The sequence below is a fragment of the Microbulbifer thermotolerans genome, from assembly GCF_001617625.1.
In the GTDB taxonomy this organism is placed as follows: Bacteria; Pseudomonadota; Gammaproteobacteria; order Pseudomonadales; family Cellvibrionaceae; genus Microbulbifer; species Microbulbifer thermotolerans.
Genome location: NZ_CP014864.1, coordinates 57,672 through 173,014, shown reverse-complemented (window position 1 = coordinate 173,014; position 115,343 = coordinate 57,672). Strand labels below are relative to the sequence as shown.

The window sequence follows — 115,343 nt, the reverse complement described above, 5'->3', positions numbered from 1 at the left end:
CTACCGGGCTGAAAAAGTCTGGCTGGCCGAAGGGCCAAAACGCGGCATTATCCCGGTTTTGAGGTGCTGCGTCTCGCGGTTTTTCAAAACCGCTTTTGCAATGCAACCATCCTCTCAAACGGCTGCAACATGGCCTGGAAATCCCGCGCCGACTCCAGTTGCTGCATGGCCATGGCGATACTTTCCAGGGTGGAGAGGCTGTTAGCCAGCGAGGAGCGGCGGATCTGGTAATTGGACTTCAAGCCCCCTTCGAGGCTGATTCTCGGCAAACGCTGCAGTACCGGATGCAGGTGGAGAATTTTTTTCGACTTTCTCCAGGTTGCGTCGATCACTACCAACTGTTCCAGCTCACTGCGCTCCGCCGGCGCCACAGGCGGAAGCCAGCCCAGGGAGGGATAGAGCAGGCCCGAGCTGGGTGCCAATAGCTGCGCCAGTTCATCCTCGGACAACTTCTCCGCCACCACCAATTCACTGTTTTCCAGACACAGATGTGCCATGCGCCCAGTGTTAAATGGATGCTTCTGCTCCAATGGGTGCTGTATGATCAACACCTTAATGCAATTGGCAATACGGACCAGCGCACTACAGTAACAGACCTTCGGCGGGCGCTGGCAGTTTGGGCAGATTTCACGCGGCATAGATGAGTAACATTCAGAATTTTTCAGCGCACTGGCTCAGCGAGACAGAAATCCCCCTGGCCAACAAATTCTACCGCAGCCACAAATTCCGCGGCAAAGCCCGCCGCCATGATCCCTGTGCAGTGATCAAAAACGCGCAACAGGAAATTATCGCCTGCGGCTGCCTTAGGCTATTAACAGAAGGGAAACTACTGGCGGGCGTAGCCGTGGCACCGGATTACCAGGGCCAGGGCCTTGCCCGTCTGCTGTTAAGTAAAATGGCAAAGGCTTTCGACAATCAAACCTTTACCTTCCCCTACCGGCACTTAGTGCCCTTTTACCAGTCTTTGGGGTTTTTAGAGGAAGATATCGGCGGACAGCCATCGGCGATTCTCGATAGATTTCACACCTATCGGCGGCAGGGTCGGGATATTGTTTTGATGCACTATCCATAACTGCCCCTTTATCCCCAAAACGGGATTAAGTCTTCCCCTCTCCCCAGCTGGTGAGCGTCCCCGGCCGGCCAGCAACAACACCGAGCGCCCCTTGAGCCAGTTGTAACAGCAGTAACAGCAACAGAGGTATCAACCAGCTTTTGTTCAAATCGTATAGCGCCCCGATAACGAAAGGGCCAGTGGCCGCAATCAAATACCCCACCGACTGCGCCATCGCCGACAAGGACATAGCTTGAGTGGTATTTTCACTGCGCAAAGCGAAGAGTGTCAGCACCAGGCTCAGCGCTGCGCCGCCACTAATACCGATCAAGCCAACCCAGAGGAGCGGTGCCAGCGCCGGTGCCAGCAGCAGACCTGTCAGGCTGGTGATCGCCAGTGCGGCGATGGCCAATACCAGGAGACGTTGATCGCGCATGCGGGCCGCAACAATTGGTGTCAGCAGGTTCGCAGGAATGGCAAACAGGTTTATCAAGGAGGTCAGCGTGCCCGCGTAATGGTCATCCAGGCCGGCGTCGAACAACATTAAGGGCAACCAGGTGGCCAAGGAGTAGAAGCAAGTGGACTGCAATCCCATATAACCGGTAATTGCCCAGGCGAGTGGGTTCTTCCACAGCGGCACACCGGTTCTTTTCGGCTGATAGGTATGGACATGCACCCGCAGTAGATATAGCCAGGGCAGCAGACAGATCAGCGGCAGCAGCGCCCACAACAGCATCGGCGCACGCCAATCAGCGAAAGCGTCGCGCATCGGTATCGCAAGATAGGTACCCAGCCCCGCACCGAAGCTTAACGTCACAGAATAGAGCCCCGTCATAATGCCAGTTTGACGCGGGAAATAGCCCTTTACCAATCCCGGAATCAGCACGTTGAGCAGGGCAATACCACAACCCAGGGCCAAGGTGCCACACAGAATTACAAACAATACCGGCACCACCCGCAATCCGGCGCCCAGCGCAATCACCAACAGCGCACCTAAGACCAGAATCGGCGGCGTGACGCGCCGCGTCAGTGCCGGCACTATCGCCGAAATAACACCGAAGCAGATCAACGGCAAAGTGGTCAACATACTGAAAACACTGGCATTGAGCCCCAACCCCTGCTTGATATCCTCAACCAAGGGCCCGACCACAACGATACCCCCACGCAGATTTGCGGCTGCCAGCAGAATAGCGGCTACAGCAAGGGAAAAAATCAGGGGGCGGCCATCGAAAGGACCTTTAATCGGATGGTGCATAACATCTCCTGGGCGAAAGGGGCAGGTAATAGCGACAGCTGACTCAGCTTCGACTGCGGGGCATTGTATAGGGAAAACACTGGTGCGGGACTCATAAAATCTTGTTCGTCGTGCCTATAACCCGGGTAGGCACCTCTGTTTCGCCAGGAAGATAATTAACCAAAGCCCCAGGCACAATACAATGCCAAACCTGGATTATCAGTCAGCGATGCTTTGCCTCTATTGAAAACAGCTATATCATTGGCTTCAAGGGTAGCTGTAATAAAAAATTGAGCCAAATAATAAAAATAAAGTTTATTGATGAGTTCTTTTAATGCCTTATTTCAACGAGACACATCGACAAGCAGACTTATTTTTATGGCAATTTTAACGATATGGCATTGTATACCTGCGCATACCCCCCCTGAACAATATATAACCACTTAATTTTACCAAATTTTTATACGCCAATTATGAATGATTTAGTTCATAAATTATTATTTTCTTCGTCAATCATTTTCTCTGCGATTACAGGCGTATATATCAAGTAAAGCGGAACATTTTCTCGGATCGCCATGGCATATACTAATCCTGTTTGTAAGCGCATTAACTACACACATTTTCATTAACGGATTTTTTCTCAACAAACTTATTTTTAGCCGCAAAATGAAAGAAAACACGCCTGTATTTGAGCTAACCGAAAATGGAGCCACCTTCGGCTTTCCAAAAGCTTCAAAAGAGGAAATCATTTGGAGCAATGTTTCAAAAATAGAAATAGTCACCTCTGACGAGGGCCCCTGGTCGGAAGATCTATGGTGGGTAATCTTTCAAGAAGATTGCGAAGAACCAACCTTAATGCCTGGCGGCACGGAAAATATAAATGCTATTTTTAATGTGCTGGAAACACAATTTAGCGGAGCTTCGATGGAGAATATTATAAAAGCTATGGGCTCTACTTCAAACGCTAAATTTGCGGTATGGGAAAAATAGGGAACCTCTGATTAATTCGCTTCCTGACGGTAAAAATTCTTTGGAGCTAGATGAGAAGCTCAGGTGATAGGACGGATATTTCGAAACCGTCGGATACAGGGAGGTATCCGTCGGAGCTACAGAGAAGTACTCGTGCGTTTTCGAAATATCCGTCTTATTGGCTGAGCGCCCCAAAACCTACCATAGTATTCACGCGGATTAATCAGAGGTTCCCTAGGCTTTTACAACTTCTGTGTTCGATTAATAAACTGCTCTATCTGCTCCTCCAATAACTCCAGTGGCAAAGCACCGTTGGCCAACACCGCATCGTGGAAGGCCCGCAGATCAAATTTATCTCCAAGTGTTTTCTCAGCCTTCTCCCGCAGCTGGCGGATTTTGATTTCCCCCATCTTGTAAGACAACGCCTGTCCCGGCCAGGAGATATAGCGGTCCACCTCGGCGCGGACATTGGCTTTTGACAGGGCGGTGTTGTCGGCGAGGAAGTCGAGGGCCTGCTGGCGGGTCCAGCCCTGGGAGTGAATGCCGGTGTCGATTACCAGGCGGGCGGCGCGCCACATTTCGTAGCTGAGGCGGCCGAAGTGCTCGTAGGGAGTGGTGTAGACATCATCCATCTCTTTACCCAGACGCTCGGCATAGAGTCCCCAGCCTTCGCCAAAGGCGCTCAGGTAAAGATTGCGGCGGAAGGCGGGCACATTTTCCAGTTCCTGACTGAGGGCGCCCTGCAAATGGTGGCCGGGAACAGCTTCATGCAGGGTCAGGGCTGGCAGTTCGTACAGAGGGCGCTGGTCCAGAGCATAGGTATTCACCCAGTAGGCGCCGCCGCGCGTGCCGCCAATGGCGGCGGGATTGTAGGAGGCGGTGGTGTAGTTGGGAGCGATTTCCTCCGGCACCGGCACTACGCCGTAGGGCAGACGCGGGAGTTTTCCGAAAAATTGCGGCAGCTGGTAGTCAATTTTCTTAGCGACGTAAGCTGCTTCCTTCAGCAGTTCTTTCGGTGTCCTGGCGTAGAACTGGGGATCACTGCGCAGAAATTGGGTAAATTCGGCGAAATTACCCTTAAATCCCGATTCTTTGATCAACTGATCCATTTCCGCGCGGATGCGCTTTACTTCCGCAAGCCCTATCTTATGGATTTCCGCCGGGTCCATATCCAGGGTGACATAGGTTTTGATCGTGTGGCGGTAGTAGTCCTTGCCACCAGGCAAGGCCTCCGCGGCAATGCTGTCAGTGGCGGCCTGTAAATAGTCCGTTTCCAGAAAGTCAGCCAGGCGTGCAAACGCGGGTATGGCACTTTCCGCAATGGCTTTTTCACCGGCGCGGCGCAAACGCTGCTGCTCTTTTGGAGAAATAGCACTGGGAAAATTTTCAAAGGGCGTATAAAGGCTACTTTGCTTCGGGTCTTTTTTTACCTGAGCGCGCACCGTGGGTGCCACACCCTCGACAACAATTTTCGGCTGCACAAAGCCGTCTTTTATGCCCTGGCGCATATTGACGATGTTCTCATCGAAATAGCGGCCAAAATCTTTTATGCGCGCTATGTAGTCTTCATAGTCCTTTACCCTATTCATCGCAAGGCCGCTGTTGGCCTCCAGAGCGGCGGCCCAGAAGCTGTAGAAGGTATTGAAGGGGATACGATCCAGATAGAGTTGGCTGGATTCAATGGAATTTTCCAGTACCCAGGTTAGCAGTTCCCGGTTGATTCGATCGGATTGACTCAGCTGTGTTTCATCTATCCGCTTCAGGCGCGCGAGGAATTCCTGCTCGGCCTTCAGGCGCCGGGCGCGATCTTGCGCGGAAACACCGGGCAGGCGGTCATTGTAATCGGGAGTGCCCATACGCCCGGCAGTGATGGGATCTTCCCGAAGACTGTACTGCCAGTGGTCGTGGAGAATGCTCTGCAGTTGTTCCGTGGCAGTGGCGGCCCAGGTGACGGGGGCCAGCAGGCAGGTGGCGATGGTGATCGAGGTAAGTAACTTGATGAGCCGTGACGCCATCTTGTATCTCCGTGGTCGTGCTTCTTGTTTGCAAGCAACAATACCACGGTGCGGCGCGCGGCGGTTATTGTTCGACCTAAGGAACCTCTGATTAATTCGCGTGAACGCTTTGGTTAGTTCCGTGGCGCTCAGGCAATAGGATGGCCATTGCGAAAGCGCACGAGTACTTCCCTGTCACTCCGACGGATACATCTCTGTATCCGACGGTTTCGAAATGGCCATCCTATCACCTGAACTTCTCATCTAGCTCCAAAGAATTTTTACCGTCAGGAAGCGACTTAATCAGAGGCTCCTTAAGTCTGCTGGCTACTTCTCGATAGTCAGTGAGTCCTGACCGGAGTTGTCCGGTGCGGTATTGATCTCCGAGTTTTTAAGGTAGGCCGGTCCTATGGCCAGATTGCCCGGCAGGGGGCGAGGCTGGATGCGCTCGTCAATAAAAGCGGCTACGGCTTCCTTGGGGGCGCGGTGATCTCCTCTGGGATCTTTACCTTTTTCCCGATACCCTTTGGCACTCCACATATAAAGGGTATGCTTGGCCTCCTTCACCAATTGCTCGCTGCAGTGCAGCAAAGGATATTCCCCCTCTGGATTGTGCACCGTCCGCTGCTCCTCCCGCGCCGCCTCCGACAGTTCCACTGTGATGGTCTCCATTATATTTTCCATCAGCTGGCGGTAGTTGGTGAGTGGCGAGCGCATGGCGCGGCGGTAGGGATTGCCTGCATTAAATAGATCCCGGGTGACCATAAAGAGGGCTAGCAAGCAACGTTGATGACCAATAGGGCTCATCCAGTAAAACTTATCTGAACCACCCCATAGCGGCTGTACCTCAAAGTAGAGCCACTCGCTGCCGTTGCGATCCAGCCACTGGCTGTTGATCGGGCCCAGGTTATCTGGCCACTGCTCGCGGTTGAGGCCGAGGAAGTCCGTAAGGTCGTGGGGATCGTAGCTGTCTGAGCGGCCACGGTGATAGCTCCCCAAATAGGATTCATTGACAAAAAAACTCTGTGCCAGATCTTTCAGGTCTCCGCGCCGGAAAAGACTGGCGTTGACCGGCAGGTTGCGCGCCTCCAGCACATCCAGTTTCAGCACCAGATCACCAATACTGTCTCCATCCAATATGGGGCGGCCGGTAAAATTCCAGCCGCTGAGCCAGATCTTGGCGCTGTAGGTTTTTGGGTCCCCTGGGATATCCTTTTCCGGGTTATCCGGGTCCCAGGGTGCATAGGGGATATAGATATCCGGGGAATCCAGATCGAAGCTGTCCGCCTGTTCCTCTAACCCACGGCGACCGTGTACAGGCAGTCGCATAGGCGGTGCCAGAAAGTGTACACGGGTACCGGACAAATCCTTCTCAACTTTACGCAACCGCCGCCAGCCGGGGCCTTTGGGATTTTGTTCGCTGCCAAATAGCATATATTTCCCTGAATCCGCACCTTTCCGTATCGCGGGCAACTACTGCCCTTCGATGGACAGCGGGCCCTGACCGGAGCTGTCCGGTGCGGTATTGATCTCCGAGTTTTTAAGGTAGGCCGGTCCTATGGCCAGATTGCCCGGCAGGGGGCGAGGCTGGATGCGCTCGTCAATAAAAGCGGCTACGGCTTCCTTGGGGGCGCGGTGATCTCCTCTGGGATCTTTACCTTTTTCCCGATACCCTTTGTCACTCCACATATAGAGGGTATGCTTGGCCTCCTTCACCAATTGCTCAGTGCAGTGCAGCAAAGGATATTCCCCCTCTGGATTGTGCACCGTCCTCTGCTCCTCCCGCGCTGCCTCCGATAGTTCCACTGTGATGGTCTCCATTATATTTTCCATCAGCTGGCGGTAATTGGTGAGTGGCGAGCGCATGGCGCGGCGGTAGGGGTTGCCGGCATTGTGTATACGCCGTTTGACCATAAAGAGGGCTAGCAAGCAGCGTTGGTGGCCAATAGGGCTCATCCAGTAAAATTCATCTGAGCCATCCCACAGCGGCTGCACCTCGAAGTAGAGCCACTCGCTGCCGTTACGCTCCAACCACTGGCTGTTGATCGGGCCCAAATAGTCCGGCCACTGCTCGCGATTGAGGCCAAGGAAGTCCGTAAGGTCGTGAGGGTCGTTGCCTTCCGAGTGGCCACGGTGATAGCTCCCCAAGTCCTGCTCATTGATAAAAAAGCTCTGCGCCAGATCTTTCAGGTCTCCGCGCTGGAATAGGCTGGCGTTGATCGGCAAATTACGGGCCTCCAGTACGGTTAACTTGAGTACCAGATCACCGATACTGTCTCTATCCAGTATGGGGCGACCCGTAAAATTCCAGCCGCTGAACCAGATAGTAGCGCTGTAGGTTTTGGGATCTCCGGGAATATCTTTTTCCGGGTTATCCGGGTCCCAGGGGGCATAGGGAATATAGATATCCGAAGCGTCCAGATCGAAACTATCCGGTTGAGTCTCCAGAAGATCATCTGGACGACCTCGTAGAGGCAGCCGCATAGGCGGCGCCAGAAAGTGCACACGGGTACCGGACAAATCCTTCTCTACTTTACGCAACCGCCGCCAGCCGGGGCCTTTGGGGTTTTGTTCACTGCCAAAAAACATGAGAGCTTCTCGATTTAGCGATTTCGGCGGAAGCGCACCAACCAATCAGCAAGCTGGTGACCCGGGTCTGTATAGTACTTTTTCTTGGCGCCGGGCAGAGAGGCGATAACCATACGGGCTCCCAGTACCGCCAAACTCACCGGAATAACGCCACTGGCGATAATTTTTGTTGCCAAGTTATAGCCAACAATCCCTGTAACGCCTGAACCCCATACTAGGCTGCCGATCTTTTGCGGCTTTTCATCCTTTGGTGTGTGGCACCACAATTCATTTAAATAGCACAGCAGCGGCGCCGTTCCATAGTTGAGCCCGCCTGCGACCTGGGCGGGTCCCAGAGTCATATGGTGCCAGCTGCCGTCTTTAGTATCCATATTGAGCTTGTGGCGCAAATGGTTAGCCACCGCATAGCTGGCAGTGGACTCACTGAAAAAAATTTTCTGCCGCTGTTGCAGATCAATTTTCCGCTGCGCCAGCTGGCGCATGGCTTCCGTCAGCACCCAGGTACCGTGGCTGTGGGCGGTCCACTCCACATGCAGCTTCTGGCGGTGGGCTTCGTACATATGCAGGGCCAATAGCCGCGAAGCCAGGCGCTGCTCATCGGTACCCTGCAACCCCATAGATCTGATGGCGACCCAATCCCCCGCCGTGGCGCCGCTGGACGAGGGAACATAAAACAGCTGGTAATCGCCACGTTTGTCCTTATTACCGCGGGCGATATGGTCCCCCAGAGTTTCCGCAGCATCGTTCCGGGACTCACCGTGGCCGTTGATACCGATCTTAAGAGGCTTTTCCTTACTGCCTGGCTGCGCTTTGTTCGGCTGCAGATTATGCTGGGGTAGCCTTTCTGGCTTCCACTCCTCTGTTTTAGGATTGTATTTCACTCGCCACAGCGCCGGACGCTGTTCTTTTTCAGCCTCCTTACCAATAAAACGGATATCCACAATTTCAATATCCGTCTGGCAGTCCCCATAATAGTTATTTAACTCATACTCAATCTCAAAGTGACCCGCCACCAGCAGACGCCGGGTGGGGTGCCTGGGCTTGAGCATGCTGTTTAAGGGCGCGGCGGAGGCGCGCAGGCTGTTGACACCTCGAATGAGCTGCTGAGCGTAAAAACCCTCGCTACTTGGTTTGCGGCTGAGTTGAAGAACCTGATCCAGGAGCTGGCGATGGGCGCCGTTGGCGAAGATAGCGCGGCCATTGCCGGTATTACCCCAGGCTTGTAAGGCATTAGTTGATTGCAGGGGCTGCATTTGTCCCATAACAATATCCTTATCGTAAAATTGTACTTTCGTGTTAAATTCGCCGCCGTCTTGGCTGTGGCGCAAAATACCTTAGGGGAAAATTTTCAGCAATCAGAGGTGCAGTGGGTGCGGATTTTTTTGAGCAGCTTCACATTAAGGCTGATATATGAATATCTAATTGCCAGCCTGCGCCAGTAATTGTTTAGCTGGTACGGATAAAGCAGTGCCGCTAATTTGTACGACTTTGCTTAGTGCATAAAAAAAGCCACCGAAATCGGTGGCTTTTTTTACCGGCAGAGAGCGTCAGGCCTGTTCGACTATCTGCTCTATGCGTCCGAAAATGGATTGGCCGTTTTCGTCCAGCATTTCGATCGCAATCCGGTCACCAAACTGCATAAAAGGCGTTACGGGTTCGCCTTTGTCGATGGTTTCGATCATGCGGATCTCGGCGATGCAGCTATAACCGACGCCGCCTTCAGATACCGGCTTGCCGGGGCCGCCGTCCAGTTTGTTGGACACGGTACCGGAACCGATGATGGTGCCGGCGGCGAGTCTGCGGGTTTTGGCGGCGTGGGCGATGAGCTGGCCAAAGTGGAAAGTCATATCTACGCCGGCGTTGGGCTCACCGAATTTCTCACCATTCAGGAAGGACATCAGCGGCAGGTGCAGTTTGCCCTCGCGCCATTTGTCACCCAGCTGTTCCGGGGTGACGCACACGGGAGAGAAAGCGCTGGAGGGTTTGGACTGGTAAAAGCCAAAACCCTTGGCCAGTTCGCCCGGAATCAAGCCGCGCAGGGAGACGTCGTTGACCAGCATCACCAGCTTGATATGGCCAAGCGCCTGCTCCGGGGTCACCCCCATGGGTACATCGTCGGTGATGACGGCGATCTCCGCCTCGAAGTCGATACCGAAGCCCTCGCTCTGGGGCATTTGGATCGGTTCGCGCGGCGCCAGGAAGGTATCGGAACCACCCTGGTACATCAACGGGTCAGTCCAAAAACTCTGCGGCATTTCCGCGCCCCTGGCCTTGCGTACCAGTTCCACATGGTTGACGTAGGCACTGCCGTCGGCCCAGTGATAGGCGCGCGGCAGCGGCGAGTGGCACTGGGTCTGGTCGAAGGCTTCGCCCTGAATTTCACCGCTTTCGAGCTGTGCGTGCAGCTTCTCCAGCTTGGGGAAAACCTCGCTCCAGTTGTCCAGCGCACTCTGCAGGGTCGGCGCGATTTCCACAGCCGGGGCCATGCGGCGCAGGTCGCTGCTGACAACCACCAGCTGGCCATCGCGGCCGGATTTGAGACTGGCTAGTTTCACGGTGCCTCCGTTTTTTTATTCGCTTTGAACTCCGCATCGCCGTGCATCCAAGCGGCGTGCCGGGGTGCCTTCTTGGTGCGCGACCACTCTTCAAGCATGTCTTCCGCCACCCGTTTCAATTCTTCGTGCATGCCCGGCTCGGCAGTGTTGGCGGCCAGCTCAATGCGGTGACCGTTGGGATCGAAGAAGTAGATCGACTGGAAAATGGTGTGGTTGGTCGGGCCCACTACATCGATACCCGCATTTTCCAGTTTTTCCTTGGCCGCCAGCAGTTCGTCCATGCTCTCCACTTCCAGAGCGATGTGCTGCACCCACTTGGGCGTATTTTCGTCGCGGCCCATTTCCGGGGAATTGGGCAGTTCGAAAAAGGCCAGCACATTGCCCATGCCCGCATCCAGGAATACGTGCATGTAAGGGTCGGGCTCGCCGGTGGAGGGCACCTTGTCCTCGGCGATGGCGAGCATGAATTCCATACCGAGGAGGTCGCGGTAGAATTCCACGGTTTCCTTGGCATCGCGGCAGCGGTAGGCCACGTGGTGTATGCGTTTGATCGCCATATCAGGCCTCTTTCTTTTCTCCGATCACGCCGCGCTGAAGCTGGTCGCGTTCGATGGATTCAAACAGGGCCTTGAAGTTGCCTTCGCCAAAGCCTTCGTCCTGCTTGCGCTGGATAAACTCAAAGAATACCGGGCCGAGCATATTGGCGGAGAAAATCTGCAGCAGCAGACGCGGCTGGCCACCCTCGGTGGTACCGTCGAGCAGAATGCCGCGCTTGCGCAATTCTTCAGTGGGCTCGCCGTGGCCGGGCAGGCGCTCTTCCAGCATTTCGTAGTAAGTGTCCGGCGGCGCGGGCATGAACTCCATGCCTTGCTCCTTCAGGCGGTCCCAGCAGGCCACCAGGTCATCACAGGCAAAAGCGATATGCTGGATGCCCTCGCCGTTATATTGCATCAGGAACTCTTCAATCTGACCGCCGCCTCCGGCCGCTTCTTCATTCAACGGAATGCGGATCTTGCCGTCCGGTGCGGTCATGGCCTTGGACAGCAGGCCGGTGTATTCGCCCTTGATGTCGAAGTAGCGGATCTCGCGGAAGTTGAACAGGTCTTCGTAGTACTTGGCCCAGTATTCCATGCGGCCGCGGTAGACATTGTGGGTCAGGTGGTCCAGGGTGTGGAAGCCGCAGCCTTTGGGGTGCCGGTCTACCCCCTCGATCCAGTGGAAGTCGATGTCGTAGATAGAGGCACCGTCCTCGTAGCGGTCGATCAGGTACAGGGTGGCGCCGCCGATACCTTTGATGGCGGGCAGGCGCAGCTCCATCGGGCCGGTTTCCACTTCCACCGGCTGGGCGCCCTTCTCAATCGCCTTCTCGTAGGCAAATTTGGCATCTTTCACTCGGAAGGCCAAGCCGCAGGCGGAGGGGCCGTGTTCGCGGGCGTAGTAATCGGCATGGCTGCCGGGTTCGTAATTGGTGATAAAGTTGATATCGCCCTGGCGCCAGAGCTCAACATCCTTAGAGCGGTGGCGGGCAACCTTCTCGAAGCCCATGGCCGCGAAGACCTTCTCTAGTATGCCCTTCTCCGGCGCGGTAAATTCCACGAACTCGAAGCCGTCCAGCCCCATGGGGTTTTCAAACAAATCGGCCATTTGGACCTCCGGTTTTCTCTGGTTATTTATTGCTATATTTCGCGCCACCGGCTGTGGCATCACCATTGGTTTCAAGTGCAACGAACTTAGTTGCACTTGAAACCAATGTCAAGCAATGACTCCCGGTAGTACCAGCTGACACTTTTCAGTCACCAGACATGCCTCCACTCACCCCGCACGGTTGATCTGTGCCCGCCGACTGGTGTATTTTTGATCGCCGATGAAACGCGCATAACAATAAATAGCGTCGGCGGCCCGCCCTATCTGCGGCCTCTCCGGCCCGCCTCTTTCCGGCAATGATGCCCATGCTTGCGCCCCTACTCAGGTCCGGATTTCCTCTTCTGCTGACGGCATTTCTGAGCCTCGGCAGCGATACATTGTCAGCCGCGGAGACCTGTCCGAACGGCCCTCTGTGCGCGCTCCACCGCTTTTCCATCCCAGCTCAACCGCTCAGCCAGGCACTGCTGGCCTTTTCCCGCCAGTCGGGGCTTGCGGTACTGGCATCGTCGGAGCTGGATCTGGCGCGCGACGCTCCGCCACTGGATGGGGAGATGGCGGCGCGGGAAGCACTGGAATACCTGCTGCGGGATTCCGGCCTGACTTTCCGCCGGGTCAACGATCAGGGGCTGGTGCTTGTCCCCGCACCGGTAAAGGCATCGCGGCGTGAACCGGTCACGGCGGACGAGGAAAAAAAACCCTATTTGGATGAAGTGGTGGTGGTTGCCAGCAAGCGGCGCACCAATCTGCAGGAAACCCCCATGACAGTGACCGCTATCGGCGCCAAACAACTGCAGGCCTACCGGGCGGATAGCTTGTTCAAACTCGCAGAGCTGGTCCCCAGCCTGGCGGCCACCCGCAACGGCGACCACACGGCGTCAATGCTCTATTTGCGCGGCATCGGTTCGGACAACTATACCGAGGCCGGGGACTCCGGCGTAGCAACACACATCGACGGCATCTACAGCAGCCGCAGCCAGGGCTCTTCCGCCTTGTTATACGATCTGGACCGGGTGGAGGTACTGCGCGGCCCGCAGGGCACCCTGTTCGGGCGCAACGCCACCGCAGGAGTGATCAACTATCACACGGCGCGCCCGGAGGCGGAGGCCTTTTCCCGCTTCAGCGCCACCTTCGGCAACTATCAGCGCCGCAAGCTGAACGGCGTTGTAAATCTGCCGCTCGCCGGAGAATGGGCACTGCGCGCCGCCTTTGCCTCGGACGAAGCCGACGGCTATACCGAGCCCGCCCGCGGCTCCCGCTTCGTCAAATCGTCCGACCGCTACAACAACACCGACCGCCTGGGAGTCCGGCTGAGTTCGAGTTGGCAGGTGAACGATGGCATCAATTGGTGGGCTAGCTATGAGCGCTTCGAAGATCGGGGCGCCGGCAGTCTGCCGGCGGCGGACCACGATACGCCTGTGTTACTGGACACCCCCGGCGCCACCGACCTGGCGCAGGACACTGTCCGCAGCCGCCTGCACTGGACGCTGGAAAACGGAGTCGGTCTCACATACATCGCCGGTTACAGCCGCATGCACCGCAGCCAAATCTGGGACGGCGACCGCAGCGGCGCGCTCGGCAGTGAAACCGATCCGCTGCAATATCACCAGAGCAACCACACCGTCTGGGCTCACCACAGATCCGTGCAGCACGAACTGCAGCTAAAGAGCAGCGACGATGTGCCTCTGCGCTGGTTGATCGCTTATTTCGACTTTGCCGAGCACAATGACATCCGCTTCGACCTGGAGCATCAAAGCGCCGACGGCAGCGGCTGGGGCGGCGCTCCCTCGCACAGCTTCCAGCAGCCCGACCGGGGATCGCGATTGAGCGCGGTTTACGGCCAAGTGGATATAGACCTTCCCCACCGCTGGCAACTTTCCGCCGGCGCTCGCAGCGGCCGCGACCGGCGCTACGACCGCGGCGGGCGCAACATCGGTTGCCCCGACCTAATCCGCTCCGACCGCGGCGGCGTATTGGGCGAGGTGGCGGTAAATCAGGACTCTGCCGCCGAGGGCCAGTGTTTCGTCACCAATTACAACGACGTGTCTCAGTCCTGGAACAGCACTACGGTCATGGCGCGGCTCTCGTACCATCTCAACGAGCAAGCGCTGCTCTATCTGCTCTACGCGGAAGGCTTCAAGCCCGGCATTGTTCAAGACGGCGGCAGCCTGGCCGGTGCATACACGGGTACCGACGATCCCGCCTATCGCGCCGCACTGACCGAACTCATCGCCACCAACAACAGTGACGATCCGGATGCGCGCGCCTATGTGGAACCGGAAACCAGCGCTAATCTGGAACTGGGTTTCAAACTGAGTTTCCTCGGCAACGCCATGACCCTCAACGGCGCCCTTTTCAATACTCGCTACCGCGATCTGCAGGTTTCTGGCGTGACCGTGGACAACTTCGGATTCGAGCGCATACACAGTACCAACGCCGCCTCGGCCACAATCCGCGGCATGGAACTGGAGCTCAACTGGGCCACCAGCCTGAGCGGCCGCCTCAGTGGTTTCCTCTCTCTGCTCGACGCCCGTTACGATCACTTCCTCGCTATCGACAATGATTTTCCCGGCTACGGACAGACCTGGAATCCCAGCACCGGCAACGCCGAAATTCCCGATCAAGTCGATTTCAGTGGCAACCAGCTCAAACAGGCCCCGGAACTCAGTTTCGCCCTGCACTACACCCACAGCGTCACGGTGCCGGACGTGGCGCGGTTTACCTCGCGTCTGGGCGTGCGCTATTCCGACCGCGTTTACTTCGATGAAGCCAACCGCGAGCAGCGCAGCGGTCTGCTGCTGGACAACAGCAGCGGACTCTGGGTGGAAGACCCCAACGGTCCCGCGGCCATTGTCGACTATCAGCCGGCCTACTGGATGTGGGATGCCTCTGTGCGCATAGAACCGCCCGCCGGCCACTGGTGGATGGAGCTCTACGGCGAGAACCTTACCGACGAACTGGTCCGCTACGATGTACAAACCCCAGAAGTGTCGCAACCGGAGTTCTACCTGGCGCCCCCGCGCACCTTTGGCCTGCGCCTGGGTGTGGAGCTCTGACAATCCGGCAAAGGCACGAAAAAAATTTTTATCCCAAGGGGGGGACGATTGCCGGGGGCCGTGCGTTTCATTCAGACAATAACAACAACTGGGTCTCCGGATAGCGGAGACACCGAAACAACAATAAGGCGATACAGGGGATCGGCCACAGTGCCGCAGGGGTCCCCGGAGAGAAGATAAATGGTGACAAGCTTCCATGTTGCACGCGTGGAACCGCCCGTTGGCGACCGATAACAAAGCCCTGGGCGATTATTACCGGGAACACCACCGGGAATTGTGCCGCTATGCGACCCACAAATTCGGCCTCAGTGAAATGGAGGCCGAAGACGTGGTGCAGTCGGCCTTTGCCCGGTTTGCGCCACTGCACGATACAGCGGAGATGGAAAACGCCCGCGCTTTTCTATACCGCGCGGTCAACAATGCCTCCATCGACCTGCTGCGGCGCAATCAAGTGCGCAGCAACTTCGCGCAGTCGGCGCTGGATGACCCGGAACGGGAAATAGACGCTGTGAGCCCCGAGCGGATTGCCACCGGGCGCCAGCTGTTGAAATTGATCAGCCGCGCCCTGTGGGGCATGCCGCAAAAGCGGCGCCGGCTGCTGCTGATGAACCGCGTCGACGGCCTCTCCTACGCGGAAATCGCGCGGCGAGAGGGCCTGTCGGCAACCGTTGTAAAAAAACATGTGGCCAAGGCACTGGCGGCCTGCCAGGCAGAACTCAGGGCCAACGGTGGAGACTGGTAATGGCGCAGGGGCGCAGTCAGAAAAAGGTGGATGACCGGGCACGGGAGTGGTTTATGCTTCGGCAGGAACGCCCGCTCACCCCGCAGGAAGAAGCCGAATTCGCGCAGTGGATGGAAGCGCCGGCGCACCGCCGGAGCTACCGGCAGCTGGAAGCAATCTGCCGGGGATTGATCGCAATTGCCGCCACCGAGGAAGGCGCCCGCCTGCGCGCGCAGGAAGACCGGGGCCCGCGCTGGCAAGCCCGGCTGGGTAACCTTTTACGCACTGCGCTAACGCCAGCGCCGGCATTCGCCCTGGCCCTGGTGCTGGTAACAACCGCGGGACTATTGCTGAGCCACCGCGACACTGCCCCACTGGAAACCTACCACACGGAAATCGCGCAGACCCGCATTTTGTCACTGGCGGATGGCAGTCAAGTCACCCTCGGTGCCGACTCACAGATTGAAGTCACTTTTTCCGAACAGCGCCGCGATGTCGCGCTGTTAAAAGGCCAGGCCTTTTTTTCGGTGGCTGCGGACAAAGCCCGTCCTTTCTATGTCAAGGCGGATACCGCCACTATTCGAGTGGTCGGGACCCGCTTCGATGTGCACCGGGCGGCTGGAGGTGTAAAAGTCTCGGTGGAGGAAGGCACTGTGGATGTCACTCCCGGCGCGCACACATCACAGGCTGTGGATAACAACTCCACAGTACGCCTTCTCGCCGGCCAGCAAATCGCGATCAGCACGCAGGGTGACGGCAGCGTACAGCAGATTCCCGCGGATACTCTGGCGAGCTGGCGCAACGGCAAACTCATATACCGGGATGCGCGCCTCGCTGAAGTGGTGGCCGATGCCAACCGCTATCGGGAAGGAAAAATAATTCTCGGCGCGCCGCACTTGGCAGACCTGCGAGTCACCACGGCTTTTTCCGTGGATCAGGTGGAGACGATGATCGACATGCTGGAAGAATCCCTGCCGGTGAATGTCTACCGCGAGGCCGACAACCGCATCGTAATCTGGCCGCGAGCCATTGGCCATTAGGGCCTCTCTGACTATTTCGCCCGAGTGCCGCGCTTGATTGCGGGGCGCTCAGATAATATAAATTAATAAACGATTGAGAGATTCCCAAAGTATCTTTTCCCTTTTTCTGCGCAGGCGGCACTCCTTCAATCCGGAGCCGCCTTTTTTTTGCATTTTCACACGGCGCTGATTAAGTAGCCCCTGACTCAGCCCATAAAATACTGACGTTTTCCAAGCTGAGCAGATCACGGGATAACACTGCCGAAACCACGCACTTAGTTACCTGCAGTACCGACAAACAATCCTAAGGAACCTCTGATTAATTCGCGTGAACACTATGGTAGCTTCCGGGGCGCTCAGGCAATAGGACGGACACTTCCAAAACGCACGAGTGCTTCCCTGTAGCTCCGACGGATACATCCCTGTATCCGACGGTTTCGAAATATCCGCCCTAACACCTGAGCTTCACATCCGCCCCGAAGCACCTCTGCCACCAAAAAGTGACTTAATCAGAGGTTTCCTAGAGTTTATTCACGCGTCAAATCACAAAAAAAATTGAATTGGGGGAGACGATTTGATCCCTCTGTCCGTTTCACCTTTGTGCACAGCGATGAACTAGCAAGAAATTTTCCAATAAATGTGCGCAATCAAGGAGAAAACGGAGAGGAAGAATGAGCGATTCGTTCAAGAATAAAAAACTGGCCGCGGTGATCGCGTCCACTGTGGCCCTCCAGGCCGCTGGCGCCATGGCATACGAATTGGAAGAAGTCACGGTCACAGCCACCAAGCGCGCCACCAGCCTGCAGGAAACTCCGCTGGCGATTTCCGCATTTGACGAGGACACCCTCGTAGAAAACCACGTTACCAATATTTTTGATCTGCGCGGCATGGCGCCCAGCCTGCAGATCCGCTCTAACGGCGACCACGGCGTACCACTGATCTTTATTCGGGGCCAGGGCACCATCGACCAAACGGAAGCCGGTGACGGCGGCGTCGCCTTCTATACCGATGGTGTTTTCGCCGCGCGCGCCCAAGGCGCCACCGCGCTGATGTACGACATGGAGCGGGTGGAAGTTCTGCGCGGCCCCCAGGGCACCCTCTTCGGCCGCAACTCCACCGCCGGCGCCGTGTCACTGATTACAGCCAAGCCGGAAGATGAATTTGCCGGCTCCATCAGTGCCACTCTCGGCGAGCGGAACCGGCGTGAACTGCGCTTTATGCTCAACACACCCATTAACGATCAATGGGCAGTGCGATTTGCCGGCGTCACTGACCAGCAGGACGGCGAAACCGAATTTGCCGAGGGCAATCCCTTCGCCGGAGAAGACGAGTACGGTACCAAGGATCTCTCATCCTTCCGCGCCAGCTCCATGTTCCGTCCCACGGACAACCTGGAGTGGTTCCTTTCCTATGAATACTTCGCCAACAAAGGCACCGGCGATGTACCCAGCACAGATTTCGAGGACAGGGTCAACGACGCCACCGCACCCGGTTCTATCGACCTGGAGACAGACACCATCCGCACCCGGCTGGACTACACCTTCGCCAATGACATGATGCTGAGCTATATCGGTGGCTTTACCGATATGTCCCAGAGCCAGTTGTATGGCAACCAGTACCAGGGGGATACCCGCAACACTGTCTCCTCCGGGCACAGCGCCACTTCACACGAAATTCAGCTGAAAAACTCCGACGACAGCCGCTTCCGCTGGACCGCGGGCCTCTACGCCTTCGAAGAGGAAAACGATATCCGCTTCGACATGCTGCACGGCAGCTGGGGCTTTACCCCGCAAGACCAGGAGGTGACCCTCTCCTCCTTCCAGCAGGCAGACCGCAGCACAGAATCCCGCAGCGCCTATGTGCAGGGCACGCTGGATCTGACCGACACCTGGCGCGCCACCGCCGGCCTGCGCTATACCGACGACACTCGGCAGGACCAGGGTGGCCGCAGTATCGACTGTACCTACGCCCACGGCCCCGGCCCTATTGAGATTGATTTTGCCAACCGCGACGAAATCGTCGCCGATGGCGGCCAGGGCTGTTACTACCGCCAGATCAACGACATGAAGGACGAGTGGAGCAACACCACCTACCTCGCCCGTCTGGAAAAAGACATCAACGAAGATGTCATGGTGTTCCTGTCCTACGCCACCGGCTGGAAATCCGGTGTTCTGCAGGACGGCCAGGATGCCAGTCCCACTAATACCAACGAAAATCCGGATATCGCAGGAAACAGCGAGCTGGTGCAACAGCCGGAAGAAAACAGCAGTCTGGAACTGGGGATTAAATCCACACTGCTGGACAACCGCATGACGCTGAACGCCAACCTGTTCCTGATGGACTACACCGACATGCAGGTGACATCGGCGATAATCAACCCGGAAACCGGAGAATCGCGCCTGGCCAAGACCAACGCGGGTTCCGCCACCATACAGGGGCTGGAATTCACCATGAATTACGCCGTGACCGAAAACGGCATATTGAGCGTCACCGGCTCGGTGCTAGATGCCACCTATGACGAGTACGATGGTCAGGAAACCAACTTTAACAGCGATGCCGGCTTGAACTGGAACTCCTGCGCCATCGGACCCGGCGCCGGCACTACCTGCGAAAACGACCTCTGGGATTTCTCCGGCAATACCCTACCCAACGCGCCGGAGCTGACCCTGAACATTTCGTACAAACACGATATATCGCTCGACAACGGTGCCATTCTGACACCGCGGATTCGCATGACGTATCAATCGGAAACCTACCTGACCTACGAAAACCGCGGCGACCGTCCCGCAGGCACCTACGGACCCGATGATCCGGGTGAAAAGGATTTCGACGTGCAGGAAGCCTACGCGAAATTCGACGCGAGCCTGACCTACAACAGCGCCGATGACAGCTGGTCCGCAGAGCTATATGGAAACAACCTGACCAACGAGGGCATTAAACAGGAGTTGTTTATCGGCGGAGTGGAAACCGCTTATACCTGGGCGCCGTCTCGGGAGGCCGGTTTGCGTTTTGCCTATCGCTTCTGATCAGTGGCGGATTTATTCGCGCAGGGGTATGACAAGACAGCGGTTACAGGGATGTCATTGCACCTGGTCACCGCGCCCACCCCGCCGTCCGGATGCCTCTGCGGCGGCGGCACACGCGCGAATGTATCTGCATTTTGCTGAGCGCATGTCGCCACTGCGCCCCGCCGGAGGCCAAGGATGGCCCGGCGTACAATGGCCAGTGGCGGCGATACCGAGTCCATCTTCTCTTGCATCGTCGTAGCACTCTGGGTTCGGCCGTTCGCGGCCGGACCCCTTTTTATTTGAATAGTTATGACAGAACAGACACACGACAATAATATCCGCCACATCGTTATTGCCGGTGGCGGCACAGCCGGCTGGTCTGCGGCGGCGGCACTGGCGCGCGTGCTCGCGGGCAGTGGCTCCACCATCACTCTGGTGGAGTCGGAGGCTATTGGCACCGTGGGTGTGGGCGAGGCAACCATTCCCACTATCCATACCTTTCATCGCATGTTGGGCATCGACGAGACCGAATTTGTCCGCGCCACCCAGGCCACCTTCAAACTGGGCATTGAGTTCCGCGGCTGGGGCAGTGCCGACAACCGCTACTTCCACCCCTTTGGCCACTATGGCCGCGAGTTCGATTCCATTCCCTTCCATCAATACTGGCTGTATGGCAGCCGGTTCGAAGATTGCGGCAACCTGTCGGAATATTCCCTGTGTACGCTGGCCGCGGAACGCGGGCGCTTTCTCCCCGCCAACTCGGACCCCCGCTCAATCCTCTCCCAACTCGGCTACGCCTACCATTTCGACGCCGGTCTATATGCGAAATTTTTGCGGAACTATGCCGAGCGGCTGGGGGTACGCCGGCAGGAAGGACAGGTTGTAGATGTAACACTGCGAAAAGAAGACGGTGCCATTCGCGAGCTGGTGATGGCGTCGGGACAACGGGTTGAAGGCGACTTTTTTATCGATTGCACCGGCTTCGCCGGGCTCTTGATCGGCGGTGCCCTAAACGTCGGTTACGAGGACTGGTCCCATTTGCTGCCCGCCAACAGTGCGGTGGCAGTACCCTCGGAAAATGTCGGTCCTACCGCGCCCTACACCCGTTCCACCGCAGCGGCAGGGGGCTGGCAATGGCGCATCCCGCTGCAGCACCGCACCGGCAACGGATTTGTCTACAGCAGCCGCTTTCTCTCCGACGAGCAGGCGGTGGAGACGCTGCTGCAAAACCTCGAGGGACGCGCCTTGGCGGAACCTCGGCAATTGCGCTTCACCACCGGCCGCAGGAAAAAGTTCTGGCACAAAAACTGTGTCGCTCTGGGACTGGCGGCGGGCTTTATGGAACCGCTTGAATCCACCGCAATACACTTGGTGCAAACCAGTATTTCGCGGTTGCTGCTGTTGTTTCCGGGCCGCGAGCTGCATCCCGCGGATATCGAGGAATTCAATAGGCAAACAGCCCGGGAATATGAGTACATCCGCGATTTCATTATCCTCCACTACCACGCCAACCAGCGCAGTGAACCGCTTTGGCAATACTGCCGGGAAATGCCGGTTCCGGAGACGCTCACACATCGCATCGCTTTATTTCGCAACCGTGGCCGCTTCTTCGAGCGTGAAGAAGACTTGTTTAAAACGGCCAGCTGGCTGGCGGTACTAATGGGCCAGGGTATCCAACCGCAAGGCTACCATCCGGTGATGGAAGGCAAGACACCGCAAAAAGTATTGGGCATGTTGCGGGAAATGCGCGAACTGCTGCGCTCGGGCGCAGAGGCAATGCCGACACATGACGAATTTATTGCTCAGAATTGCCGCGCGCCTTCGCCTAGCGAACCTCTGGTTAATTCGCATAGCCGCAGTCGTTGAATGCGGAGCGCTCAGGCAGGGCATTGCAAAAACGCTCGAGTACATCCCTGTAGTGCCGTCGGGTTTTTCCCTGTGTCCGACGGTTTTGCCCCCCTTCCCATTGCCTGAGCGCCTTGGCGCCCAGCGCAGCTCCCGTGTAAATGAATCAAAAACTCCGCAAGTATTCCACGGCTGTCCGCAATTGACTGTCTCCGTATCCGTTCCGGCCGATACAATCCACACTGGAATCAATCGGCAACCGGCGGGAATGGCGGCATAATGAAAAAAACCATCACCATCACCACTGCGGCCCTGACAGCAGTGGCCCTGACCTTCGCGCTGCTGGCCCCCAAGCTACTCGGGTTCTCGGTTACCCAGCTGGGTGCCGCCGTACGGGTGGCCACCAGTATGGGGGCGAAGCTCGCCTGTTCCGGTTACTTTATCTCCGGCCCGGATAAAAACCGCATTCTCGACGACCTGGCATCCTACTCGCCGGCCAACCGGCTGCTGGATCTGCACTACGGTGACAACCGTGTAACCGCCGAGTTGCTCGGCTTGGGACACGCCAGCGCCAGCTACCGGGACGGACTCGGCTGTACCCTGGACATCGGCGATACCAGTGTGCTGGACCGGGTGCGGTTGGCCCCGCTGACCAGTAATGGGGAGGAGTGGCCACAGGGGGAAACCGCGTCCCATATCAATGTAGATTTGCAGAAGCGCGTCGAGACGACCCTCAGCCGCGACAATGCTGCAGGACTGGATACCCGGGCGCTGCTGGTGGTGCAGGACGGCGTCATTGCCGCTGAAGCCTACGCGCCGGGTATCGATGCCCAGACGCCTCTACTGGGCTGGTCCATGGGCAAGAGCGTGACCGCCATCATGCAGGGTCGCCTGGAGACGCTGGGCTTGGCGGACAGTACCGTGAAGCCGGTTTTCGCCGAATGGAAGAGCGACGAGCGCGCGCGCATCGCCCTGGATGACCTGTTGCATATGAGTTCCGGGCTGGACTTTGACGAGACTTACGCGCCCGGCAGCGATGCCACCGAGATGCTGTTCAACGCACACAGTGCCTCAGATATCGCGCTGGTGCGCCCCGCCACCTACACACCCGGCGAACACTTTTCCTACTCGTCCGGCACCACCAATCTCATCGCGCGCTGGATACACGAGCACCTGGGCGGCGACGTTCAGGCGAGCCTGGATTTTCTGCGGCAGGAGCTTCTACAACCGCTGAATATGGCCCACACCGTTTTCGAGATGGACCCGAGCGGTGTTTTTGTCGGCAGCTCCTATCTGTATGCCTCTGCCCGCGACTGGGCGCGCCTGGGCCTGCTGATGTTAAACCGCGGTCAGTGGGAGGGGGCACAGCTATTGAGCGAGGACTGGGTGGCGCGGGCAACGGCTCCCAACACCAGCGCCAACGAACCGCGCTATGGATACCAGTTCTGGCTCAACAGCGGCGGGGAGGAGCTGCGCTACCCGCAGCTGCCCGCGGACGCCTACTTTATGCTCGGCAACCGCAAACAGGTTGTGATGATTTCACCCTCCACCAACACGGTAGTTGTTCGCCTGGGCTGGTCCGCGGGCAGCTATCCCACCGGTGAGAACTTTGCCGGCCTGCTGCCACAGCCTGATGTAGCCTCTGATTAATTCACGCGCGCAAGCTGCAACGGCCACCAGGGTGTGCACACACCAGCGGCCTTTAAATAGCGGCCCAATGGTTATTTTTGGGCAATCGCCCTTTTGGTCTCCCGCGAAGCCGGTACAATCGGCCCCCGTTTGCCGAATTCCTTGAGGGACCCCCTATGCTTCTCGCCGCGCTCGCCATCATCGCTGGATTCGCCCTGCTGGTCTGGAGCGCCGACCGCTTCGTCGAGGGGGCCGCCGCCACCGCCAAGCACGCCGGCATGCCGACACTGCTGATCGGTATGGTGATTGTCGGTTTTGGCACTTCCGCGCCGGAGATGGTGGTGTCCGCCATGGCGGCACTGGACGGCAGTCCGGGGCTGGCGCTGGGCAACGCCTATGGCTCGAATATCGCCAACACGGGATTGATCCTCGGTTTCACCGCCCTGTTTTGCCCCCTGGCAGTGCACTCAAAAATTGTGCGCAAAGAGCTGCCGCTCTTACTGGCGATCACCCTGTTGGGCGGCTTCTTCCTGTGGGATGACGCCCTCGCCCGCTGGGAAGCACTGCTATTGTTGGCGGGCTTCTTCGCTCTTATCGGCTGGTCTATCTACTCGGCGATGACCGGCAAGGGCGATGTGATTGAGGGCGAAGTGGAAAGCGAATTGGAAATTCACGCCATGACACTCGGCCGCGCCATATTCTGGCTGGCCGCTGGCCTGGCACTGCTGATTATCAGCTCGCGCATTCTGGTATGGGGCGCGGTGACCATTGCCGAGGCCCTGGGTGTCAGCGATCTGGTCATCGGCCTCACCATTGTCGCGCTCGGCACGTCGCTGCCAGAACTGGCCGCCACGCTGATCGCCGCGCGCAAGGGCGAGCACGATATCGCCATCGGCAATGTAGTGGGATCAAATATGTTCAACCTGCTGGCGGTGGTGGGCATCGCCGGCGCCATAGCGCCCATGTCCAGCGTGCCGCCGGAAGTGCTGTCGCGCGACTGGCCGATGGTGATCGGCCTGACCGTGGGCCTGTTTGTTTTCTGCTACGGCTTCCGCGGCCCGGGGCGAATCAACCGCTTCGAGGGCGCGGCGCTGTTGCTGGCCTATATCGCGTACAACAGTTACTTGGCAGTGACCATTACCCAGTCCGCGCTGTCCTGAGCGGGTCCGCGGACACCAGCCGCCTGGAAGCGCCCATACACTTGTGAATCAGGGGCGCTCCAGGCGCGCCAACCGAGCCTGCAGGCGTTCTATCTCGTCCAGCAATTCAATCGCCAGCGCAGCTCCGGCCAGGTTCACCCCCAGATCCCGCCTCAAGGAGTACACTTTGCGCACGCGACGGATACAGACACCGCTAAAGCGCCAGCGGGTACCACTTCCTAGGGGTTCGATAATGCCCTCCTCCACCAGTGCCGTCACTTCTTCCGCAGACGTACCGCAGGCACGGCAGAGTTCACCCAGGGTAAGTTCGCTCTCTTCACCCAGAATTGGACCAGTGGTTTCCTCGGGGTTCATAGCCGCCATGGTCAACCTCCCATATCCACGCGTGGATTAAAGTCAAATGCTTCGCTGAACCGGCGGTATGCCTCTCTGTGCGCCTCGGTTTCCGCGGGAGGGGCAACCACATTCAATACCACATACAGATCACCGGGTACCTTGGCCGGAATACCGCGCCCCTTGAGACGCAGCTTGCCGCCATCTTTGCTGTTGGGCGGTATCTTCAGGTTAACCGGGCCATCCGGTGTCGGCACCTGAACACTAGCCCCCAGCGCGGCCTCCCAGGGAGACAGCGGCAGGTTGAGATACACGGTTTTACCTTCGACGGAATAGTGTCTGTGCGGATTGAAGTGAATTTCCAGGTAGAGGTCACCGGGCTGGCCCCCGCCAATACCGGGCTCGCCCTGGCCCGCCAGGCGTATCTGCTGGCCCTCGGTAATTCCCTTGGGAATTTTCACATTTAGCTTGCGCGCTTCGATCCGCGGCCGCCCGTCCGCGCCGAGAACTGTATGCTTCAGGGTGATCTGACGGGTGCCACCCCGGTAGCTGTCTTCCAAGTCGATGTTGATCTTGGCGTAGGTATTCTCGCCTTGGGCGTGGAACGGCTGCCGGCGCGCTCCGCCGAATCCGCGCCCATAGGCATTCCCGAAGCCACCCGCGCGGCCGAACAGACTCTCGAAGAAATCGCTGAAGGCCCCTGGATCCGCTTCCGTATAGCCACCGCCGTGGAACTCGAAACCCGAATCCCAGCCGGGAGGCGGGCGGAACTCCTCGCCGGGCTGGTAACCGGCGCCGAGCTGATCATAGGCAGCGCGCTTCTCTGGGTCTTTGAGCACTTCATAGGCTTCGCTGATTTCCTTGAAGCGCTCCTCAGCCTCTTCTTCTTTGCTGACATCCGGATGGTATTTGCGCGCCAACTTGCGGTAGGCGCGCTTGATCTCCGCCTGGTCCGCACCGCGTTCCAGGCCGAGGATCTGATAGTAGTCTTTGTATTCCATGGCATTCATCAAAGCTGATTATTGGCAGCTCTGCCACAAAACCACACGCAGCCGAGCCGCGAACCATCATTATGCCACTGCAAAAAAAAGCCGCCCACAAGGGCGGCTTTGCAATTAGGCTTCCGACTCCGCCACCTTGGCGAAATCTCCAACTCCGGCTTCTTTCAGCAGTGAGTCCACCAAGGGGGCCATTGCGCGGTGTTTGAGTGCGCTGCCCACCAGGGCCTCAGGCAGACTCTGTCCCCGGCTCTCTCCATCGGCATCCACAATTCCGCCGCCCGCGCGGCCATCGACACCATTCAGCCCCTCGACGGAAATAATCTTCATTCCCTCGATGCTCTCCAACGGCTTGACGCTCTCGCGAATAATATGGGGCAGATTTTCATGCAGACTGAGAACCTGCTTCAGAGCGATCTGTGCATCGCTGAGGCTGTTCAATGCCTCGTTCATCAGGCGCTGCCCCTCGGCGTCCACAGCGTATTTCTCCCGGTCGGCTTCCACCTTAATACGGATGGCTTCAGCTTCCGCGGCGGCTTGCAGGCGCAGTGCCTCAGCCTTGTCCTCTGCCGCAGCTTTCTCCGCCTCGGCGGCCACCTTGATGGCGGTAGCCTGGCGTTCCGCTTCCTTCTGCGCCTCGATGATCTCAATGCGCTTATCCCGCTCGGCCGCTTCCACATCTTTGGCCGTACGCACTTGTTCCTCAGCTTTTACCGCCTCAGCCAAGGCCACATTCGCCTGCTGGTCGGCCATGGATTGCTCTTTGGATTTCTCCGCTACGGCAATGGCGCGCTCCTGCTCGGCAATCTCTACAGCCTTCTGCTTGGAAATGCGCTGCTCCTCAAGAATGCGCTCGCGCTCAATTTCCTGTTCCTGCAGGCGTTTTTCCTTTTCAATTTCCAACAGTTTGGTGGCCTGCTCGGCGGCGATACGCGCCTGATCCACCTCCCGCTCAGCCTCGATCTCCGCCTGCCGTGCGGCACGCTCCTGGGCGGCCTGTTCGCGGGCGATATCCGCTTTTTGAGCGGCTTCGCGGTTTTCCAGTTCGCGCTGCTGTTCGAGGTGCGCGTAACGTTTTTCCTTTTCGATTTCCAGCCGCTGGCGCTCGGCCTCAAGGTTTTTCTTTTCGATCTGTACGCGAGTCTCCTGCTCGACGTCGTTCACTTCTTTGCGCCGCGCCTCGATGGAGCGGGTCATGCTGGCCAGACCCTCGGCGTCGAACACATTGTCCTGGTTGAAAAACTCTTTGTGGGTTTGATCCAGGCCGGTCAAGGAAACGGATTCCAGCTCCAGACCGTTTTTCAGCAGATCTTCGGACACCACCTGCTGTACTTTCTGTACAAACTGACTGCGCTGTTCGTGCAGTTCCGCCATCTGCATTTCCGCCGCCACTGAACGCAGGGCATCGACGAATTTACCCTCGATCATATCTTTCAATGCGTCCGGGTCCAGAGTGCGCAAACCCAGGGTCTGGGCGGCATTGGCAATGGCATCCGTATCAGGCTTTACGCGCAAATAGAATTCCGCCAGCACATCTACACGCATACGGTCTTTGGTAATCAGCGCCTGGTGTTCCTTGCGCGACACAGCCAGGCGCAGGGTATTCATATTCACCGGGATGATTTCGTGCAGCACCGGCAATACCAGTGCGCCACCATTCATAATGACTTTTTGCCCCCCCATACCAGTGCGCACAAAAGAGCGCTCTTTGGAAGCGCGGGTGTAGAGACGCGCAAAAATAGCGCCTATAACGATCAGGCCGACCAGCACTGCGCCGGCCATAAACAAGATGGTGGAAAAGTTTTCGATCACATTCACGCTATTCATCTCCTAATTATTTTCTGTGAGGTGTTTACTGGAGGGCCGTATTACGCGGAAATTGGCTCCCCGCTCCTCCACTAGCAACACCTTCTCCCCCTGAGTGAAAGTTTCATCGCCATCCGGCTCCACCATCACATAATGGGTAGTCCCAAACTCGTCGCTGAAGCGCGCCTCCGCCGGTGAGCCGGCCGCGGCCTCGCCGATAGTGATCACCGCCACGCGGCCGACAAAAGAGCTGCGCCCAACCGATTCGGTTTCATCACCCACCGCAAAGCGACGCAGCAGATTGCCGACAAAGCGCACCTGCGGCAACGCCAGCAGAAATACCGGCACTGCGAGCAGCCAGCCCGGCAGCAGGAAACCAACCACCGACTCAACAAGCAACTGAATCGTCAGGCCCGTGATACCAAAGCCAACCAGAAAGGCCACCAGTAGTATCAGGGCGGGCACCTCTCCGAAACGCAACCAGCCGAGAAATCTGGTCAAGACGCCACCGGCCTCGGCGTCCGGCACATCCACATCGAAGTCCAAGTCCGGCAACAGATTGTCCAACAGCTCCGAAAGTCCGAAGCCGATCAGAGTCATGACGCCCTCGAGGACAGCGATCATCAGCATCAGTACCAGGGCGCCGGTAAACAGCAGATTGCCGTCCTGCAACAGGAACGCCATTACACCTTCGCCTCAGACTTAATCTTCGCCAATCGCTCCTGGATACGGTTGTTGCGTGCCAGCTCTTCCAGCTCCGCCAGCTTGCCGGCATCCGCACTGGACTCGGCGGTGGGCACACCTGCGCGCTCCAGCACGCGGTTGAAGGCATCGGTGGCCTGATCCACCTTGTTCGCGGTTGTGCGGCTTGTACCGCGCTCTCCGCCGCTGGGGCCGTCGGCAACATGCTCGCTGGCTTTGGCAAATTCGCGCAGCTGTTCGCGCATCTCGCGCTTTTTGCCCTGAAGCGCACTGATATAAGCGTTCAACTCATTGATCTCGGCATCGGCGTCGGCAATGGCTTTTTCCAGTACCGGCAGTTGCGCCTCTATGTCCATCTGCTTGGCGATAGCGACCTCGGCCAGGTCATCGCGCCCTTCCCGGACCGCGATATCGATCTGTTCCGCGAGGCTACTGTGACGACTGTTCTCGTCGTTGAGCGCTTTACTACTCAGATACTTGGCCGCCTCGGCCTTGCCCAACTGGTCGCGCACATCTTGGATGGCTTCGTCGATCTCGCGGATCGCCTGTTCCATCACGAGCTGCGGCGTTGCGTTTTCCACTGAATCCACCAGGGCGTTCACCGATGCGGATATGATTCGGGAAATGCGTTTTACCAGTCCTTCTTTCATTTTTATCTCCTTCCGTCCGGTTGATTTAACTATTTTTCCAATAAGCGATGAAGCTGTTTTTTTAAGCGCTGTGCCGTTTCCGCATTCGCTGTCCGCGTCTCTCCCGGCAGGGCCAGCAACCGTATTTTTTCCAGGAATACCTCCACAGCGGCCAGCGCGCGCTGCTCCAACAGCGGGGTCATGGGTTCCTTGTCGGCGCAGGACTGCACTGCCGCCGCACTCTCTGCGAGCAGGTCCAGCAATGCCTCCACCAGCAGGCTTCGCTCGCGCTCTTCAACGCAGCGGGCCTTGATTGGCAATATGGATTCAGAGGAAGCGATGTAGGCGCGGGCAAAGCTCTGCATGCCCACGGATTCGCGCGCCATAGCGATCAGCTCGCGCACCTTTTCGCTTTGCGTGACAGCACCGTTGCGGTCGATAGACATCAGATAGGCGTAGTCGTCAGCCGACAGACGCGCTGATATGGATTGGCTCTTGTTGAGCATGGTCAATTCCTTTAACCGGTGATGTATACAAAAGTACACACGCAGGTCTGGCCAGTCAACGATACTTTGCGAGATTTCTCATTATGTGGGAATTGACGCCAGGACGACAGGCGGAGCCCCCTGTGCTTTGCTTTCTCAATAAACAGCGACAAAGGGCCGGCCCCCGGTTCTGCGCATGACGGCACACAACCTGATCCTCAACGTCGACAGCTACAAAGCCAGTCACTACCTACAGTATCCGCCGGGTAGCGAGTATGTAAGTAGTTACATCGAGTGTCGTGGTGGCGAATTTCCGGAAGCGGTTTTCTTCGGCCTGCAGGCATTTATCAAGCAGTATCTGCTGAAGCCCATATCGGCGGCAGATATCGACGAGGCGGAGCAGCTGCTCCACGCCCACGGCCTGCCCTGCCACCGGGCCGGCTGGGAGCATATTCTTCAAGCTCACGCGGGCCTGCTACCGCTGGAAATATCCGCGGTTCCCGAGGGCACAGTGGTGCCCCTGCACAATGTGATGTTGCAGGTAGTCAACACCTGCCCCGCCTGCTTCTGGCTGACCACGTATATTGAGACAGCGCTGCTGCGCGCCATCTGGTACCCGGCAACCGTTGCCACTCAGAGCCGTGAAATAAAAAAAGTCATCGCCAAATACCTGGAGGAAACCGCAGGCTCTCTCAAAAGCCTTCCATTCAAACTGCACGATTTCGGCGCCCGTGGCGCCAGCAGTCTCGAAACGGCGATGCTCGGCGGCATGGCCCATCTGGTCAATTTTCAGGGTACGGATACTGTCTCAGGAGTGATAGCGGCGCACAAATACTACGGGGCAGACATGGCCGGCTTCTCAATCCCCGCCGCCGAACACAGCACCATCACCGCCTGGGGCAGGCCCGGAGAGGCCGCCGCCTATGCAAATATGCTCGACCACTTTGCCGGTCCGGACAGAGTCGTGGCAGTGGTCAGCGACAGCTACGATATTTGGAGCGCCATTGACACCATCTGGGGTGGGGAGCTCAGAGAGCGGGTGATCCAAAACGGCGGCACTCTGGTGATACGCCCGGACTCCGGCGAACCGGTGAAAATGGTTACCGAAAGCCTGGAACGGTTAATGCGTATATTTGGTGCGCGCACAAACCGCAAGGGTTACCGGGTGCTGCCGGACTTTATCCGCATCATTCAGGGCGATGGTATCTCCCGCCACTCCATCCCCAAAATCCTGCAGGCAATGAAGACGCGAAAACAGAGCGCAGAAAATATCACCTTTGGCATGGGCGGTGAACTGCTGCAGAAACTGCACCGCGACACAATGAACTTCGCCATGAAAGCCAATGCGATCCGCATCAACGGACACTGGCACGGTATCTGTAAAAATCCGCGCACCGGGCCAGAAAAAAAATCCAGGTGCGGGCGCCTGGCACTGGTGCGTAACAACGCAGGCCAGATGGTGACCATTGCTCTGGACGAATTGGGGCAGCGAAAAAACCTGCTAGAGCCCGTTTATCGAGACGGGCAGCTGCTGCGCGAAACACGATTTGAGGAAGTGCGGCACCGCGCGCAGATTCCACTGAGGGGTGGATAGGCAATATCACGGCTTCAGTGGATACCAGCCCCCTTTCAGCTCGCCCCCGCATAGCGTCCTTTCAACGAATTGCACCTTTACAAACCCTTCCTGCCGCGATTACTTGTCGCATTGCTCCCAACCAACGCACTGAGCTTCGGCCTTGTACTGGCCTGCTTTTGCGCGCTGTGGCGCTTTTTTTGCAATCTGTTTTGCAATTGTGTGTAAGCAATAACAACAAACAAGGTTTCCGTCGGCCCCGTGGCCGGGAACCTGGGGAGAGACATGGATACAAGAATAGACAGACGACGTTTTCTCAAAATCGCTGGTGTCGGCGCCAGCGGCATACTTCTACCGGTCTACGGGACTCCGGTCACCGCAGCACAATTGACCAATGAGGGCATGGATGCTCGCAGTAAGAAAGCTCTGGCGGACGTGGTGCTGAACACAGCGCGCAAGGCCGGGGCCAGCTACACCGATGTGCGCATCGGCCGCTATTTAAACCAGTTCGTTATCACCCGCGAGACCCGTGTGGAAAATATTGTTAACACCGAGTCTTTCGGCGCGGGCATCCGCGTGATCGCCGACGGCACCTGGGGCTTTGCCGCCACCAACGACCTGACGCCGGACGGTATTGCCAAAGCCGCACGTCAGGCGGTGGCCGTAGCCCGCGCCAACGCCAAATACCAAAAGGAACCGGTGCAGCTGGCACCAGTGAAAGGCGTGGGGGAAGTCAGCTGGCAAACACCGATTGAGAAAAACGCTTTCGAAGTGCCTATCAGCGAAAAAGTGGATTTTCTGATGGAGGTCAACAATGCGGCTATGGTGGCCGGCGCGGACTTCATCAACTCCACGCTGTATTTGGTCAACGAACAGAAATACTTCGCCTCCAGCGACGGCTCCTATATCGACCAGGATGTGCACCGCCTGTGGGCCCCCATGACAGTGACCGCGGTGGACAAGAAAAGCGGTACCTTCAAAACCCGCAACGGCTTTAGCGATCCCGTGGGGCGCGGCTACGAATATCTCGATGGACGCGAAGCGGACAAGATTCACGGCCAGACAGTGCTCTACCGGAATTCCTACGACATGATCGAGGATGCCCGTCTCGCCGCCCAACAAGCCAGGGCCAAGCACGGCGCGAAGTCTATTAAACCCGGTCAGTACGACCTGGTACTGGACCCCTCGCATCTGATGCTCACTATTCACGAGTCCGTCGGCCACCCACTGGAGCTGGACCGGGTACTGGGCTACGAAGCCAACTATGCCGGCACTTCCTTCGCCACCCTCGACAAGTGGCGCAGCGGAAAATTCCAATACGGCAGCGACAAAGTGAATATTTTTGCCGATAAAACCCAGCCGGGTTCCCTGGGCGCGGTCGGCTACGATGACGAAGGTGTAAAAACCAAGCGTTGGGACCTGATTAAAAACGGCATTCTGGTGAACTACCAGGCTATCCGCGATCAGGTACACATGCTCGACCAGAAAGAATCCCACGGCTGCTGCTACGCGGACAGCTGGTCCAGCGTGCAGTTTCAGCGCATGCCCAATGTTTCCCTGGCGCCGGGAGAGAAAAAGTATTCGCCCAAGGACATGATCCGGGATGTGGAAAAAGGCATCTACATCATTGGCCGAGGCTCATACTCCATCGACCAGCAACGCTACAACTTCCAATTCGGCGGACAACTGTTTTATGAAATCAAAAACGGGGAAATTGTCGGCCAGGTAGAAGACGTCGCCTATCAGTCGAATACCCAGGAGTTCTGGAATGCCTGCTCGGCGATCTGCGACAGCAGCGACTACCGTCTAGGCGGCACATTCTTTGATGGCAAAGGCCAGCCGAGCCAAGTGAGCGCGGTTTCCCACGGTTGCTCAACGGCCCGCTTTGACAAAGTCAATGTCATTAATACCAAGCGCAGGATTTCCTAGCCCGTACACACTGGCGCTCTCACTCGCTCAGATGTGCTCACGCGAAATCACTAAAATCTTTTCCAGTGGGCACGTAAAAAAATAAAGAATTGGAGAACATTCAATGGCCATATTATCCAGAAGTGAAGCAAAGCAGATACTCGATAAAGTGCTGAAATACAGCAAGGCCGAGGCTGCCAGCGCGCAGCTTTCCGGCAGCGAAACCGGCAATATCCGCTACGCCCGCAACAGTGTGTCCACCAGCGGTATCGTTAATGATATCGAGCTGGTTGTGGAGGCGCGCTTCGGCAAAAAGTCCGGTATCGCCACCATCAACGAATTCAGCGATGCCGCATTGGAAAAAGTCATGCGGCGCGCAGAAGAGCTGGCTAAACTGTCTCCGGATAATCCGGAGTCCATGCCCCTACTGGGCGCGCAGAAATATCTACCCGTTAATGCGTTCGCCAAATCCACCGCGGGAATCACGCCGGACCAGCGCGCCAAGGCAGCCGCGGATTCCATTGCGGCAGCAAAGAAACAGAAGGTAGTGGCCGCAGGCTTCCTCGAGGACACACGCACCTTCGCCGCCGTGGCCAACACTGAGGGACTGTTCGGCTACCACGCCTCCACCTCGGCCAACTTTACCGTGACCATGCGCACCGAAAACGGCCAGGGTTCCGGCTGGGCGCAAAGCGATGTCACCGACTTCGCCACCATGGATACTGGCGCCACCTCCCGCATCGCCGCGCAGAAAGCCGTTGAATCCCAACAGGCGCGCGCATTGGAACCGGGAAAATACACGGTCATCCTGGAGCCCAGCGCAGTGTCCGGCCTGCTCGGATTTATGATGTGGTCGGCGGACGCGCGCACAGCGGATGAAGGCCGCAGCTTTATGAGTAAAAAAGGCGGCGGCAACCGCATCGGCGAGAAGATGTTCGACAAGCGCGTACACCTCTATTCCGATCCCACCGACCCGAATGTGCCGGCGCAGCCCTGGTCCGATGAAGACCATATGGCACTGTCACGAATCGATTGGATAAAGAACGGCGTAGTCCGCAACCTGCCGCGCAGCCGCTACTGGGCACAAAAAACCAAAGCGGAGCCCGTGCCGCGGCCGAGTAACCTGATCATGGCCGGTGGTGATAAATCCACCGAACAGCTGATCAAGGAAACCCGCCGCGGTGTGCTGGTTACCCGCACTTGGTATATCCGTATGGTGGACCCGCAATCTCTGCTCCTGACCGGTCTGACCCGCGACGGGACCTTCTATATCGAGAACGGAAAAATTAAATATCCCATCAAGAATTTCCGCTTCAATGAGAGCCCGGTCATTATGCTCAACAATATCGAGGATATGGGTCGCCCCCAACGGGTGGGGATGGGAGGCTTCTCGGCGATGATCCCAGCGCTGAAGGTGCGCGACTTTACCTTCAGCAGTCTTTCCGACGCTGTTTGACCGCGCAACGCAAATGAGGAACAGAAAAATGGACAGAAGAAAATTCCTGCAGTTGAGTGGTGCCGGCCTCGGTTTTTCCATGCTGCCGCTGTCCGGCGTTGCCGTGGCGGAAGCCAAACTGACACAGAGCGGGATCGATATAGCGGTGAAAAAAGAGCTTGCGGACGCGGCACTCAATACCGCCACCAAGCTGGGCGCCAGCTACGCCGACGTGCGTATCGGCCGCTACCTGAACCAGTTTGTCATCACCCGCGAGATGAAAGTGCAAAACGTCGTCAATACCGAGTCCCTCGGTATGGGCGTGCGTGTGATCGCCAATGGCACCTGGGGGTTCGCCGCCACCAATGATATGACCGTGGACGGTATCAGCCGCGCTGCCGCCCAGGCGGTAGCCACGGCCAAGGCCAATTCCCGCTATCAGGAAGAACCGGTACAACTGGCGAAACAGAAAGGTTTTGGGGAAGTCAGCTGGCGCACCCCCATCCAGAAAAATGCCATCGCAATGCCGCTGGCGGAAAAGGTGGACCTGCTGATGGAGGTCAACAAGGCCGCCCTGGATTCCGGTGCCGATTTTGTCAATTCCATGCTGTTCCTGGTCAACGAGCAGAAGTATTTCGCTTCCACCGACGGCTCCTATATCGACCAGGACGTTCACCGCCTGTGGGCCCCCTTTGAAGTGACCGCAGTGGACAAAAAGAGTGGGGCTTTCCGCAGCCGCCGGGGCCTGAGTCAACCGGTGGGCAGGGGCTTCGAGTACCTGGACGGCCGCAAAGAAGACAAGATTCAATCTCAGACCGTTTTGTACCGCGACTCCTACGACATGCTTGAAGACGCGCGCCTGGCCGCCGAACAGGCGCGGGAAAAGCTCAGCGCCAAATCCGTTAAGCCGGGAAAATACGACCTGGTGCTGGACCCCAGCCACCTGTGGCTCACCATCCACGAATCCGTCGGCCACCCGCTGGAGCTGGACCGGGTGCTGGGCTACGAGGCTAATTTCGCCGGAACCTCTTTTGCCACCATCGACAAGTGGCGCAGCGGAAAATTCCAGTACGGCAGCGACAAGGTCAACTTCGTGGCAGACAAAGTGCAGCCCGGCTCCCTGGGCGCGGTCGGCTACGACGATGAGGGCGTGAAAACTGGCAGCTGGGAGTTAGTGAAAGACGGTGTACTGGTCAACTACCAGGCGATCCGCGATCAGGTACACATGCTCGGCCAAAAGGCTTCCCACGGCTGCTGCTACGCGGACAGCTGGTCCAGCGTGCAGTTCCAACGCATGCCCAACGTATCGCTGATGCCGGGCAAAGAAACACTCAGCGTGGAAGACATGATCAAGGATGTGGAAAAAGGCATCTACATCATTGGTGACGGCTCCTTCTCAATCGACCAGCAGCGCTACAACTTCCAGTTCGGCGGCCAGCTGTTCTACGAAATCGAGAATGGCAAAATCACCGGTATGCTGGAAGATGTCGCCTACCAGTCGAACACCCAGGAGTTCTGGAATGCCTGTTCACAGATCTGTGACAAGCGGGACTACCGCTTGGGCGGCTCTTTCTTCGATGGCAAGGGGCAACCGCAACAGGTCAGCGCCGTATCCCATGGCAGTGCAACCGCGCGCTTTAACGGCGTCAATGTGATCAATACCAAACGCAAATTGGGTTAATCACTGGCATGGGCACTGCTTTGCATTTCAGTGCCAGCTGCAGACACGACATCCCGACACGGGGTGCCGTGTCTGCCGAGGCATGACGATTGCCGCTTTTGCCGATACACCACAGATATCTCTGAGTAGTAAACGTGTCTCTCACCCGCAAGGAATTTCTCCGCCGCCTGATATTGGGCAGTTGCGCTGCCGCACTACCGATCGGCCTGCGCGCGGAAGATTCCCGACAACACTACGACTTCTACTTCACCCGGTTGATGTACGAGTCCGGCGACTGGGACGTGGATCAGCGCATGCCGTCCAACCTGCTGAACTCACTGGTGGAGTACACCAATCTCAAGGTCGATCCCACCGAGCACATAGTGCCGCTGGCCGACTCCAAAATGCTGCTCGCGCCTTTTTGCTATCTATCCGGACACAAACTGGTGGAATTTACCCCGGCGGAGGCGCGCAACTTCCGCGACTATGTCAACCGCGGCGGCTTTGTCTTCGTGGACGACTGCAACCACGATATCGACGGCCTTTTCGCAAAATCCTTTGAAGCGCAGATGAATAAACTGTTCGGTAAAAATTGCCTGCAAAAATTGCCGGACGACCACGACCTCTACCACTGCTTCTTCCAGTTCGATGAACTGCCAGTAACCAGCTTTGAACTGAACGGCTGGGGTGACGATTTGGTGCACGACTACCTTAAGGCCATCATCGTCAACGGCCGCATCGCCGTGCTTTACAGCAATAAAGACTTCGGCTGTGAGTGGGATTACGACTACCGCAACAAACGCTGGCTGGCCATCGACAACACAAAATTCGCCGTAAACATTGTTATCTACGCACTGACAAGCTGAATCCATATGCAGACAAGTACACCGGCGTCCATCGAAGGCCGCATAGAACAGTACCTGAAAGGGCTGGAAAAACTAAAAGGGGAAATTGGCAAGACGATCGTCGGCCAAGAGGAGATTATTGAGCAGCTGCTCATCTGCCTGCTGGCCCGCGGCCACGCGCTGCTCGAAGGTGTTCCCGGCCTCGGCAAAACACTGCTGGTGAAAACACTGGCGGACTGCAGCGATCTGGCGTTTAAGCGCGTGCAGTTCACGCCGGACCTGATGCCGGGGGATATTCTCGGCAGCGAGATACTCGAGGAAGACCATTCCACCGGCAAACGGTTTTTCAAATTCCAGCCAGGGCCAATTTTCACCAACATTCTGCTGGCGGACGAAATCAACCGCACACCGCCCAAAACCCAGGCCGCATTGCTGGAATCCATGCAGGAGTATGCGGTCACCGTAGCCGGTGAAACCATGGCGCTGCCGGCCCCCTACTTCGTACTGGCGACGCAAAACCCGATCGAACAGGCGGGCACCTACCCGCTGCCGGAAGCTCAGCTGGACCGCTTCCTGCTCAATATCCATATCGACTACCCCAGCGAAGAAGACGAGATTGCGATACTGCACACAACCACTGGCGGAACGGCGGCAAAACCGGAGCCCTGCCTGAACGCCGACGAACTGCTGGAAATACAAAAGCTGGTACGCGAAATCCCCATAAGCGACGACCTCTACCGCTATGTCGCCCAGCTAGTACGCGCCACCCGCGGCGGCGAGAACGGCAATGCCGACCTGCAGCGGTGGATCAAATGGGGCGCCGGCCCCCGCGCCGGTCAGGCACTGATACTGGCCGCCAAAGCGCGCGCCCTGCTCAAGGGGCGTCTCGCCGTCACCCGGGAAGATATCCGCACTCTGCTGTTGCCGGTATTGCGCCACCGCATACTGCTCAGCTTTCAGGCCCAGGCGGATGGTGTTTCGGTGCAGCGGGTACTGGGGGAGCTCCTCGACTTTGTGCCCGAGCCCGGGCGCAACTGACCCTCGGAAGGCGAACCTTGGAATTCACAGATCCACTGATACTGGCCAGCACCCGCGATCTGCTCTGGCTGTCCCGCCATATCGCCGAGGGCATGCTGCTGGGCGCCCAGCACAGCCACCGCCGCGGTGCCGGTATCGAGTTTCAACAGTACCGCAGCTACGAGCCCGGCGACTCCATCCGCCATATCGACTGGAAGCTGTTCGCGCGCTCGGACCGCTACTATGTGCGCGAGGCGGAACAGGAGAGCCAGATGCACGTCTGCATCGCCCTCGATACCAGCGCCTCCATGGCGCAACCGAGCTTTATCCACCCGCAGCTGACCAAATTGCAGTACGCCAAATGCTGGATCGCCACCCTCTGCTGGCTGCTGCACAACCAGGGGGACCGCTTTTCCCTGCTGGCGCTGAGTGACAGCGGCAACCGCCATATCACCGAGGGGCGCGGCGAAGCCCACCACCGGCGCCTGGTGCTGGAGCTGCAGCAACTGCAGGCCGGCGGCCACTGGCCCGCACAGGCACAGCTGGAAACCGTCTGGCAACATTTCGAGAAGCCCTGCCAAGTGGTGCTGATAAGCGATTTTTTCGAGCCCTCGGATACAACCGAAATCAGCGATTTCGCCACGCGCCTGCACGCCGCCGGCCGCCCCTGCCTGCCGCTGCAGCTGCTGGTGGAAGCCGAGAAAACATTTCCGTTCGACGGCGATTTGAAAATTCGCAACCCCGAATCGCCGGCGATCATCGAGCTCAATGCCAAAGCCCAGCGCGCCGATTACCTGCGCGCATTCGCGGCGGCGCAGAACCGACTGGCCGCGCGCTTTGCCGCTCAGGAATGCCCGCTCACCAGCGTGACGATAGAAGAACCCCTGGAACAGTCACTGCGCGGTTTTATCCGCGCCCACTCCAGGTTTGGCGGAGGTATCGGCTGAGATGCAATGGCTCTCTCCCCAATGGCTCTGGCTGCTCGGCGCCCTGGCAATTCCACTGCTGATCCACCTGTTTCGCCGCAACGCATCGCGGGAGATCACCTTCGCCGCAGTCCAGTGGCTGGAGAAAAAACGCTCCTCCCGCAAGCGGCTGCTGTTGCGAGATAAATGGCTGCTGCTGTTGCGCATGCTGCTGCTTGCGCTACTCGCGCTGCTGTTGTCACAGCCCCTCTGGCGCGACCAAAGCCCTGCGGACGGCAATATTCTGTTGGTGGACCCCCGTATTGAAGAGGCGCAGCTGAAGGAATTTCTCAAACAGGCGCCGCCCTTTGCGGAAAGCTTCTGGCTGCAGGCGGAGCCGATACCGGTTTCCGAGCCGCAACCGCAGCCCGTCGATCTGTGGAAAACCCTGTCCACCTTGGCCACTGCCGGCAAATTCCGCCGCGCCCATATCCTGCTGCGCAGCGCGCAAAACCCCGCCGGTCACAGCGCCCTGCAAGTCAGCCCCCACTGGCAGTGGCACACGCTGGAAACGGCGCAAACGGAAAGTGCCGCAGTAGTGCCCAGACTGGCTCTGCTGGGCCCGGAACCGCCCTGGCTCGCCGCTGCGCTGCAACAACTGCGCGATACCAAAGCGCCGCAACTGGAGCTACAGAAACTGGAAACAATAGAGGCCGCCAACGCGAGCGAACAGGACTGGCTGATCTACAACAACGCCGGGCCCCTGCCGGCGGCACTGGAGGAATTCGTCCGTGCGGGCGGTCTGCTGATCACCGATCAGCGTGTACGTGCGCAACCCGAAATGCACTTTGTCGAAATCGCAGGAGATAAAGGGCCGCAGGCCGCCGCGCTCGGCCGCGGCAGCTGGTTGCGCTACAGACAGGACTGGCACCAGGAGGCGTTTTTCCGGCGCCCCGCACTGCCGGAAAACCTGTGGCAACAATGGTTCGAGCAGGACTGGGCGCTGCAGACACAGCATCGCGGCCTCTGGTCCGCCGCCGCGCCACCGGGCATTGCCGTGCCCGATATGCAAGTGCAAGGCTCGCACTGGGTGTCGCTCTCACAGTGGCTGCTGCTCGCATTGGTACTGCTGCTCGCACTGGAGCGCTGCATCGCCCTGGCGCGCCCGGCAGAAGGAGGTGAAAAACGTGGCTGATCGCGCTTACCAGTTGCTTCGGAAAGCCACCATCCGCTGGCGCGGCACCAGCCTCCAGCCTTATTTTTGGCTACTGGCGGGCGCAATCTCTGTGTCTCTGTTGCAGTGGCCGAACTGGATTCCCCCGGCTCTGCTGAGTGTAATTTTGCTGGCTCTGTTCCTGGACCGAAACTGGCGTATTTCCAGCACAGAAATCTGCCGCCGGCTGGACAGCCACTTTACCGCCCTGCAGGACAGCAGCGCACTGCTCGAGCAAGCGCCGGAGCACCTGAGCCCGCTTGCGCAACTGCAGCGGCAGCGCACCGCCACCGCACTGCAACAGCTGTTGGACAGCGGCGCACTGAAAAACTTCCGCCCGGCCTGGCACCGCAGCGCAGTGATCAATGCCGCTGGCGCCTGTCTCGGGCTGCTGCTGGCCGCCGCATTCACCGGCCTGCCCGAGCGCAAAGCAAGCAGCGCTGCAGGCGCGCGCACTGACGCAGTGCCGCCCTCAGCAATCGCTGTGGTGGAAGCCGTCACAGAAATCCGTCCGCCCGCCTACACAAAGCTGCCGGTACTGACACAATCACTGGAGGTGCACGCGCCGGAACAGTCCAGTGTCACCTGGCGAATTACCCTGAATCGACCCACCGATTCACTGGCAATGCTCGCCGCCAAAACGCGCTTTGACTTTACCGCTACGGAACCCCTGCCCAGCCGTCACTGGCAACTGACACGAACAATGGCGGCATCGGACTTTTATCAGCTTTCCGCGCGCCTCGGCGCGGAAGAAACGCTACTGCCGGAAATTCACAATATCGAAATCCAAAGCGACCGGCCGCCCGAATTCTCTTTCAGCCTGCCAAGGGACAATATTCTGGTGGCCGATAACAGCGCCTTGCCCCGCCTGCAGGTGGATGTCACGGTGCGGGATGATTTCCAGGTGGCAGGAACGAAACTGCTGATCACCCTGGCGAGCGGAGACGGCGAAAATGTCCGTTTCAGAAACGACACAATCGCATTAGAACCGGTTCGCGCCGAGGGCGACGCCACGCGCTATCACTTCACCCTGCCGCTGGACCGCTACACCGTTGAGCCGGGCGATGAGCTCTACTGGTTTCTGCAGGCGCGCGATAACCGGGAACCGGAACCGAATTTGAGCAAGAGCCAGCACTTTATTGTGCGCTGGCCACAGGAAGAGATATTCGGTCTCAGTGACGCGGAAGGTATGGCGATAAAAGTGCTGCCGGAATATTTCCGCAGCCAGCGCCAGCTGATTATCGATACCGAGGCGCTGATCGCTGAGCGGCAACAACTCAGCGAAGCGGAGTTTCGCAAGCGCTCGCAATCCCTCGCCTACGAACAGAACCTGTTGCGCATGCGCTACGGCCGTTTCCTCGGCGAAGAAGATTCAGAGCAGGAACACAGCGATGGCGACGCGGCGCACGGTGACGACCACGAGGCACACGGTGATGCGCACGAGTCACACGAAGAACACGAAGAAGGACATCCACCCTCGCCGCAGCAATTCGGCGACGCCAGCGGCGTAGTCGCCGCCGCAGGCCATCAGCACGACAGTTCCGAGCACGCAACGCTGTTCGACCCGCAGACCAAAGAATTGCTGCGCAGCGCGCTCAATGCCATGTGGAGCTCTCACCGGGAACTATCGGTGATAGATCCCCAGGCTTCCCTGCCCCATCAGCACCGGGCCCTGCGTTATATCAAGGAAGTACAGCAGGCCTCGCGTATCTACTTACAGCGGGTCGGTTTTGAACCACCGCCCCTGGATGAGGAAAGGCGCCTGAGTGGCGAGCGGGAGGACGTTAAGCCGCCGCCATTGAGCGCCCAGCGCAGCGCTCCTGAACGGGAGCAGCTCGAGCAGCTGCTGCATCAGGTGCGCGCAGGAGATACGCTGGACAGCGATGGTGTGGAAGCGCTGCTGTCGCTGACACAAGTGCGCGAGCAACCGCAACTAAAGCTGGAATTGTCGAAAAACCTGCGCCTGTACCAGCAGAGAACAAACTGCAGCGACTGCCGCCGGCAGCTTTCCGCACTCTTATATCAATTACTGCCAGCACCTCAGGCGCTGCCGTCTCTGCCGCGAGAGCGCGCAGCCGCGGGCAGCTTTGACCACTGGCTGCGCCAACAGAATGGAGGCCGCGAATGAATTCCTGGATCGCCGCCGTCTGTATCGCCGCCCTGGGAATATCCCTGCTACAAGTTGTCCGGCAAAAAACAAGCGGCGCTCGCCGCACAGCCAGTGCCCTGCTGCAAATCGCCATCTGGGGACTTGTGTGGTTGCTCGTAACGCCCCCGGCACTGCTGCCGACAAACACCACCGACACACCGCAAATCGAATTGCCGCAAAACCGAGATGCGCTGCGCGATCTGCCGCCGACACGGCTGCCGACGAAAACAGCAATCGACGCGCAAACCTGGCAAATCAGCTGGCCGCAGCGGTTGTCACTGGGAGAACCGCTGCAATTGCGTATAGCCCAGAACAGTAAAACAGCGAGCCGAATCTTTCTCGAAGATCCTTTCGGCAACACTGTGGACACGGCGCCTCTCGACCCGAAAAGCAGTGAGACAACACTCAACCACACCCCAAAACTTCCCGGCCGCTGGCTCTACCAGCTGCGATTCGAAACAGAGAGCGGCGGTGCCACCAGCGTGCGCAGGGAGCCGTTGCCCGTAGAGGTGCTGGCGCCGGAGCCACCCACCGTTTTACTGTGGCTCGCCCGCCCGGGATTTGAGAGCGCCGCCCTGTCCCGATGGCTGCGCCAGTCCGGAACCCCCACCAGAGTCATCACACAATTAGCGCCGGAAGTTCTGCGGCGCGAGTCGTTTAACGGCGTGGAGACACAGAACCGGCAACTCCTGGACCCCGAGGGCCCCTTCGACCTGCTAATACTGGACAGCCGCCTGTGGCCGCGACTGGACCTGTCTCAGCGGCAAAATCTAGCGAAGCTGGCCGAGAACCGATCCTTACTGTGGCTGGTAAACCCAGACAGTCCGCGCGGCTTCCTCGATTACACCCGCGCGCAAGGAATGCCGCTGGTTGCCTTATCAGCCCCCAAAACCGATTTCCCAATGGCGGACAAGGCGCCGCCTCTGGCCCTCAGCGGTTACGGTCCTCAATACGCGCGCCCCACAGACATCCAGCTCGGCACAGCGCCGATCTACTGGGCCCGTATCACCCCGGATCAGTCTCTCGGCTTTGTACTCTTCGGAGACAGCTACCGTTGGACCACCAGTGGATTTGCGGCGGAGTACTCCCGCCTGTGGAAAACCCTGTTCGACCACCAGCTGACATACCGCGGCGACCACACACCGATAGCGCTGAAGACGCAATTGCCTCTGGCACGACAGCGGGTAACCCTCTGCAGCCCAGCATTCGTCGGCACCGTACCCAAATTGATACCCGTAAATAACGAAGGCGTGGAAGCCCCCCTAACCGGCGTGGCTCTACCCGGTGGCAATGACACCTGTTACTCCTGGTGGCCACAAAAATCCGGCTGGCACCGCGTCGGCCCGGACAGTGAGGCGTTCCATTTCTATGTATTCCCCAGCGAGGCCTGGCCACAGTGGCAGCAAGCCATCGCCCACGCGGATACACAGCAAATGGCCAGCGCAAGGCTGGGCCCAACGAAAGATAAGGAGGTACCGCGATCTCAACTACCGCGGAACTGGATTGTACTGGCGTTGATACTGCTACTGACGTTTAGCTGGTGGCGGGAGCGGAGTTCGTTGCGTTGAGAGGATACAGGAATCTTTAGCAATCACCAGAGCGGAATGCTATCAGCACTAGCAATCCGCTTCCCGGAACGCTTGGGGAAATACATCAGTCTGTGAGGCTCTTTGGCTAACACAGAATTCTGAACACTACCTCAGAAAACTCCGTAATGTATCTTCTGACTTTAAATTCAATGTCAATTGACCTGCTCCCCACTTTCCCAACGCTTTGCCATATGCTGATTTACGGGTGTCCAATTTTGTTCATTACTTTATTTTTACCAGCGAATACCATATTTTTCTTTGATTTTGGCATAGAGACTCAAATCGTCGCGAAAGTCATATTGATTTCGTCCTTGACCCACAATGCCAACATAGATAAAGAATATGGAAAGACACAGAATCACTACACTTCCGAGTATTTTTTCAATGATTGTACCTGTGCTGGATAATAGTATATAAATACAAAGAATGCCGAAAAGAGCACCTGTAAAACTTATTACACGGCGAAACACAATCCATGTAATGGCGACTATTTTTTGAATTTTCGTGGGCTCCTTGTTTCGAACCGGGGATATATACCAACAAAACAATAAAGCCATGGATATACTGATGATCAACCAAAACCACACAGGCAAAAATCCCTCTTTTAGATAACTATAATTTAACACCTGACTCAGATGCGCCTTTGGCATCACCTGGACTTACTTTTTACAGGTCAGAATCTGAGGCCCGCATTGACGTTGAATAACAGGACACGCGCTACGGTCTCACCAGGAGTTCCAACAAACTGGAATTTCACTTCAGGACCAACAGTAAATGTATCTTTAAATACGATTCCACCCTTAAAGGAAGCCTCAGCGAAAGATCTTATTTTATTTCGCTCAGTACTAAATTCAGCTGCTCCAACCCCAGTAGTGCAACCTAAATATGCATTTACATCTTCGTTAATAATAAAATCCTGTATAAAACGGGCGCCAGCCGATACGGATTTATAGCTGCGGTGATTCTCACCTTGCCCCCCGCTTTCTGACTCAAGCACAGAAAAATCGATGTAATATAATTTGGAGCGGGGAATCCAGCGTACACCTTTGCCTGCTCCAGAATCCAGGCTCAATCTCGAATACGAACTGCCGTTCTTATCGCTTTCATATATATAATCTTTAACGGTAGCTGATGGCGCGTATGAAATAACCAACTCATTCGCCGAAGCGATTTCAGCAATAAACAAAATTAAAGGTATTAGATAAATTACTTTCACTATTCCTCCGCATGAAGTCGTGTACAGAGATAGATTACATTATGCGTGCCTTGCACGAAAATGGGAGTGCAGAGATCCGTGCAAAAAGTGCATAGTATCGGATACTCCGCTGAGGCTCTAACATGCGAATTATGGACACCCACAACCCAAAAACTGTTCGACGCCAGTAATATTGCAAAACTTCTTATCTCATAGAAAACAACGTTCAACTATACACACAAATGAATAGCTAAAATGGAGCGTCCACGCAAATCCCTGATCTATCTTCAAGCTATGCCCTACTATCACTACGTCTCCCGCTGTGTGCATCGAAGGCAAGAAAGAGCTGCTGGGACTCTACTTGTCCGACCAGGAAGGCGCACACCACTGGCTGAGCGTTCTGACCGACCTATACAACCGCGGGGTCAAAGATATCCTGATCGCCTGTGTGGATGGCCTCCAGGGCTTCCCCGAAGCCATCGAGAGTACTACCCCAAGACAGAGATCCAGCACTGCGTGATCCACCAGATCCGCAATTCGATGAAGTACGTGGCTTCGAAGAACCAGAAGGCCTTTATGGCGGATCTCAAATGTGTCTACAAGGCGGCAACACTCAATGCTGCCGAGAGCGCACTGGACGAGCTGGAAGCCAAATGGGGCGACAAATACCCGATGGTGATCAAGTCCTGGCGCAGCAAGTGGCCCACACTATCGGCCTACTTCAAATATCCGGAATACGTACGCAAGCCGATTTACACCACAAACGCCGTTGAAGCCGTGCACCGGTAGTTTCGAAAACTGACCAAAACCAAGGGTGGCTTCGCCAATGAGAACAGCTTACTCAAGCTGCTGTACGCCGGTATACTGAAGGCGTCCGAGCGCTGGACGCACCCAATCCAGAGCTGGAACCTGACGCTGTCACAGCTGACGATCCACTTCCCAGAGCGCTTGGAGAAATACATCAGTCTGTGACTATTTGGCTGACACAGAATTTTGAACACCCTACTCTAATATCAGTTTCACAAAGCGAAGTGGATACCTCAGCCACCTTGATAGCTAACCAAGGCAACGGAGATTCGTCCTATCAAGATAAATGTACCAAGCCTGCCCACATTCCTTGCAACGATAGTATTCTTCTTCATGGCTCAGTTCGGGCTAGAACTCCTCAGCCTCCAAGCCAGAAAAATACTGCGTAAATAGATTTACTCCTTCCATTTCAATAGATCGGAAGGACCAACTCAATGAAATATCTAAAACCGATTTTGGTAATTCAGCGCAGTTGCACATACGAAAACCTAACGCCTTTGTAACAAGCATTTTTTTGTGTAGTGTAGTTTTTCGGTAAAGTGGCGCAGCAACAAAAAAACGAAACGTAGCAAAAAAGATCCTGTAGACAAACTTGTTACACGTTTTACTCATGCACAAGCCTCGATAACTTTTTGTACAATGAGTCTACCAAAGAAGATTTATTGATTCCGTAGTGAATTTCTCTGTGGCAGTTTGGGCACAAGGCCACGGCATTTGTAATAGTGTCTGAACCCCCGTCAGCTAAGCGACGAAGGTGATGAACTTCTAGATAAGGCTCACCTTCTGCTGTTGTAAAAGGCGCATCAGAGTTACAACACTCACATTTACCTGATGCCTCTTTAAGAACCCATGCTTTAACTTTTGGATCTCTTCTGAAATTAGTTACTTGAGAATATGTTTTCTCCGGCTCTTTAATACCACTTGGCTCTGAAAGACTTTCCTTTGATTTATAGGACACAAATCATGGACACCCACAAAACAATTTTGACGACAGTCATATTGCAACATTTCTTATCTCATAGAAAATGCTGTTCATCTATACAGTTATGTGAATAGCAAAATGGGACGCCCGCGCAAATCTCTGATCTCTCGAAGCGACGCCCTACCTACTATCATTGCGTCTCTCGCTGTGTACGCCACGCATTCCTGTGCGGGCGGGATGAGCGTACTGGGCGCAGCTTCGAAAGCCACTTCAAGCCCTTGGTTGGCGCCGCCCATTCAGTGTGCTCTGCCTGCCAGCAGCTCGGCAAACGTTGGGCTCAGGGTATTCGCGACTGTGAGCACTATCTATCCCCGCCGATCATTTCTTCTTAAAGCTTTGCCCTTCCTTAAAAAACATCTTCGCGGGCTTCTACTAAGGACTGCTGCAGTCCAACACAACCGTTTGGCTCAATTCCACACGGAACATCGAGCCGATTTACCCGTGTAGCAAGCTCTGGTAATAGCGGACTGAATATACGGTAGACTTCCCCCGATTTTTCAATTAGTGGGTGTCCATTTTTGCTTTTTGCTTGCATTTTTGCTTTGCCCCCTGTCTTGCTTTCTTCGTTTCAGTGGAGGCGACAACTATCCTGACACAGGGGGATCCTGCAATTTCAAAAGGCGGATCATTCCTAGATTCTGTATTGCCTTCGAAAGTTGATCCATACATATCTTAACTCCTAAAGCACCGGCATAAAAACCAGAGCGAAGCAGCGGTTTTAATGTCCGGTTCCTTTACTTGTTAAATTCTGGTTCGGCATAGAATACAATTTCCTGTGAGCCCCTTGGCGCCGGGATTGCTGCAACGCCAAACGGTAGACCTATTAGAAAGTTGTTTTGATATCTTGTAATACTCGTAGGGCTCAGTTTATAAGACCAAAAGCCATCCCAGTGCAGAATATCCAGTTGTTCAAACGGATTAAGCTCCATCAAGCTACGATACCCAACGATTATTATTGGTTGAAAATCGGCTCGTGTAGTGTCCAGATAAACTAATCTTGGAGCATCGGGAAGCAATGTAATTCTTCGAGGGATTTCAGGCTTTTCCATGTCTTCGATAACACTGATAGAGCCTCCACTCATACTTAAATGCGCTAATCCTTCAATAATATATAGCTTCTTTCCTATGGGTAGCAGATGAACAATATTACCTTTCATCAATTCCTTAGACACACCATCTTGGATTACCTCTAGCTTTCCTCCCCACTCCCCATTGTTTGTGCCAATATATTGGACATCACCAACAGATAGTTTTGTATTGTTGGTAGATTCGCCATCAGATTCGACTATCAGCTTTCCTGATTCGACTCTCACATATTTGTGATTTGTAAAAAATTGCCTATGGCCAATTTTTTCAATGGGATAAGGCTTTAGATTGTGCTCTTCCATAAGAGCATCAAGATCTGGCTCCTCAGCTAAGACCAAAGAACTAAGAAACAGTAATGTGAACAGACATTTCTTCATAGAATTTAACTGACCTGCCCCCAATTTTTAATCCAACCTCGTGTTAGTAATGTTCGTGTTGATAGATTCTTTTTTGTGCGACCTGAACGCTGCAGCAAATTCCGCCGGTGTCTGATAGCTCAGCGATGAGTGTGGCCGCTGCTCGTTGTAGTCTTGCCGCCACTGGCTGATCAGCCCCCGAGCATGAGCCAAGTCCCGAAACCAGTGCTCATTGAGACATTCATCCCGAAATTTGCCGTTGAAACTCTCGATATATCCGTTTTGTGTCGGCCTCCCTGGCTGGATCAACTTTAGCTCAACCCCGTTGCGATAGGCCCACTGATCAAGCGCTTTGCCGGTAAACTCCGGCCCTTGATCTGTCCTGATGGCTTTGGGATAACCACGGAAGGCCGCTATGGCATCCAAACTCCTCACCACCTGCTCTCCAGATATCCCGCTGGCTACCTGAATATCGAGACACTCCTTGGTGAAATCATCGACAATGGTCAGACACTTGATACGACGGCCATTGGCCAGAGCATCCATCACGAAGTCCATCGACCACGTATGGTTCGGGGTTTCCGGTAGCGATAGAGGCTGTCGCTCAACCATAACGCCCTTGCGACGCCTACGTTTGCGGACGGCTAGTCCCGCCTCGTGATATAACCGATAGACCTTCTTATGGTTCACTTTCAACCCTTCCCGACGCAGCATCTGGTGCACTCGCCGGTAGCCGAATCGCCGTCGCTCGAGTGCTATTTCCTTGATACGTTCAGCCAGTTCAGACTCTGTAGCCTTTTTGGACTGGTATCGCATGGACGCGCGAGATAACCCGACGAGCGAACAGGCCCTACGTTCTGAGATAGTCGTTTCCGACCGCATGATTTGTACGGCCTCGCGCTTGTTGCCGACGGTTAGTACTTTCCCTTAAGGGCAGCCTTCAATGCTTCCTGATCCAATAGAGACTCCGCCAGCAGCTTCTTAAGGCGGGCATTCTCCTGTTCCAAGGTCTTGAGCCGCCGGGCCTCAGATACCTCCAGACCTCCATACTTCTTACGCCAGGTGTAAAAAGTGGCATCCGAAATACTGTACTTGCGGCAAAGCTCTTTCACCGGGATACCGGCCTCAGCTTCCTTCAAGATTGGGATAATCTGTTCTTCAGTAAAACGTTTCTTCATGTTCATCGTCCTCATTGGTGATGAACATTACTAGGATTGAAGTGGACTGGAAAGTGGGGAGCAGGTCAATCGCTCTGTTTGCCCTCGGTAACAGCTACCAGAACATCCGCACACGCAATGGGGTACACGGCTAATGGATATCAGCTGGCTTATGCGGGTGCTCAATGAATCCATTGCCCGGAAAACCGATCAAGAGGATGGCTGCACCGGTCTTGGGAGGGCCGATTCAAGCTTCAGGCATTGCTCGACGAGCAGACCTTGACCGTTCTTTCCTTTTGCTGGTAATCCGCGAAAGCCCATACCTGTAGGACTGCTGTTTCAGTTACAGGACTATCTGGAGCTGGTGGACTGGAGCGGCCGTTGCCTGCGTAAAGACAAGCGAGGCACTATTGACAAAAAACTGCCACCGATTCTCGACCGGCTGCAGATCGGCTGAGACACTGGCTCTACCTTAACCGTAACTTCGAAGGCCACTTCAAGTCTCTGGTTGGAGCAACCCATTTAGTGCGCTTTGCCTGCGAGCAGCTCGGCGAACTTGGGCCCACGGAATCCGAGACTGTGAACGCTAACTATCTCCGCTGATCACTTCCTAAAGTTTTGCCTTTCCTTGAAAAATACCATCGCGCTCTTCTGCGAAGGGCTGTTGCGCCACAACAAAACCATTTGGCGCAATTCTACACAAGACTCTGAGCCTACTTACCCAAATAGCACGCCCTGGCAACAGCGGACTAAGTATGCACTAGCTTTCCCACCAATTTTTCAATTGATGGGTGTCCAATTTTGTTGTCCTTTGCGTTCAAACCACACCTAGATGCTTGGCAATTGGTTCTGGCGAATCACTTTCAACTGCATGAGCGAAAACTCTTGGAATGTAAGATTGATACTCACCCCTAGCCCAGTCTTCGTCTGAAACTCCAATCGGGTCTCATTTATATAAAAGAATCTCGTCAATTCTTTTATAGAGTTCCAATTGTTCTAGCGGCAGCTTCTTTCCCATTACTTACTCATAACGCTGCCAACACAGGCCGAGTGTTAGCGAGGTCCAGCCCATGTGCTTTTTGCATGGGCGATTGTTCCTGGCTTTGTTATGAGCTTCTGTTAATGCCACAACAAATTATCCCTATAGTTCTCTGGAGGTTTTCCATCAGTAGTTAACCCCAAGTAGAAGTAAAAGCTCACCGTTTTGCCGCCAATGTCGGCAGAACCGACAAAGTACCAATGATCGGTATAAGACACTAAACCGAAGTGTGAGCGATGAGAAACCTCTGAAACTTTAATTTCAGCACCCTTAAGAAGATACGCAACATCCGTTCCGAGGGGACAGGATTTGAAGCCATGGTTTTCATATAGCTCGTTTTCGGGCAAGCCTTCCGCAAACATTGCATCATTATCAACAGAGCAAATAAAAGCGTTCTTTTTTAAATGCTTTATGCCCATGTCACCTTCAAATTGAGAACTATCTGAAACATTTTTTATGGTTGTGCAACCAACCAAGAAAATTATCAGTCCACAAATTAGTAAATTATTCATATGAGTCATAACGTCAAAAGCAGCGGATCGAAAAAGCGAAGCTTTTTTGTATCCGCTCGCTTGCCTTGTTAAGCAAAGTACACAACTCCAACAAGGATAATTACTAGAGCAACGAAGATGTACACTGGCTTGATTTCTATTGAGCCATTGCTCTCTGCTTCAGATTCCAGCATTGATAGTTTTTGCCAGTCTCCTACGCTCTTATCAAGCATATCATTAGCAAATTTAGCCAGCTTAGAAGTCCACAAGGAAGGCCCCAAATCTTCCAACGAATCTCTAATTTCTAGCAGCTGCCTAGATTCATTTTCTGGAAGGCTTTCTGCAACTTCAGATATTAGATTGTGTAGTTCTGTGATATTCATTTAGTGCTTAACGCCTCAATAAGCGGCGCAGCTTTGCTGCATCCAGCACCGTAGGTGCGTAGTTGATTGAATTGTTAGGTGAATTACTTTGCCTCTACTTCGGCGGCCGCCATTAATGATGCTATATAGCGGGCTGGTTGCTTTTCGTAAAACTCTACTGCAACCAAACTTAGGGTATTACATTTTGGGCAAGGCAAATTTACAAAATATGCCATGTTGCCATTTTTAAAACGGACATACGGAATTTTGTTTGGGCCTACGATTTCGTATTTGTAACCAAACCCCTTTGCAATAGACCTTTGGTCAGACTCGGTTAAAGAGCGAAACCAATCTTCTCCTTTATCCAAGCTTGAAAGAAGATCTTCATCAAATCCATTGCCACAGTGTCCGCATTCAAAATGGAGACGAACTTCTTCTTCATGCATACCATCATGAAAGGGGGCTGGATTAGTATTATTTTCTCTGACTTTTAACTTCATCTGGAAGAGCACCTAACGCTGAGTTAATGGGCCGCGTTGCTGCGGAGCAGCGTTTTTAGCGGTCCAGCCAGCCTTTCTGGCGAACATTGAACGTATTGTTATGTGCTTACTGCTGACGCTCATTTAGATAACCCTTGTAAGAGGCCCACACCCCTAAAACAATACTACCAATTATTGCTGAATAAAGTGGCGCTGAGTAATAAGTTTGGTTCATTGTTTGAGCGCCTTCATGCTCAATGGCCTGAACTGCTACCAAACCTGATAGTGAATAGAGCGACCAGGGCAGTGCGGCCAGTATAATTTTTTGGATTGAGCCACCTGATAGATACCGATACTGGAAAAACATCGCGATGGCTGGAATGACAAACAAGCCTCCGAACCAAAAGAAAATTCCAAACACGCCACCAAAATGACATGCGGCAATCAAAATCAGAGCGATAAGTGTAACTTTCAAATTTTTCAATATCTCGACCTGTCCTTGCACATAACGCCCGGTTCATGCGTCGGTTTGGAGCCGCGAAGCGGCGAAAGATCGGTCGCTGTGCAGCCGATTGTTGGACATTCTCGAAGGCTTATAAAATGCCCCCTTTGAGTAGCTCTCTGATCAAAGCCTTTATCGATTCTAAGGACACAAACTTGAACGATCCTTTCACCCAAGAAATGTACTTAGGCTCAGGCTGAGCCTTATCCCCTGAAATATAAGCACTAATTACTCCATATAGCTCATGGAATCCATGAATAAGATCGGCACTATCTAGCCTTGCGACCGATATATCTGTAAATCCATCAGATGATGTTCTGCAGAATACGACGCATGGCGTATGAGCTTTTTCATTCACGCCGAGAGCATCCATAAGTGTCTCGTTAAACATCTTGAGGAGCCTATCGCTGCCGGAATGCAAGTAAAATACACTCAAGTCGTTTCCGGAAAGCCGATCGAGCTGAGAGAAAACACCATGATCTTTTAGTATCTGCTTAAATTCTCGATCATGAAAATCATAGAACACGAAGGCCAAGGCTTTGGCTCTACCTGATTTTATGTGGTCTACCGATATTTCATGGAAACGTTCGAGAAAGGAATCTGCGCTGTGCCCAATTCCCTTGCCGGAGCCCTGCTCAAAAATCGATATCACTTTATTCTCCTTATAGCCGCTACCGGCCCAACGCCTTGGGAAAGCTGCCGGTGCGGAGCGCAGCGTAGTACCGGTCAGCTTCACCCACTGGTTATGTGTTTTCGCCACCTGATTCACCGCGATAGATCTCATAAAGCTCATCAATAATAGGTTGAATATCCAATCTAAGACCAAGAGATTCAAAGATACCTGAGTCTGTAAAAAAGGCCCTAAAAAAGTGATATGGAACCTCATCTCTTCGCATCTCCGGTCCCACATATGCCGGATACACATTTCCTACTATAGGCTTTGACCATAGATAGCTATCTAAATTTTCGTCTAAGTGCTCAAGGTGATTTCTTAGATCTTTGTTTCGAATAGGACTATCACTTTTTATCTTGAAAGCCTTACGTAAACTTTGAGCCCGTTTTTTGTGAACTTTATTAATACCCTTGCTGATGGGCCAAAAATACTTAGAAAGGCTAGCAGTATGAATCAATATATTTTGTATCGAATCAAGGATTGGGTCTGTAAGGCTATGAGGATCTTCTGCCGTATTTCTAGCCTCTAGACATTCCACAACGAACTGAACGGAAGCAATTGCCGACTCCAAATTGAACCTGATAGCTTGACCATAAAAAGCGAAATGCGCGGGCTGAATGCCCTCATACCTGTCTATGTATTCTTTCATTTCTTCCATGATGACTCACTACACATAACATTTATATCGTAGCCCCAAGGACCAATTTCCCCACACCCCATATCCCAAGGAATAATTAACGCCAGAATGCTCTGAATCCCCTGATACGTCAAGCCTCGGCCAAAAGTGGCTCGATGGTGCCAATTATAAAAAACGGTCGTCACGATTCATATCCACATTTTCAATGCCCTTTGTAACTCTCTGATTTCGTTAGGCCCTTCTGCCAACTTCACTCGCGTTTCATAAATATCTGTCCCAGCGACCGAAATTTTTTCTGCAGTTTGGTCACGAACAGAGGATGCTGTATGAATAAATGGTTATCTGACATACCCTACAGAAAAAACCTATTGCTTTTGGATGAGGGACTTTATTCGTTTTTATCAGATGCGCAGCCCTGAGGATATGGGCACGGGGGAAGTGGATGCTTGGCTGGGACACCTGGCCACCCGACGTTAAGTAAGTTTTAACACTCAGAAGCCCGCTCTCAACTCTGCGTTTTTTTACAAAATAAGTTCTAGGTTAAGATTTAAGAGCAGGTCAATTTCACGTAAGCCAGGGTGGCCGTTCACCAATACGTTCCAACAAAAAATCGATAAATACTCTGACTTTTGCTGTTAAAACATTTGATTTTGGATACACCAACCAGAGTGCCGGCTCGGATTCCACTCTAAACTCAGGAAGCAGCCGAATCAGGGCGCCGGTCTTCAATTCTTTGTGAACACTCCACATGGCGTGTATTGCTATCCCCGCGCCTTTCATGGTCGCTATCTTGTAACTCAGACCGTCATCAATGATCAGTCGGTTCTGGGAACTGCGCTGCTCCACCTGTGTTTTCTCCCCTTTCGGGCCGACCAGTGCCACGGAAGTCTGGGATTTGAAGGCAATTAGCTGGTGGGAATGCAGATCGTCCGGATGTCTCGGCGTTCCCCATTTCTCCAGGTATTCAGGGGATGCGCAGAATATCCGCTGGTCATCAGCCAGTTTTCGGGCTTTGAGGTTGCTGTCAGGCAGGACCGAATCTCTCAGTGCCAGATCGAAACTCCCCTGGATAAGGTCGAGTTCCATATCGGAGAGGCGCAAATCCAGATTGATACCCGGGTACATCTCCAGAAACTCGGGCACCAAAGGCACTATGTATTGCTGGGCGAAGGTGCTGGGTGCCGTGAATCGCAGGGTGCCCGACACATGCTCCCGCCCAAAACCCAGGGCTGCCAGAGCGGCATTCTCTTGGGCCAGAATTTCCCTGGCAAAAGGCAGAAACTCCTCACCCTCAGACGACAATGCCACTTTACGGGTTGAACGGCGCAGCAGGTCTGCGCCAAGGGCTTTCTCAAGCTTGGCCAGCCTGGCGCTGGCAACGGATGGCGGCATCCCCAGTTCCCGCCCGGCAGCACTGATGTTGAGTTTCTCAGCCGCCAGAACAAACAGCTTTATGCCTTCAGTTTCCACGGATTTATATCCATTTTGCGAATTCTGAAAACGATTATTGGCCATTTTTTCGGCTTTTACGAGCGACTACTCTGTTTTCACAGGCCAGGACAATCCAACTATCCACTGGAGTTACACGATGAAAGCTATGGTTCTCAATCAGTACGGCCCTGAGGCAGCGTTTGAACAGGCCGAGATGGCGGCACCTTCGGCCCAACCGGGTCAGGTTATCGTCCGCGTTGCGGCAACCAGCATCAACACCGTCGATACCATGATTCGCCAGATGGGCAAGGACCTCCCCCTGTCCCCGGAGCTGCCAGCTGTGCTGGGTATGGATTTCGCCGGAACCGTTGAATCTGTGGGTGAAGGGGTGACCGGATTTGCCCCCGGAGACGAAGTTTACGGATGTGCCGGCGGCCTTGCCGATCTTCAGGGGGCGCTTGCCGAGCTGATGCCTGCTGATGCACGGCTGATTGCCCACAAGCCCAGGAGCCTGAGCATGCGTGAAGCCGCCGCCTTGCCGCTGGTGGGTATTACCGCTGTTGAAGGTTTGCAGAGGGCGGGCGTAAAGGCTGGACAGAAGGTGCTGGTTCACGGCGGTACCGGCGGCGTTGGCCATTTGGCGGTCCAGCTGGCCAGACATTTTGGTGCTGAAGTTTTCTCCACGGCAACAGGGGAAAAGGCGTTCAGCATCGTTGAAGGTTACGGCGCCACGCCCATCGATTACAGGACCGAATCCGTTACCGACTATGTTGCGGCCCACACAGCCGGTGCCGGCTTCGATGTGGTGTTCGATACGGTAGGCGGCGCAAACATGATCAACAGTTTTGAAGCGGCTGCCCTCAACGGCCATGTCAGCACAACGGTAGCCCTGGTTGAGCTGGACCTGACCACCGCCCATTTCAAGGGCCTGTCCATCCACGTGGTCTTCATGCTGATTCCCATGCTGCACAACCATCACCGGGAAGCCCACGGAAAGATTCTCGCGGAACTGGCGCATATTGTGGACCAGGGTGGCGTCAAGCCGCTGCTGGATGAGCACAGATTCAGCCTGTCCGAAGTGGGCAAGGCCCATGACCGCCTGACCAGCGGCCAGGCCATCGGCAAGGTCGTCGTGGAGGTGTAAGAAATGACGGCAGTCAACGAGAGCGCAAAGACGTTTCCCCGGATCAACCGGGGTTACAACCGGGTTTTCCAGCCGAACCGGTTGACCATTGGCCTGATCAGCCCCCTGGAAAACCACGCCATGGAACCCGTAGCGTCCATGGCGCGACACCTTGAGCGGGCGCAACTGGCCGAGCAGGCCGGTTTTTCCGCCCTGTGGTTGCGGGATGTGCCGTTCAATGTGCCCTCGTTCGGAGATGCCGGCCAGATCTTTGATCCGTTTGTTTACCTGGGTTTTCTCGCGGGGCAAACACAAAGCATCGCCCTGGGGGTCGCCAGCATGATCCTGCCGCTCCGGCACCCGGCCCATGTGGCCAAAACTGCGGCCAGTGTGGACCAGCTTTCCGGTGGCCGGTTGATTCTGGGAATTGCCTCCGGCGACCGGCCGGATGAATACCCTGCCCTCAACGAAACCTACGAAAACCGGGGCGAGCGTTTCCGGGAGAGTTTCCGGTACATCCGTGAAATGGCCCGCACTGCGCCGGCATTGGACAACCGTTATGGCCGGACCAATGGCGAGATGGACCTGCTGCCCAAGCCAACAGCCGGAAAGATTCCCATGCTGATTACTGGCGGCAGCCAGCAGACACCCCAATGGGGCGCGAGTCACACCGACGGGCTGATCACCTACCCGCGCACCATTGAAGACCAGGCAAGTGTGGTGAGTTCCTGGCGCGCCGGCATTCCCGGTGGACCTGAATCGTCAAAGCCGGTAATGCAATCCCTGTACATCGATTTGCTGGCAGATCCCGAGGCACCGCCACAGCCTATTCACCTGGGCTTCCGGTCCGGCATGGCGTTCCTGAAGACTTACCTGAAATCACTGGAAGACATCGGCGTAAACCACGTAGCACTGAACCTGCGCTTCAACCAGGCGGATATTGAACAGACCCTACTGTACCTGGCTGAAGAGCTGTTACCTGAATTCCCTGCAGAAGGACTCCAACAATGAACAAGATAATCCTGATTACCGGCGCCACCGATGGTATCGGCCTGGAAACCGCAAAGCGCCTCTATGCAGAGGGCCATACACTGCTGTTGCACGGAAGAAATGCCGAGAAGCTGGCGGCGACAGAAGCAACCCTGGCAAAGGGTACAGGCACGGGGCGGATCTACACCTATAATGCGGACCTGTCCCGTCTGGCTGAAGTGGATACCCTGGCGGATGCCATCGTCAAAGGCCATGACCGGCTGGACGTGCTTATCAATAATGCAGGCGTCATGCGGGTTCCCGAGACGATTACCCGGGACGGCCTGGATGTGCGTTTTGCGGTGAATACCATCGCCCCCTACCTGCTGACCAGGCGTCTTATGCCACTTATGGGGCCGGGTTCTCGGGTGGTCAACCTGTCTTCCGCGGCCCAGGCACCGGTGGAGCTTGACGCCCTTACGGGCGAAAAACGCCTGCTGGACGACATGCCCGCCTACGCCCAGAGCAAACTGGCACTGACCATGTGGAACAACGCACTGGCCACCTCCCTTGGCAGCCGGGGGCCCGCGTTTATTGCGGTGAATCCTGGCTCCCTGCTGGCCTCCAAGATGGTTAAAGAAGGTTTTGGCATTGCCGGAAAAAGCCTGTCCATTGGGGCAGATGTGCTCACCCGGGCAGCCCTTTCAGACGAATTCGCCAATGCCTCAGGCCTTTATTTTGACAACGACAAGGGCAGTTTCGCACCGCCGCACCCGGACGCACTGAATAATCAGAAGTGCCGGGCGATTGTCGAGGTAATAGACCGGATACTAGGGAGCCTCTGATTAATTCGCGTGAACACTATGGTAGGTTCCGGGGCGCTCAGGCAATAGGCTGGCCATTTCGAAAACGCACGAGTACTCCCCTGTATCCGACGGTTTCGAAATGGCCAGCCTATCACCTGAGCTTCTCATCTGGCTTCAAAGAATTTTTACCGTCAGGAAGTGAATTAATCAGAGGCTCCCTAAATTAAATATGTTTATTGCCTATAAACGTGTGAAAGCGCCCTTCCCCTGGGCGTCGACTCACTGGCTTCTTTCAGCAGAGTTTTACTGCACGGTATAGCGGCCGTCAGTGCGGATGTAAATGGTTACTTCTCCATCACTGTTATTGACAAACTGATGGGTGTAGTCACCGGTAGATTCAATATAACTTCCGGCTTCAAGCAGTTTTGGCTTGTCCAGGCCACGGGCGCCATAGCTGATCTCCCCTCCAATCACCACCGCGCGAAACTCACTCGCTTCTGTAGTCAGTTCGCCTTTGAAGCCGGCGTTCAGTTTGATCATGGATCCGTTCATATTGGCAGTGCTGCGCCAGAGCTGGGTAGCTTCCGCCTTGTCTGCCTGGATTGAGTAAAGGTCACTGTTATCCTGCCAGACCATGTTGTCGGCATGCAGGTTGAGCGGCCGCTCCCCGTTATCAAATTGCTCGTCAGATGGCATTACAAGATATGGGCCTGAGTCGATCTCCAGATAGATCAGATTGGTCTCGCCATTGGCTGCAGTTGTGTGGTCCTCACCGGCGGGCTGGGTCCAGAAGGAACCGGGTGGCATCCACATTTTTGCCGCGGACGGGTCATCGTTGTGCATCAGCCCTTCAATAACGATACCGCGATAAGTGATGTTATGGATGTGGGGCGGTGACTCGAACCCCTTCTTGAACCGGACCAGCATACCTGTGGCACTGCCGCCGGTACGATCACCCCAGAGATCCGCAGCTCCGGGACTCAGCGCTCCCCGCAAAGGGTTCAGATAACCCCATTCCACTTCTTCCGCGGACATGACTTTTACCAGAGAACCGGTGCTGTGGTCATCTGCATTGGCCAATGCCGCTGCACCGGCAAGGAAAATCGCGGATATCACTCTGCGGGAGAACATTTGCTAGCTCCATGTATAAAAAAGAACGGAGTGCGTAGACTACCCGTCTCGATAACCATTAAAAACCGGGCTTTTCGGATTTGAGTTTTCGTGAAATCCGCATAAAAATCAGGGAACTTTTGGCCAGACCTTCAAGTTCAACCAGCCCACCTTTTCCGCAGCCACTTCTGCAGGGAGAGCCAGGCGGATTGCGCAAATTCTTGCCGGTACTCCTGAGAAGATGTCTTGACCCTGCCAGACAGCCAGGCTTTGCAATAGTTTTCCGACGGACCTGCGATGAGAAAGTCATTTCATGCAAAGAGAAAATAATTTCGCCGCTCCATATTATTCGGAGTTATGTATACTGCCAGCGGCCACTAACGTAACAATCCTTTGCGACTATTCTGCGCCGGCTGAGATGCTTTATTACTTGAAACCAAGTTTCATTGCTTACCTTGCATAACGCGAAGCTCAGCCGAGAAAGGCCGCGTCGCGGCCTGACGTCGGATGGAGCGACGTGTTATGTTTCATGCCAATCACTACTCTCTTTCGGTAGTATATAAATGGGTATTGCATTTTTTACACACCCTAGAAGTTCCTTCCCATGTACTCTTACAGATCACGCAAATATATTTCCCAATGATACGCTCTGGCGACTTATAGCCTTCTATAGAGGAACTGGAGACCATCGATTTCCATGAACCATTTAGACGTTTACTATTGGCAGCAGTTGCCATTGCTTCAGTCTTTTGCTTTAGCAACCACGCCTGGCGCTTTGCTATAGCAGCTTCTCTCAGTCTCAGCTCACGTGGGTGATAAGCCCACGTTTTACCCTCCGTTTCATCTTCTATATACCTACGAAGCACTTCTTTGTACTGCCCTTTCTCTACTTGTTTGAACAACCTCGGCACAGCATTGACATTGAGCTCAACTACGCCACACTTGATAATTGACGGATTTTTTAAATCTGAAGGTAGGTTCCTTTCCCTGTAGGTGACAAACACGACAAAGGGAACGCCTTCAACGAGCCCTAGCACATCTACAGTAACCCCACAAAACTGAACTCCAACCTCTACTTGCTCTAATGTCAATAGAGACTGATCGGCTACGAGATAACAAAAATCAGCTGACTCATAAGAGTGTTCACTAAATGCTGGCAACGAGCGTTCGAGCCGCGGGGTTCTAAACTTCAGGCCATCATTGGATAGTTGCCGAATCATTAGTCGGACAGATACGGCAAATGAGTACTCACATTCCTTCCGTGTCTCATTGTGTACTTTCTGGCTACGGTGAGCGAAATGCCATTCTTTTTCATCGCCATGCCTTGCGACCAGAGGTGTTTTACAAGACGGGCAAATGCACCCACAGGCATTACCCCGTTTTACGCTCCCAACATCTACTAGTTGCTCACTTTCAGTATCGAGGCCAAACGGGATTAACGACTCTATTCCCATCACGTTTTACCTAGAACACATAACGCCGTGCTCACCGGCGGCCAGCGCTATACACCTTTGTGCGACAATGGGAGCGAAGAGACCAGCACAAAGGTGCATAGCGTTGGCCGTACGGTGTAGCACTTTGTTATCTCTTGGGCCTACTACTGGCGCCGGGCATCTTCAATGTACAATTTTTCAAAGCGCTCCCACTCATAAAGTGCTTCAGGATTGAAATCCTGTCCATCTGGCCACTCAAGATTTCCCCCGTCATTAAGTTTGACCTTATTAAAATAATTTTGATCTAAAAGCTGTTTCATCCAGCCTTTTCCAATTACTGGTTCAAAATTTATTGTTTGAACTTTTCCATCTTTGAAAGTTATTTCAATCGTATAGTTTCCAACCAACTTGAAATTGGTGATGGTCATCGCGTCTAGATCAGCCATTAGAAACCTCACTGTAATGGTTCAATTTTGAAGAACGTCGGATTGCCGCTGGGAACATTAAGACTTGACCAGTTAAGCCTCAGCTTGTCTTTTCTCAACTCAATCCATGCCTCAACAAGTTTCCTCTCTTTTCTTGGGAATTTTCCTTCCATGAGCTCAGCGGTTTCAATATTGAAAACCGCCTTGTTATCACCGTATGATGCGTGAATATGGGGATAGTGATGCCTACCGCCTATTTCACGATACATGTAAATAACAATTCCAAGGAAACGGCATAATTCAGGCATAAATTTCTCCTTTTACAGCCACGAATCTTGGTTGAGATAACGCCACGCTTTGCGGCTGGTTTGGAGCGCAGCGGAAAACCAGTCCGGCAACAGCGCTTTGTTGGGCGGCGCTGACTCGAGCCTAAACCTGCTGTCAATAGATGCGAACATCAAACCCCAACGCCCGCAAGCCCTTGCTAGTTCGCCCGTTACGTGGTGGAGCCAGTTCAGGCCGAGCCCAACCCGCGATCTCCGCAACTTGGTTTATGCCGAAATGGGGAAATCTTCGCCCCTCGGAACGGGTAGCCTCGAAAATGCGGCGTGGTAAATCCGATGAGCCACCACCATCCAGCACGAACTGGAGAAGATCTACGACTGATTCGCCCTGTTGATTCCGCTTGCCCCAAAGCCATGTAGCGAATGCAGCCCCTCTTGCCAGCTCGTCTGCTTCTTCTTTGACTCCTAAGGTGTCGAGGCGCATCCTTCTCACATGATCCATTGTGGAGTGGTTAGCCTGGCAGACGCGAACGAATTCCTCTAAAGCTAATTCCTTAATCCTTCCTTTCGCCAGAAACTCCCGAATGATCGGTGCCCGTACATGACAATTTTCGTCTTCATGGGATGGTGGCTCTACCAGTCCCGACCACCAGCGCAATGCCCGATCGGAAGCACCTATTGGATCGGATCGATTCTTCAAATAGAACTCTTCAAATGGATGACGAACTCCATCTACAACCTCGTTGTAGTAGTAGGCGTGCAAAAACTGATCGGCTTGCCAGGCAGCAGGAACATCTTCATTCATCCATCTGGGACGATATTTAGGAGCCTTTTCAGCTAGTGCTCGAAGGAAAGTAAGCCCTTCGGCCCATTCTTTAATAAACTTTTCTCTACCAGCTTCGATTGCCTTCTTGCGTGAAGCGACTTCGGCAGGACCACCCCACGTTTCGATGCTGCGATGCCGTTTAGACTCTGAGTCAATTGCGTGAAGCCTGTCTTGTCTCAGCTTTTGGAGTTGCTCCTGTTCCTCGACAATTTCCAAAGTCAGCGGCAACGCTGCGTCACAATTTTCTAACTGCTCAAAAAAAAGTCTAATTTCCTCGAGCCCGCCCGATTCATCAAGCTCGGGCTCCGAGAGAAAAACTCCGAACTCAATATTGGTAACCCACGCCCTGTCGGTTAGGTTGGCTGAACCCACGTATGCGCCGTATCCCTTCCACCAAATCACCTTGGAATGGAGCACATCGGGTACCAGAGAGCAAAAAATGTTTGATGATGCCCCGGCGAGCAATTTCCTCAGAAGATGAGGTGCGACTGGCACGGTGTGGTCGTAACGCATCCAAATGTCGAGCCTGTGCCGGTTGCTAAGGCAGTTTTCAATCAAGGTCGACGCGTCGCTACCGTATGCGATAGCTGCGCGCACAAAATCCACATCAACAGTTTCGTCAGGCAAAACGTTACGTAGAAATTTTCCATTAAATTTATTAGCAAAGAACTCCACTCATCCTCCACATGGCGCAACACACTCAATTGCCGCCCAACTTACCCGCGTAATAGGTGCAAGTTTGCGAGCATCCTAATTGACGCGCTTGTTATACATTTTACGTCAACCATTCTCTAATGGCATCCAACCACTCAGGGGTATGACTTTGATCTGGAAGTAACTCAATATATTTATTTGCCACTAAGTATTTGTTGTTATCCGAATCCAAGAATGAATCCAAAGCCTTCTGCTGACTTGGCTTAAGATCTAGAGTAAAGTAGCTGTCATTCTCTCCTGAGGCTTCGATATCTGATAAAAATGCCAAAACATGATCTTCGCCATCTATAAAAGACTTCAGTGCATCAAGAAAATAAACTCCGTTTAAACAATGTTCAATTTCGGTTCTAGGGGAGACTGGATTTGAGCCAATATTTACTAATTTTGTTTTTCTTTCAGCCTCGCAATTTACAATACGCTTACAGTAGAGTTTTTCGAAGTTTTTAGTTTCATAGCTCACTAGCTGGGCATCTGTATCTGAAATCAAGATGATGCTCCCAGATATTTCTTCCTTGAAATCTTCATATGAAGTGGACAGATGGCTATATAGGCGCTTTATCTCTCCGGCTCCACCCACTGGAACAATCCGAAGCCTATTATTTTCCATCAGGTCTTTGAAATAATACTCAAGATAAATTCTTTCTGTGGTTCCCTCGCAAATTATCCAACTAAATGGATTATCACCTATTGAGCTTGTAATCACAGATTGAACAAAATCATTGATACTTTTTAGCCTAATGTCATATGGCAGCCGCCTTCGCGACTCTCTGGTCATTTGCTTTATCTGCTCTCGATAGTTAGCCAGATTAACAAGATCAAATACATGCCCATCTTTTTGTCGGGATATTACCGTTACTGAACCAGATTCTATTGTTGGAAGGAATCCGTACCAGTGTGAAGAAAACAAGACTTGCTTACAGGTTTTGCTGATTTCATAGAGCGCATCGAACTGATCAAAACATGCAGACATATGTAGTGAGGATTCAGGCTCGTCGATAGCAATAATCAAATTATTACCACTTTTTCTATGATGAAGTAACAATTTGTGTGCAACATCTATAATTGCCTTTTGTTTCTCTCCAGAGCTAAGTTCACCGATTTCAAGCCAATGTTTTCCTTCTTTTTTATGAAGATTTCTTATATTAAAAAATGCCTCAATAATAAGGTTGTAGACGTCGTTTCTTCGTAAATTTTTCTGCCTATCAGTCGGAGTTCTATAGGAATATCCGTCTAGCTCATTTTCCAGAGATTTTATAAATGCATTTAAGCTTGAATTAATCGCTTTAATTTGGTTACTGGTAACTCGCTCTTCTAGTATTTCATGGAGGGTTTCACCCATTAAAACCTGTATCTCATTTGTCTCAAGTTTAGTAAAAAGCTCTGGGTCTATCTCCTTGGGTATATGTATATATTCAATACTCGCTTTTAGAGCATCCAGCAGAGGCTTGAATTTCTCCAGTCCTCTTTCATCAAGACTTCCACCATCATATTCCTCGCCGTAAAGCTCTATGCCTAGTCTACTGCAATTAAAAATTGATATATTTGGGTGAGATTGATAATCAATACCCAGAGGGATAACAAAATGATGGCCCAAGTCATAATTTTGCCCAACCCTAACTAACAAATCAGAATAACTCTTGAAGTCACCTCGGTTAGCGGAGGGAACTTCTTCTTCAGTTAATGTTGTTGCTATTTTATCCAGAACTTCAGCAAGCTCTAAAGCCTTTCCATCAAGGGAGTCTTTTTCAATTAGAAATACCGGAACAATATAGGGCTTTGTTTTTGTCAGACCGCTCTTCTTCGTAGCGATATTAATATTCCATTGCTTTCCATTAAAAAAACAATCGAGCGCTTCAAGTACCGAGCTTTTCCCTATTCCATTATCACCCAACAGTCCGCAATAATTACCTTGGTCGGTTATTGGTATAAAATTAATGCCCTGGTAGGTTTTAAAATAACGTAAAAAAGTTCCAATTATCATTAATGGCACTCGTCAATTTTTATGTATAACGCCGCTGTATGGGGCATTTTTTGTGTAGTGGAGTTTTGGGGTAAAGTGGCGAAGCCACCCCCAAAACGAAACGAAGCAAAAAATGTCCCTATGACAGCTTTGTTATACCTATATTTGCTTAAGGTCATTGCGCATTTGCTCACGGAGTTCCTTAGCCTTGCTTTTAGCTAGCTCTCCCACTCTCATAAGTTCAGCTTGATTCTTAACCGCTAACTCTTGGTCGTTTTCAATAGTGATTTTAACTAAATCAGACATCATTTTTCCTGAAATAGCAAATAGCTGATCATATAACTCCTTAATCTCATCAAGAAGAACTGCAACTTCGTCACTAGCCGTTAAACGCAAGCTATTTGTCTCGGATTCGATAACACTAAGCTCTTGGAATCCATCGCGAGTTATCTTAGATATCTGCTCAGAAAACCGAATTGTGGCCTGAGTAGCTTCAGCCTCATCATTGTGGTCACATGCTTGTAAATATGAGGACATAAACTCATTCATTATAGGAGTGAGCACATCTTGGTAGTCGGTTTGATGCTTATTATGTATAGCGTCAATGTGCCTAAAATATGACTCGTATTGAGTTGCTTTCATTTCAAAAACTTTTTTACGCCTTTCCAGATCAAGATCGAAAGACTGTTTAACCGCAATAAGTTCGCGTTCATGCCTCTTCTTGTTAAAGTATAAGAAAGCTAACCATAACGCATTTATGAGACCAAATACCCATGCTGCGTACTCTGGCTTTTCTGAAATTACTTTGAATATTTCTTCCATATTCGATATTCGACTTTAGGTATAACGCCGCCAGCAGGGGCCGAAAACCAGAGCGAAGCGGCGGTTTTTGGTCCCTCTGGCTGGCCTTGTTAGCCCATTACCATTTTGCCTAGCTCAATTAGCATCTGTCCTGCCGCAGAACCACTGGCACTTTCAAGTACAGTGCGGATGGTTTTTAGACTCTCCTTCACTATAACCGTTTTAGGTTTTGGCGATTGTAACTGTGCCTCAACAGTAGCTATTTCTGAACTCAGCTCAGCCTTAGAATCTAGAGGCAAGCCCAATTGCTCAATATTATTCTTAAGCTCATTTATAAATTCGGTAATGGCTTGTGAATCTGCATTTATAGTTGAGGACACCTGAATTGCTGTTTGGTTGCCCTGCTGAATTTGCGGCGCATGAACTGATCCGTAAAAATTATTGATACTCTGCGGGATTGAAGTAGCGCTACTTTTCTCTTTCTCTGAAAAAGACAGCCCCTCTCCAAGTATTCCATCCTCTTCCAATTTTAGAGCCCAATTCAAAACAACATTCCTGACAGAATCAATTACACGAATTAATGCTGATTGACCAACAAACAGGCTGACTTCCGTTTCAAACCCGAAACCTTGACTAAGCTGTCTCTGTATTTTCTGAGGGTAAGGCATATGCAAAGTGGATTTAGAACTACCATTCTCTATTAGGTGCTCAAGCTCGGCTATGGATTGGCCACACGCCCTCTCTGACAAGGCCTCGCCCTCCGCTGGATCTTCGAACATTAATGGAATCCAGCCGTTATACGGATTCCAGCCACGAATCTGGCCTTTTGCCATACGGTACTCGGGGACCTCGCCTTTATAGCCGTTGAGTTCATTTTCAATCCACTCAAGAAACTCTGATAGTTTTAACTTGCGAGCTACAACGTAGGCCTTTCGCAATAAATCTGAAGTTCTTACAGATTTATCCATTGCATCTTGTTGTAATTCGATAACAACAGATCTCATAATTTTCCTTGTCCTTGTTTCGTGGGGCTAACGTTGCCAGCAAGGGCAGCCGAAGCGGAGCGTAGGCTGTCCAGCCCAGCCCCGAAGGGGGTGGGCGAGCTTGACTGGCCTGGTTAATTTTCGGGGCTGGCCGAGGAGTTCTTGCCCGCCTCAATGTATGTTTCTATGTAATATTCCGTTGTACTGTATGGATATGAGTTGACCATTAGATCAAGCACATCATAGAGCCTTGTACCTTTTATTGCCGCAGACTCTGTAGCGAGCACACTTTGAAGACTGTTGTATGTATCCATGTTCTGAACAATGAACTTTTCACCCCATTCATACATTTTTTCTTCTTCCCCCCGCCTCGCATATCCGAGAAGAAGAGCAATCATGTTTGCTTCATCTGCTGACCTTCCCGATGAAGCAAAAACTGCAGAAATTTCTATACCCCGCTTGAACCCCCGCTGCTCGCCAACATAGTAAGCAGCAACGACTAAAAAAATCACTACACCAGATCTAATAATACTCTTGTAAGGCATGGCTACTCTTAGAAAATTAACATTTATATCGTAGCCCCAAGGACCAATTTCCCCGCGCCCCATATCCCAAGGCGTAATTAACGCCAGAATGCTCTGAATCCCCTGATACGTCAAGCCTCGGCCAAAAGTGGCTCGATGGTGCCAATTGTGGAATACAGTCTTCACGACTCATATCCACATTTTCAATGCCCGTTGTAACTCTATGATTTCGTTGGGCCCTTCTGCCATTTTCGCTCGTGTTTCACAAATATCGGCCTCGACGACCGAAATCTTTTCTGCAGGTTGGTTACGAATATAGAATACTGTATAAATAAACAGTTATCAGGCAAGGAACAGCCTATGAATGATATTCCCCCTCCAATTCCAAATCGTCCTACCCGCTTCATGGACCGCTTCCGGGCTTTTATACGGTCCCGTTATCTGTCATACCGCACAGAGAAAACCTATTGCTTTTGGGTGAGGGACTTTATTCGTTTTCATCAAATGCGTCGCCCTGAGGATATGGGCGCGGCGGAAGTGGATGCTTGGCTGGGGCACCTGGCCACCCGGCGTTCGGTAAGTCTTAACACGCAGAAGACCGCTCTCAATGCCGTGGTCTTTCTTTACAAACAGTTTCTGGGCATGGAGCTCGGTAATTTGCATTTTGAAAAGACCACTCGGGGGCGGCGCCTACCGGTGGTGTTTACGCATGAAGAGGCCATGGCTGTGATCGCACAACTACAAGGTCATCATAGATTGGCAGCGTCGTTGATGTACGGTTCCGGGGGGGTCACATGTGGAGGAGCGCGGCGCTGTGCCGCGCTTTGGGAAAGGGGTTATTTCTCTACAAATGCCCGCTCGATCACGTATTCGTGGGGCACGCCGGCGCGGGTCTCGCGGAAACCCCAGTTGTCCAGTATGCCGGTCAGATCCTTAAGCATGGCCGGGCTGCCGCAGAGCATAAAGCGGTCTTCTTCAACATTTGGCTGAGGGAGACCCAGGTCCTGGAAGATCTTGCCGGACAACATCAGGTCGGTCAGGCGGCCGTTGTTCCGGTAGGGCTCGCGAGTCACCGTGGGGTAGTAGAGCAACTGCTCGCGGATCATCTCTCCGAAGTATTCGTGGTTCGGCAGCTGGTTCTGAATATGATCCTGATAGGCCAGTTCTGACACAAAGCGCACACCGTGGGTCAGAATCACCTGATCGAAACGCTCGTAGACATCCGGGTCCTTAATGATGCTGAGGAAGGGCGCCAGGCCTGTGCCGGTGGACAGCAGCCACAGGCGCTTGCCGGGCAGCAGGTGGTCCGCCACCAGGGTGCCGGTGGGCTTGCGGCCGACGAAGATTTCGTCACCGGGTTTGATCTTCTGCAGCTGTGAGGTAAGCGGACCATCCGGCACCTTGATGCTGAAGAACTCCAGTTGATCCTCATAGTTGGCACTGGCAATTGAATAAGCGCGCAATAACGGACGGCCGTTTTCCTGTGGCAGGCCGATCATCGTAAAATGGCCGTTCTCGAAGCGGAAACCGGGGTCGCGGCTGGTCTTGAAACTAAACAGGGTGTCGTTCCAGTGGTGTACTTCGAGCACCTTTTCTATATTCAAATTAGACATATATATAGAACCATTTATTCCAAAATTCTCTTAGTGGTTGAATTTTAGCCCTGGAATATCTATTGACGAAATGGGATATTTCGATACTGCTTATCGATTATTCCGATGAATTAGGAAGCCCCCTTTGCGCTACTCCCTCCGCCAGCTGGAAGTCTTTCTCGCCTGCGCCCACTACCAAAATGTCAGCCGCGCGGCGGAGAGCCTCAACATGTCCCAGTCCGCCGCCTCCACAGCGCTCAAAGAGTTCGAGCAGCAGTTCGAGCTGCGCCTGTTCGAACGCACGGGCAAGCGCCTGCGACTCAATGAGCTGGGCCGGCAGCTGTGGCCGCGAGCCGAGGAACTGCTGGAGCGGGCGCGGGAGCTGGAACAGACCCTGGCCGGCCACCGGGACCTGGGACGGCTGAAGATTGGCGCCACTTTAACCATAGGCAACTACTTGGCCGCAGGGGTCATGGCGCGCTATATGGAGGAACAGCCGGGTGCGCGGGTGGAACTGGAAGTAGCCAACACCGCCGCCATTGCGGAGGGTGTCCTTAACTTCGAGCTGGATCTCGGCCTGATTGAAGGGGAGCTGAATCATCCGGACTTGGAAATGATTCCCTGGCGCGGCGATGAATTGGTGGTGTTCTGCGCACCGACGCATCCACTGGCCGGGCGCAAACGCCTGTCCGACCGGGATCTGGTCGCCGCCACCTGGATCGCGCGGGAATCCGGTTCCGGCACCCGCCAGACCTTCGAGCGCGCCATGGCGGGCCTGCTGCCACACCTGTGCATCCGGCTGGAACTACAGCATACCGAGGCCATCAAACGCGCGGTGGAAGCCGGGCTGGGTATCAGCTGCCTTTCCAGGGTATCACTGACCGATGCGTTGAAGCGCGGCGCCCTGGTGGAATTGCCGGTACCACAGCGGGATTTTTCCCGCGAGTTCTATTTCGCCCTGCACCGGCAGAAGTACCGCAGTACAGGTATCGAGCGCTGGCTGGAGCTATGCCGGCAGGTACCCTGACCGCCTATGCCGTCAGGCACGGCAACCTGCCACCTCTCGCCATCAGACCAATAGAAATTGTCTGTAAGACCAATCGTGGTAATATATTTTCCCGTCACGCCGCTGCCTCGCTCTCCTATCCGCGAGTTTAGATCGTCAGCCTCCAACACTTTGGCGCAGTGGTACTTAACCGTCTACCCATGCACTTGGCCGGATTGAACTTATGAAAACCGCACCGATTGGCAATGGCCGCCGTATTTACCAGCAAGTAGTTGAAAAAATGCTGGCACTGCTGGACAGCGGTGAATACCCCCCCGGTGTGCGCCTCCCCTCCGAACGGGAACTGTCGGAAATGTTTGACGTGAGCCGCCCCAGTATCCGGGAGGCGATCATTGCACTGGAAGTCATGGGGCGGGTTGTCGTCCGCACCGGTGCCGGGGTTTACGTGACTAAACCGGTCAGCACCTTCCATGATGCCGAGGAGTTCAGCCCTTTCGAACTAACTGAGGCGCGGGTGCTTGTCGAAGGGGAAACCGCGGCGCTGGCGGCCTCCATTATCACCGAGGAACAACTGGAAGAAGTGCGTGATGCCTATCGGGATATGGTCCGGGAGAACGAGGCGGGCAATCTCACTTCAGAGCGCGCGGACAGAAAGTTCCACGAAGCGATATCCAAAGCCACCAATAACCGCGTCTTGATGAGCACTATTTACAAACTGTGGAATATTCAAGAGCACTCCCCTGATATCCTGGCGGTACACAAATCCGTGTGTAAAAAAGACGGCCAGAAACGCCTCGCCGAACACAAGGCGATCTTGCAGGCACTGGAGAACCGCGATCCCCAAGCTGCTCGCCAAGCGATGCGGCGCCACTTTTCCCGCACCATTAATGCGCTGCACGAGGCGACCGAGGCCAAGGCCGTTGAGGTGGTCCGGCGCGAAGTGTACGAACGGCGCAAGCGCTTTTCCATCGAGCGCCTCGGCGATTAAGAATCCCCTAATTTATTCACGCGGGAGTAGCAGCGGGCTTTGCACCACTCAGGCCAGGCGTACAGATGATGCCGGGACACTGCGCAACCGTCGCATAAATGGCCGTAGCCGTTCGCTCTTGGAAAGTTTAACCCATTGTCCAGGGCCATAGCCCGCCACTCCCAATAATCGGAAATTCCTCGACAGATCTAAGCCGGGCACGGAGCGTATCAACAAAAAAGCCCGCGCAAAGCGGGCAAGCTACTTTCCGGCGGGCAAAATACGCCGGTGGAGAAGCGTCAATGGAAATCTTGAAGGTTTACCCTCCGTAAAAAACAGTTTGGCCGCTATTTGATAACGCCATTCTGTTAAGCAATTGACAACAAGCGTCTTTTTCAAGAGAGGTGGGGCCTGGCAGCGCCGGCGGAAGCCCGGAACCGGCGCGCACATGACATCACCGGAACCGGGTACCGGCAATCTCTGCCGGCCCCATGTGCCATACGTACAGCGTCTGTTAGAAGCGCGCCTGCAGTCCCATAAAGATCCGCGGGCCGTAACTGTTCAATTCACCCAGATAATCATCTACATAGAAGTACTGCTCTTTGGGTTCATCAAACAGGTTGATGGCTTCCAGGCTCAACTTCAGGTTGTCGTTGATGCGATAGGAAGCGCGCGCCTCCCAAACACCCACGTCACCGATGTAACGCAAGCGGGTACCATTGCTGGTGTACGGCTGGAAGTATTCGCTCCGGTACTTATAAATCAGGCTGGTGTCCAGTTTGCCGATTTGGTAGTAGAGCTGACCGGAGAATACATGCTCGGAAAAGCCCGGTACATTGCCCGGCTCGATGATGCCTTGAGTCTGGGAATATACGGAACCGTCCTGAGCCAGAATGGTGATGCTGCCGTAATTGCTATCCTCAAACTCGAAGTCGGAATCGGCGTAGTTGTAGCTCATTTTGACACCGAGGCCGCTCAGGTAGCCGGGCAAGTATGAGAAGCGGTGCGTACCGGTAACCTCGAAACCAGTGAGGTCTGTTGTATCCTCATTGGTCCGGGTAATGGTGAAGTCCGCCTCTACGTTCTGACCGTCCACCACAAAGCTTTCCGTGACCCTGGCCTGCTCGAAGCCGCCTTGGAATTTCTTGTGGTAAACGCCAAACGCCAGCATGGTGTCTTCGTTGGGATACCACTCGATCGCAGCATCAAAGTTCCAGCTGGTCAGCGGCTGCATATCGGGGTTGCCGTCCCCCTCTACTGCATCAATCAGTTCATTGACGTCAGTAATGTCTTCGGAGGTATTGATACTGAAAGTGCGCTTGTAACCGAGATCACTGGGGTCCGGGCGCGACAAGCCGCGGTAAATTGCACCGCGCACCAATACGTTTTCTTGAATATCCGCGACAATATTGAAGCTGGGCAGCACCTCAGTATAGTCACCGCCGGCGGAGACTCTCTCGAGATCGGCCCCTTCCACCGCCTGGATAGACAGGGCACCAGTATCACTGGTGATCACTTCATAAGGAGTACGGTAGCCTACTGAATCGACTTCCGTCTGCACCACGCGGACACCGAAGTTACCGTACACGGGTTTATTGGCCAGCATGCTGTCGAAGGTGGCCATCACGTAAGCTGCCGTGGTGGTTTCGGTCACATCGGTCACACCGGCGCTTTGATTCTCCAATTCTGGATAGGCAAACTCCTCGCCTTCGGCAGCGAGAATCATGTTGGTCACACACATGGTGTCGAAGGTGGCCCAACTGTTACCCGTACCGGACATCACTTCTCCGGTGGAAGAATCGATAACGGTAAACAGATTTCCGTCCCGCTCCGCGTCCATAAAATCGCTTTCCGGGAAGTCAATCGCACAAGCATCGTTGATTGCCGCAATGGTGGCAGCGCCCTCCGCGGAGCTGCGGCTTATGCTGTACTCATATCTGTCCGAACCGAGATCCAGGTACTCCAGCTCTGAAAAACGCAGCCCACCCTGAATACCGGTAATAAACTTACCATCCAGGCGCCAGTCAAAATCCGTGCGGAACGCTTCTATGGTGTTCTTACGGTCAACGTCATTATCGATACGAACTCGATAAGCATCTGAGAAAAGACTGTGGTCAGTAACGTCAAAGTCGTTAATGACATACTGGCGGATACCGGAATCCATATCCCAACTCACCAGAGGACGATAACCCGCCACGGTACTATCCCCGGCAACATCCTCGTTGTCCGACTGGGTGCGCACGGAGATCTGCAATTCATCCCTGGTTGTCTCGGAGAAGGAGTAATCTGCAGAGACGGTAAAGTTATCGGTAAAATCATAGGCGACATTGAGGCCGTAGCCGAAGTATTCCTCAGTGCGGGAATAGACTTCGCTATTGGACTCAATTGCCGTCTCGCCAGCCCACTCCAGAACAGCGCCGCTGTCTGTGGTTACCAGCGAGGGGCCGGTAACACCCGGGGTGACCCGTTTCATATTGGCAAAGTTCAAATCGTGGCGCTGTTCGGACTGTACCCGCTCTGACTGCTGCAGGTCGAAGTTAATATCCGTTTTATCGTTGGGCTGGAATTGCAATGCCACAAAGATGGCATCGCGCTCGTCAGAGGTATCGTTTTGGCGATAGCCGTTGGAGCTTGGAGCAAAGGCGTAGTCGAGGCCATCGCTGACGGCTTTTCCGGTCTCAGGATCAACCGTAGTGTTATACCCCTGGTTACTGCTGCCACCGACCTGATCTTCACAGTCGCCGGCGCTGCTGCGATAAAAGCCCTCGTTGGTCACTGACGGATCGTTGATACACGCGTACAGAGAGGTTCCTGAAGGGCTGGAAGAACGCATTTCCGACTCTGGCTGGGAAATATCGCTCTTTTGATATCCCAGGGATACCCCGAGCGCCATGCCATTGTCGAACTCGAATTGATCCACATAACTGGCCGTGCCCCGGAAGCCCAGATCATCAGCCATTGGGTCGTCGATATTGGACTGGTTGGGGTTGTAGTTGGCCTTGGTATCGAACTGGATTCTGCGCTCTCCGTAGTCGAGCGGCTTCAGGGTTTCCAGGGCGATAACACCGGCCACACCACCTTCCACAAGGCTTGCGTCTTGCGTCTTGTAGATCGCCACCTTGTTCATTAACTCGGACGGAAACTGGGAAAAGTTAACCGAGCGGTCGCCACTGCCGTTGGTGGCTTCGCGTCCGTTGAAGGTGGTCGCACTCAGATAAGGACCCAGCCCGCGGATGGAAATTTCCGTTGCGCCCCCGTTTTCCCGGTGGGAAGCGGCACCGGTAACGGATTCGAGAGCCTCACCAATAGACAGAGCGGGCAACTCACCAATTTCCGTCGCGGAAAGACCATCGACGATGGTGGTGGAATTGCGTTTGATGTCGATAGTGCTCTGAATCGTGGCCCTCGATCCCTCCACCACGACCTCTTCCAATTCCTTCGCCGCTTCCTGCGCTTGTGCAGCACTCATATAGGGAACCGCGGCAATTGCGGTCACGAGAATGGATTTTTTGAAGTTTCTCTCAATCGCCAGTACATCTTTTGCGTATTTATTATTATTACGCATCAGTACCTCCAAGGAAGTCTGCGTTTTTTGTTTATAGTATCAGGCGCCGGATCTGGCGCCCATCTTCACACGAAAGCACACCCTTCATACCAGTTTGTTGACCACTGTCACCAATCCAGATGTTTGTAAGGTGTCCTTGGGTTGAAAACTTGTCACCCATAAACCGGATAGTCAACCAATTTTCACACAAAATCCCCATAATGGACTGACCTCTGCTTATTTTTTAGCCTGCTCGCACCAATATAGTGCGTTTTATCGTCGCTTAGCCGCGCTTAAGCGGCTTCCTTTGGTCTGCCAGATTGGTTGACAATAAATTCTGTCCAATTTAGTCTGCCGTTTAGCCTCACGGCCCGCGATGATTGAGAAAATGGTTGTGCACTGCGTATAGCCACATAAACACAGGACAAAAATAATTTTCAGGTGACTATGCAAACTCCGGCTCCCCTCAGATTGTTCATTTCGAGTGCGCTCCTTATCGGCCACTCCGCCCTCGTGCCCACTGCACCCGCGTATGCGGAGGAATACCTGGTCAAAACACAGCGGGAATACGCTCGCGCGGCCAAAAACCTAACGCCGGGAGACACTATTGTTCTGGCCAACGGCGTTTGGAGGGATTTTGAAATACTGTTTACCGGTGAGGGTACAGAAAAACACCCAATCACCTTGCGGGCGGAAGACAGCGGAAAAGTGATTCTGGCGGGCCAGTCCAATCTGCGGCTCGCCGGCGAATATTTACAGGTGTCAGGCCTTGTCTTTAAAGATGGCTACTCGCCAAGTGGTGAAGTCATCGCGTTTCGGCAGAATCGGGAGCGGCTGGCGAACCACTCCCGCGTCACCCAGGTGGTGATCGACAATTTCAGCAAACCTGACCGGATGGAAACGGATTACTGGGTGACCCTTTACGGCAAGCATAACCGCCTCGATCACAGCCACTTGTCGGGAAAACATAACAAGGGCGTGACCGTCGCTGTGCGGCTGGACAGTGAAGCAAGCCGGGAAAATTACCACCGCATCGATCATAACTATTTCGGCCCCCGCCCCATCCTCGGCTCTAACGGCGGAGAAACTCTGCGTATCGGCACCAGCCATTACTCTCTCACAGATTCTTTCACAGTCGTTGAAAATAACTACTTCGACCGCTGCGACGGAGAGGTGGAAATTATCTCGGTCAAATCCGGTAAAAACACAATACGTAACAACACTTTCTACGAGTCACGCGGCACCCTGACGCTGCGGCACGGAAATGGAAATCTGATCGAAGGCAACGTTTTCTGGGGTAATGACGTTGACCACACCGGCGGTATTCGCGTTATTAATCGCGATCAGACCGTGCGCAACAACTACCTCGAAGGGCTCAAAGGTTATCGGTTTGGAAGCGGGTTAACCATAATGAACGGTGTCCCCAACTCCCCCATTAACCGTTATCACCAAGTTGTTAATGCCAAAATCGAAAATAACAGCTTTATCAATGTAGAGCATATACATCTCGCTGCCGGTAGCGACACAGAGCGCAGTGCCGTTCCCAAAGATTCACGCGTAGCAGACAATATATTTTACAGTGCGAACCGTCGCTCACCATTTTCCGTTTTCGATGATATTTCCGGTATTCGGTTTTCCGGAAATGTCTCTAACGGATTCAAGGACAAACACTTATCCGGTGGGATCAATACCGGCCTAGGTAAGCTGCACCGGGCCGACAACGGTTTGCTTTATCCCGTCGATAGCAAGCTATCGAATAAAGGCGTAAGTCCGGACCTTCAGCCTACCCGCAAAGAGGATACCGGCGTTAACTGGTACCCTAAAACTGACCCTGTAATCGCATTTGGCAGCGGCAAAACGATTGAAGTAAAACCCGGAGAGGACGCGCTGTTCAATGCCATTCAAAATGCCCACGACGGCGATACCCTGGAACTTCAACCCGGAACCTATATAGCGCGCAAACGGTTGGAAATTGACAAAGTCTTGCGCATCCTGGGCAAAGGTCCTGACAAGGTAATTATCCGTGGCGAAAGGCCAACGTTGTTCGAAATACACAATGGCGGCAGCCTGGCACTGGAAGGCCTGACGCTGTCCGGATCCGCCAGCCCCGACGCTGCTGGCAATACACTGATCCGTACCGCAAAATGGGGCATGTTGAGAAACTACCGCTTCTCGTTAAAAAACAGTGTGGTGGAAGATCTCGATGTAAATCACTCCTACCATTTCTTTGATTCCGGCAGCCGCGCCTTCGCCACTGAATTTGTGATCGAAAACAGTGAGTTCCGCAATATCAGCGGAGATCTCATCCGGCTGGACAAAGAACAAGACGACCTCGGTATCTATAACGCCGAATACGTACGTGTTACGGGTAATACATTCACTGACGTCAACGGTGCTCTGTTGAAGCTGTATCGCGGCGGCACTGATGAAAGCACCTTTGGGCCACATTTAAATTTTTCCAAAAACAATATTACGAACTCTGGCAAGGGCAAGCGTAACAAGACTGCCGCCCTGCTCTATCTTCACGGTGTTCAGGTCACCGATATCCAAGATAATGTGTTTACCGATAGCCTAGGTATCTTGGTCGAACACACGGTAGGCGAACCCATTACGCGTATCGCCGACAATCAGTTCCACTCTTCACCAATGCCGCGTATTAAAGAATTAGTAGCGCAAGGGCCCCATACAGCCATTCTTGCCAACAACCAGGTGAAGTAGTGATGACTCTTGGTAAATCGACTGTTCATACACCAAAAACATTTGCGCTGTCAGCATTAACAGCAGGCATCGCCGGTGCTTTCTGTCTGGTGGCAATGACCTGGAGCCCCCTGGCTGCGTCTGCCACATCACCAAACTTGGTGATCAATGCCGCAGATGTAGACGCTATGCAGGGTGCAGTCTCTCAGCCTGGGCGTTTCCGCACCGCGTTTCTTGCTGTCAAAGCAGACGTGGACGCGTTTCTAACCGAACCTTTTTCCGTACCCTTGCCAACAGATGCCGGTGGCGGCTACAGCCATGAACAGCACAAAAAAAACTACCGGCTGATGTACGATGCCGGCGTGCTTTACCAAATCACCGGGGAAAGACGCTACGCCGACCGGGTAAGGGACATGCTGCTCGCCTACGCGAAAATGTATCCCGATCTGCCGCTGCATCCCAAGCGCCGTCCCGGAGCGAAAAACCCCGGTAAACTGTTTTGGCAGAGCCTAAATGAAGCTGTGTGGCTGGTTTACACCATACAGGCATACGATTTGATCCGGCCCTCACTCAGTAAAGAAGACGCCCGCAAAATTGAAAATGGCGTTCTGCGCCCAGTGGCGAGATTTCTATCGGAAGAGTCCCCGGCAACTTTTAATAAAGTCCACAATCATGGGACCTGGCTTACCGCAGCCGTGGGCATGACTGGCTATGTGCTCGATGAACCAGAGTGGGTAGAGAAAGCCTTGCTGGGCCTCGACAAATCCGGTAAAGGCGGCTTTCTACGGCAACTGGCCGAACTGTTTTCACCCGATGGATACTACACGGAAGGCCCCTATTACCAGCGCTATGCGCTGATGCCGTTCGTTACTTTCGCCAAGGCCATAGACAACAATCAGCCGGAACGGGATATCTTTGGCTATCGCGATCGAATACTCCTGAAGGCGGTGGATAGCACCATTCAGCTCAGTTACAACGGTCGCTTTTTCCCCATCAATGACGCGATAAAAAACAAAGGGATAGATACACCGGAACTCGTTTTAGGTGTAGCCATCTCCTATGGAAAAACCGGTGATGCACGGCTGTTGGATATTGCCCGCCGCCAGGGAGAGACACTGTTGACTGGCGATGGGCTGAAGGTAGCCCAAGACCTGGATGCAAACAAACAAACCGCCTATCCCTTTACATCCTGGGTGTTCCGTGACGGTGCGAAAGGCGATCAGGGTGCCCTGGTGGTTCTGCGACAACAGGCACCGGATGATCAGGCCCTGGTCTTCAAGCCCACCGCTCAGGGAATGGGTCACGGCCACTTCGACAAACTGAGCTGGCAATTCTATGACTCAGGCGCAGAGGTGGTCACTGATTACGGCGCCGCGCGTTTTCTCAATGTGGAGGCAAAAAACGGCGGCCGCTATCTGCCCGAAAACGAAAGCTACGCGAAACAAACCATTGCCCACAATACGCTGGTCATTGATGAACGCTCTCATTTCGATGGCAATCTGAAAATTGCCAATCAGAAACACCCGGAACTTCTGTTTTTCCACGCTGGGGATAATGTCAAGATAAGCTCCGCCGCCATAGACAGCGCCTACCCTGGCGTGACACTCAAACGCACTATGGCTCTGGTGCAAACTCCGGATCATCAAAAGAGCTTCGCGATCGACCTATTCGATGTGCAAGCAGACAGAAAACACCAGCTGGACCTCCCGCTACACTACAACGGGCAGCTGATCGATACCAATTTCAATCTGTATGCATACACCGACAAAATATCAGCGCTGGGAAGCAAAAATGGCTACCAGCACCTCTGGCTGAGAGGTCGTGGTGAGCCTGAGCAGGGTCTTGCACAGATTACATGGCTAAATGACAACGGACGTTTTTACACTTATTCCAGTCTGGTCGACGGTGATATAGAAATCCTGTTTACCGAGTTGGGCGCTAACGATCCGAATTTCAATCTGCGCTCGGAAAAAGCATTCCTCACTAGACGCGCCAACGCTCGCGCGCACACATTCGTCGGCGTGCTTGAACCCCATGGTGAGTACGATCCAGCCCGTGAGTTTACCGCCCAATCCGAAAGTCAGATTGTAGGAATCACGCACAAGCGCGAAGGCACATTGCAATTACTTTCGATTGCACTTAAAGACGGCAGCACACAACTTCTGGCATTTAACGACGCTGCTGGGATCACCGATAAATCGGTCAGTCATTTTGATTTCGATGGCAATCAATACACCTTCCGCGGACGTGCGGAATTATTCTCGATAAGCGACAGAGAGAATTGACTGGAGGTTCTATGCCGGCGAGCGATGCGTTTGTTTTATCGGAAAAAATAGAGGTCGAGGATCTTGGTGGCGGTGTAAAGCGTCAGATCCTCGGGTACGACGATAACCTGATGGTGGTCAAAGTTTGGTTCGAAGAGGGCAGCATCGGGTATGTCCATAAACATCCCCACACTCAGGTGACTTATGTAGAGAGTGGCGAATTTGAAGTACAGATTGACGGGCAAAAGCAGATTCTTCGTGCGGGTGACAGCTTTTATATAGCGCCGCATCTGGAGCACGGCGCTGTCTGCAGAAAGGCCGGTGTCTTGATCGATACATTTACCCCTCATCGAGAGGATTTTCTCAAAGCGTAAACGGGAAAAACAATAATGAAAAACCTACGTTGGACCATAGTGTCCCTGGTGGCCATCGCTACCATTATCAACTACATCGATCGGACAGCCATTTCAGTGATGTGGCCCGGAATTTCCGACGACCTCGGCATGGACAGTCATGATTACGCCAACATCATGAGCGTTTTTCTTGTTGCCTATGCCGTTGGACAAGCGGTTTTCGGACGTATATTCGATGCCGTGGGTACGCGGATCGGCTTTATGTTATCCATTGTCGTCTGGTCGATATCCATTGCACTGCACGCTCTCGCCACATCAGTTGCGTCTTTTAGCGTGTTCAGGGTCCTACTTGGCTTTAGTGAAGCTGGCAACTGGCCGGGAGCAACTAAGGCCAATGCTGAATGGTTTCCGTCGCGGGAACGGGCCTTGGCCCAGGGAATCTTCGGCGCCGGCGCCTCTGCAGGCAGCATTATTGCTCCTCCGCTTGTCGCATTTCTATATGCGTTCCTGGGTTGGCAAGCCACCTTTGTGGTGATCGCACTATTCGGTTTCATCTGGCTGGTTCCCTGGTTGATTATCTACAAAAGTGGTCCCGATGCGCATCCTTGGATTACCCCCGAAGAGCGCGAGCTGATTCTCTCCGGGCAAATCGCCGCTCGCAGCGATGATGAAGAAGAATATGTGCCGACTTTTTTTGAACTTCTATCACACCGGCAGAGCTGGAGTGTCATAGGCGCTCGCTTTTTTATAGAGCCGATCTGGTGGTTGTTTGTCGCCTGGTTGCCGCTATACCTCAACGATAAATTCGGTTTCGATGTAAAAGCTATCGGTGCTTCCGCATGGATCCCCTACGTGGGTGCCGCATTGGGAGCTCTGTTCGGTGGCTGGCTTTCCGGCCGATTGATCAGCAGTGGCTGGACTGTAAATAAATCTCGTAAGTTCGCCGTAGCCGTTGGCGGTGCACTAATGCTTCCGGCACTGTTGGCTACTACCGTAGCCAATACTCCTGCTCTAGCTCTTGGACTGATTACCATTATCCTGTTTGGTTTTCAGGCCGCGATCAACAATATCCAGACGTTGCCCAGTGATTACTTCTCTGGAAAAAGTGTTGCCAGTCTGGCGGGAATCAGCGGTGCGGCTGGTGTAATCAGCGTAATCACCGCAATTCAGCTGGTGCCCGTGATCACCAATGACGGGACCTATTACCCACCATTTTTTATTCTCGGCGCATCTTTGGTTCCGCTGATGTTGATTTCCGTTCTCTTCATTGGTGGCCGAATTGAGCCGGTGAGCAAAAAGAGCAATAACAATAATTTAGTCCAACTGCCTGAATAACCAACATCGTTATTTTGCGCACACAGCATTATCCGTATATCAATCTGCAGGAGTACACATGAACTTAAAAGACAAAGTTGCAATCGTCAGTGGGGGAGCCCGGGACATCGGTAAAGCCGTTTCCCTCAAGTTGGCGGCCGAAGGAGCAAAAGTTGTTATCAACTATCGCAGCAACAGTGCAAGTGCCGAGGAAACTCTGCGAGAAATTCAGCAAGCTGGCGGCGAGGCCATTATCGTCCAAGGTGATATGACCCTCCAGGACGATGTCGCGCGGCTGGTGCAGAAAGCCGTTGAAACTTACGGTTCCACGATCGATATATTGGTCAACGTGGCCGGTGGTCTGGTCGCCCGTAAAACCCTGGAAGAAATGGACGAGGCATTCTTCAATCAAGTTATCGGGCTCAATCTCAACAGCACCTTCCTACTCACCAAAGCGGTGGTCCCGCACATGGACGGTGGCTCTATCATCAACCTCGCCTCTCAGGCCGGACGCGATGGTGGCGGTCCGGGTGCGTCTGCTTACGCCACGTCAAAAGGTGCTGTTATGACCTTCACTCGCGCAATGGCCAAAGAACTGGGCCCGCGCAATATCCGCGTCAATGCCCTGTGCCCGGGCATGATCAGTACGACTTTCCATGACACCTTCACGAAAGACGAGGTGCGAACCAATGTGGCTAACGCTACGCCGCTGAAGCGCGAGGGCAGAGCTTCTGAGGTCGCCGATGCTGTGGCCTACCTTGCATCGGAAGAAGCTTCGTTTATCACTGGCGCAAATCTAGATATCAACGGCGGCCTGCTGTTCTCCTAATCTGATTCCCGAACGTTTAGTTCGGGAACGACTTAGCGGATACAACTATGGGAAATAAATTGGCTGTACTCGGTGAGTGCATGCTCGAAATCAACCTCCTGTCTGGCGACAAAGCCACGAATGGCAACCGGCTACCCGCCGGTTTGTCGTTCGGCGGGGACACCTTAAACACTGCCCTGTATTTGGCGCGGCAGGATTTTCCTGTGGAATATGTGACTGCACTGGGCGACGATCACCTCAGTGATTGGATGCTCGCACAGTGGCAGCATGAACGCATTGGCTGCGCTTTGGTCCGGCGCCATAAGGATTCGGCGCCGGGACTGTATCTGATTGAAACAGACGAACACGGCGAGCGTCGTTTTTTGTACTGGCGGGATAAATCGCCCGCGCGTAGGCTGCTCGATAACCCCGCCGAAGCGCAAGCTTTGTTCGATCAGCTTAAAACCTTTCCCGCACTCTATTTGTCCGGCATTACTCTTGCGATCTTTTCCCCCTATGCCCGTGAATGCCTATTGAATTTTTTGGGTGACTTCCGGCGCGCTGGCGGAAAGGTAATTTTCGACGGTAACTACCGTCCCAAGCTATGGGGCGCAGAGTCTTTGACTCAGCAGGCGTACCAGAGAATCTACCGCCTTACAGACATCGCTTTACCGACACTGGAGGATGAACAGCAACTCTTTGGAGACTCTAACGCCGACGCTGTGATTGACCGTCTGCAGTCATTTGGTGTTAGGGAAATCGTACTTAAGAAAGGTGCGGCAGGCTGTGAAATCGTAGCAGCTTCCGGAAGAGAGCAAGTTGCATGTGAGCGGGTTGTCCCCGTGGATACTACAGCAGCTGGTGACGCCTTCAATGCCGGCTATCTCGCTCGGCGACTTTCTGGCGGCACAACGCTGGAATCCGCACAAAACGGTAACCGGTTGGCAGCGGTCGTAATCCGCCATAAAGGGGCAATTATTCCTGTTTCCGCCATGCGGGATTTCGAAGAATCTTCTGGGATGCAGGAAGCTGGATGATCCTTTTCCAACACTAACTGCATAATAATCACCGTTAAGGTACAACTGGAGGTAAAAGCAGAAAAAATACCGGGGTTAGGTTGTCTGATGTCAATCCCAAGGATGTGAACAAATAAGAATAATTTGTAATCAGCGGAGGAAACTGTCAGATGAAACAAAATATAAAAATAAATAAACAGCGCCTGATGAGAGATATAAGCATGCTGATGCTCACCGCATCTAGTGTCACTCTCATCCCTTCTGTCACCGCGCAAGAAAACGCTCCGATGGAAGAAGTCATTGCGGTGGGCATTCGGCACAGCCTCGAAGCGGCTGTGGATGCCAAGCGCAATGAAGATCGCATCGTGGATGCGGTGGTGGCGGAGGATATAGGTAAGCTTCCAGACAACAACGTCGCCGAAGCCCTGCAGCGGGTAACGGGCGTATCGATCAACCGGGATTTTGGCGTTGGATCTGAAGTATCCATCCGCGGACTGAAGCAGAATCGCGTTGAGATCAACGGGCGCTCAACCCTGGGTGATGGCCGCAACGGCATTAATTTTCAGGATTTTCCTGCTGACTTTCTTTCCAAAGTAGAAGTTATCAAGTCACCTACACCGGAGATGATCGAGGGTGCTTTAGGGGGAACCATCAGCCTTGTTACTGCGCGCCCCTTGGATCTCAACGCACCTTTGGCAACTGTATCCATCCAGGGAGAGTATGCCGACAAAGCGGATCATTGGGCCCCGATTTTCAACACTTCATTCGGTGACAGCTGGGATTTGGGCAGTGCCGGTACATTTGGCGCCATGGCATCGATATCCTATCAGGATCGCACACTGAGCCGTGACGAATCACTCCTTCAATTGGCAGTGGGCCCCGTCGACTTCAATAACGACGGCGTTATCGACGACGCCGATGCAGCTAGTAACACACCAAGTGGCAACTATGTGTATGGCCGCGAGCATACCTACAATCCACATACCGAACGCCGCGAGCGAACCGCATTCAATGTTGCCTTGCAATGGGCACCTGCATCTGGCCAGGGCATGTTCTATGTCGACCTCAACGCAACGGAGAGAAGTGGCGATCAGGAGGCCTTCTCCATTCTTCATATTGGCGGAACGCCGGTCACTATTCCCGGCGAGACCTATGAAGACAGTGATGGCCAGTTACAAAACTTTCTCTATGAGGAAGTTTTACCAATTCAGACGTCCGCCTCAAATTTCCGCAATACGGATTCCTACAGCCATGCCTTTGGCGGTGAATGGAATTTTACTGAAAATCTGAAGATTTCAGCTGAGTTTGCCACCGCGGAATCGGATACCTATGAACCGAAATCCGAGTTCCGCTTCAGAGGCATCGACCAGTCGCTGGAAGGCGACGGGCACATCGATGCCAATGAATGGTATGTGCCGGTTATCTTTGAAAATAGCTCTTCCAGTGCTCCGGTAGTCGATTTCACCGATGGATATGTATTTACCAATCAGCAAAATCAGGCGTTCCGCCGCTACGAAGACACCCGCACTTATATTACCAATCAGGAGGACGCATTCCGGCTGGATTTCGAGTACACAGAACCTTTCGATCTCGAATGGGTATCTGCAGTAAAAACCGGCTTCCGTTTTACAGAGCGGGATTTTGAACAAAATCAACGCCAGTTTCGCTTGACCAATATCTATAAAAACCTCCTGGACAGTGAAGGAAACCCCGATATCATCTGGATGGAGGATATTGCAGCCCTGTTCCCTTCCGCTATTACCACTTATCACTTTAACGACGCCTTCGAGCACACGGGTACACGTGGTGCTTACGAACTCGCCGCAATTAGTGCCTTTGACGTAGGTTTACTGCAAGATCAGGAAGCAACTTTCAATATTGTGAAGCAGCTTTTGGAAGGCACCAATTACGCTATCGAGGGCGACCTCGATGAAAACCTTGAATATATGGAAAGCGGCTTCTCTGCAATCACGGAGGAAACTTCAGCCTTCTACCTGCAGGCCAATCTGGATTTTGGTGACGTACGCGCAATTATCGGCGGCCGCTATGTAAAAACTGATATCGAATCCAGTGCCTATCAGAACGTTGATGGCCTCTATGAAATTGTCACAGATGGCACTAGCTATGATGATTTCCTGCCCAGCGTGAACGTCACCTGGAACCTATCAGAAGATACCTTATTGCGGTTTGCGGCTGGCAAGGTAATGCGCCGAGCGGACTTTAATGAATTGAGCCCGGCTTATCAATTCAGAGACGCTTATATCGCCGCCGACCGGGGCAACCCAGAGTTAGAGCCCTATCGGGCGACGCAATACGATATTTCCGCGGAGCACTATTGGGGTGAAGGCAATATGCTCTCCGCAGCGGTTTTTTATAAAGACGTGGCTTCTTTTCTCAAAACCACTTCAGAATGTGCAAATCTTCCAGAAATCGTTCGTACCCTCAGTAACACTGATGACTACGAAAAAATTTGTCTGTGGAATGTCGATGGTCCCATTCAATATGCCGATGCCGACACGCCTATTGAAGAAATGGGAATTGAAACAGACTTTGTTACCAATGGTGAACAAGGGAAGGTTCAAGGTTTCGAGCTGGGTTACCAACAATCCTTTGATTTTCTCCCAGGCTTTTGGTCCGGCCTTGGACTGAGTGCCAACTATACCTACTCCGACAGTGAGGATCCGGACGGTGTACCACTGGAGGACATATCGAAAGATACCTTCAATGCTCAGCTCTACTATGAATATGAGGGGCTTGGTATCCGGCTGGCTTACACTTTCCGAGACCGCTTTTTAGATAATAACGACACCAAGCGTGTACGCCCACTCGGTGTCAGCGTCGGTGCAGATCCAGAAGATCCGACGTTGGGCAACGATTACCGCGAGGATCTGCAACAACTGGATCTTTCCGCCACCTATGATATTGGCGACCACATCACTCTGGTTGCCCACATCACCAACCTCACTGCTGAGCCGACCATCAACACAGGAGCCAACGGAACGGTATTTCAGATTATGGAAACGGATCGCCGCTACGCTTTCGGTCTTCGTGCCCGGTTCTGAATCTGGCTTTTCGAATAACGGCTGAAAGCTTTCGAGGTCTGCTTTATCGAAAAGCATATCAGCCGTTTTCCCTGGGCTTCAGTTCGCGTTTTAGTTTTAGCGGAATCTACTGCGGCCCAATTAAACCCTGCTGCAGGCCTTATTCGTAGCAGACAAACTCACCTCAAAACAATGAAAAAATGAGGGTTTTATGAAACGCTTTAAAGCAACCCCAGCGATGACGATCGGTTGCGCGGCTTTCTTGAGTGTTTACATGGCCGCCGCCAATGCTTCCATTCAAAATCCCGGGTTTGAAAGTGACTGGGATAATTGGACGGATTCAGACCCATCCGCAATTTCCGGCGTTGCCTATAGTGGGAGCAAATCTGCCAAAATCACCGGCAGTGGCGGCCGCTTTGAGCAACAGGTATCCGTCCAGACCGGAACTAATTATCGGCTAACCGCTTATGTCAATGGCGATGGAACTGTGGGCGCTGTCGTAAACGGCACTACCTATGATGCGGATGTTTCCAGTTCAAACTGGCAGGCGGTCAATGTGGAGTTTAACAGTGGTAGCGCGCAAAGCGTCACTGTGTTTGGGGCCTATAATGGTGGTGAAGGCCGGTTTGATAATTTTACTCTCGAGGCGTTGGGTGACTCCGGAAGCTGCCAGTCTGGTAGCAATCTTTCCGTTTCCGCAGCATACGACGACGGCACTAATGATGGTCACGGCCCCGCTAATGTACTGGACGGCAGCCTCGCGGATGAATCCCGCTGGTCATCCGAAGGAGTGAAGTGGATAACTCTCGATCTCGGTAGCGTAAAAAATGTGGAAGGAGTGGATATCGCTTGGTACAAGGGTGACCAGCGTATCAGCTATTTCTATATTGAAACCTCCACTGACAACAGCAACTGGACCACTGTGTTGAGCGGCGGTCAGTCCAGTGGTACCAGCGCCGACATGGAGCACTATGATGTTTCCAATATCGAAGCCCGCTATGTGCGCCTCACTGGCACCGGCAACAGCGCCAATAGCTGGAACAGCATCCTCGAGTTCGATGTTATCGGTTGCGGCGATGGCTCAGATGGAGGTTCCAGCTCCGGCGGCGGTTCCAGTTCTGGCGGCGGTTCCAGTTCTGGCGGCAGCTCAGGCGGAAGCTCTAGTGGTAGCGGAAACCTCGACCCGACTCTGCCGCCGTCCGGCAACTTCGAGCTGGTGGATTGGTACTTGAGCATTCCCACCGATAACGATGGCAACGGTAAAGCCGACTCCATCAAGGAAAACGAGTTGAGCGGCGGATACGAGAACAGCAGTTATTTCTACACTGCAAGTGACGGCGGCATGGTATTCCGTTGCCCCATCGCTGGCTATAAGACCTCCACCAACACCTCTTACACCCGTACCGAACTACGGGAAATGCTGCGCCGGGGCGATACCAGTATCGATACCCAGGGCGTCAACAAAAACAACTGGGTATTTGGTAGTGCACCTTCATCCGCCCGTAACGCAGCCGGTGGCGTGGATGGTGTTTTGCGCGCGACGCTAGCAGTCAACCACGTTACCACCACAGGTGACAGCAGTCAGGTCGGTCGCGTTATCATCGGGCAGATACACGCTAATGATGACGAACCGCTGCGCCTCTACTACCGCAAGTTGCCGGGTAACTCTAAGGGCTCGATCTATTTTGCCCATGAGCCTGAAGGTGGCAGCGATCAGTGGTATGAAATGATCGGCAGCCGCTCCAGCAGTGCCTCGGATCCCGCTGATGGTATCGCGTTGAACGAAGTGTTCAGTTATGAAATTAAAGTGGTAGGTAATACGCTCACCGTCACCATTTCTCGCGATGGCAAAGACGATGTCGTTAAGAGTGTCGACATGAGTGATAGCGGCTACGATAGCTCGGATCAATACCAATACTTCAAGGCCGGTGTGTATAACCAAAATAATACAGGCGATGACGATGACTATGTCCAGGCGACATTTTACGCTCTGGAAAATAGTCACGACGGCTATCCCTACTGATTTAACTAGGGCAACCTTAACTTAGCGATCGCATCGCGGCCTGCGCTGTCACAAGGAATTAATTTAATATTTGTAACAGCGTGGGCCATTTTTGGGCATCGAGCCTTCTCAAAGATGACGGACAACCGTATCGGATTCATAAAATAAGCAAATTGTTGCTTTATCAGTCATCCACACTTTCTTCTGCAGATACAAATACTTCTCCATACGGCTGCTTTCTCCTACTGGACTACTTTGTCATTAGAGCTTTGGCTATCTATATGTATGGACCATAGAGCAAGGAAATCCCTGCTTTTACCTCCCTGTCATATGGGGGATACGCTCTCTATCAATGGAACCTCTGGTTAATCCACTTCCTTACTGGTTAAATTCTCTGACTTCGGATGAGAATCCTACCCCTTCAGTTACGCGTCAGAAAACCCACTGCACTTCCTCTGTGAATTATTCAATGACCGCCTGCATTCATGCTTCTGCCTGAAGGATGCATTGCTTTAAATTGGGGCATCAATTCTTCGGAAATGGGAATGAAACACAAAAAACCGGACAAATTATTACATCTCTATGCCGATTAGCCCTCTGCGTATAACACATACTGGTAGACCGAATTCGTTACATCTTTTTCTGAAAAATTTGAGCAACTTGACGCAAGAAAAACCGTGAATTATCGGTCATATAAGACATCAAAATTTCACTTTAAATCAGCTACAAAACATGAAAATTGGAATTATTTAAAAATGTGAAAATTGTGAAAAATTTTTCTCTATGAGCGAGAAGAGATAGAGAAATGGTTGGCAAAACAGAAATTAGACTCTATCAAAGGCGCACAGAATCAGATATAGATAAGAAACATTCTAGTTGTCATGAGCCAACAAAAATATGCGGTCCAAACCATATCTTGCTTCATTTTTACCGACTGATAATTAACTCGTATTTTTTTCAGGAAAAATGAATATCAGTTGAATTTTACCTGCAATGAATGCTTTTTTTTGGGGCGCGGCAATATCATACAGCGTTGCTTTGCTGCCTACTAATGCATTGATAAGCGCACAGTCCGGATAAGCGTGATCACAAATGAGCAGAATCCTCCAATCATTTTTCAAATGATTGGAACCTTTACCTATTGATAAATATAAATCCTATTACGGGAATATAAGCGTGGAAAAGTTAATCAAGTTTTATTTGTCGTTCAATCGATATTTTCAGCATCAGACATAGTAATTCACAAGTACTTTAACTGAAAACAGAGGAATCTCTGCTTAATTCATCTCCTGGCATCAAACGGAATTAAAGATCTGGTTATGGGATAGATCTTTCGAAATCATCCGATTAAGGGGAGCATCCGGAGGATGCTACTAGGACCTGTTGTGCGTTTTCGAAAAATCTATCCCATTTCCTGAGTGCTTTCAGCACTCTTTAGAGTTAATCGGAGACTCCCTCGATGATTTTCCCCCAACAACAATGTGTCTGAACGACAACGTCGAATAGTTAGCGGGTGTTCAAATATATTTTCCTATTGATATATGCCTAACACTTTCACAAAAACTGCTTTCCAAAATCCGCGTGCATCAATTTTGTGCGCGATTATTAACTGTACAGAAAAAGCAATAGATTACCTAGATTTTGGCTGATATTTATCGGTATCAGAAATTTCGATAATTATCTCAGCCATCGTTATTGGGTTGTTGCTGTTCTTCTAGTGGTGATAGAAGTTTTGCAACCCAAATAATCTGTCACGATGCGGTATCTGTGACAGAAAATCTCAACCATAAAATAGAGAAGAGGGTTTGATGAAAAACTCAAAATATACACCAGCAACGACGATAAGCTGTGCAGCTTTGTTTAGCTTATGCATGGCCCATGCCCATGCATCTATCCAAAATTCCAGCTTCGAAAACGGCTGGGATAGCTGGACTTCTAGCGGGTCTTCCGCTATTTCCGATATAGCCTATAGTGGCAGTAAATCGGCAAAAATTAATGGCAGCAACGGTTACTTCGAGCAAGAAGTAACTGTAGACGCTAACTCTAACTATCGCCTCACTGTTTATGTGTTTGGCGAAGGCTCTGTCGGAGTTGAGTCAAACGGAAATGTATACAGCAAGGAAGTTTCCAACTCAGACTGGGAGCTTGTAACTGTAGAGTTCAACACCGGCAGCTCTCAGACAATTACCGTTTTCGGTGCCTATACTGATGGTGATGTCCGATTTGACGACTTTGCGCTAGAGAAAATATCCAGCTCTAGCACTTCTATTGAAAATGCCGGTTTTGAAAACGATTGGGATAACTGGTCTTCAAGCGGTGCATCGGCTATTTCAGATATCTCTTACAAAGGCAGCAAATCGGCTAAAGTCAATGGCAGTAACGGACGCTTTGAGCAAAACGTTGCTGTTCAGCCCTACACTGACTATGAGTTAACTGCTTACATCCTTGGCGATGGAATCCTTGGCGTTGAGGCGAATGGAAGCACCTACGAAAAAAGTGTCTCCAACTCCAACTGGGAAGCTGAAACTGTTCAGTTCAATAGCGGCAGTGCTCAAACCATAACCATCTTCGGCGAATACGACGGAAGCGATGGACGGTTTGACGAGTTTTCCTTAGAGGAAGTCTCTAGTTCCGGTAGTTGTGCTTCTACTTCCAGTCTCACCATTGTAGACGCATACGACGACGGCACGAACGACGGACATGGCCCAGAAAATGTGTTGGATGGCAGTTTGGCCGATGAGTCCCGTTGGTCTTCTCAAGGAGTCAAGTGGATTACTCTTGATCTCGGTACTGAAAAGACCGTGGAAGGCGTTGATATTGCTTGGTACAACGGCGACCAGCGCAAAAATTATTTCTATATAGAAACTTCCATAGACAACATCAATTGGACCACAGTACTGAACGGCGGTCAGTCGTCTGGTACCAGTTCCGATATGGAATTCTATGATGTTGCCGATACTACTGCGCGTTACGTCCGCCTTACTGGAAGTGGCAATAGCTATGACAGCTGGAACAGCATACTCGAGTTTGACGTAATTGGGTGTGGAGATGGTTCAGAAGAAAGCTCCAGTTCCAGCTCCAGCTCTAGTTCCAGCTCTAGCTCTAGTTCCAGCTCTAGCTCTAGTTCCAGCTCTAGCTCTGGCGGTGGCTCTAGCTCCAGCTCCAGTTCAAGCTCGAGCAGTGGTGGCTTCTCAAACCTAGACCCGTCTCTGCCGCCTGGAAGTAATTTTGAGCTGGAAGACTGGTATCTGAGTATTCCCACCGATGACGACGGTAACGGGAAAGCGGACTCCATTAAAGAAGGGGCATTGAGTGGAGGCTACGAAAATAGTAGCTACTTCTACACCGCAAGTGATGGCGGTATGGTATTCCGCTGCCCGATCGATGGTTACAAAACCTCAAGCGGCACCTCCTATACACGGACTGAATTGCGCGAAATGCTGCGCCGTGGAGATACCAGTATTGATACTCAAGGTGTCAATAAAAACAACTGGGTATTTGGTAGTGCACCTGCCGAAGCGCGGGAAGCTGCAGGTGGTGTAGATGGCGTATTGCGGGCAACACTCGCAGTCAACCATGTCACCACCACCGGCGACAGCAGCCAGGTAGGGCGTGTTATTATCGGTCAGATTCACGCCAATGATGACGAACCGCTGCGAATCTACTATCGCAAACTGCCCGACAATACCAAAGGCTCAATCTACATTGCTCACGAACCCAATGGTGGTAGTGATCAATGGTATGAAATGATCGGAAGCCGTTCCGACGACGCTTCTGATCCAGCCGATGGTATCGCGTTGAATGAAATATTCAGCTACGAAGTTAAAGTTGTCGGCAATACACTCACTGTCACCATCTCCCGCGATGGCAAGGAAGATGTCGTTCAGGAAGTTGATATGAGTGATAGTGGCTATGATACTGAAGACCAGTATCAGTACTTCAAAGCCGGTGTTTACAACCAAAACAACACCGGTGATGACGATGACTATGTCCAGGCGACATTCTACTCGCTGGAAAACAGTCACGATGGTTACGACTACTGAGGTAAATTGTAACCCCCAATAACTCTTTTTGAGTTCTAGGCCTGCTCTTGCATCCGCCATTGACTATTTTGGCTTTGCTGAGCAGGCCTTTTTTACGCAGTAGCTGATGATCTGTACTAGAAATCGCTTTTTACCGCTTATACAACTCCCCAAAAAAATCCCCGCTATACCAGTGCGGTTTTTCGTCCGCATCCGCTACTTCCCGTGCAATAGCGTAGTTCACTTCAGTAAATTGCTTGGCGGCGGTATAGCTGATTTGTTCGTCGGCCTCATCGCTTGCGCGGTGGTAACGCTCCTTTAGAAAGGTGGTTTGCATTTGTGTACCGTCAACCTCCGGGTCCCGCGCTTCGCGGCCGCTGATCAGATAGATTGCCGGTATACCCTGGCGTACGAAGTTATAGTGGTCGCTACGGACGAAGATCACTTGTTCCGGCATTGGGTCCGGGCTTAGTTTCAGGCCGGCGTTTTCTGCGGCGCGCGCAGCAGTCCTGCCGAGAGTGGAGTGCTCGGCGCCGAAGGCGATGATGTCCTTGAAGGGGTACAACAACATCGGCATATCCAAATTGAGGTTTGCCACAATCGCATGGGTCGGCACTGGCGGGTGATGGGCAAAGTAATCGGAGCCCAACAGGCCTTTTTCCTCACCGGTCACCGCAACAAATAGTAGTGAGCGGCGCGGCGCGCGGCCGGACTCGGCAAACAAGCGCGCGGTTTCCAGCATGACAGCAATACCGGCGGCATTATCTTGGGCACCGTTGTGGATAGCACCATTTTTGTCCACACCGATATGATCCAGGTGCGCGGAAAAGACCACGTATTCGTTTTTAAGCTGCGGATCGGAGCCAGGCAGCAGTGCAACCACGTTGGGGCTGTCAATCATTGCATGAGTCGATCCACTGGTCATTTTTGCCCGGTAAGGTAGCGGGAACCCCCGGGGTACCAAGCCATTTTCCATTTCGGTAAAAATAGCATCGAGACTGCGCTCGGCACCTACGAAAAGCTGACGTGCGGGGCCTATATCCATCAACACGCCGGGATGCACTCCGGGAAGGCTATTGCCGGGTACACCTTTGTCGCCCAGCCAGTCGAGGTTGTCGTCGTCCAGGTGCTCGAGCGAGCGCTTGAAAGACCAGCGCTGTTCGCGTTGAGGCGTGTTCAGAGTGATATAACCCACGGCGCCGTGACGGGCAGCCGTCTCACGCTTGGTGCGCGAAGATGCATAGTGGGCGCCGACTTCGTTCGGCAGCTTTTGCGGTCGCCCCGAGAGCAGAACCACAATCTTGCCTTCCACATCCAGATCTTTGTAGTCATCAATACCATACTCAGGTGCTTGTATACCGAATCCCACAAACACCAGGCCGGCAGCGGTCGCTGTGCTCTCGCTGTGAGTAGGCGGCGAAGCCACAAAGTCCTCTCCAAAGTGGAAAGTGATATCGCCGTCGCGCCCCTGTAGTACCAAGGTGGGTACATGTCCGCCCCAACTCGCCTTGACCAACGGCACTTGTTGCAGGTAGCCCTGTTCGCCGGCGGGTTGCAACCCCATGCGCTCGAATTCCCGGGCCACGTAGTCAGCGGCCTCGCGGTATCCGCGGGAGCCGGTGTCCCGGCCAGCGAGGGCGTCCGAGGCCAGATACTTTACGTGCACACGGATATTTTCGCTGTCAGCACTTGGAATCGGCGCGGGGGAGTTGGTAGTACAGGCCACCAGCGCGCCCACGATCAAGGTGGTGAACAAGAAAGGAAATCGCATTGGTAAATCTTTTCCGGCTTGCTGAATCGACCGGCTAGCTTACCATGACCACCACAGCTCAGGCGGCGCGCCCTATACCCGGATATGCCTTCAGTACGGCGGCAGATACCATTTCATGGGCATAATCCGGCAGAAATTCACCGTGGGCGCCCATAAAGTGCAGGAAGTCTAATTTCAATAGACGGCGAAAATCGTCCTCCAGCCAATGCAAGGGATCGCAACCCGGTGGGGTCATACAGGAACGCCAGCCAGGTGCCACCTGCATTCCACGGCGCATACTGCCAAAACGCAGCAGGTTTCTGCCCCACCAGTTACACCCGCGCCAGGTCCGCCAATATTGCAATGCGTCGCAGCACAGCAATAGCCCCCCGTTGTGAGGTACCCAGAGAACCGCTTCCGGGTAGCGGCTGTGAGAAAACTCCAGGAAACAGCCGCCGGGGACAGGACAGTCACCGCCCTCGCGCAGGAGCCGGTCCGGTGCTGGAGGATAAAAGTCGGAGTGTGCCTGGCACCAGAAAGTGAGATTGAAGTGGTCGCGGTAGTAGAGATCATCGCATCCGTGGTAATAGCCTAAGCGTACAGCGTGGCGGATGCACCCCAGTTCTTGCAGCTTTTCCTCCTGTTGTGGCCGCAGGCGCACCGGATTCACCAATGTCAGGTCATCCCCACAGCGTACAATTGCCATATTGCGGTTGATCACAACCGCCGGGGCAAGTTTTATGGTTCCCGGAACACAGAAGAAATCCGGTAACAAGCGGCGGATTTCGCCGTGAGGCTGGGGAGGAGGATAGTCGATCCGCATCGCACTGCGGCTCCCCGGCTCAACTGTACTGTGCGCGGCTGCTTATCCCTCGCAGAAGGCGCAACGCTTCTTCGGCTTCTTCTTCGGGTACAAACACATGGTCGTGACGCAGCGCGGCGACGACATTAGCGCTGATTCCCCAGCTGGCCAGTTCGGCGGTAACCGCAGCGGTGAGGCCGACGGCTTCGAGGCTTGAATACACCTGTAGAGTGATCTGGCGGAAGCCTCCACTCGACGCCAGTCCCTCACGCTCAGCCAGGGTCCGCGGCAGTATCGCCGAGAGCCCCTCACGCTCCCGGAATACACACAGGCAATCATCGATGAGATCCAGCAGTCGCGCTTCCGGCAGAGAACAGAAAACGTACACATCACCCTGTAATTGGGGGTCTAGGTTCCGCAGCAATTTTTCCAGGCATGCTTCAACTTTCATATAGCGTTTTTCCACCGCCGCTTTGGTTTCATCGACTTTTTACCCGCTTACTTTTTGCACGCTGTGCAGCCTTGCGAAGGGTTTTATCGGCATCCCCTTCCGGTTGCGACCGCTGTTCGCCCGGTGCTCCCTGATCAGCGTCCCGCTGAATCTCCCGCTCCCAGCGGTCCAACGCCAAATCGATGTCTCTTTCCAATTTCAGGCTGGGAAATTTCGGACAGGATACGCCGCGGGTTGGGTCCTGCCAGGAAGATAAGGCAGCGACGAAAATCACCTGGGATTTGTGCAAACGGTTTTTGCCGATGCTGGCTTCGGTCCAAGTGGTCTGCCATGTGAATTTATCCTTCACCGCATAGTCACTCTCGTAGGACTTGAGGGTGAGGAAGTAGGGATATATTTTGCCGCCACGACACACGATACGCCGCTCAGTCTTGATATGGGCCATCTGCGTGAAGGGATCGAAATACCAGCGGATATCGTAACCGTAGGCGAAACGCATCTCGCCACCGTGTTCCAGAAATGCGTAGGAGCGGCCAGTGCCATCCGCCTTCAGGCTCCAAACATGCCGCGCCTCACCATCGCGGGATATCAACCACGCCCCCACCCACTGCTTGGCATCCAGATGGGAGTCCGTTTTCCAGCTAGTCCCTGTAGTCGCACCTGCGTGATTGGCAGCCTGAAAGGCCCCCGTCGAACCGCTCGCCGTGGCAAAAATGACAACGGCGAATGCAAACCGCCAAAAATTGGATAAAACACTCCGCCGCTGGCCCCTGCCCGGGCCAGTGCCGAAACCGCCTATCAGTTTTGCGCTCTGGTACATCGGCTCGTGTCATCCGGCCAAGTCCGGACACTTACCACCCGCTCTGGGCGTATGCCAACTGCCGAGGCGGCGCTGAAAACTCAACAGTCCGCCGCCGTCTTGCAGCCAATGGCGACCGTCCACAATCGAGAAATCTAAGGTGACGGGGCTCCAGCCGGTAAATGCCACCGCCACCACACCGCCGCGACAGCGCAACGACGCGCCGGTACGCACGCGCACCCGATCACCCTGCAATTTCCAGTTAATGGCAAAACCGTGAGACAGGCGCCCGCCGTTGTGAAACCCATAGGCGAATCCTGTGCCGTCGGCGTGTAGCTGCCATACCAGTTGTTCATCATTTTCACCCACGACCAGCCAATTCCCGGCCCATTTGCGCTGCGCCGACTCTTCCGCAATGGCCAGGGGCAGCACTAGAAACAGCAGGAGAATCAAGACATAGACCTGTAAGAATGCGAGGAAGAGGCGGTGAGACGAGGGGTGACGCAAAAACTTCATGCGCGACTCTCTGTATAGGATTACTGCGACTGGCGGCCGCAGCCGCCGGTGTTCCTCTCCGCGATGCAGCGGTCGCTACAGCGGTATGAAAAATGGCCCAGGCGCTATTTTTCACGTCCTTTGTTTTTATAGGCTAGACGTAGAATCCAACTTTTGGCAGTAGAAGCCTCAAAAATATTTCTTCGTGCGCCAGAACGGGGGGGAAGTGTGAAAATTATGGGGATAAAGGCAGGTATGGGAAACGGTGACGAATCTGGCGGTGATTCCAATGGCAGTTATTCAGCCCGGGCGCTAGACAAAATTTTATCCCCGCGCCAGACACGGTATTTCAATTGCAGCCCGGGAGGCAGGTAAACGACCAGCGGAAGATGGCTGTTATAGGGCAACATCAGCCCTTCGCCGCGCACAGGCACGAAGCGCCGCGACCTAGAGCCCGCTGGACAAGTCTTGTGACCGGCCGGACCAGGCTCCGGCTCTGCCAGTACATAATAGGGATAACCCAACCCTTCCAACGTCTCGCGTCGAATCGCGGCGCGATAACTGCGCAGGTTGCAGTCCACCACCTCACTCTTGCCCGGTACCAGCTCCACCATAAAGCGGCTTTCATCCGCCGCTCTGGGCAGGCGGATCACCAGGCGCACCTTTCCGTCCACGGTGGCGGGGAAGGCATCAAGATCAGAAGCCCCGGCGGTACCGGTGAAACAGCTGAGGCATAGAATGGCGGCACGGCGCAGCGACATGAGGAGCCCTGTTGGTGATTGACGGGCATTGCACCACTTAGTGTAGCCCTAACTTATCGCCAGGTGCGATCTGATCCGCGCACAAGGGATGTGCGGCCTGTCGGTGCGCACAAAAAAAACCCCGCACTGGGCGGGGTTTCGTTAGCATTGCCATCAGCTGCGCTCGGCACGCTCTTTGGCAATTAGGTAATCGGCCACCTGCAGCATTAGTTCCTGGCCATTGCTCTTGCCTTTAAAGCCAGGCAGGGAGGTGCTGATACGGTATTTGCCCGCCACAACCACTTCCGGGGTGCCGGACAACTGATAGGCGCGCTGGTTGGCCATGCCCTGTTTGACCCTGCTGTTGATGGTGAAGGAGTTCATCAGCTTGGCGGCCTTGGCACCATCGGCGCCATGGGCATTAAACAGTTCCTCGATGGCCTTCAAATCCGGATTCCAATTGCGGCCTTCCTTCACAGCAAACATTTTGCGCTGGTTGTTGATGGCGTTGAAGATGGGGGCGTGCAGTCGATCCAGCACCCCCATGGTATCGGCCACATAGTACATGCGGGCGTGCACCTCCATGAGCGGCTGCCAGATGGCGGGAATCTTCAGCAGCGCCACGTCTTCCGGCATTTTTTCTTTCCAGCGGTTCAGGGTCGGCTCGAAGTGGTAGCAATGGCCACAGCCGTACCAGAACATTTCAGTCACCTCGATCCTGCTGTCGTCCTTCTGCGGTACCGCCTGCGGCAGTACTTGGTAGTGCTGGCCGGCCTTGAACTGGCCGTCTTCTGCACAGGCAACGAGGCTGAACAGCAGAGTGAAGACCAGGGCAAACAGCCTGGACAGGGGGGCGACAACGACATTCATAGTCTTCTCCAACGTTATTCTCTCGGGACCAGGGGGCTACGTAATAGACAGCGCAGATTATTGAAGTTCCGGCAGGTGGAAGCAAGGAACCCGGTCAACATGTGCACCCATTCCCAGGGCCTCGTCACCGGCAATGGGCCCCTTACAAGCGCTACGGAGGCTTTACAAAAAAGGCCGGTCTAAGACCGGCCTTTTTTGTGATATTCGCGACAGACAACCTGGCGATCAATCCGTCAGACCCGCCACATAGTTGGCGAGTGCTGTGATCTCGGCATCGGACAGCTGCTTCGCCACACTGCGCATCACGCGGGTGTCACCATCATTGGTGCGGGTGCCCGCACGGAAGGCTTTGAGCTGGGTTTCCACATACTCGGCGTACTGTCCGGACAGACGCGGGTAGCCAGCGGGCGCATTGCCTTTGCCGGTCGGAGAATGGCACCCCATACAGGCGGGTACCCCGGTTTCCGGATTGCCCGCGCGGAACAGCTCCCGGCCGAGCATCAGGCCATCGACACTCTCACCGTTGTTCAAAGTCACGGAAATCGCCTTGGAACCAGACAGCTGCACCGGCTGGGAAGCGAAATAGGCCGCCAGATCCTGCAGGTCCTGTTCGTTGAAGTTATCCAGCTGACCGATCATCTGCGGCACTTGGCGTGCACCACTTTTGATATCCATCAGCTGTTTGGCCAGATACTTTTCTCCCAAACCCGCGATTTTCGGAAAGGCGGGCGCCAGACTGTTGCCGTCGGCACCGTGGCAAGCGGCGCAGGCAGTGGCCTTCGCCTTACCGGCGGCAGGATCTCCGGCCGCCATCACAACTGGCGCGGCCAGGCCGAAGGTGAGGCCCAGGGCCAGAGCTGTATTCTTTATGATGCTGTTCATACGTCGTCCCATTGCGCGCTGAATGACTGGTTCGCTCCACCCGGGCGGAGACTGACTCGCGTCGCCCCCATAGTTCTGCGACGCAAAAACGGCGGCATTATATACTTGTGCGCCAATTGAGTGTACTGAGTCAACAAATCGCCAATGTCCGAATCCAGCATCGAAAAACTAAACTTCCGCGCCGTTCAGTTCCTTACCAGCGCACCCACCCTCGCGGAATGTCCGGAGGACAGCGGCGCCGAGGTCGCCTTCGCGGGCCGTTCCAACGCCGGTAAATCCAGTGCCATCAACGCATTGACCGGCAACAGTAAGCTGGCGCGCACTTCCAAAACCCCGGGACGCACGCAACTGATCAACTTCTTCCGCGTCGGTGACACCCAGCGCCTGGTCGACCTGCCCGGCTACGGTTACGCCAAAGTGGCGCGCGCGATGAAGGACGAGTGGCAGCGGCACCTGGCCTTCTATCTCGAACAGCGCCACTGTCTGCGCGGCCTGGTGCTACTGATGGATATCCGCCAGCCGCTGAAAGAATTCGATATTCATATGCTCACCTGGGCAGTTCAGTCGGGTCTGCCCGTGCACATATTGCTGACGAAAGCGGACAAGCTTAAAAGGGGCCCCGCCAACAACACCCTCTTCGCAGTCGAAAAGGCACTGAAGGCACAGGGATTGGACAATGGAGTGACGGTGCAGACCTTCTCATCCACCAAGAAAACCGGGCTGGACAAATTGGAACTCAAGCTGAGTGAGTGGTTGGCGGTAGGCCCGTAAATGGAGGCCACCGAATCGTGCGGCACACCTAAAGCGGCCTCGGCCGCTTTGATCCCGTGCGGGGAACCTTCACGTAACGGCGGGCCCTGCGTTCCAAAGCTATCCGCGCGTAGTCCTAGAGAGTTTGGCCGTCGCGCACATCCGCGAGTAGTGACTGCAACAACACCCTTCGCAACTGCCGCCGCGCCCGCGGCGTGAGGCAGCGCAGATCCTCCACTTTCAGCCGCCGCTCGGCCAGCAACGAAGTCAGTGTATCCTCGCGAATCTCAATCTCGAGAAATTGTGATGAACTGGCAGCGGCCACGCCTGACAGCACTGCTTCAGTGCAAACTGACAATGCCGCCGAGCTGGCGCTGCCACTGCTGGCGTGCCGGCGGATTGGGTTCGCGGGTGTAGAGGGTGCGGATGCAATCGGCGGTAATACGGTAGTTGTCTCCATCCTTTAACTCCCGCGCCAGCCTGGAACTGGCCCCTACTAAGATGTAATTGCCGTGATTCTGCTGGCCCCGATGATGGTAGGCGTCCATCAGCAACCGCGCACTTTCGGCAAACCTCTGCGCCGCGATGGCGTAAGCAGGACGGCGGACGCTGAGCAGGAAATCCGCCAGTTCATAGGCACAACCGAGAAAGGGAATGGCCTCGCCTTGGTTGCCGTCTTCACACAGGCTGGCCCCCCGCTCAATCCAGTCCATCCAGGCCTGCTCGGCGCGGAGCGGATCGGCTGTCAGCCATTGGTGATGATTTGCACAGAGATAACGGTGATTCACGCTGAACTCCTCGATTCGAACTACAAATCATGCTAATACGAATCGTTCTCATTTGCAAAGAAAGCCAGCGCTTTTTCCGCCAAAATCTGAGCATAAAAAAGGCCGGCAGAAGGGGCCTGCCGGCCAGGGGGTCGGTGCCCTTGGGGATGGGCACCTAACCAGACGTACCCAGGGGGACGGGCACGCCTGTGGGTTCTCAAAAGAAGCAGCATTCCTACTGATACTGAAGGATAGGATCGCAGCGCCTGCTTCCCCAGGTTGTGCATTGCCGGGGTGACGGCACTTGGCGGATTCTAAATCAGCAATTGGCGCGTTTCCGGAAATGGTTTCCATTTATGCCGGCCGGACAAAAAAAACCCCGATGTTTGGGGAGGTATCGGGGTGGGGTCAAGCGAATTGTCGGGAAGGGTTAAGGAGCAACAATGATTTGTCTGTTTAGAGCCGGCCCAGCGGTCTCGGTTCCGCGCCCCTGAGTAAAGATTCGTTAATCCGGCAAAGGGACGTCTGGAGCAGATACGACACTCGCATTTCCGTACTAAGGAGCCTCTGATTAATTCATTTCCTGGTGGCAGAGGTTCCCTAATTCACCGCCCTATTCCCCTTCCCGCTCAATGTCGCAGCAGTGCCTCGGTGCCGGCTCCCCCGGTCCGGTGAGCACCGAGCCGCTGATGGGATTGGGGCGGAAGCTGGTACAGCCCTTGAGGCCCAATTCGTGCGCCTCGCGGTACAGGGATTCAAATTTCTCGAACGGGCAGCCCACGGGCACGTTGACCGTTTTCGAAATCGCGTTATCCACATAAGGTTGCAGCGCCGCCTCCATAGCGAGGTGGGCCCAGGGTGACAGCTGGCGGGCAGATACAAAATACGCCGGCAGCGCATCCGGGTCACCGCCCCGCTCGCACCAGAGCCGGTAGGCCGGGTCGACAATGTCGAAGTGGCGATACCTACCGTCCGCTGTCAGCACCCGGCGCCGGTGGCGAAACTCAAACACCGGCTCCACTCCGCTGGAGACACCTCCAGCCAGCAGACTGATTGTGCCGGTAGGCGCTAAGGCGATCAGATGGCTGTTGCGGATACCGTGCTTCGCTATTTCCCGGCGCAGGGCATCGGGAAGCGCGCGGATGTCCGCAGCGTTCAGATAGGCCTCTCGGTCGTAGAAAGGAAAGCTGCCCCGCTCCCGCGCCAGGGCAATGGACGTTTTATAGGCGCTGTCACGCAGCGTCCGCAGGATGCGCGCGGCCAGATCCCTCGCGCTGCCGCTGTCGTAGTGTAGCCCCAGGGCGATCAGCGCGTCCGCGAGCCCGGTTACGCCCATGCCGATTCTACGACTACCCTTAGCCTGATCTTCCTGAGCCGGCAGCGGATAGCGGGACAGATCGATTACATTATCGAGCATGCGCACCCCCAGGGCCGCGCATTCCGCGATGCCTTCCCAGTCCAGGCGAGCGTGTTCGCCAAAGGGATCGCGGACAAAGCGCATCAGATTTACCGAGCCCAGATTGCAGGCGCCGTAGGGTGGCAGCGGTATTTCGCCACAGGGGTTGGTGGCACTGATCTGTTCCCGGTAATAGAGGTTGTTGTGACGGTTGATCTGATCGACGAACAGCACCCCCGGCTCGGCACAATCGTAAGCGGCACGCATAATATCCCGCCACAGATCCCGCGCGCGCACGCGCTTCAGTACCCGGCAGGGCAATGGGTCCGCTTCCCCGCTCCAACGGCGCTCTATCAGCTCCGCGCCCCGCCCTTCCAACTGCCGCTCCGGGAAGACCAGCGGCCACTCCTCATCTTCCTCCACCGCCTGCATAAAATCGTCGCTGACCAAAACCGACAAGTTGAAATGGCGCAGTTCGCGGGGATCCCGCTTGGCCTCGATAAAGCGCTCTATATCCGGATGGTCGCAGCGCAAGGTGGCCATCATGGCGCCGCGACGGCTGCCGGTGGACAGCAGCGTTGCGCACATAGCGTCCCAGATGCGCATAAAGGAAACCGGACCTGAGGCGATGTTGCCCGTGCGGTGCGCGATGCTCCCCGCCGGGCGCAGCGTCGAAAAATCGACGCCGATACCGCCGCCCTGTTGCATGGTCAACGCCGCTTCCTTCAGGCGTTCAAAGATCACCTCCATCGAATCCTCAACGATACCCATCACGAAACAATTAAAGAGGGTCACCTGATGGGCAGTGCCGGCACCCGCAAAAATGCGCCCACCCGGCAGAAAGCGAAAATCCGCGAGGTTCTGGTAGAAGCGCTGAGCCCAAAGCTCGGACTGCGCCGCCTCCACCGATGCCAGCGCATTGGCGAGGCGGCGCCAACTGTCTTCAATGGAGGCGTCATAGAGCAAATCGCCATCCCTGTGGCGGTACTTTGTATCCCAGATAAACTCCGAGATCTCCGCCTCAAAGTGGGCCATGTCCCTCTCCTCCGCACCCAGTAGATGGCTGAAAAAAACCACCCGGGGCCGTTCTGAATTGGTTTCGCGACACATATCCACAAACCTCCGAGCGAAATACAAGCGGTGCGTGCCCAGGTGGGGTCCGGCCACGCATCCCCTAGTCCCGACGCCCGCCTTGTCACTCTCTACGGGACACTCAACTGGGCTGCCGGACCGCTGTCGTGCAGGCGGCGTATCCCCTCGGCCAGCAGCCGCGCGCAGTCGATGACCTCCAGCCGGGGCGACGAGGGCTGCGGCAGAGAGTTAGTCACGGCAACAGCTTCCAGTGGTAACTGCGCGAGTTTTCTCAGCGCATCGCCGCAAAACTGACCGTGACTGGCCAATACCCAGATACGCGCGGCACCACCGCCGAGAACCGCATCCACCGCGCGGCAGACGGTGCCGCCTCCTGCGATGAGGTCGTCGACAAGCACCACATCCGCCCCCCACACATCCCCGGCCAGGGTTCCACCTGAGAGCTGGTCGGCGCTGCGGTACTTCTCCACAAAGGCGCGACCGATGTTGCGTGCCAGACGCTCTGCCAACGAGCGGTGGAATCGCTCAGCGCGCTTTATCCCCCCCAGATCCGGCGAGGCCACTACCAGGGGGTTTGCACTGTCTTTCAGCGCCGTGGCGATAAAATCCACGAACAAAGGCTGCGCAAGCAGATGCAGAGTGCGGCAGCGAAAGGCATTCTCAAAAGCAGCCTGGTTATGGGCATCCAGTGTCACTATCCCATCGGTACCCAAAGACTCGAACAGGGTTGCCAGATAACGGTTAGAGAGGGGGTCATGGAGCTTGGTACGGCGGTCTTTGCGCCCGTAGCACAGGTAGGGAATAACCGCAGTCACACGGGCCGCGCCGGCATCCTTCAAGGCGCCGATAAAAAACAGCATACGGATCAGCTTGTCATTCACGCTGCTGCGCTCGTCGCTGTATAGCGATTGCACCAGGTAGGTATCGGCGCCCTCGACATCGTCGAGTGGACGTATTTTGTGCTCTCCATCAATAAACGCCCGCTCCTCGTGGGCGGCCAATGGCTCCCCGAGGGCGGCGGCGACACGGCCGGCAAACTCGGCACCAGCATCGAGGCTGAACAGCTTCAGGCGGTTCATCGCACGCTACCGCCGCAAGAGACCGGCCATGCGGAAGCGGCTGGCGCCTGGCAAATCTTGTCCCCGCACAGCTTTCCATCTGATCACAGGTGATCTCCCACCAAAGCTTCCGCCGCTTTCAACATCGCGATCACCTGCTCGTCTTTAAGTTGAGGGAAGTCGCGGTAATGGGCGCCGATCGACCAAAAAGATTGCGGGGTTTCCAGACATTCAATTCGGTCAACCAGAGAAGTAAACCGCGCCAAAGATGAAGGCGGCGCCACCGGCACCGCTAAGACGAGCTCCGCGGGCTTCTGTGCGCGTGCCGCGCGCACCGCCGCCGCCATGGTGGCGCCAGTGGCGATGCCGTCATCCACCAAAATCACACAGCGGTCTTTGAGTTGTGGCCAGGGCTTATCGCCGCGGTAACGCCGGGCGCGGCGCTCCAGTTCCTTTCGCTCCCCACGCTCCACTGCATCGAGCTCCGCATCGCTGATGCCGCAGCTCGCCACTACCTCTTCGTTCAGCGCACGCGCATCGCTGGTAATGGCGCCCATGGCCAGCTCCTTGTGGCCCGGCACCCCCAGTTTGCGTACCAGCATCAGGTCCAGCGGCGCCCGCAGTGCCCGCACTAGCTCCAACCCCAGGGGCACGCCCCCGCGGGGAAGCGCCAGGATGATCACATCTTCGCGGTCCGCGTAGGAGCGCAAAGCCTGCGCCAAAAGCTGCCCCGCCTCGTTGCGGTCTGCAAAGGGCGTCATCACTGCCTATACCTCGATGACTTCGGCAATAAAACTAGACTAGCAAACAGATCCCCCAACAAAATGCCCATGACCCATCCCAGCGCCAAAATGCCGGACTTGGAGGAAAAAACCCGTTTCCTGCTCTCCCCGGCCAGCTATCCCGAGGGCACCCGCCATGTGCACCTGGTGGAAACCCATATGGCGCGCGTCTTTCTGACCGACCAGTTCGCCTATAAGATGAAAAAACCGGTGCGCTCCAGCTACCTGGATTTCAGCACCCTGGACAAGCGCCACGCCGTCTGCCGCGAAGAACTACGCCTGAACCGGCGCCTGACCGATGGTGTTTATCTCGACGTCGTGGCCCTGCGCATGGACAGTGATGGCCACTTGTCCCTGGGAGCGCAAAACGACACTGTGGTGGAATGGCTGGTAAAGATGCGCCGTCTGCGCGAAGACACCGCCTTGCCCCATCTGATCGCCACTGCTGCCCCACAGACCCTGGCGCCCCTGCTGCAGCGGCTGTGCGACTTCTACCGCAATGCGAAAGTCATCGCCCTACGCGGGGAACAGTATGTGGCGGGGCTTCGCCACCAGATTGAGAACTGGCGCGATCAGCTGCAGGCACCGCAACTGTCGCTGGACGGGGAGGAAATTGAAGCGACAGCAAAGGCCCTGCTCGCATTCACCCGGCGCGAGGCCGGACTCCTGGGTGGGCGCGCCAAAGACGGTCTGATTGTCGAGGGACATGGAGACCTGCGCCCGGAACACTGCTTTCTGACCCAGCCACCGCAGATAATCGACTGCCTGGAGTTCAACCGCCCGCTGCGCTGGGTGGACCCGGTGGATGAACTCAGCTATCTGGCACTCGAATGCGAATTACTGGGGAGAAAAGACCTGGGGGAAGCGGCCCTAGAATACTATAGCCAGGCAAGCGGCGACCGGCCCCCCAAAACCCTGTCTCGCTTTTACCGCGGCGCGCGCGCCCTGCTGCGGGCCCATCTGGCCGCCGCGCACCTGCTGGACAGCACAGTGGCGGAACCCCGCCAATGGCGACACAAGACACGGATCTACCTGAGCGCGGCGCAACACTACAGTCGATAGCCCCGCATACAGCCAAAAAAAATGCCCCGGAATTGGGGGATTCCGGGGCAAATATCTGACTTCCTTGGGGGATGATGACGCATTCCAACGATCTTGCCTGTTTAGAGGGCTGACCGCCGGACTGGTTCCCCGAATTGCGTAAAAAAATGTGAATTTTTTCTGACGGCGTTGGTAACTTAATCGGTCAGCGCACCGGCTGCGCATACAGCTTCTCGTCGTAGGGCAGTATCGTCAGCCCGTCCCGGTCCACATGGGCCGGCCAGTCCAGCGGCGGGCAATCGGGGGAAACCGCCGCGTCCGGGTAAGCCTCCCGCACCGCATCTACTTCCCGCTGCAGCTCCGGTGACAGGCTGACCTGCAGACTGCTGATAATATTTTCCACCAGCTCCAGCATTGGCTCCGGGCTGACTCGCGCATCTATCTCTTCCTGGGTGCCGGTGGCGTACTGGTGACAGGTAAAACTGATTTTGATCAGCTTGTCCCGCCCCACTGGGAAAAAGACAAAGCGCTTAAGTTCTCCCGCTTGTATCACGCACCGCATATCAAAACGCACTGCCGGCAGGGGCAGATGTTGCAGGGGTGTCCAGTTAAGCGGCGCCTGGTAGTAGGCCTTGTTCCCGTAAACTTCGTGGCCCCAGCAGGCGGTGATATAGCCCAGGGCGCCGGTTTCCAGCGCCCGGGGGTGGAGAAAATTGATCTGCGGGTTGGGCTGCGACAGGCGCAGCCCAACCAGACTGAAATGCACATTGCCCTTGCAGCCGGTAAACCAGGGGCCGTAGAAAGCCCAGGCACGCGCAATAATGCCCTCGTATAGCCAGCTTTGGCTGGGCATTTCCCTATCACTGTGGTCCTGCCCCTCCAGATCGTAGACCCGCGGCAGAAGCCGCCACTCGCCGCTGTCGGCCCCGGGCCGCGGCGCGTGGCGCGGCAGGCGCAGTGACAGGGTGCAGTCTGTCAGGCGGACAGTGACCATTCGGGCCCAGCGGAAAGAGGGCCCCCGGGGAATACATTGGCCCTTGTGCTCCCGCCACCGGAACGGCGGATACTTAATATAGTTTCGCATTAGAATTTGCTCTTTATCCGATAGTACTTATCCGGCAGCCAGGCCTCCGTCATGTTTTTGCCCAGTTTGCCGATTGTCGCGGCACCGCCCACCGCTGCGCCCAAGGCTGTAAGAAAAGCCGCTGCCGCCGCTGGCGCCGGAGCACTGGCGGATAGGCCCGCTACTGCCGCCAGGGAGCCCATAAAAGCACCGGCACCCTGCAGGCTTTTGCCATGCTCGACCATATCCGTTATAGCCTGAAGCAGTTTGTAGTTCTTTTCATTTCTCAAGCGGTTAATGATCAGCTCTAGCTGGTCCCGGTTGCCGATATAATCCAGCATATGGGTTTGGGAGAATTTGCGGGTTAACTTCAGACCCACTGCGTGCGCAGCCTTAACCGCCTCGTTGGGCGAAGTGCGGGGCCGCACCAGAAAAGCGTAATGATCCTTCAGCCGTACTCCCTGGTCAGCGAGAATCTTCAGCGCCTGGGTCAGTACACCAGAGCCGCCGAATTCGGCGATCCAACTAACACCCTGTATTTTGCGCGCATCGTACATGGTCTTGGCCAGTAGCAGCGCTGACTCGTGCAATTTGGCATTGTCCAGGGGACGCACCCCGTCTCGGTAGTTGATCAGGCCGCCGATACGCTTCTTCCCCGGCGTAAAGTGCATATCAAAACCGTTGTCTTCGAGCAAAGAGCCGTCTGCACGGGGCGCTTCTGCGATTCTTTGGGCGGCCACTTCTGCTGCATCGCGAGGCTGATCATATTTGCTATCGGTAATCGCTACCAGCCGGTTTTTTTCCTCAGAAATTTTGCCGTTTTTCCGTCGTCTTGCATTCCAACCATCACTACGTTTGCTTACCTCATAAAGCCCCGGCTTCTCAGCCTTCTCCATTAGCTCCGAATAATTCAGATCCGCCTGCATATACAAAACGCGGTAACTGCCATCGGGGCGTTTTTCCGCGGTGACACGACAGCCGGGCAGAATCACTACAAACTCTTCCATGCCGTCTCTGTGTACAGCATCCGGTTTGACGAAAATATTGTTCTGATGCAACCGGCCGGCGGCGAGCTGGTGGATGCCGTTGACGGTCAGCACGGCCCAGTAATTGCCGCGGCGGGCGAGTTTGACCAGTTCTCGGTAGATGGGGTCGGCTTGCGGGGTGATGGTGACGGGTTTGCCAGCGTGGTGTCCGGCGATGCGGATTTCCCGCCGGACAGCATTATTCGAAAATATTTTGTTAACTCCCTGAAAAAATTCCCTGCCGCTATAGCGACGCCGTCGGATTCTAGGAGCTGAATGTGACGCCGATCAACTGGCTAGTGTTTTTATTGTTAGCTACTCGGCAAAAATTTTTATTGAACAAGCCGGGAAAAAGGCGACCAGCCAGTTCTTTGGGTGCTGCGTCACACCTTTATTCGAGCAAAATTATCTGCAAAGCAAAAAAATTCGCTCAGTAACTCTCTAGTGAAAAGGTTCTCCAGTCCGGGCGAGCAACCCAGGTGATGGGATGACATTGTGAAGCCGTCAGATATTGGGAATTGGTCCTGGATATTTGAAATACCTATCCCATTTGCCGAGTGCCCCTGAACTTGTAACAAATGTCTCACAAGTGAATCAGGGGCTATTTAAGACGGCTGTATCAGTGCGCCTGATCCCAGTTATCCCCCACCCCCAAATCTGCAATCAGGGGCACGTGCAGTTCCGCGGCGCTTTGCATCAGTTCGGTGATACCAGTGCTGACTTGCTCCACTTCCCGTTCCGGCACTTCCAGTACCAGTTCGTCGTGCACCTGCATAATCAGCTTGGTTTCCAGTCCCTGCTCCGCCAGCCAGGTGTCCACGGCGATCATGGCGCGTTTGATAATGTCTGCGGCGGTGCCCTGCATAGGCGCGTTGATGGCGGTGCGCTCGGCGGCCTGGCGCTGGGCGCCGTTACGGGAATTGATTTCCGGCAGATAGAGGCGGCGCCCGAACAGAGTTTCCACATAGCCCTGTTCCGACGCCTGTTTGCGGGTGTTTTCCATATAGGCGTGCACGCCCGGATAGCGCTCGAAGTAGAGGTCTACATATTGCTGTGCGTCGGCCCGGGGAATATCCAATTGCTTGGCTAGCCCGAAAGCGGACATGCCGTATATCAGGCCAAAGTTAATCGCCTTGGCGCGGCGGCGCTGCTCATCGGTCACCGCCTCCGGCGCTACCTCAAATACCTCGGCGGCCGTGGCCCGGTGGATGTCCTGGCCTGCGGCAAAGGCTTCCACTAAACCTTTGTCGCCGGATAGATGGGCCATAATGCGCAGTTCTATCTGCGAATAGTCGGCAGCGATAATTTTGCTTCCCGCGGGAGCGACAAAGGCCTGGCGGATGCGGCGCCCCTCCTCTGTGCGGATGGGGATATTCTGCAGATTCGGATCGCTGGAAGACAGGCGCCCGGTGGCCGTCACTGCCTGGTGATAGGAGGTGTGCACCCGGCCGGTGGCCGGATCGATCATCTGCGGCAGTTTGTCGGTGTAAGTGTTTTTTAATTTGGCCAGACCCCGGTATTCCATAATCAGGGCCGGCAGCGCGTGGCTGTGGGCCAGTTCCTGCAGAACCGGTTCCGCGGTGGAGGGGGCGCCTTTGGGGGTTTTTTTGATGACCGGTATCTGCAGCTTGTCGAAGAGTATGGCCCCCAGCTGTTTGGTAGAGCCGAGGTTGAATTCTTCACCGGCTTCCTCAAAGGCCCGCTGCTCTACTTCGCGCATCTTTTGTTCCAGCTCGGCGCTCTGCGCGGCGAGCATTTTGGCGTCAATATAAGTGCCGTTGCGCTCCATACGCGCCAGTACCGGCAGCAGGGGCATTTCGATTTCGTCCAGCACTTTTTCCAGAGACGGCTCGCGGGCCAGTCGCGGGGAGAGTTCCTGGTGCAGGCGCAGGGTGATGTCGGCGTCCTCAGCGGCGTAGGGGCCCGCCTTGTCCACCTCGATCTGGTTGAAGGTCAGCTGCTTGGCGCCCTTGCCGGCAATGTCTTCGTAGTGGACCGTTTGCTCGCCCAGGTATTTGAGCGCCAGGCTATCCATATCGTGGCGGCTGCCGGTGCTGTCGAGCACGTAGGATTCGAGCATGGTGTCGCGGGCAATCCCGCGCAGTTCTATGCCGTAGTTGGCGAGGATATGGCTGTCGTATTTGAGGTTCTGGCCCACCTTCTTGTGGTTTTCGTCTTCCAGCAGCGGCTTGAGCTTGGCCAGCACCTCATCGAAAGGCAGCTGCGCCGGCGCCCCCATATAATCGTGCGCCAGGGGCACATAGGCGGCCTTGTAGGGTTCCACGGCAAAAGACAGGCCCACCAGCTTGGCCTGCATATAGTTGAGGCTGGTGGTCTCTGTGTCGAAGGCAAAAATTTCGGCTTCTTTGAGTTTCTGCAGCCAGGCGTCGAATTCGGCCATTTCGGTCACTATGGCGTATTCCCGTTCGACCGCTTCCGCCATTGCCTCTTGCGCGGATTCGCCGGAGAGCTCCTCCAGCCAGCCGCGGAATTCCAGCGTCTCGAACAGTGCGATCAGTCTGTCGATGTCCGGCTCGGCGTTGTGCAGATCCTGTGGATGAAGCTGCAAGTCCACATCGGTCTTGATCGTGGCCAGTTTGTAAGACAATTCGGCGGCTTCGCGGTGCTCCGCCATTTTTTTACCGAGCGTTTTGGCGCCGCGGAATCCGAGGGGTGCGATGGCATCCAGGTCCGCGTAGATGTCCTTTAAGCTGCCGAGGTTTTGTAACAGAGCCAGGGCGGTCTTCTGGCCCACGCCGGGCACGCCGGGAATATTGTCGGATTTGTCCCCCATCAGGGCGAGGAAATCGATGATCAGCTCCGGGCCCACACCGTATTTCTCCCTGACACCTTCCACATCCAACTCGGTGTTGCTCATGGTGTTGACCAGGGTGATACCCGGGCGCACCAGTTGCGCCATGTCCTTGTCGCCGGTGGAGATAATCACTGCCTGGCCCTGACGCTGTGCCTCCAGGGCCAGGGTACCGATCACGTCGTCCGCCTCGACACCTTCCACAACCAGCCGCGGCAAGCCCATAGCATCGATGATGTCGTGAATTGGCTGGATCTGCTCGCGCAGCTCGTCGGGCATCGGCGGGCGGTGGGACTTGTAGTCGGCGTAGAGTTCGTCGCGGAAGGTCTTGCCCTTGGCATCAAACACCACTGCCACAGTGCTGTCCGGGTGCTCCTTCAGGTGGCGGCGCAACATGGCGATAACGCCGCGCACCGCGCCGGTGGGTTTGCCACTGCTGGTGGTCAAAGGTGGCAGGGCGTGAAAGGCGCGGTAGAGATAAGAGGAGCCGTCCACCAGGATCAGCGGAGCTTGGGTGTTTTTGTTCGTCATAAATCTCAGAAATCAGTGTTGGAATTGGATTGCGGGAGGCAAATTGCAGATAGCATAACGTCCTTTGCCGGCATTTTCCCCGACCTGCCCGGCGAAGTCCGGGAACCGCTGATGCATTCGCATCGGCTTTCCATCTGTCCCCGGAGTACCTGCACCGCCAGAAAGCGACTTAATCAGAGGTTCCCTTGTGTTCATGCCCGGCAGAAACACTATGGGGCAGCGCCGCCAGGCAGCGGCGCGCCTGTGCCAGCAACTGCTCGATCAGATCTCGGTAGCTGGCACCCGCAGCCAGGTGCACTGCCAACGGGTCCAGGGCCACGTAGCGCAAGCCCAGATGTTCCGCCAGCTGGCGATCGCGGTCATTTTCCGGCACTTCTCCGAACAGGCAGCCGTCACCGGCGTCCTGCAACTGCAACAGCGCCTTGGCACCGCGACTCGCAGTCCCGGTTTGGCTGAGGGCTTTGGTTTCCACCCCGGCGGCACCAAAAAAGTGGCCGTAGGCATCGTGTGTCACCACGATGGGCATGTCCCGGTATGCCCAGAGCGCGCGATCCAGCACCTTTTGCAGGTTGGCCATTTGGCGGGAGAAGTCGCGCGCCCGGCGGCGGAAATCCTCCGCCCGACTCGGCTCCAGTTCGGCCAGGCGCTCGGCGATGTGTGCGCCGATGACCGCGGCATTGCGCGGGCGCAGCCAGAGGTGCGCATCGGTTTCGTTCGCGCCCGCAAATTCGTAGCCGCCGGCGCGCAACAGTGGGAGCTGGCGCCCGGCGGGCAGCAGTGCCATCTGTTTCGCCAGCACGGCTTCCATCTCTGGCCCCAGCCATACCGCCAGGCGCGCTCGCTCCAGCAGCGCGCGGTCGGAAACACTTGGCGCGTAGTGGTGTGGATCCGCGTTTTCTATCAGCAAATGCACCGGCAGGTCGTCACCGACGATCTCCTGTGCAATCAGTGCCAGTGGCCGGATACTCACCACCAGTGGCGACTGCTCCCCGGGCTGAGTTCTGTCGCAGGCGGCGAGCAGAATGAGCGTCGATAAAAGAAGCAGGTACCGCGGACGAAACATCATATTGGACATGGGTCGACAAAAAACTGCGATATAATCACACCCGGCTATTGCCCGCCAGTCATTCCAATCCCCTCGCCATTTTGGAGATTTCACCCTGAGCCCATCGGAGCCACTGATCACCGCTGACCACCTCGGCCTGGAAATCGCTGGCCGGCAGCTGCTGCGAGATATTTCGCTGCAACTGCGCGCGGGGGAGATCGTCACCGTTATCGGACCCAACGGCGCCGGCAAGACGACGCTGTTGCGCTTGTTGCTCGGCCTGACCAAAGCCACCAGCGGCTCTGTGCGGCGCAAACCCGGCCTGCGCATCGGTTATATGCCGCAGCGTTTGCAGGTCGATGCGTCCCTGCCGATGTCGGTACAGCGTTTTCTGCAACTGGGCCAGGCGGATCTGAGTGCCGAGCGGGCGCGCGCGGCATTGCAGAGAGTCGGCGCGGAACACTTGGGTGCAACCGCTTTGGCGGATCTGTCCGGCGGCGAAATGCAGCGAGTGCTGCTGGCCCGGGCCGCTTCGCGCAACCCGCAGCTTTTGGTTCTGGACGAGCCCACCCAGGGCGTGGATCTGGGCGGCCAGGGCGAAGTCTACCAGTTAATCGCCGCCCTGCGGGATGAGCTGGGCTGCGGCGTGCTGCTGGTATCTCACGACCTGCACCTGGTAATGGCCGCGACCGACCGGGTGCTGTGTATCAACCAGCATATCTGCTGCTACGGGCACCCCGAACAAGTGAGTCGGGACCCGGCCTACCTCGAACTCTTCGGCGACAAGGTGGCCCCTTACACCCACGACCACGACCACCGCCACGACATAGGCGGTGACATAGTGCGGCCATCCGGCCAAGAACCCCTCCATAACAAACAAGAGCGCGGTAAATAGTGCAATTTGGCGAACTGCTACAGAGTCAGTTTCTCTGGTATGCCCTGGCCGCTGGCATTCTGGTGGCACTGGTAAGCGGTCCTTTGGGCTGCTTCGCGGTGTGGCGGCGGATGGCCTATTTCGGTGATACCCTGGCCCACTCGGCGCTGCTCGGTGTCACCCTCGGCTTCGCGCTTCACCTGATGCCGACCCTGGCTGTAGGTGCTACCTGCTGTGGACTGGCGCTGATACTTGTCTATTTGCAGCAGCGGCAGCAGCTTTCTCTGGATACCCTGCTCGGCATACTTTCCCATTCAATGCTCGCGCTGGGTATTGTCGCCGTCAGCCTGTTCGAAATCCGGGTGGATCTGTTGTCTCTGCTGCTCGGCGATTTGCTCGCGGTGAGCAGCCGGGATCTGCTGCTGATGTCGACAACTGCCGCGCTGATCGCTGCCCTGATGTACTTTCTGTGGGATAAACTGCTCGCCTTTACTCTTCACGAAGAGCTGGCCGCGGTGGAAGGTGTCCCCGTGGTGCGGGTGCGGCTGGCATTGATGTTGATGCTGGCGTTGCTGATCGCCATCGCGATGAAAGTGGTGGGTGTGCTGCTGATCACCGCCCTGCTGATCATCCCTGCCGCCGCTGCGCGCAAATTGTCGAATACCCCGGAACGCATGGCCGCCCTGGCCTCCGCCATTGGTTGTCTGGCGGTCGTGCTGGGTCTCGCGGCTTCCGTCCTTTGGGACACGCCGGCCGGGCCATCTATCGTGCTGTCAGCCGGTATCGTGTTTTTGTTTTGCCAGTTCCGGAAAAACTAAGGAACCTCTGATTAATTCGCGTGAACGCTTTGGTTAGTTCCGTGGCGCTCAGGCAATAGGATGGCCATTTCGAAAACGCACGAGTACTTCCTTGTAGCTCCGACGGATACATCCCTGTATCTGACGGTTTCGAAATGGCCATCCTATCACCCGAGCTTCTCATCTAGCTCCAAAGAATTTTTACCGTCAGGAAGCGAATTAATCAGAGGTTCCCTAGAGCTATCTTTGCCTTCAAGGAACTGGGGCATCGCGACCTTTTAAGTTTTTCCCAATATACTGTATTTATTAGGCAAAACTTTTTTGATTGTTACTTAATATGTGAAATTATCCGCCAAAAACGCCCACTACCGCACTCAAATTCACTGTCTGATTGTTTCGGCGTTTTGACGTTGCTAATGTTGCCCCACGACCAGCTGGATCAGGTCGGTCACCAATAACGAAAAATAAATTGGACGGGCAATGATTATGGACAAATCAATCTTTCACCGTAATGCACTGGCTACCGCCATTATCACTGCAGCCGCCGCGGCTGCTCCCCAGTCCCCGCTCGCAGCAGAACAGGAGGCCATAGAAGAAATCACTGTTGTCGGATCGCGTATTCAGCGCAACGCCGAGTTTGAAACTGCCACGCCTATCCAGGTGATGGACAGGGAGGCGATTGAAAAGTCCGGCTATACCAGCCTGCAGCAGATGTTTGAAAAAAATCCCGCAGCCGGCAACGGTACCTTCTCCACCCGCGGCAATAACCAGGATTCCACCGCTAACGGTGCCGCCGCGGTGAGTCTGCGCGGAATGGGTGCCGATGCGACCCTGGTTCTGGTCAACGGCCGTCGGGTAGCCATCAGCGCCTTTGCGGAGAGTATCACTACCAATTTTGTGGATATCAATTCCATCCCGCTGGCGGCAGTGGAGCGGGTTGAAGTGCTCAAAGACGGCGCCTCGGCCATCTACGGCTCCGACGCAGTGGCCGGTGTGGTCAACTTAGTGCTGCGCGACGACTTCGAGGGGATGGAGGTCTCCGTCGACTATGGCGGCGCCGATGGCTACGATGAGCAGTCCACTGCCGCTATCTGGGGTATCAATGGCGACGACGCCAACCTCACACTGATTTTCGATCATCATAAGAACAGCACCCTGGCCAGTATTGAGCGCAAGGGACTGGATACTGCCGACCAGTCCGCCCGCGGCGGTATGGATTTCCGCACCTCGCGGGGCCACCCGGGCAGTTTCAACGTGGACGGCAGCATTGTACCGGACCCGGCCTGCCCGCCCGAAAGCAACACCGATGAAGGCTGTGTCTACGATTACGGCCCCTGGGGGCTGTTGATTCCCGAGGCCGAGCGCACCGGTCTGCTTCTGCTCGGGCACACCCAGCTGAGCGACAGCGTGAAGTTGTTTACCGAGGTGGCCTACCAGCACAATACCTCTATCGCCCAGGGCGCCCCCACACCACTGGACGGTGATGCCGGCCTCACAGTGCCGGCGGATCATCCGGACAATCCCTTCTCTACGACATCGGATCTGGATATTTACCGCTACCGTACAGTAGACGCCGGCGCGCGCCAGTGGGATATAGAGACGGACAACATCCGCGCTGTCTTTGGCCTGCGCGGCACTGTCGCCGACTGGGACTGGGAGGCGTCGGTACAACGCTCCCGCAGCGAATCCATCCAGAGCGGTGACCGCTCCCAGGGCTGGGTGCGCACCGACCTGCTGCAGCAGGAAATCGATGCGGGCCGCTACAATCCCTTCGGCGGTACACAGAATCCGCAATCGGTGATCGACGCTATTACCACCAGCCTGGTGCGCCGGGGCAAGTCGCAAATGACCGGGGTGGACTTCACCATCAGCGGTGAAATCTTTGACACTGCCAACGGCGCCATTGCCATGGCTACCGGTTTGGAATATCGCGAAGAATCCGTCTCAGATATCCCCGATGACCAGTTCCAGCGCGGCTTAATCTTCGGCACGGAGTCCGTATCGGCATCCGCCAGCCGCGAT

Annotated in this window: 94 protein-coding genes and 2 pseudogenes (1 of these 96 only partly in view); 42 read left to right on the top strand and 54 right to left on the bottom strand. The window is 54.6% G+C overall.

Translation table 11 applies throughout. From position 1 onward, the window contains the following. Positions 1 to 83 precede the first annotated feature (83 nt). Positions 84 to 638 carry a tRNA-uridine aminocarboxypropyltransferase gene (locus A3224_RS00740; RefSeq protein ID WP_067150169.1) on the bottom strand — a complete coding sequence of 185 codons (555 nt, stop codon included), beginning with the start codon at positions 636 to 638 and terminating at the stop codon, positions 84 to 86. A 2-nt stretch (positions 639 to 640) separates the two neighbouring features. On the opposite strand from A3224_RS00740, the gene A3224_RS00735 reads away from it, so the two are divergent. Next, entirely contained in the window at positions 641 to 1,072 is a 432-nt protein-coding gene (locus tag A3224_RS00735; protein ID WP_067150166.1) for a GNAT family N-acetyltransferase, read from the top strand. A gap of 25 nt (positions 1,073 to 1,097) precedes the next feature. Here A3224_RS00735 and A3224_RS00730 read toward each other — a convergent pair whose 3' ends face one another. Then, on the bottom strand, positions 1,098 to 2,306 hold the full coding sequence (locus tag A3224_RS00730) for a CynX/NimT family MFS transporter (RefSeq protein ID WP_067150163.1): 1,209 nt from the start codon (positions 2,304 to 2,306) through the stop codon (positions 1,098 to 1,100). A 645-nt stretch (positions 2,307 to 2,951) separates the two neighbouring features. On the opposite strand from A3224_RS00730, the gene A3224_RS00725 reads away from it, so the two are divergent. Then, positions 2,952 to 3,275: a hypothetical protein gene (locus A3224_RS00725; protein WP_067150160.1), complete on the top strand. Its 324-nt coding sequence runs from the start codon at positions 2,952 to 2,954 to the stop codon at positions 3,273 to 3,275. A gap of 221 nt (positions 3,276 to 3,496) precedes the next feature. Here the strand turns inward: A3224_RS00725 and A3224_RS00720 are convergent, their stop codons facing one another. The 7 genes from A3224_RS00720 to hppD form a co-directional block, all read right to left on the bottom strand. Further along, positions 3,497 to 5,269 (bottom strand): DUF885 domain-containing protein, encoded by a 1,773-nt coding sequence (locus A3224_RS00720; protein ID WP_067150158.1) that lies wholly within the window; start codon positions 5,267 to 5,269, stop codon positions 3,497 to 3,499. A 306-nt stretch (positions 5,270 to 5,575) separates the two neighbouring features. Beyond that, the gene (locus tag A3224_RS00715; protein ID WP_067150155.1) at positions 5,576 to 6,682 is read right to left on the bottom strand and encodes a hypothetical protein; all 1,107 of its coding nucleotides are present in this window, start codon (positions 6,680 to 6,682) and stop codon (positions 5,576 to 5,578) included. Between the two features lie 39 nt (positions 6,683 to 6,721). After that, positions 6,722 to 7,837, bottom strand: a complete 1,116-nt coding sequence (locus A3224_RS00710) for a hypothetical protein (protein ID WP_067150150.1) — start codon at positions 7,835 to 7,837, stop codon at positions 6,722 to 6,724. Between the two features lie 14 nt (positions 7,838 to 7,851). Further along, complete coding sequence (locus tag A3224_RS00705; protein WP_156481406.1) at positions 7,852 to 9,099, bottom strand: hypothetical protein; 1,248 nt, start codon at positions 9,097 to 9,099, stop codon at positions 7,852 to 7,854. Between the two features lie 285 nt (positions 9,100 to 9,384). Then, complete coding sequence (locus tag A3224_RS00700) at positions 9,385 to 10,392, bottom strand: fumarylacetoacetate hydrolase family protein (protein ID WP_067150144.1); 1,008 nt, start codon at positions 10,390 to 10,392, stop codon at positions 9,385 to 9,387. Next, positions 10,389 to 10,949, bottom strand: a complete 561-nt coding sequence (locus tag A3224_RS00695; RefSeq protein WP_067150141.1) for a VOC family protein — start codon at positions 10,947 to 10,949, stop codon at positions 10,389 to 10,391. The genes A3224_RS00700 and A3224_RS00695 overlap by 4 nt, the downstream gene beginning before the upstream one ends. Before the next feature lies 1 nt (position 10,950). Continuing rightward, on the bottom strand, positions 10,951 to 12,036 hold the full coding sequence (gene hppD, locus A3224_RS00690; protein WP_067150138.1) for a 4-hydroxyphenylpyruvate dioxygenase: 1,086 nt from the start codon (positions 12,034 to 12,036) through the stop codon (positions 10,951 to 10,953). A gap of 305 nt (positions 12,037 to 12,341) precedes the next feature. Here hppD and A3224_RS00685 point away from each other — a divergent pair, with 305 nt between their 5' ends. From A3224_RS00685 to A3224_RS00655, 7 genes are all read left to right on the top strand, one after another. Then, the gene (locus A3224_RS00685) at positions 12,342 to 15,089 is read left to right on the top strand and encodes a TonB-dependent receptor domain-containing protein (RefSeq protein WP_067150134.1); all 2,748 of its coding nucleotides are present in this window, start codon (positions 12,342 to 12,344) and stop codon (positions 15,087 to 15,089) included. A gap of 196 nt (positions 15,090 to 15,285) precedes the next feature. Beyond that, positions 15,286 to 15,831 carry an RNA polymerase sigma factor gene (locus A3224_RS00680; RefSeq protein ID WP_067150131.1) on the top strand — a complete coding sequence of 182 codons (546 nt, stop codon included), beginning with the start codon at positions 15,286 to 15,288 and terminating at the stop codon, positions 15,829 to 15,831. After that, entirely contained in the window at positions 15,831 to 16,850 is a 1,020-nt protein-coding gene (locus tag A3224_RS00675) for a FecR family protein (protein WP_067150128.1), read from the top strand. The genes A3224_RS00680 and A3224_RS00675 overlap by 1 nt, the downstream gene beginning before the upstream one ends. Positions 16,851 to 17,500: 650 nt before the next feature. Then, on the top strand, positions 17,501 to 19,855 hold the full coding sequence (locus A3224_RS00670) for a TonB-dependent receptor (protein ID WP_067150126.1): 2,355 nt from the start codon (positions 17,501 to 17,503) through the stop codon (positions 19,853 to 19,855). A 291-nt stretch (positions 19,856 to 20,146) separates the two neighbouring features. Next, positions 20,147 to 21,703, top strand: a complete 1,557-nt coding sequence (locus A3224_RS00665; protein WP_067150123.1) for a tryptophan halogenase family protein — start codon at positions 20,147 to 20,149, stop codon at positions 21,701 to 21,703. Positions 21,704 to 21,961: 258 nt separating this feature from the next. Further along, the gene (locus A3224_RS00660) at positions 21,962 to 23,332 is read left to right on the top strand and encodes a serine hydrolase domain-containing protein (protein ID WP_067150121.1); all 1,371 of its coding nucleotides are present in this window, start codon (positions 21,962 to 21,964) and stop codon (positions 23,330 to 23,332) included. Between the two features lie 155 nt (positions 23,333 to 23,487). Next, the gene (locus tag A3224_RS00655; protein ID WP_067150118.1) at positions 23,488 to 24,471 is read left to right on the top strand and encodes a calcium/sodium antiporter; all 984 of its coding nucleotides are present in this window, start codon (positions 23,488 to 23,490) and stop codon (positions 24,469 to 24,471) included. Positions 24,472 to 24,519: 48 nt separating this feature from the next. Here A3224_RS00655 and A3224_RS00650 read toward each other — a convergent pair whose 3' ends face one another. The 6 genes from A3224_RS00650 to A3224_RS00625 form a co-directional block, all read right to left on the bottom strand. Further along, positions 24,520 to 24,834, bottom strand: coding sequence for a chaperone modulator CbpM (locus A3224_RS00650; protein WP_197463020.1), 315 nt, complete (start codon positions 24,832 to 24,834; stop codon positions 24,520 to 24,522). A gap of 2 nt (positions 24,835 to 24,836) precedes the next feature. After that, complete coding sequence (locus tag A3224_RS00645; RefSeq protein WP_067157219.1) at positions 24,837 to 25,805, bottom strand: DnaJ C-terminal domain-containing protein; 969 nt, start codon at positions 25,803 to 25,805, stop codon at positions 24,837 to 24,839. A gap of 114 nt (positions 25,806 to 25,919) precedes the next feature. Next, on the bottom strand, positions 25,920 to 27,629 hold the full coding sequence (locus A3224_RS00640) for a flotillin family protein (RefSeq protein WP_067150115.1): 1,710 nt from the start codon (positions 27,627 to 27,629) through the stop codon (positions 25,920 to 25,922). A 3-nt stretch (positions 27,630 to 27,632) separates the two neighbouring features. Further along, entirely contained in the window at positions 27,633 to 28,292 is a 660-nt protein-coding gene (locus A3224_RS00635; RefSeq protein ID WP_067150112.1) for a YqiJ family protein, read from the bottom strand. Then, a complete protein-coding gene (locus A3224_RS00630; RefSeq protein ID WP_067150109.1) occupies positions 28,292 to 28,960 on the bottom strand; it encodes a PspA/IM30 family protein in 669 nt (222 codons plus the stop codon). Before A3224_RS00630 ends, A3224_RS00635 begins: the two co-directional genes overlap by 1 nt. 29 nt (positions 28,961 to 28,989) lie before the next feature. Beyond that, positions 28,990 to 29,445 carry a hypothetical protein gene (locus A3224_RS00625; protein WP_067150106.1) on the bottom strand — a complete coding sequence of 152 codons (456 nt, stop codon included), beginning with the start codon at positions 29,443 to 29,445 and terminating at the stop codon, positions 28,990 to 28,992. A 175-nt stretch (positions 29,446 to 29,620) separates the two neighbouring features. On the opposite strand from A3224_RS00625, the gene A3224_RS00620 reads away from it, so the two are divergent. From A3224_RS00620 to A3224_RS00575, 10 genes are all read left to right on the top strand, one after another. Continuing rightward, the gene (locus A3224_RS00620) at positions 29,621 to 31,018 is read left to right on the top strand and encodes a nicotinate phosphoribosyltransferase (protein WP_067150102.1); all 1,398 of its coding nucleotides are present in this window, start codon (positions 29,621 to 29,623) and stop codon (positions 31,016 to 31,018) included. Positions 31,019 to 31,282: 264 nt separating this feature from the next. After that, positions 31,283 to 32,926, top strand: coding sequence for a TldD/PmbA family protein (locus A3224_RS00615; protein ID WP_231902424.1), 1,644 nt, complete (start codon positions 31,283 to 31,285; stop codon positions 32,924 to 32,926). A gap of 103 nt (positions 32,927 to 33,029) precedes the next feature. Further along, a complete protein-coding gene (locus tag A3224_RS00610) occupies positions 33,030 to 34,361 on the top strand; it encodes a TldD/PmbA family protein (protein WP_067150099.1) in 1,332 nt (443 codons plus the stop codon). 28 nt (positions 34,362 to 34,389) lie between these two features. Next, entirely contained in the window at positions 34,390 to 36,021 is a 1,632-nt protein-coding gene (locus A3224_RS00605; protein ID WP_067150096.1) for a TldD/PmbA family protein, read from the top strand. 134 nt (positions 36,022 to 36,155) lie between these two features. Further along, a complete protein-coding gene (locus tag A3224_RS00600) occupies positions 36,156 to 36,866 on the top strand; it encodes a DUF4159 domain-containing protein (RefSeq protein ID WP_067150093.1) in 711 nt (236 codons plus the stop codon). A 6-nt stretch (positions 36,867 to 36,872) separates the two neighbouring features. Beyond that, the gene (locus A3224_RS00595; protein WP_067150090.1) at positions 36,873 to 37,883 is read left to right on the top strand and encodes an AAA family ATPase; all 1,011 of its coding nucleotides are present in this window, start codon (positions 36,873 to 36,875) and stop codon (positions 37,881 to 37,883) included. A gap of 17 nt (positions 37,884 to 37,900) precedes the next feature. Further along, entirely contained in the window at positions 37,901 to 38,809 is a 909-nt protein-coding gene (locus A3224_RS00590) for a DUF58 domain-containing protein (protein WP_067150088.1), read from the top strand. 1 nt (position 38,810) lies between these two features. Further along, a complete protein-coding gene (locus tag A3224_RS00585) occupies positions 38,811 to 39,962 on the top strand; it encodes a BatA domain-containing protein (protein ID WP_067150085.1) in 1,152 nt (383 codons plus the stop codon). Beyond that, the gene (locus tag A3224_RS00580; RefSeq protein ID WP_067150082.1) at positions 39,955 to 42,108 is read left to right on the top strand and encodes a hypothetical protein; all 2,154 of its coding nucleotides are present in this window, start codon (positions 39,955 to 39,957) and stop codon (positions 42,106 to 42,108) included. The genes A3224_RS00585 and A3224_RS00580 overlap by 8 nt, the downstream gene beginning before the upstream one ends. Beyond that, positions 42,105 to 43,697: a hypothetical protein gene (locus A3224_RS00575; protein ID WP_067150079.1), complete on the top strand. Its 1,593-nt coding sequence runs from the start codon at positions 42,105 to 42,107 to the stop codon at positions 43,695 to 43,697. The genes A3224_RS00580 and A3224_RS00575 overlap by 4 nt, the downstream gene beginning before the upstream one ends. A 694-nt stretch (positions 43,698 to 44,391) precedes the next feature. Here the strand turns inward: A3224_RS00575 and A3224_RS00565 are convergent. After that, the gene (locus tag A3224_RS00565) at positions 44,392 to 44,934 is read right to left on the bottom strand and encodes a hypothetical protein (protein ID WP_067150072.1); all 543 of its coding nucleotides are present in this window, start codon (positions 44,932 to 44,934) and stop codon (positions 44,392 to 44,394) included. A 304-nt stretch (positions 44,935 to 45,238) separates the two neighbouring features. On the opposite strand from A3224_RS00565, the pseudogene A3224_RS00560 reads away from it, so the two are divergent. Next, positions 45,239 to 45,885: pseudogene (locus tag A3224_RS00560) on the top strand (IS256 family transposase); the annotation flags it as partial. 439 nt (positions 45,886 to 46,324) lie between these two features. Here A3224_RS00560 and A3224_RS16390 read toward each other — a convergent pair. From A3224_RS16390 to A3224_RS16380, 9 genes are all read right to left on the bottom strand, one after another. Next, on the bottom strand, positions 46,325 to 46,678 hold the full coding sequence (locus A3224_RS16390) for an HNH endonuclease (protein WP_074901948.1): 354 nt from the start codon (positions 46,676 to 46,678) through the stop codon (positions 46,325 to 46,327). A 758-nt stretch (positions 46,679 to 47,436) separates the two neighbouring features. Beyond that, the gene (locus tag A3224_RS00555; RefSeq protein ID WP_067150069.1) at positions 47,437 to 48,165 is read right to left on the bottom strand and encodes a hypothetical protein; all 729 of its coding nucleotides are present in this window, start codon (positions 48,163 to 48,165) and stop codon (positions 47,437 to 47,439) included. Positions 48,166 to 48,192: 27 nt separating this feature from the next. Continuing rightward, a protein-coding gene (locus A3224_RS00550) for an IS3 family transposase (RefSeq protein ID WP_407939262.1) occupies positions 48,193 to 49,322 on the bottom strand; the annotation gives its coding sequence in 2 pieces (ribosomal slippage) (positions 48,193 to 49,064 and positions 49,064 to 49,322; 1,131 coding nt in all). 1,098 nt (positions 49,323 to 50,420) lie between these two features. Then, positions 50,421 to 50,852 carry a hypothetical protein gene (locus A3224_RS00540; RefSeq protein WP_156481405.1) on the bottom strand — a complete coding sequence of 144 codons (432 nt, stop codon included), beginning with the start codon at positions 50,850 to 50,852 and terminating at the stop codon, positions 50,421 to 50,423. A gap of 68 nt (positions 50,853 to 50,920) precedes the next feature. Further along, positions 50,921 to 51,214, bottom strand: coding sequence for a hypothetical protein (locus A3224_RS00535; protein ID WP_067150060.1), 294 nt, complete (start codon positions 51,212 to 51,214; stop codon positions 50,921 to 50,923). An 83-nt stretch (positions 51,215 to 51,297) separates the two neighbouring features. Next, complete coding sequence (locus tag A3224_RS16735; protein WP_156481404.1) at positions 51,298 to 51,693, bottom strand: hypothetical protein; 396 nt, start codon at positions 51,691 to 51,693, stop codon at positions 51,298 to 51,300. 106 nt (positions 51,694 to 51,799) lie between these two features. Further along, complete coding sequence (locus A3224_RS00530; protein WP_156481403.1) at positions 51,800 to 52,156, bottom strand: hypothetical protein; 357 nt, start codon at positions 52,154 to 52,156, stop codon at positions 51,800 to 51,802. Between the two features lie 109 nt (positions 52,157 to 52,265). Beyond that, positions 52,266 to 52,934 (bottom strand): hypothetical protein, encoded by a 669-nt coding sequence (locus tag A3224_RS00525; protein ID WP_156481402.1) that lies wholly within the window; start codon positions 52,932 to 52,934, stop codon positions 52,266 to 52,268. Next, positions 52,918 to 53,505, bottom strand: coding sequence for a hypothetical protein (locus tag A3224_RS16380; RefSeq protein WP_082817334.1), 588 nt, complete (start codon positions 53,503 to 53,505; stop codon positions 52,918 to 52,920). Before A3224_RS16380 ends, A3224_RS00525 begins: the two co-directional genes overlap by 17 nt. Before the next feature lie 357 nt (positions 53,506 to 53,862). On the opposite strand from A3224_RS16380, the gene A3224_RS17585 reads away from it, so the two are divergent. Continuing rightward, the gene (locus tag A3224_RS17585) at positions 53,863 to 53,961 is read left to right on the top strand and encodes a hypothetical protein (RefSeq protein ID WP_082817333.1); all 99 of its coding nucleotides are present in this window, start codon (positions 53,863 to 53,865) and stop codon (positions 53,959 to 53,961) included. A gap of 87 nt (positions 53,962 to 54,048) precedes the next feature. Here the strand turns inward: A3224_RS17585 and A3224_RS00520 are convergent, their stop codons facing one another. Further along, positions 54,049 to 54,954, bottom strand: a complete 906-nt coding sequence (locus tag A3224_RS00520) for a LysR family transcriptional regulator (RefSeq protein ID WP_067157210.1) — start codon at positions 54,952 to 54,954, stop codon at positions 54,049 to 54,051. A gap of 118 nt (positions 54,955 to 55,072) precedes the next feature. On the opposite strand from A3224_RS00520, the gene A3224_RS00515 reads away from it, so the two are divergent. Genes A3224_RS00515 through A3224_RS00505 form a run of 3 tightly spaced genes read left to right on the top strand, consistent with a single transcriptional unit; the run spans position 55,073 to position 57,852 of the window. Further along, the gene (locus A3224_RS00515) at positions 55,073 to 56,059 is read left to right on the top strand and encodes a zinc-dependent alcohol dehydrogenase family protein (RefSeq protein ID WP_067150051.1); all 987 of its coding nucleotides are present in this window, start codon (positions 55,073 to 55,075) and stop codon (positions 56,057 to 56,059) included. 3 nt (positions 56,060 to 56,062) lie between these two features. Continuing rightward, positions 56,063 to 57,049 carry an LLM class oxidoreductase gene (locus tag A3224_RS00510; protein WP_067150049.1) on the top strand — a complete coding sequence of 329 codons (987 nt, stop codon included), beginning with the start codon at positions 56,063 to 56,065 and terminating at the stop codon, positions 57,047 to 57,049. Further along, positions 57,046 to 57,852, top strand: a complete 807-nt coding sequence (locus A3224_RS00505; protein WP_067150048.1) for an SDR family NAD(P)-dependent oxidoreductase — start codon at positions 57,046 to 57,048, stop codon at positions 57,850 to 57,852. Before A3224_RS00510 ends, A3224_RS00505 begins: the two co-directional genes overlap by 4 nt. 264 nt (positions 57,853 to 58,116) lie before the next feature. On the opposite strand, the gene A3224_RS00500 is transcribed toward A3224_RS00505, so the two are convergent. From A3224_RS00500 to A3224_RS00460, 9 genes are all read right to left on the bottom strand, one after another. Then, positions 58,117 to 58,944 carry a DUF4437 domain-containing protein gene (locus A3224_RS00500; RefSeq protein ID WP_067150047.1) on the bottom strand — a complete coding sequence of 276 codons (828 nt, stop codon included), beginning with the start codon at positions 58,942 to 58,944 and terminating at the stop codon, positions 58,117 to 58,119. 518 nt (positions 58,945 to 59,462) lie between these two features. Then, positions 59,463 to 60,377 (bottom strand): competence protein CoiA family protein, encoded by a 915-nt coding sequence (locus tag A3224_RS00495; RefSeq protein ID WP_156481401.1) that lies wholly within the window; start codon positions 60,375 to 60,377, stop codon positions 59,463 to 59,465. A 143-nt stretch (positions 60,378 to 60,520) separates the two neighbouring features. Continuing rightward, a complete protein-coding gene (locus tag A3224_RS00490; RefSeq protein ID WP_067150044.1) occupies positions 60,521 to 60,802 on the bottom strand; it encodes a DUF2442 domain-containing protein in 282 nt (93 codons plus the stop codon). 8 nt (positions 60,803 to 60,810) lie between these two features. Beyond that, positions 60,811 to 61,089 (bottom strand): DUF4160 domain-containing protein, encoded by a 279-nt coding sequence (locus A3224_RS00485; protein WP_067150041.1) that lies wholly within the window; start codon positions 61,087 to 61,089, stop codon positions 60,811 to 60,813. Positions 61,090 to 61,222: 133 nt separating this feature from the next. After that, on the bottom strand, positions 61,223 to 62,566 hold the full coding sequence (locus A3224_RS00480; RefSeq protein WP_067150038.1) for a phospholipase D-like domain-containing protein: 1,344 nt from the start codon (positions 62,564 to 62,566) through the stop codon (positions 61,223 to 61,225). Between the two features lie 100 nt (positions 62,567 to 62,666). Next, positions 62,667 to 64,586 (bottom strand): AAA family ATPase, encoded by a 1,920-nt coding sequence (locus A3224_RS00475; protein WP_067150034.1) that lies wholly within the window; start codon positions 64,584 to 64,586, stop codon positions 62,667 to 62,669. A gap of 138 nt (positions 64,587 to 64,724) precedes the next feature. After that, entirely contained in the window at positions 64,725 to 65,387 is a 663-nt protein-coding gene (locus tag A3224_RS00470) for a hypothetical protein (RefSeq protein ID WP_067150031.1), read from the bottom strand. A gap of 89 nt (positions 65,388 to 65,476) precedes the next feature. Further along, a complete protein-coding gene (locus A3224_RS00465; protein WP_156481400.1) occupies positions 65,477 to 66,370 on the bottom strand; it encodes an AbiTii domain-containing protein in 894 nt (297 codons plus the stop codon). Between the two features lie 113 nt (positions 66,371 to 66,483). After that, a complete protein-coding gene (locus tag A3224_RS00460) occupies positions 66,484 to 67,059 on the bottom strand; it encodes a hypothetical protein (protein WP_156481399.1) in 576 nt (191 codons plus the stop codon). A 174-nt stretch (positions 67,060 to 67,233) separates the two neighbouring features. Here A3224_RS00460 and A3224_RS17580 point away from each other — a divergent pair. Beyond that, a pseudogene (locus A3224_RS17580) lies at positions 67,234 to 67,464 on the top strand (site-specific integrase); the annotation flags it as partial. 245 nt (positions 67,465 to 67,709) lie between these two features. On the opposite strand, the gene A3224_RS00450 reads toward A3224_RS17580, so the two are convergent. After that, entirely contained in the window at positions 67,710 to 68,486 is a 777-nt protein-coding gene (locus tag A3224_RS00450) for a ferredoxin--NADP reductase (RefSeq protein ID WP_067150014.1), read from the bottom strand. Positions 68,487 to 68,610: 124 nt separating this feature from the next. On the opposite strand from A3224_RS00450, the gene A3224_RS00445 reads away from it, so the two are divergent. After that, the gene (locus tag A3224_RS00445) at positions 68,611 to 69,492 is read left to right on the top strand and encodes a LysR family transcriptional regulator (RefSeq protein ID WP_067150011.1); all 882 of its coding nucleotides are present in this window, start codon (positions 68,611 to 68,613) and stop codon (positions 69,490 to 69,492) included. Between the two features lie 202 nt (positions 69,493 to 69,694). Next, a complete protein-coding gene (locus A3224_RS00440; RefSeq protein WP_067150008.1) occupies positions 69,695 to 70,459 on the top strand; it encodes a FadR/GntR family transcriptional regulator in 765 nt (254 codons plus the stop codon). A gap of 493 nt (positions 70,460 to 70,952) precedes the next feature. Here the strand turns inward: A3224_RS00440 and A3224_RS00435 are convergent, their stop codons facing one another. Then, the gene (locus A3224_RS00435; protein ID WP_067157207.1) at positions 70,953 to 74,003 is read right to left on the bottom strand and encodes a TonB-dependent receptor; all 3,051 of its coding nucleotides are present in this window, start codon (positions 74,001 to 74,003) and stop codon (positions 70,953 to 70,955) included. A 426-nt stretch (positions 74,004 to 74,429) separates the two neighbouring features. Between A3224_RS00435 and A3224_RS00430 the strand changes: the two genes are divergently transcribed. The 9 genes from A3224_RS00430 (at position 74,430) to A3224_RS00385 (ending at position 91,520) form a co-directional block, all read left to right on the top strand. Further along, positions 74,430 to 76,700 (top strand): polysaccharide lyase 6 family protein, encoded by a 2,271-nt coding sequence (locus A3224_RS00430; RefSeq protein WP_082817332.1) that lies wholly within the window; start codon positions 74,430 to 74,432, stop codon positions 76,698 to 76,700. Between the two features lie 95 nt (positions 76,701 to 76,795). After that, entirely contained in the window at positions 76,796 to 78,964 is a 2,169-nt protein-coding gene (locus tag A3224_RS00425) for a heparinase II/III domain-containing protein (protein ID WP_067150005.1), read from the top strand. 11 nt (positions 78,965 to 78,975) lie between these two features. Next, positions 78,976 to 79,317, top strand: a complete 342-nt coding sequence (locus A3224_RS00420; RefSeq protein WP_067150001.1) for a cupin domain-containing protein — start codon at positions 78,976 to 78,978, stop codon at positions 79,315 to 79,317. A gap of 15 nt (positions 79,318 to 79,332) precedes the next feature. After that, positions 79,333 to 80,631, top strand: a complete 1,299-nt coding sequence (locus A3224_RS00415) for an MFS transporter (protein ID WP_067149999.1) — start codon at positions 79,333 to 79,335, stop codon at positions 80,629 to 80,631. A 58-nt stretch (positions 80,632 to 80,689) separates the two neighbouring features. Then, positions 80,690 to 81,439 carry an SDR family NAD(P)-dependent oxidoreductase gene (locus A3224_RS00410; protein WP_067149996.1) on the top strand — a complete coding sequence of 250 codons (750 nt, stop codon included), beginning with the start codon at positions 80,690 to 80,692 and terminating at the stop codon, positions 81,437 to 81,439. 47 nt (positions 81,440 to 81,486) lie between these two features. After that, positions 81,487 to 82,455: a sugar kinase gene (locus A3224_RS00405; protein ID WP_067149993.1), complete on the top strand. Its 969-nt coding sequence runs from the start codon at positions 81,487 to 81,489 to the stop codon at positions 82,453 to 82,455. Between the two features lie 149 nt (positions 82,456 to 82,604). Further along, on the top strand, positions 82,605 to 85,496 hold the full coding sequence (locus A3224_RS00400) for a TonB-dependent receptor (RefSeq protein ID WP_067149990.1): 2,892 nt from the start codon (positions 82,605 to 82,607) through the stop codon (positions 85,494 to 85,496). A gap of 190 nt (positions 85,497 to 85,686) precedes the next feature. Further along, positions 85,687 to 87,498: a polysaccharide lyase family 7 protein gene (locus A3224_RS00395; RefSeq protein WP_231902423.1), complete on the top strand. Its 1,812-nt coding sequence runs from the start codon at positions 85,687 to 85,689 to the stop codon at positions 87,496 to 87,498. A gap of 1,787 nt (positions 87,499 to 89,285) precedes the next feature. Then, the gene (locus A3224_RS00385; RefSeq protein WP_231902422.1) at positions 89,286 to 91,520 is read left to right on the top strand and encodes a polysaccharide lyase family 7 protein; all 2,235 of its coding nucleotides are present in this window, start codon (positions 89,286 to 89,288) and stop codon (positions 91,518 to 91,520) included. Positions 91,521 to 91,650: 130 nt separating this feature from the next. Here the strand turns inward: A3224_RS00385 and A3224_RS00380 are convergent, their stop codons facing one another. The 8 genes from A3224_RS00380 to A3224_RS00345 all read right to left on the bottom strand — a co-directional run bounded on the left by A3224_RS00380 (position 91,651) and on the right by A3224_RS00345 (position 98,288). Next, on the bottom strand, positions 91,651 to 93,270 hold the full coding sequence (locus A3224_RS00380) for a M28 family metallopeptidase (RefSeq protein ID WP_067149981.1): 1,620 nt from the start codon (positions 93,268 to 93,270) through the stop codon (positions 91,651 to 91,653). 58 nt (positions 93,271 to 93,328) lie between these two features. Then, a complete protein-coding gene (locus A3224_RS00375) occupies positions 93,329 to 94,072 on the bottom strand; it encodes a hypothetical protein (RefSeq protein ID WP_067149978.1) in 744 nt (247 codons plus the stop codon). 19 nt (positions 94,073 to 94,091) lie between these two features. Then, positions 94,092 to 94,502: an ACT domain-containing protein gene (locus A3224_RS00370; protein WP_067157196.1), complete on the bottom strand. Its 411-nt coding sequence runs from the start codon at positions 94,500 to 94,502 to the stop codon at positions 94,092 to 94,094. A gap of 28 nt (positions 94,503 to 94,530) precedes the next feature. Next, a complete protein-coding gene (locus A3224_RS00365; RefSeq protein ID WP_067149975.1) occupies positions 94,531 to 95,322 on the bottom strand; it encodes a hypothetical protein in 792 nt (263 codons plus the stop codon). Between the two features lie 9 nt (positions 95,323 to 95,331). After that, complete coding sequence (locus A3224_RS00360) at positions 95,332 to 95,817, bottom strand: hypothetical protein (protein ID WP_067149971.1); 486 nt, start codon at positions 95,815 to 95,817, stop codon at positions 95,332 to 95,334. A 275-nt stretch (positions 95,818 to 96,092) separates the two neighbouring features. Beyond that, on the bottom strand, positions 96,093 to 96,557 hold the full coding sequence (locus A3224_RS00355) for an ecotin family protein (protein ID WP_067149968.1): 465 nt from the start codon (positions 96,555 to 96,557) through the stop codon (positions 96,093 to 96,095). A gap of 153 nt (positions 96,558 to 96,710) precedes the next feature. Further along, positions 96,711 to 97,406, bottom strand: coding sequence for a thiol:disulfide interchange protein DsbA/DsbL (locus A3224_RS00350; protein WP_067149965.1), 696 nt, complete (start codon positions 97,404 to 97,406; stop codon positions 96,711 to 96,713). Between the two features lie 225 nt (positions 97,407 to 97,631). Further along, positions 97,632 to 98,288, bottom strand: coding sequence for a c-type cytochrome (locus tag A3224_RS00345; protein WP_067149962.1), 657 nt, complete (start codon positions 98,286 to 98,288; stop codon positions 97,632 to 97,634). A gap of 144 nt (positions 98,289 to 98,432) precedes the next feature. Here A3224_RS00345 and yihA point away from each other — a divergent pair, with 144 nt between their 5' ends. Next, entirely contained in the window at positions 98,433 to 99,059 is a 627-nt protein-coding gene (yihA, locus tag A3224_RS00340; protein WP_175487764.1) for a ribosome biogenesis GTP-binding protein YihA/YsxC, read from the top strand. A 115-nt stretch (positions 99,060 to 99,174) separates the two neighbouring features. Here yihA and A3224_RS00335 read toward each other — a convergent pair whose 3' ends face one another. From A3224_RS00335 to A3224_RS00315, 5 genes are all read right to left on the bottom strand, one after another. Further along, positions 99,175 to 99,363, bottom strand: a complete 189-nt coding sequence (locus A3224_RS00335; RefSeq protein ID WP_067149959.1) for a hypothetical protein — start codon at positions 99,361 to 99,363, stop codon at positions 99,175 to 99,177. A gap of 16 nt (positions 99,364 to 99,379) precedes the next feature. After that, complete coding sequence (locus tag A3224_RS00330) at positions 99,380 to 99,826, bottom strand: hypothetical protein (protein WP_067149956.1); 447 nt, start codon at positions 99,824 to 99,826, stop codon at positions 99,380 to 99,382. Positions 99,827 to 100,418: 592 nt separating this feature from the next. Then, a complete protein-coding gene (locus A3224_RS00325) occupies positions 100,419 to 102,236 on the bottom strand; it encodes an adenosylcobalamin-dependent ribonucleoside-diphosphate reductase (protein WP_067157191.1) in 1,818 nt (605 codons plus the stop codon). Positions 102,237 to 102,403: 167 nt separating this feature from the next. Continuing rightward, the gene (locus A3224_RS00320; RefSeq protein WP_067149953.1) at positions 102,404 to 103,372 is read right to left on the bottom strand and encodes a ribose-phosphate diphosphokinase; all 969 of its coding nucleotides are present in this window, start codon (positions 103,370 to 103,372) and stop codon (positions 102,404 to 102,406) included. Between the two features lie 83 nt (positions 103,373 to 103,455). Then, complete coding sequence (locus tag A3224_RS00315) at positions 103,456 to 104,112, bottom strand: phosphoribosyltransferase (protein WP_067149950.1); 657 nt, start codon at positions 104,110 to 104,112, stop codon at positions 103,456 to 103,458. A 69-nt stretch (positions 104,113 to 104,181) separates the two neighbouring features. On the opposite strand from A3224_RS00315, the gene A3224_RS00310 reads away from it, so the two are divergent. Beyond that, complete coding sequence (locus tag A3224_RS00310; protein WP_067149947.1) at positions 104,182 to 105,195, top strand: hypothetical protein; 1,014 nt, start codon at positions 104,182 to 104,184, stop codon at positions 105,193 to 105,195. Between the two features lie 184 nt (positions 105,196 to 105,379). Here the strand turns inward: A3224_RS00310 and A3224_RS00305 are convergent, their stop codons facing one another. Continuing rightward, entirely contained in the window at positions 105,380 to 106,168 is a 789-nt protein-coding gene (locus A3224_RS00305) for a hypothetical protein (RefSeq protein ID WP_156481398.1), read from the bottom strand. Positions 106,169 to 106,257: 89 nt separating this feature from the next. Beyond that, positions 106,258 to 107,244, bottom strand: a complete 987-nt coding sequence (locus A3224_RS00300; protein ID WP_067149943.1) for a hypothetical protein — start codon at positions 107,242 to 107,244, stop codon at positions 106,258 to 106,260. A gap of 9 nt (positions 107,245 to 107,253) precedes the next feature. Between A3224_RS00300 and A3224_RS00295 the strand changes: the two genes are divergently transcribed. Further along, positions 107,254 to 107,538 carry a hypothetical protein gene (locus A3224_RS00295; RefSeq protein WP_067149940.1) on the top strand — a complete coding sequence of 95 codons (285 nt, stop codon included), beginning with the start codon at positions 107,254 to 107,256 and terminating at the stop codon, positions 107,536 to 107,538. A gap of 343 nt (positions 107,539 to 107,881) precedes the next feature. On the opposite strand, the gene polA is transcribed toward A3224_RS00295, so the two are convergent. Both polA and A3224_RS00285 read right to left on the bottom strand, forming a co-directional pair. Beyond that, positions 107,882 to 110,605, bottom strand: coding sequence for a DNA polymerase I (gene polA / locus A3224_RS00290; RefSeq protein WP_067149937.1), 2,724 nt, complete (start codon positions 110,603 to 110,605; stop codon positions 107,882 to 107,884). A gap of 169 nt (positions 110,606 to 110,774) precedes the next feature. Next, on the bottom strand, positions 110,775 to 111,680 hold the full coding sequence (locus A3224_RS00285; protein WP_231902421.1) for a metal ABC transporter substrate-binding protein: 906 nt from the start codon (positions 111,678 to 111,680) through the stop codon (positions 110,775 to 110,777). A gap of 103 nt (positions 111,681 to 111,783) precedes the next feature. Here A3224_RS00285 and A3224_RS00280 point away from each other — a divergent pair, with 103 nt between their 5' ends. The 3 genes from A3224_RS00280 to A3224_RS00270 all read left to right on the top strand — a co-directional run. After that, entirely contained in the window at positions 111,784 to 112,545 is a 762-nt protein-coding gene (locus tag A3224_RS00280; RefSeq protein WP_197463100.1) for an ATP-binding cassette domain-containing protein, read from the top strand. Then, positions 112,542 to 113,342, top strand: coding sequence for an iron chelate uptake ABC transporter family permease subunit (locus A3224_RS00275; protein WP_082817330.1), 801 nt, complete (start codon positions 112,542 to 112,544; stop codon positions 113,340 to 113,342). Before A3224_RS00280 ends, A3224_RS00275 begins: the two co-directional genes overlap by 4 nt. Positions 113,343 to 113,807: 465 nt before the next feature. Continuing rightward, positions 113,808 to 115,343, top strand: the 5' portion of a protein-coding gene (locus A3224_RS00270; protein WP_067157171.1) for a TonB-dependent receptor. 1,080 nt of this gene lie beyond the right edge of the window; the window shows 1,536 of its 2,616 coding nt (coding positions 1-1,536); it begins with the start codon at positions 113,808 to 113,810; its stop codon lies off the right edge, out of view.

Coding starts and splice junctions, on each gene's coding strand:
- A3224_RS00310 (WP_067149947.1), top strand. CDS start 104,182: ATGACCCATCCCAGCGCCAAAATGCCGGACTTGGAGGAAAAAACCCGT.
- A3224_RS00740 (WP_067150169.1), bottom strand. CDS start 638: ATGCCGCGTGAAATCTGCCCAAACTGCCAGCGCCCGCCGAAGGTCTGT.
- A3224_RS00350 (WP_067149965.1), bottom strand. CDS start 97,406: ATGAATGTCGTTGTCGCCCCCCTGTCCAGGCTGTTTGCCCTGGTCTTC.
- A3224_RS00725 (WP_067150160.1), top strand. CDS start 2,952: ATGAAAGAAAACACGCCTGTATTTGAGCTAACCGAAAATGGAGCCACC.
- A3224_RS00300 (WP_067149943.1), bottom strand. CDS start 107,244: ATGGAAGAGTTTGTAGTGATTCTGCCCGGCTGTCGTGTCACCGCGGAA.
- A3224_RS00670 (WP_067150126.1), top strand. CDS start 17,501: ATGAGCGATTCGTTCAAGAATAAAAAACTGGCCGCGGTGATCGCGTCC.
- A3224_RS00510 (WP_067150049.1), top strand. CDS start 56,063: ATGACGGCAGTCAACGAGAGCGCAAAGACGTTTCCCCGGATCAACCGG.
- A3224_RS00575 (WP_067150079.1), top strand. CDS start 42,105: ATGAATTCCTGGATCGCCGCCGTCTGTATCGCCGCCCTGGGAATATCC.
- A3224_RS00625 (WP_067150106.1), bottom strand. CDS start 29,445: ATGCTCAACAAGAGCCAATCCATATCAGCGCGTCTGTCGGCTGACGAC.
- A3224_RS00515 (WP_067150051.1), top strand. CDS start 55,073: ATGAAAGCTATGGTTCTCAATCAGTACGGCCCTGAGGCAGCGTTTGAA.
- A3224_RS00485 (WP_067150041.1), bottom strand. CDS start 61,089: ATGCCTGAATTATGCCGTTTCCTTGGAATTGTTATTTACATGTATCGT.
- A3224_RS00655 (WP_067150118.1), top strand. CDS start 23,488: ATGCTTCTCGCCGCGCTCGCCATCATCGCTGGATTCGCCCTGCTGGTC.
- A3224_RS00650 (WP_197463020.1), bottom strand. CDS start 24,834: ATGGCGGCTATGAACCCCGAGGAAACCACTGGTCCAATTCTGGGTGAA.
- A3224_RS00410 (WP_067149996.1), top strand. CDS start 80,690: ATGAACTTAAAAGACAAAGTTGCAATCGTCAGTGGGGGAGCCCGGGAC.
- A3224_RS16735 (WP_156481404.1), bottom strand. CDS start 51,693: ATGAAGTTAAAAGTCAGAGAAAATAATACTAATCCAGCCCCCTTTCAT.
- A3224_RS00435 (WP_067157207.1), bottom strand. CDS start 74,003: ATGCGTAATAATAATAAATACGCAAAAGATGTACTGGCGATTGAGAGA.
- A3224_RS00470 (WP_067150031.1), bottom strand. CDS start 65,387: ATGGAAGAAATATTCAAAGTAATTTCAGAAAAGCCAGAGTACGCAGCA.
- A3224_RS00540 (WP_156481405.1), bottom strand. CDS start 50,852: ATGAATAATTTACTAATTTGTGGACTGATAATTTTCTTGGTTGGTTGC.
- A3224_RS17585 (WP_082817333.1), top strand. CDS start 53,863: ATGAGGGACTTTATTCGTTTTTATCAGATGCGCAGCCCTGAGGATATG.
- A3224_RS00420 (WP_067150001.1), top strand. CDS start 78,976: ATGCCGGCGAGCGATGCGTTTGTTTTATCGGAAAAAATAGAGGTCGAG.
- A3224_RS00440 (WP_067150008.1), top strand. CDS start 69,695: ATGAAAACCGCACCGATTGGCAATGGCCGCCGTATTTACCAGCAAGTA.
- A3224_RS00555 (WP_067150069.1), bottom strand. CDS start 48,165: ATGAAGAAATGTCTGTTCACATTACTGTTTCTTAGTTCTTTGGTCTTA.
- A3224_RS00360 (WP_067149971.1), bottom strand. CDS start 95,817: ATGAAGTTTTTGCGTCACCCCTCGTCTCACCGCCTCTTCCTCGCATTC.
- A3224_RS00505 (WP_067150048.1), top strand. CDS start 57,046: ATGAACAAGATAATCCTGATTACCGGCGCCACCGATGGTATCGGCCTG.
- yihA (WP_175487764.1), top strand. CDS start 98,433: ATGTCCGAATCCAGCATCGAAAAACTAAACTTCCGCGCCGTTCAGTTC.
- A3224_RS00640 (WP_067150115.1), bottom strand. CDS start 27,629: ATGAATAGCGTGAATGTGATCGAAAACTTTTCCACCATCTTGTTTATG.
- A3224_RS00610 (WP_067150099.1), top strand. CDS start 33,030: ATGGCCATATTATCCAGAAGTGAAGCAAAGCAGATACTCGATAAAGTG.
- A3224_RS00365 (WP_067149975.1), bottom strand. CDS start 95,322: ATGTACCAGAGCGCAAAACTGATAGGCGGTTTCGGCACTGGCCCGGGC.
- A3224_RS00705 (WP_156481406.1), bottom strand. CDS start 9,099: ATGGGACAAATGCAGCCCCTGCAATCAACTAATGCCTTACAAGCCTGG.
- A3224_RS00500 (WP_067150047.1), bottom strand. CDS start 58,944: ATGTTCTCCCGCAGAGTGATATCCGCGATTTTCCTTGCCGGTGCAGCG.
- A3224_RS00345 (WP_067149962.1), bottom strand. CDS start 98,288: ATGAACAGCATCATAAAGAATACAGCTCTGGCCCTGGGCCTCACCTTC.
- A3224_RS00735 (WP_067150166.1), top strand. CDS start 641: ATGAGTAACATTCAGAATTTTTCAGCGCACTGGCTCAGCGAGACAGAA.
- A3224_RS00285 (WP_231902421.1), bottom strand. CDS start 111,680: ATGTCCAATATGATGTTTCGTCCGCGGTACCTGCTTCTTTTATCGACG.
- A3224_RS00595 (WP_067150090.1), top strand. CDS start 36,873: ATGCAGACAAGTACACCGGCGTCCATCGAAGGCCGCATAGAACAGTAC.
- A3224_RS00585 (WP_067150085.1), top strand. CDS start 38,811: ATGCAATGGCTCTCTCCCCAATGGCTCTGGCTGCTCGGCGCCCTGGCA.
- A3224_RS00720 (WP_067150158.1), bottom strand. CDS start 5,269: ATGGCGTCACGGCTCATCAAGTTACTTACCTCGATCACCATCGCCACC.
- A3224_RS00695 (WP_067150141.1), bottom strand. CDS start 10,949: ATGGCGATCAAACGCATACACCACGTGGCCTACCGCTGCCGCGATGCC.
- A3224_RS00315 (WP_067149950.1), bottom strand. CDS start 104,112: ATGACGCCCTTTGCAGACCGCAACGAGGCGGGGCAGCTTTTGGCGCAG.
- A3224_RS00425 (WP_067150005.1), top strand. CDS start 76,796: ATGACCTGGAGCCCCCTGGCTGCGTCTGCCACATCACCAAACTTGGTG.
- A3224_RS00635 (WP_067150112.1), bottom strand. CDS start 28,292: ATGGCGTTCCTGTTGCAGGACGGCAATCTGCTGTTTACCGGCGCCCTG.
- A3224_RS00465 (WP_156481400.1), bottom strand. CDS start 66,370: ATGAGATCTGTTGTTATCGAATTACAACAAGATGCAATGGATAAATCT.
- A3224_RS00355 (WP_067149968.1), bottom strand. CDS start 96,557: ATGTCGCTGCGCCGTGCCGCCATTCTATGCCTCAGCTGTTTCACCGGT.
- A3224_RS00665 (WP_067150123.1), top strand. CDS start 20,147: ATGACAGAACAGACACACGACAATAATATCCGCCACATCGTTATTGCC.
- A3224_RS00685 (WP_067150134.1), top strand. CDS start 12,342: ATGCTTGCGCCCCTACTCAGGTCCGGATTTCCTCTTCTGCTGACGGCA.
- A3224_RS00395 (WP_231902423.1), top strand. CDS start 85,687: ATGAAACGCTTTAAAGCAACCCCAGCGATGACGATCGGTTGCGCGGCT.
- A3224_RS00320 (WP_067149953.1), bottom strand. CDS start 103,372: ATGAACCGCCTGAAGCTGTTCAGCCTCGATGCTGGTGCCGAGTTTGCC.
- A3224_RS00325 (WP_067157191.1), bottom strand. CDS start 102,236: ATGGCCCACTTTGAGGCGGAGATCTCGGAGTTTATCTGGGATACAAAG.
- A3224_RS00680 (WP_067150131.1), top strand. CDS start 15,286: ATGTTGCACGCGTGGAACCGCCCGTTGGCGACCGATAACAAAGCCCTG.
- A3224_RS00305 (WP_156481398.1), bottom strand. CDS start 106,168: ATGGTCACTGTCCGCCTGACAGACTGCACCCTGTCACTGCGCCTGCCG.
- A3224_RS00675 (WP_067150128.1), top strand. CDS start 15,831: ATGGCGCAGGGGCGCAGTCAGAAAAAGGTGGATGACCGGGCACGGGAG.
- A3224_RS00535 (WP_067150060.1), bottom strand. CDS start 51,214: ATGAATATCACAGAACTACACAATCTAATATCTGAAGTTGCAGAAAGC.
- A3224_RS00490 (WP_067150044.1), bottom strand. CDS start 60,802: ATGGCTGATCTAGACGCGATGACCATCACCAATTTCAAGTTGGTTGGA.
- A3224_RS00710 (WP_067150150.1), bottom strand. CDS start 7,837: ATGTTTTTTGGCAGTGAACAAAACCCCAAAGGCCCCGGCTGGCGGCGG.
- A3224_RS16380 (WP_082817334.1), bottom strand. CDS start 53,505: ATGGAAGAAATGAAAGAATACATAGACAGGTATGAGGGCATTCAGCCC.
- polA (WP_067149937.1), bottom strand. CDS start 110,605: ATGACGAACAAAAACACCCAAGCTCCGCTGATCCTGGTGGACGGCTCC.
- A3224_RS00495 (WP_156481401.1), bottom strand. CDS start 60,377: ATGGGAATAGAGTCGTTAATCCCGTTTGGCCTCGATACTGAAAGTGAG.
- A3224_RS00475 (WP_067150034.1), bottom strand. CDS start 64,586: ATGATAATTGGAACTTTTTTACGTTATTTTAAAACCTACCAGGGCATT.
- A3224_RS00375 (WP_067149978.1), bottom strand. CDS start 94,072: ATGCGGATCGACTATCCTCCTCCCCAGCCTCACGGCGAAATCCGCCGC.
- A3224_RS00400 (WP_067149990.1), top strand. CDS start 82,605: ATGAAACAAAATATAAAAATAAATAAACAGCGCCTGATGAGAGATATA.
- A3224_RS00450 (WP_067150014.1), bottom strand. CDS start 68,486: ATGTCTAATTTGAATATAGAAAAGGTGCTCGAAGTACACCACTGGAAC.
- A3224_RS00405 (WP_067149993.1), top strand. CDS start 81,487: ATGGGAAATAAATTGGCTGTACTCGGTGAGTGCATGCTCGAAATCAAC.
- A3224_RS00620 (WP_067150102.1), top strand. CDS start 29,621: ATGACGGCACACAACCTGATCCTCAACGTCGACAGCTACAAAGCCAGT.
- A3224_RS00415 (WP_067149999.1), top strand. CDS start 79,333: ATGAAAAACCTACGTTGGACCATAGTGTCCCTGGTGGCCATCGCTACC.
- A3224_RS00430 (WP_082817332.1), top strand. CDS start 74,430: ATGCAAACTCCGGCTCCCCTCAGATTGTTCATTTCGAGTGCGCTCCTT.
- A3224_RS00370 (WP_067157196.1), bottom strand. CDS start 94,502: ATGAAAGTTGAAGCATGCCTGGAAAAATTGCTGCGGAACCTAGACCCC.
- A3224_RS00730 (WP_067150163.1), bottom strand. CDS start 2,306: ATGCACCATCCGATTAAAGGTCCTTTCGATGGCCGCCCCCTGATTTTT.
- A3224_RS00645 (WP_067157219.1), bottom strand. CDS start 25,805: ATGGAATACAAAGACTACTATCAGATCCTCGGCCTGGAACGCGGTGCG.
- A3224_RS00715 (WP_067150155.1), bottom strand. CDS start 6,682: ATGCTATTTGGCAGCGAACAAAATCCCAAAGGCCCCGGCTGGCGGCGG.
- A3224_RS00605 (WP_067150096.1), top strand. CDS start 34,390: ATGGACAGAAGAAAATTCCTGCAGTTGAGTGGTGCCGGCCTCGGTTTT.
- A3224_RS00385 (WP_231902422.1), top strand. CDS start 89,286: ATGAAAAACTCAAAATATACACCAGCAACGACGATAAGCTGTGCAGCT.
- A3224_RS00660 (WP_067150121.1), top strand. CDS start 21,962: ATGAAAAAAACCATCACCATCACCACTGCGGCCCTGACAGCAGTGGCC.
- A3224_RS00630 (WP_067150109.1), bottom strand. CDS start 28,960: ATGAAAGAAGGACTGGTAAAACGCATTTCCCGAATCATATCCGCATCG.
- A3224_RS00615 (WP_231902424.1), top strand. CDS start 31,283: ATGGATACAAGAATAGACAGACGACGTTTTCTCAAAATCGCTGGTGTC.
- hppD (WP_067150138.1), bottom strand. CDS start 12,036: ATGGCCGATTTGTTTGAAAACCCCATGGGGCTGGACGGCTTCGAGTTC.
- A3224_RS00380 (WP_067149981.1), bottom strand. CDS start 93,270: ATGCGATTTCCTTTCTTGTTCACCACCTTGATCGTGGGCGCGCTGGTG.